This is a genomic window from Phytopseudomonas daroniae (assembly GCF_004327275.1).
Taxonomy (GTDB): Bacteria; Pseudomonadota; Gammaproteobacteria; order Pseudomonadales; family Pseudomonadaceae; genus Aquipseudomonas; species Aquipseudomonas daroniae.
This window is the reverse complement of sequence record NZ_QJUJ01000014.1, coordinates 1-100,409: the sequence shown is the minus strand read 5'-3', so window position 1 is coordinate 100,409 and position 100,409 is coordinate 1. Positions and strand designations below refer to the sequence as shown.

Below are 100,409 nucleotides of genomic sequence, written 5' to 3'. Positions count from 1 at the left end.
GCGTAGGAAATGTACGCGGCGACATCGGCCCCCGCCCCCGGCAGAATCCCCACCAGAACCCCGACTACCGAGCCCTGACCGACGCCCGCCTTGTATTTGAAGATATCGCGCAGCGCCTGCAGCAGCATCGGCTTCTGCGCCACCAGCGCTGCCTGCCGGGAGTTGCCGACGCGGCTGTTGCGGGTGCAGAAGCGCAGGATTTCCGCCACGGCGAACAGGCCAATGATCACCGGGATGAAACCCAGGCCACCGAGCAGATCGGCATTGCCGAAGGTGAAGCGTGCCTCGCCGGATACCGGATCCAGCCCCACGCTGGCCACCAGTAAACCGAGCAGCAGCGAGACGGCGCCCTTGACGGGCGAACTGTCGGACACCGCGATGGCCGCGGTCAGGCCCATGCAGGCCAGCCAGAAATATTCGAAGGAGCTGAAGTTGAGGGCGAACTCGGCCAGGAACGGCGCGAACAGGATCAGCGCCAACACGCCGATAGTGCCGCCAATGGCCGAGCTGATCGCACTCATGCTCAGGGCGTATTCGCCCAGGCCACGCTGCGCCAGGCCATAGCAGGGTTCGGTATAAGCCGCCGAGGCGGGCGTACCCGGCATGCGCATGTACACCGCTGGCAGGTCACCGGCGAAGATCGCCATGGCCGCCATGGTGACGATGGCGGCAATCGCCGGCACCGGATCCATGAAGAAGGTCACCGGTACCATCAGCGCCACCGCCATGGTCGCGGTAAGGCCGGGAATGGCACCGACGAACAATCCGTAGATAGCGGCGACCATCATCACCGCCAGGACTTCGAAGGTCATCACCATGCCGAAGGCATTGATTATCGCGTCCACGGTCAGCCCCCTAGATAATCGGTGAGAAAGCCCATGGGCAGTTGCACGCTCATCACCTGCTGGAAGAACAGGTAGAGGAACAGGGTCGCCAGCACGGCGGTGACCCAGGACAGCAGTGGTCGACCGCTGAAACGCTGGCAGAGCACACCGATCAGCAACACCGAGCAGAGAATGAAGCCCAGGGTTTCGATGACGGTAATGAAGGTGCCCACCAGCAGCGGCACCAGCAGGATGTTGATCAGCCGCTCGCGATCGCGCAGCCACGGGCCGGCCTGCGCCAGCCAGAAGCCGCCGCCATCCTGGCTGCGCGCCAGACGAACGCCCTTGGCCAGCAGGATCACGCCACAGAGCGCCAGCAGGCCACCGATGATGGACGGGAAGAAACCCGCACCATATTGAAAGAACGGCGAGACTTTCATCTGCTGGCTGCTGAGCAGAACACCCAGGCCGAGCAGGGTGAAAAATACCCCGAGGGCGATATCACTGAATTTCATGCTGTGCGCTCCTGTCGATCAGCCGCTGCACCCACCTGCCCTAGCGGCAGGCGAGTGCCATGGCGATTACGGGTTGAGCTTGCCGATCAGCGCCTGGACATCACGAGTGTGCTGTTCCAGGTACTCACCGAAGGCTTCGGCGCTGCGCCATTGCGGACGGAAACCTCGGGCTTCCATTTCCTTGCGCCATTCGGGGTCGTTGTAGATCTTCTCCAGGGTCGCTTCGAGCTTGACCTTGATGTCGTCCGGCAGGCCGGCAGGCGCTACCAGGGCACGGAACGAACCCAGCTCCAGATCCAGGCCGGTTTCTTCTTTCAGAGTCGGCACGTCCGGGTAGGCGGCCTGACGCTCGGAACCGAATACCGCGAGACTGCGCACCTTGTTGGAACGCAGCAGCGCATCGGCCTCGGGCAGCGAGCACGGCACGAAATCGACGCCACCGGCAGCCAGATCCTGCATTGCCGCAGCGGCGCCCTGACCAGGAATCATGCGAATCTTCTGCAGGTCGACCTGCCAGGCATCCAGCAGCCCGGCCACGGCCATCGGCCACGAACCGCCACAACCGCCAGCGCAGGCGATGGTGTACTTGGCGGGATCGGCTTTCAGCGCATCGAGCGCCTGACGCAGGCTGGTGAAAGGGGAGTCGGTGTTGACCTGAAAACCGGCCAGGTCGAAATTGTACTGGCCAATGGGGGTGAAATCGCTGGCCTTGAAGTCGGCCTGACCCATTTCCTTGTAGTGGGCATAGTTGAACAGAATGCCCAGGGTGTAGCCGTCGGCCTTGGAACTGATGATCCTCTGGATGCCGACCACGCCACCGCCCTGCCCCAGGTTGATGACGTTGAACTGCTGCCCCAGCTCCTGCTTGAGGTACTTGGACAGGATCCGCGCGGTACCGTCGGAACCACCGCCCGCGCCAGCCGGCACGATGATGCTCACCGGACGGCTCGGCCATTCGGCGGCCATCGCTGGCATGGCCAGGCCTAGCGCCAGGGTCAGTGCGGCCAGCTTGCAACCGGCGCGGCTCAGCAGCTTGCCGAGGGTGGAGGAATGCGACATGCGAGGTGCATGGTTAACGAGCATAACGAGCTCTCCTTTTATTATTGTCGAGTACGGCTGTCATGTTGATCGGGTGCAGCGGATCTCAGTGTTGCGTTGCTCTCCAGGCGGTCACGAAGGCTGCGGCGTTCGCGCCGACCTCGGTTGCACTCATGCCTGGCTTGTACAGCGCCGAGCCAAGGCCGAAACCACTGGCGCCCGCTTCGACATAGGCCGCCATACCGGCAGGCGTGATGCCACCGACCGGCAGCAGGGGTATGTCCCGCGAGAACACCGCGCGCCACGCCTTGACGATCGACGGGTTGAACTGCTCGGCGGGAAACAGCTTGAGCACCTGGGCGCCCGCCTCCATCGCGGCGAAGCCTTCACTCGGTGTGGCCACGCCAGGCGAGCTGAACAGCCCGGCATGGCGCGTGGCACGAATCACCTCGGGGTTGCAGTTGGGCGATACGATCAGCCGCCCACCGGCTTGCGCCACTTCCTCGACCTGCCGGGTGCTGAGCACGGTGCCGGCCCCGATCAGCGCGCGATCACCCAGCTCAGCCGCCAGCAAGCCGATGCTCTGCAAGGGTTGCGGCGAATTCAGCGGAATCTCGATCAGCCGGAAGCCGGCTTCGTACAACGCCAGGCCAACCGGTACGATCTCCTGGGGTGTGACGCCGCGCAGGATGGCGATCAGCGGCAGTTGCTGCAGATAGGTATCAGACATGCAGGGCACTCCTCGAAACGGGGGTAGGCGTTGCGATGACCAGGGCGGCGGCGCAGGCCAGGTACCAGAGGCCTGCGACACCAGCGTTTTCCAGGGTACGCACGGAGGCGACACCGAAGCGCGTCAGAGCCAGGCGATAACGCTCGCAAAGGTGCGCGTCACCAATAAGCACCAACGGTGGGCACTCATCCTCCTTGATGCTGGCGAGCACACTGCGCAGCTCCTCGCCGATCAGCAGCCCGGAGAGGTAATCCAGGCTTTCACCCGCCGTCAGGCGCTCGGTGAGCAGCAGGCTGCGGGTGCTGAACAGGCGCCCGGAAACACCTTCCGCAGCGCTTTGCCGGGCCGCGTCGAGGCCACGAAAGAAAGCCTCATCGCTGCGTTCACTGCCCTGCTCACGAGCCGGCCGGCCGAGAATCGAATGGTCACGCAAGACCGCGAACAGCTCGCCAGTCATATGAGTGGTGAAATGGTCGATCGCGCCGTCGCGCACCGTGACCCATTTGCTATGGGTGCCAGGCAGCACCAACAAGGCGTTGTCGCGCAGTTCGGGCGCCAGTTGCAGAGCGCCGAACACTTGGGTCTCTTCACCGCGAATCACATTGGGCAGCGCACTGGCATCGAGCACGCCAGGCACCATATGCAAGGTGCCACAGGCAGTGTCCAGGGCCAGCAGCCCCTCGACCAGATCGCTGACGTTGGCCGGACACAGTGCATAGGGCACTTCGTGCCAGCCCTGGCGGCTGCCGATCATGCCGCACGCCAGCGCCGGCAAGCCCGGCCACTGGCGGTACCAGTCACCGACCAGCTCTTCATAAGCACGGGCGAAGTCGCCATCGGGCGTGTGCTGGATGCCCCACGGCCGGCTCTGCGTGGCCAGCACCCGGCCAGCCTCACCCAGCAGATAGGCACGCAATGAAGAGGTGCCCCAGTCCAGGGCGATCAGCGTCGGCGTGAGGCGGTCGGTCATGAGGCACTCCAGCCCAGTTCACGGGAAATGGCGACCGCACAGGCGATCACGTCCGGGCGCAACTCATGCAGACGCGCCTCCGGCATGTAGGGAATGGCGCTGGCTACACTCAGCGCGGCGACGATCTGCCCACTGGCGTCGCGAACCGGCGCGGCGACGCAACGCACGCCCAGCTCGTTCTCTTCCAGATCGAAGCTGAAACCGCTTTCGGCATAGCCACTCATCAGGCCGCGGAACTCCTCCCACGGGGTGAACTCCTCACGCAGACCAGACTGCCCGGCGCGACGCTGCAGGCCCTGCTCGTAGAGCTCCAGCCACTGCGCCTCGGGCAGATCGAGCATCAGCGACTTGCCGATGCCGGTCAGTGCCAACGGCATGCGCAAGCCAATCCGCGAACGCATTTCCAGGCCACGACTGCTGGGCAGCTTCTCGATGTAGAGCACGTCGCCATCGTCACGTACGCCCAGGTGCACGGTGTCCTGGGTAAGCCGCGCCAGCGCCTCCAGATAGGGCCGCGCGACGTTCGCCAGGGGCATCTGCGCACGGGCCTTGTAGCCCAGTTCGATAAGCTTGGGGCCTAGCTGATAGCCACCGGCATTGCCGCCAATGGCACGCAGGTAGCCAGCCTGTACCAGGGCGGCAATCAGGCGATGCGTGGTGCTGCGCGTGCAGCCGATGGTCGTGCCGATGTCGACCAGGCTGCTGGCACCCTGGGCAACGGCGTCGATCACGGCCAGGCCTCTGAACAGCGCCTGGGCACCCGTAGGTGCTTGATTGTTGTTTTTATCGGGCATGGGACTCTCCTGGCGATGGACTCTAATCGGCTTTTCAGCAATTCTCAATATGCGAAACAAACTCCCATATTATAGGAATAAATTGAGCCGTACGGCATTTCGCGTGGCCAGCCAGTACGCGCGCTGTCAAACTGGCCGCTCTTTCCAGCCACATGGATCTGCGACATGAGCACTGCCGACGAGCACGACGACGCAACCTTCACCGAGCACACACTGGTTCAGGCCATCGAGAATCAGCTGGAATCCGGCGAGCCGGCCTTCGCCCAATCGGTGCTGAACAAGCTGACGCTGGTGGGCTACGAACGCGAGGAGATCGTGCAGATGATGGCCATGGTGCTCGCTCATGAAGTGGACACCATGTTGCGTGAGGATCGTCCCTTCGATGCCGAAGGTTATGAGCAGGCGCTGCGTGCGCTGCCGACACTGCCCGAGGAAAACTGAGCCGGCAGCGGCCACTGCCCGCCACCAGAAGATTTTTCGCTCAATGGCTGCATGCCCCAGCGAACCGACGCCGGCTTGACTACACTTGGCCTGCGGGGCGCCAGACACCCCCGGAGCCCACGGCCGATGCCGTGCACGACAATAACAGGCAGGAGTCACCATGGCCTTTACCGCCGAACTGGTCGCCGAACTGGAAATCCTTTTGCTGTTCAATCTGGACAACGGTCAGGAGGGATTGAAGATCCACCACGATGCAGCACCATCCGTAGTCGCCGCCGCCGAGCGCCTGCACGACAAGGGGCTGATCAGCCTCAGCGATGGCGGCTACCTGACCCGCCTGGGTCATGAAGCGGCCGAGCACGCACAAAGTCTGCGGGCCATTCTCAGCGTCCCACAACCCGCCTGAACCCGAACCAGCGCCTGCTGCCCTGATGGTGGCAGGCCTCTCTCCTGCGAACGATTGCGACAGGGCACTGCACGACTGTAGTCTTGCTCATCACCCGGCCGAGCCCGAGCATGACGCGCCATCCGCCCCTGCGCCCCAATATCGACGACGGCATCGACCGCAAGGTGCTCAGCCAGTTGCGTGCGCGCTTCATGGCCGTCAATCACGGTCGCCAGCAACGCGCCATGCAGGCCTTGTCGAGCCGCCAGCAACAGGTGCTCACGCTGCTGCCGCTGCTGTTTCACGTCAATCATCCTCTGCTGCCCGGTTACGTTTGCGCACAGACGCCCGCCGGCCTCAGCGGCTTCGAGCCAAGCGCCGAGCTGCTCGCCGAAGCACAGCGCCTGACCCGTTCCTTCGCCTACAAGCCGGCCCGTGGCCCGACGCCCACACCGATCCACGGTCTGTTTCTGATGGGCAGCCTGGGCACCGTGGCACAGGCCGAGCGAAGCGACATGGATCTGTGGGTCTGCCATGCCAGCGACCTCAGCGCTGATGCCCGTAGCGAGCTGCGCCGCAAGTGCGACCTGCTGCAAACCTGGGCCGCCGGCCAGGACACCGAGGCGCACTTCTTCCTGATCGACCCGGAGCGCTTTCGTGCTGGCGAGCGTGAAGTCCGGCTCACCTCGGATGACTGCGGCACCACCCAGCACTTTCTGCTGCTCGACGAGTTCTACCGAACGGCGATCTGGCTGGGCGGCCGCACACCGCTCTGGTGGCTGGTGCCCGCCGTCGACGAACACCGCTACCAGCGGTTTACCGCGACCCTGCTGAGCAAACGATTCATTCGCGCCGAGGATGTCATCGACTTCGGCCACCTGGCCCATGTGCCCTCCGGCGAGTTCATCGGCGCCGGCATGTGGCAGCTGTTCAAGGGCATCGAGTCGCCGTACAAATCCGTGCTCAAGCTGCTGCTCACCGAGGTCTACGCCAGCGAGCATCCACGACTGGAGTGCCTGTCGCTGCGCTTCAAGCAGTCGGTGTACGACGGCCAGCTGGATCTCGACGAACTCGATCCCTACGTCCTGATCTACCGCCGACTGGAGGAGTACCTCGAAGCACGCGGCGAGTCCGAGCGCCTGGAACTGGTGCGCCGCTGCCTGTATCTGAAGGTCAACAAAAAGATCAGCAAACCGCCGCGCAACCGTGCCAAGAGCTGGCAACGCCTGCTGCTGGAACGCCTGACCGCCCAGTGGGGCTGGGGTGAGCGCCAACTGGTGATGCTCGACAGCCGTAGCCAGTGGAAAGTCCGCCAGGTGAGCGCCGAACGCCAAGCGCTGGTCAACGAACTCAACTACAGCTACCGCTTCCTGTCCCTGTTCGCGCGCAACCAGGCCGGCGACGCGGAGCCTGATAGCCGTGAGCTGGCCGTACTCGGCCGCCGTCTGTATGCGGCGTTCGAACGTCGGGCCGGCAAGGTGGAATTCATCAACCCGGGCATCGCTCCGGATCTCGGCGAAGACACCTTGACACTGGTGCACTGCCCCACACCGAAGGGCGACCGCTGGGCGCTGTTCAATGGCAGCCTAGGCCCTCAGGAATGGCTGGACTTCGCGCCGCTGCGACAGGCCCGCAGCCTGATCGAACTGCTCGCCTGGTGTCACCGCAACGGTGTCATCGACAGCAGCACGCACCTGGCGCTGCATCCGGGCGCCAGCGACCTCAGTGAATTCGAACTCAGCCACCTGCTCAACTGCCTGGCGCAGGCACTGCCCATGCCGCTGGGCAGCGTGCCGGAAAGCGCCCTGCTGCGCGCCCGTCGACCGACGGCAGTGCTATTGCTGGTCAACGTCGGCGTCGACCCGCTCAAGCAACACAGCCAGATGAACCTGCACATGATCAGCGAACGCACGGATCCGCTGGGTTACTCCGGCGTGCGCGAGAACCTGGTACTGACGCTCGACCAGATTACCCTCAACAGCTGGAACGAGCTGCTGGTGGAGCGTTACGAGGGCCCCAATGCCCTGCTCGACTGCTTCGCCGATCTGCTCAACGCACTGCCCGCCAGCGGTGGGTGCCCCAAGCTGCAGGTACGCTGTTTCTGCCGCAATCGCTCTGCGACCATCGTCGAACGTGTCGAGGAACTGTTGCGCGAGCTGATCACCGGCCTCGACAGTGGTGATCGCCAGCGCTACCTGCTGCAGATCACCCGACGCTATCACCTGCTCGACCTGACGCCTGGCCAGGTTCGCCACACCACGCTGGATGACCTGCCGGCACTGCTCGAACACCTGGCCCAGGATCGAACCGAATACAACCCGCTACGCCTCGACCGCAATGCTCTGGAAGGTGAGGATCTGGCACTGATTCTCAGCGCGGGGCGCCCCGCCTGCATTCAGGTGTTCTATCGCCTGCACGAAGCGGATCCCCAAGCGCAGATCACCGTGCTCGACGAGCATGGTGCGGTGTGGCGCACCCAGGCGCCGTTCCATGACGAATCCAGCCTGCTGGCACCCCTGCAGCGTTTTCTGCAGTCGCTACTGTACCGGCGCAACGCCGCACTGGCTCTGGAAAGCCCGCAGATACCACTGGAAATCATCTACCAGCAGCTACTGCCCGACGCGCCACTGCGCGCTCAGCGCCTGGAACAACGGCCCGCGCCACTGACGCAAGTGAGCCAGCCGTTCTACGATGTGCAGGCGATCATCGAACCCGGCAGTGGCCAGCGCGCCTACATCAGCCTGTACTGCAACCACCGGGAATTCTCCGAACTCGAATATGGCGACAACCTGTTCAGCAGCGTGGCCCGGCATATCCTCGCCCAGCGCAGCGAGGCAAAGCGCTATCCCTGCTACATCACCGACCTGGATCTTTCCGCCCTGCTGGGCGACCGGCAACCATCGGTGGTGCATTACCTGCGCTACAAGGCCAGCCTGGAAGAGGCGCTGAACAGTGCGCTGCGGATCCTTTAACCCCTGACAATCAGTCTGCTCAAGGGCCTCGCCAAGAGGGGGCTAGCGGTCGTACTCGCCCGCCGCTTCCGGTTGATACTCCACCGCCAGCAGGGTCAGCTTGAGTTGTTTGCCTCCCGGCGCTGGCCAGTCGATATGCTGGCCGACGCTCAGGCCCAGCAAGGCAGTGCCTACTGGCGCAAGAACCGACACCTTGCCCTCACCGCCTGCGTCCTGGGGGTAAACCAGGGTCAGATGATAGTCCTTGCCGCTGCCTTCTTCGCGGCAATGCACGCGCGAATTCATGGTCACCACGCCTGCCGGCACCTGATCGTGGCCGACCACCTCCGCCCGATCCAGTTCGGCCTGCAAGGCTTCGGCAATCGGGCCGAAATCATCGAGGCTGTCGAGCAATTGCTCCAGGCGCTGCAGATCGAGGCGGGTAATGGTGATGGACGGTGTGCTGGCCATGGTGCGTGCGTGTCTCCTTTGCTGGACGCCAAAAAAAGCAAAACCCCATCGAGACGACGGGGTTTTGCACAGATTGAGCCGACCGTAACACAGCCACCCAAATAAACAAGAGCAGCCTCAGGGCCTGTCGGCTTCGCTCAGGCAGCAGTGCCGCTGACAGGGCGAAGCAACACGCTAACTGGCCAGGATCGGCTCAGCGTCGACGATTTCAGATTTCATCGAACTCAAGACTGGCACCGGACTGTTCAACGACGATGCGCTCGAGCATCTCGCTCAGCAACTCGTCGCTGGTATCGCAGATCCAGCGCTGGTTGCCCTCGTCGTAATCGAAGTGGAAACCACCGGATCGAGCCGCCAGCCATAGCTGACGCAGCGCCGGCTGACGGCTGAAAATCAGCTGCGAGCCATTTTCGAAGCGCACCGTCAGTACGCCAGCGGAGTTTTCCAGATCGAGATCCAGATCGCTGTCGTCGAAGATGTCTTCCACCGCCTGCTGCACGGCATCGACCAGGTCGTGGAAACGGGCTTCGGTCAAACTCATTGCACTTACCTCATGAAAGATTCAGCAACATCAAACGTAACAGAAGGGGCGACCGCGTTCTGTTCAGCGCACGTCAGTATGCCAGGGCAAAGCCCCGCCGGACGGGAACCCCGCCGCATAGGCAACATGCCGGGGGGTCGGTATACTCTGGTGCAATTATGCTTTATTACAAGGATTTGACCATGAAGCGGCTGTTCACTGCCCTCATCGCGCTCGTCGCCGTCACCACCCTGCTCAGCGGCTGTGGTCAGAAAGGCCCGCTGTACCTGCCGGATGATACCCAGTCCGCGCCTGCGCAAGACAGATAAGGACGGCTCATGAACACCTTCGAATACCGCGACGGCTCGCTGTTCGCGGAAGGTGTGGCGTTGTCCGCCGTTGCCCAGCGCTTCGGCACGCCCACCTATGTCTACTCGCGCGCTCACATCGAGGCGCAGTACCGCGCCTACGCCGATGCGCTGGCCGGCATGCCGCATCTGGTGTGTTTCGCCGTCAAGGCCAACTCCAATCTCGGCGTGCTGAACGTACTGGCGCGCCTGGGCGCGGGCTTCGACATCGTTTCGCGCGGTGAACTGGAGCGTGTCCTGGCCGCTGGTGGCGCCGCCGACAAGATCGTCTTCTCTGGTGTCGGCAAGACCCGTGACGACATGCGCCGCGCTCTGGAAGTCGGCGTGCACTGCTTCAACGTCGAATCGACCGATGAGCTGGAGCGCCTGCAACAGGTCGCTGCCGAACTCGGCAAGACCGCGGCGATCTCCCTGCGCGTCAACCCGGACGTGGACGCCGGTACTCACCCGTACATATCCACCGGCCTGAAAGAAAACAAGTTCGGTATCGCCATCGCCGATGCCGAAGCGGTCTACGCCCGCGCCGCCGCGCTGCCCAACCTGGCGGTGGTCGGTGTCGATTGCCATATCGGCTCGCAACTGACCAGCCTGCCGCCGTTCCTCGATGCGCTCGACCGCCTGCTGGTGCTGGTCGACCGCCTTGCCGAGCAAGGCATCCACCTTCGCCACATCGACCTGGGCGGCGGTCTCGGCGTGCAGTACCGCGATGAGCAGCCGCCACTGGCCGGCGACTATATCCAGGCGGTGCGCCAACGCATCGAAGGCCGCGATCTGGCACTGGTGTTCGAACCGGGCCGTTTCATCGTCGCCAACGCCGGCGTGCTGCTGACCCGCGTGGAATACCTCAAGCACACCGAGCACAAGGATTTCGCCATCGTCGACGCGGCGATGAACGACCTGATCCGCCCCGCCCTGTACCAGGCCTGGATGGACGTGGTACCGGTACAACCGCGCGAAGGCACCAGCCGTCAGTACGATATCGTCGGGCCGATCTGCGAAACCGGTGATTTCCTCGCCAAGGAGCGCGACCTGACCCTGGCCGAAGGCGACTTGCTGGCCGTGCGTTCGGCCGGCGCCTACGGTTTCGTCATGAGCTCCAACTACAACACCCGCGGCCGTGCCGCCGAGGTAATGGTGGACGGCGAGCAGACCTTCGAGGTGCGTCGGCGGGAAACTCTGGACGAACTCTTCGCGGGCGAAAGCCGCCTGCCGGAGTGATGCCGATGTTATTGCGCTTTACCAAAATGCATGGCCTCGGCAACGACTTCATGGTGCTCGACCTGGTCAGCCAGCATGCCCATATCCAGCCCAAGCACGCCAAGCAGTGGGGCGATCGCCACACCGGCGTGGGCTTCGACCAGTTGTTGCTGGTCGAACCGCCACAGAGCCCGGACGTCGACTTCCGCTACCGCATCTTCAACTCCGATGGCAGTGAAGTGGAACAGTGCGGCAACGGCGCGCGCTGCTTCGCCCGTTTCGTGCTGGACAAGCGCCTGACGGTGAAGAAAACCATCCGCGTGGAAACCAAGGGCGGCATCATCGAGCTCAGCGTTCGCGCCGACGGGCTGATCACCGTGGACATGGGCGCGCCGCGCCTGCTGCCCCAGGAGATCCCCTTCCAGGCCGACGCCGAAGCCCTGAGCTACACCGTCGAGGTCGAAGGCAAAGCCCACGAGTTGGCAGCAGTATCCATGGGCAACCCCCATGCGGTACTGCATGTCGATGATGTCGGCAACGCGCCAGTGCATGAATTGGGGTCGAAACTGGAACACCACCCGCGCTTCCCACAGCGGGCGAATGTCGGCTTCCTGCAGGTCATCGACCGCCAACGCGGACGCCTGCGCGTCTGGGAGCGCGGTGTTGGGGAAACCCAGGCCTGCGGTACCGGCGCCTGCGCCGCGGCCGTCGCCGCGATCCGCCAGGGCTGGATGGACTCGCCCATACAACTGGAACTGCCGGGCGGCAAGCTGACCATCGAGTGGGCAGGCCCCGGCCAGCCGGTTATGATGACCGGCCCCGCCGTGCGCGTGTACGAAGGACAGGTTCGCCTATGACTGACCAGCAGGATTCGCCCAAGCCCCTGGACTCGGAAACGGTCGCCGCCTATCTGCGCCTGCACCCCGAGTTCTTCATCGACCACGATGAGCTGATTCCCGAGCTGCGCATTCCGCACCAGCGCGGCGATACCGTGTCGCTGGTCGAGCGCCAGGTCAAACTGCTGCGCGAACGCAACATCGAGATGCGCCAGCGCCTGTCGCATCTGATGGACGTGGCCCGCGACAACGACCGGCTGTTCGACAAGACCCGTCGCCTGGTACTCGACCTGATGGACGCCAGCAGCCTCGAAGAGGTGGTCAGCTGCGTGGAGGACAGCCTGCGCCGTGAATTCCAGGTGCCCTTCGTGGGGCTGATCCTGTTCAGCGACACACCGCTGCCGGTCGGCCGCAGCGTCAGCAACGCGGAGGCTCATCAGGCCATCGGCGGCCTGCTGGCAGGCGGCAAGACCATCTGCGGCGTGCTGCGCGAACACGAACTGAACTTCCTGTTCGGCGAAGCGGGCGAGCAGGTCGGCTCGGCTGCGGTGGTCGGCCTTTCCTATCAGGGTCTGCATGGTGTGCTGGCGATCGGCAGTACCGATTCGCAGCATTACAAGAGCTCTCTGGGCACCCTGTTCCTCGGTTATATCGCCGAAGTTCTGTCTCGGGTGCTGCCACGTTTCTCCGCTCCACTGCGCTCGGTACGCTAGAGCAGCTTCAAGCCACAAGCTGCAAGTTGAAGCAAGTGCGCTGTCATCCACGCCTTACTTGGAGCTTGAAGCTTGAAGCTTGCCGCTGATCTTGAAGCCTATCTCGAACACCTGCGCAGCGAGCGCCAGGTGTCTGTTCACACGTTGGACGGCTACCGCCGCGACCTCAACAAGCTGCTCGCCTATTGCGAGAAGGAACAGCTCAGCGACTGGGCAGCCCTCGATACCTCGCGCCTGCGTCGCCAGGTGGCCCGCCTGCACATGAACGGCCAATCGGCCCGCAGCCTCGCCCGCCTGCTTTCGGCCACCCGCGGCCTGTATCGCTACCTGATTCGTGAAGGCCATTGCCGCCACGATCCGGCCAGTGGCCTGACGCCGCCCAAGGGCGAGCGCAGGCTTCCCAAGGTGCTGGATGTGGATCGCGCCAGCCAACTGCTCGACGGCGCCCAGGAAGACGATTTCATCGCCCGCCGCGATCACGCCATGCTCGAGCTGTTCTATTCTTCGGGGCTACGCCTGTCGGAGCTGGTCGCCCTGAATCTCGATGGACTCGACTTGCCTGCCGGCCTGGTGCGAGTGGTCGGCAAGGGCAACAAGGTGCGCGAGCTGCCGGTCGGCGGCAAGGCCCGTGAAGCCCTGGAACAATGGCTGCCGCTACGCGCCCTGGCCAACCCGCCGGATGGTGCGGCGTTCATCAGCCGCCAGGGTCGACGCATCGGTGCCCGCGCCGTGCAGCTGCGAGTGCGTCAGGCGGGCATCAGCGAACTGGGCCAGCACATTCATCCGCACATGCTGCGTCACTCTTTCGCCAGCCATATGCTCGAGTCGTCTCAGGATCTGCGCGCGGTGCAGGAATTGCTCGGCCATGCCGACATCGCCACCACGCAGATCTACACCCACCTGGACTTCCAGCACCTGAGCAAGGTCTACGACAGCGCCCACCCAAGGGCCAAACGCCGCAAGGAACAGGACTCATGAGCATCCGCCTGATCACCTTCGATCTCGATGACACCCTGTGGGACAACCGCCCGGTGATCATGGGTGCCGAGACAGCCATGCGCGACTGGATCAGCACCCATGCACCGCATCTGGCGAGCCAGCCGGTGGATTACCTGGGGCAAACCCGTGGCCGCCTGCTGGAAGGCGAACCGAGCCTGAGATACCGCCTTAGCGAGTTGCGCCGCCGCACCCTGCGCCACGCCCTGGAAGGCGTCGGCTATGCCGCGGACGAAGCCCAGCACCTGGCCGAAGGCGCTTTCCAGGCGATGCTCGAGGCGCGTCACGCCATCACCTTTTTTGCCGATACCGTCACCACACTGGAGCGACTGGCCAACCAGTACCAACTGGGTGTGATCACCAACGGCAATGCCGATGTGCGCCGACTCGGGCTGGCAGACTACTTCAGCTTCATCCTTTGTGCCGAAGAGTTGGGGGTCGGCAAACCTGACCCCAAACCGTTCCAGGAAGCACTCAGCCGCTCCGGCATGCAGGCCGCACAAGCCGTGCACATCGGTGACCACCCAGGTGACGATATCGCCGGCGCGCGCGCGGCGGGATGGCGCGCCGTATGGTTCAACCCCGAAGACAAGGCCTGGGCCGGCGACGACGAGGCCGATGCACAGATCCGCAGCCTGGGAGAATTACCGACGCTGCTGGAGCGCTGGGCGTAGGATGGGTGCAACCCATCGGCAGTTGATGGGTTTCACCCATCCTACGATCTAGCCCGGATATTTCACCAGAACGTAGCCTGGATTAGCCCCCGGCGTAATCCGGGGCCGAAGGCCTGATCCTTCGTTTAACACGGATCATCGACCGTCCGCTTGCGCCTTCGACCTGCCTCTCACTCCCCATACGCAAAAGCCCGCCTTCTCAGGCGGGCTTTTGCGTATACAACCAGCTTTCGCCTCAGATCGGGCGACTGCCGTATTTGCTGTCAGGCTTCTTGGGTGGATCGGAAACCACATTGGGCTCCACTTCCTGCACCTTGCCGCCACGGGTCAAGAACTCTTCCATGGCACGAGCCAGGGCATCACGCTCCTTTTGCTTGGCTTCGACACTCGGCAGCTCGTCAACCTCGACCGCTTTCTTGGCTTTGCCCTTCTTGGCAGGCGCCGCGCTGTCGGATTCGCTGTCGTCATCGCCGTCATCGCTATCCGCTGCCGCCAGCTCCTCGCCGTCGTCCTCGTCTACGCCTTCCAGCTCGTCTTGTTCCAGTTCTTCGTCGCTCATGTTCAGCCTCATGACTTGCGAAAAGCAGGTTAGTTATAGCCCAGTCGTCCAACGTTGCCGAACGCCTGGGAAAAATTCAATTTGCCGTACCTTGCAAGGTCGCCAGCACTCGACGCGCACCACCCTGCTCACGGTGCTCACCAAGGTAAATCCCTTGCCAGGTGCCCAGTGCCAGACGCCCATGACTCACCGGGATCTGCAACTGAACGCCCAACACGCTCGACTTGAAGTGCGCCGGCAAATCATCCGGGCCTTCGTCGCAGTGCTCGTACCCCGCTGTGTCCTCAGGGATGAGACGGCGAAAAAAGCGCTCGAAGTCGCGGCGTACTGCCGGGTCGGCGTTTTCGTTGACGGTCAGAGACGCCGACGTGTGCTGCAGCCACAGGTGTAACAGACCCATCCTGTAGCTCGCCAGTTCCGGTAACGCATCCTGCAATTCATCGGTAACGAGATGAAAGCCTCGTGGCCGTGGACGCAGGGTGATCAGCCGTTGCTGCCACATGTTCGTCGCCCTCTTTTCAACGCGCGCATTTTAGCGTGCCGTACAAAAAAGCAAAGGGCGCCTGAGCGCCCTTTGCAGTTGTTCGACCATCACTTTTCCGCGATGAGGCTCCGGTAGAGCCGCAAAGGTCGAAACCTTTGCGGCTCTACCCAGCAGATCACTTCTGGCTGGTGAACTCCGGATAGGCTTCCATCCCGCACTGGGAAAGATCCACACCTTCGTATTCCTCTTCCTCGCTCACGCGCAGGCCGAACAGCGCCTTGATCACGGCCCAGATGATCAGGCTGGTGATGAAGACCCAACCGAAGATGCCCAGGATACCGATGATCTGTGCGCCGAAGCTGGCTTCGGCATTGGTCAGCGGTACCGCCAGCACACCCCAGATACCCACGACACCGTGCACGGAGATGGCACCGACCGGATCGTCGATCTTGATCTTGTCGAAGGCCAGGACGCTGAACACCACCAGGGCGCCGCCCACGGCACCGATCAGGGTGGCCTGCAGGCCGCTCGGCGACAGCGGGTCGGCGGTGATGGCCACCAGGCCGGCCAGGGCGCCGTTGATCATCATGGTCAGGTCGGTCTTGCCGAACAGGATGCGCGAGACGATCATCGCCGCGATCAGGCCACCGGCGGCCGCCATGTTGGTATTGACGAACACTTGCGCAACGTTGTTGGCCGAGTCGATATCGGAGATCTTCAGCTCGGAACCGCCGTTGAAACCGAACCAGCCCATCCACAGGATGAACATACCCAGGGTCGCCAGCGGCAGGTTGGCCCCCGGAATCGGATTGATCTGGCCGTTCGGGCCATATTTGCCCTTGCGTGGGCCGAGCAGGATGACACCGGCCAGAGCCGCGCTGGCACCCGCCATGTGCACGATGCCGGAACCGGCGTAGTCGGAATAGCCCAGCGCGTCCAGCCAGCCCTCGCCCCAGCTCCAGGAGCCCTGGATCGGGTAGATGAAACCGGTCATGACCACCGCGAAGGCCAGGAAAGGCCACAAGCGCATACGCTCGGCCACCGCGCCGGAAATGATCGACATGCAGGCGCCGGCGAAGACGATCTGGAAGAAGAAGTCGGAACGCGCCGAGTAATAGGGCGCATCTTCTTCACCGGTCACCGCCTCGGCGAGGTTCTCGTCGCCGATCAGGAAGCCCAGGCTGGGGAACACCATGCCATCCGAGGAGTACATGATGTAGTAGCCGACCAGCAGGTACATCACCGAGGCAATGGCGAACAGGGAGATGTTCTTGGCCAGAATCTCGGTGGTGTTCTTGCTGCGCACGAGCCCTGATTCAAGCATGCAGAAACCTGCCGCCATCCACATGACCAGGGCGCCGCAAATCAGAAAATAGAAGGTATCGAAACCGTACTGCAATGCCGCCAATGCTGTGTTGTCCATTTTTCACCTCTAGCCGTCGCGCTTGTTATGCGCTATTCGGTCGAGGCGCCCGGGTTGGCTCCGGACGCACTCCGTGTGCTTTAGGCTCGCGACCGAAGCGGCGAGCCCGCGATACTTACAGGATGTAACCGCGCTCGTTGTGCTGAGCCAGGTCGAGCCCGACCGACTCTTCTTCCTCGCTGACACGCAGGCCCATGACCACGTCGATGACCTTGAGGATCACGTAAGTGACGATGGCGGTGTAGATCACGGTGAAGGCGACGCCTTTGAACTGGATCCACACTTGTGCCGCGATGTTCTCCACCTCGCCGAAGCCACCCAGTGCCGGAGCGGCGAACACGCCGGTCAGCAGAGCGCCGACGATACCGCCGACACCATGCACGCCGAATACGTCCAGGGAGTCGTCGTAGCCCAGCTTGCGCTTGAGGCTGGTGGCACAGAAGAAGCAGATGACGCCGGAGGCCAGGCCGATGATCATCGCGCCCATAGGGCCGACGGTTCCGGCGGCTGGGGTGATGGCGACCAGGCCGGCAACCACGCCGGAAGCGATACCCAGCGCGCTCGGTTTGCCGTGGGTGATCCACTCGGCGAACATCCAGCTCAGGGCAGCGGCGGCGGTGGCGATCTGGGTAACCAGCATGGCCATGCCGGCGGTGTCGTCAGCCGCGGCCGCGGAGCCGGCATTGAAACCGAACCAGCCGACCCAGAGCATGGCGGCACCGACCAGGGTGTAGCCCAGGTTGTGCGGCGCCATGGCCACGCTCGGGAAGCCCTTGCGCTTGCCCAGCACGATGCAGGCGATCAGGCCAGCGATACCGGCATTGATGTGCACCACGGTGCCACCGGCGAAGTCCAGCACGCCCCAGTCCCACATCAGCGCACCGTCGCCACTCCAGACCATGTGCGCGATCGGCGCATAGACCAGGGTGAACCAGACGGTCATGAACACCAGCATGGCCGAGAACTTCATGCGCTCGGCGAAAGCGCCGACGATCAGGGCCGGGGTGATGATGGCGAAGGTCATCTGGAAGGTGACGAATACGCTTTCCGGGAAGGCCTCCGTCAGCGAATCCTTGGTCAGGTTGCCGAGGAACATGTTGCCCAGGCCGCCCACGAAGGAACTGAAGTTGGTCACGCCGGCTTCCATCCCGGTGGTGTCGAACGCCAGGCTATAGCCGTAGGCGAACCACAGCAGGCTCATCAACGCGGTGATGGCGAAGCACTGCATCATCACCGACAGGACGTTCTTGGAACGCACCATGCCAGCGTAGAACAACGCCAGGCCGGGAATGGTCATGAACAGCACCAGAGCGGTGGCGGTCAGCATCCAGGCCGTGTCACCGGAATTCAGCGTCGCTTCCTGGGCCATGGCCAGGCCCGGGAAAAACAGGGACGAAAGGGCTCCAAGCCCTGCGATTCTTCGCAGAGTCATGATTTAACTCCTGGGACGTATGGGGGTGGGGGCGGAGCTTAGATCGCGTCGGTATCGGTTTCGCCGGTACGGATGCGGATCGCCTGTTCCAGGTTGACTACGAAAATCTTGCCGTCACCGATCTTGCCGGTGTTGGCAGCTTTGGTGATGGCTTCAATGACACGATCCAACTGATCGTCGGCGATGGCCACGTCGATCTTTACCTTGGGCAGGAAATCGACGACGTATTCGGCGCCGCGGTACAGCTCGGTGTGACCCTTCTGACGACCGAAGCCTTTCACTTCGGTAACGGTGATGCCTTGCACCCCGATTTCCGACAGCGACTCGCGAACGTCGTCCAGCTTGAACGGCTTGATGATGGCAGTGACTAGTTTCATGAAACTCTCTCCCGTGTAAGGTGGACTTGCCCCAGGAATTCTTACCCCGTCGCAAGTCTAAGCTCAGTGTCTGGCTTTTGTATGCATCGGTTGCCAACACAGGCTGATCCGATACCACCAACCGCTCCCGGCGAAACATTCCCCGCCCGCACGATACAACCGAACCGCATCAGTGCATGGGTCATGAGCGACTAAGCAGAAAGCTTGCCAATACCGACAAAGCGCCTCATTTCAGGACGTTACGGGAGCGTGGAGGCTTAACGGGAAATATCCCCAGCAGCCGACGCACCAGAACGGCGCCAAACCGCACCCCGCACCGCACGCTATTGGTGCAAACACCTCGACCCGTTCACAAAAACCGCCGTGCTACACTGCCGCCAATCGTTTCCGGAAGGTTCCCATGCTGCCACCCAAAGCTCTGCTCGACGCCCTCAGCAGCCAGGCCACACGCCTGCTCAGCGGTGATAATCCCTTGCCACGCAGCGAGATCGAGAGCCAGCTCAAGGCTCTGTTGCAAGGCACCTTCAGCAAGCTGGATCTGGTCAGCCGCGAAGAGTTCGATAGCCAGATGGTGGTTCTGGCCCGCACTCGTGCTCGCCTCGAGGCCCTGGAAGCCAAGGTCGCAGAAATCGAGTCGCGCACCACGCCAGCGCAGCAAACACCGGTCGAGTAACCTGCTCGGCACGATCAAGGAGTGATCGATGTCATTGGCCATAGTCCATAGCCGTGCCCAGGTCGGCGTAGACGCCCCAGCCGTTACCGTCGAGGCCCACCTGGCCAACGGCCTGCCATCCCTGGCGCTGGTCGGCTTGCCGGAAACGGCGGTCAAGGAAAGCAAGGATCGCGTGCGCAGTGCCATCCTCAACTGCGCGCTGGACTTCCCGCCTCGTCGTATTACCTTGAACCTGGCGCCAGCCGATTTACCGAAGGACGGCGGCCGTTTCGACCTTGCCATCGCCCTGGGGATTCTGGCTGCCAGCGGCCAATTGCCGGCGGATTCCCTCATCCCACTCGAATGCCTTGGCGAACTGGCACTGTCCGGCACGGTACGTCCGGTGCAAGGCGTGCTGCCCGCTGCCCTGGCGGCTCGAGAAGCTGGGCGCACCCTTGTGGTGCCCAGGGAAAATGCCGAGGAAGCCAGCCTGGCATCAGGGCTTACGGTACTGGCTGTCGATCATCTTCTGGAACTGGTCGCCCACTTGAACGGCCAGACACCGCTGGCCCCGTATCAGGCTCAGGGGCTGCTGCGCCAGGCTCAGCCCTACCCGGATCTGGCCGAAGTACAGGGACAAATCGCCGCCAAGCGTGCTCTGCTGGTCGCTGCCGCTGGCGGTCATAACCTGTTGCTCAGTGGCCCGCCCGGCACGGGCAAGACGCTGCTGGCCAGCCGTCTACCCGGCTTGCTGCCACCGCTGACCGAGGAAGAAGCGCTGCAGGTGGCAGCGATTCGTTCGGTAGCCAGCCATACGCCCTTGCAAAGCTGGCCGCAGCGTCCCTTTAGGCATCCCCATCACAGTGCATCGGGGCCAGCACTGGTGGGTGGAGGCAGTCGTCCTCAGCCAGGAGAAATAACGCTTGCCCATCACGGCGTATTATTTCTGGACGAGCTACCCGAGTTCGATCGGCGCGTCCTTGAGGTCTTGAGAGAGCCCCTCGAAAGCGGTCATATCGTGATCGCCCGGGCTCGCGACAAAGTCAGCTTCCCCGCCAGGTTCCAACTCGTTGCGGCAATGAATCCATGCCCCTGTGGTTTTCTCGGCGACCCCAGCGGCCGTTGCCGCTGTGGCCCGGAACAGATCCAGCGCTACCGCGGCAAGTTGTCCGGCCCGCTGCTCGACCGTATCGATCTGCATATCACCGTGGCGCGGGAAAGCACGGCCCTCAGCGCACCGCAGGACAGCGGCGAAAGCACTGCTACGGCTGCGGCGCGGGTTGCGGCAGCACGGGATATCCAGTTGCGGCGCCAGGGTATTGCCAATGCCTTTCTCGACCTGCCGGGGCTGCGTGAGCACTGCGCGCTAGGCGACACCGACCGCCAGTGGCTGGAGCACGCCTGCGAACGCCTCACCCTGTCACTGCGCTCCGCTCACCGCGTGCTCAAGGTCGCGCGCACGCTGGCGGATCTGCAGGCGCACACCGAGATAAGCCGCCAGCACCTGGCAGAAGCCCTGCAATACCGCACCAACTTGTGAGGTGTGCAGAAATAAGCTGAACGAAACGACAAGCAAACCTATCGATAGCTGTCACATTCAAGAACCTGACTATCGGGATGGTACACTGCCTGGCCTTCCGCCCTTGGCGGCCATCCGATAAACAGAGTCGCATCGCCATCCGCTCGTCTGCCTGATCTGGCCTAAGCTCGAACAGGTATGCGCGTACATCATGGACTGACTCAGACCAAGGAGAGCTAGCTCAATGGAGGCACCTCTGTCTTCTCGCTCCACCCTCAACCCGCCGGTATTCTTCGGCTCGACCTTTCTGATCGCCTGCCTGGTGATCTACAGCACCGTGTTCAAGGACAACGCCCAGAGCGTGTTCGGCGCTACCCAGGCCTGGATCATCGAGAACGCCAGCTGGGTTTATATCCTGGCTGTGGCCCTGATCCTGCTGTTCGTGGTGTTCCTCGCCGTGAGTCGCTACGGCGACATCAAGCTTGGCCCCGACCACAGCGAACCCGAATACAACAACACCACCTGGTTCTCCATGCTGTTCTGTGCGGGCATGGGTATCGGCCTGATGTTCTTTGGCGTGGCCGAACCGGTGATGCACTTCATCGACCCGCCAGTGGGCGACCCGCAGACCGTCCAAGCAGCCAAGGAGGCGATGAAACTGACCTTCTTCCACTGGGGTCTGCACGCCTGGGCAATCTATGCCATCGTCGCGCTGATCCTGGCTTACTTCGCCTACCGGCATAATTTGCCGCTGACCCTGCGCTCGGCGCTCTATCCGCTGATCGGCGACCGTATCTACGGCCCCATCGGCCATGCGGTGGACATCTTCGCGGTGATCGGCACCGTGCTCGGCGTAGCCACTTCGCTGGGTTACGGCGTGCTGCAGATCAACACCGGCCTCAACCATCTGTATGGTTTACCGACCACGACAACCGTGCAGATCGGCCTGCTGATCTGCACCATGGGCCTGGCGACCATTTCGGTGGTCAGCGGTCTGGACAAGGGGATTCGCCGTCTTTCCGAGTTGAACATGTTGCTGGCCGTGGGCCTGCTGCTGATCGTGCTGGTGCTCGGCCCCACCGTGTTCATCCTGCAGACCTTCGTGCAGAACACTGGTGGCTACCTGTCGGAGATCGTCAGCAAGACCTTCAACCTCTACGCGTATGAACCAACCGACTGGATCGGCGGCTGGACGCTGTTCTACTGGGGCTGGTGGCTGTCCTGGTCACCCTTCGTTGGCCTGTTCATCGCGCGTATTTCCCGTGGCCGCACCATTCGCCAGTTCATCAGCGGCGTGCTGGTCGTGCCAGCCGGTTTCACTCTACTGTGGATGACCGTGTTCGGTGATACCGCCATCCATATGATCATGGTCGATGGCATCACCGACCTGGCAGAAGCCGTAGACAAGGATAGCGCTCTAGCGCTGTTCGCGTTCCTTGAGCACTTCCCACTATCAATGATCCTGTCGCAGATCGCGGTCTTGATGATCGTGGTGTTCTTCGTCACGTCAGCTGACTCGGGCGCCATGGTGGTGGATATGCTGGCGTCCGGTGGGCAAGATCAGACACCCGTATGGCAGCGAATTTTCTGGGCCGTGCTGATGGGTGTAGTTGCCGCTTCGCTACTGTTGGCCGATGGCCTCAAGGCGCTGCAGACCGCGACCATCGCCAGTGCCCTGCCCTTCGTGGTCGCGCTGATGGCATCGATGTGGGGCCTGCTACGCGCCCTGCAGCTGGACGCGGCCAAGCGCAACCTGCGCGATCAGGTTTCGCTCAGCTCGCGTAGCAGTACCAGCCCGGGCGGCTGGCAGCGTCGTCTGCGCAGCATGGTCATGCTGCCACGTCGCTCCCATGTGAATCGCTTTATCAGCGAGACCGTCGTGCCGGCCTGCCAGCAGGTCGCCGAAGAGCTGCGCAAGCAGGGCCGTGAAGCCAGCGTAGAGAGCGGCGAAGACGGCCGCGTAACACTATCGGTCAGCCATGGCAGCGAAGCGGACTTCCATTACCATGTACGCCCACGCGCCCTGATCCAGCCAAGCTTCGTGATGCGCGACACCCGCGATGACACCAACGAAGAGCGCAAGTACTTCCGCGCCGAAGTCCACCTGGACGAAGGCGGTCAGGATTACGACGTGATGGGCTGGAATCGCGAAGAAGTGATCGGCGATATCCTCGACCAATACGAGCGTCATATGCACTTCCTGCATCTGACCCGCTAAGGCGTCACGCAAAACAAAACGCCCGGGCCGATGCCCGGGCGTTTTCGTTCTGGCTTGGTATTCCTATCGCCAGGCGCCTCCAGCTGGCGGCGATCTGCCCTACCCAGAGAGGTAGGCGCCCCCGGTTCCTACAGACAACGGCAGTGGAGTACTTGCCGACACTCTTCAGAAAAGACAATGCCCGCCCTGCTGACGCAGACGGCGGGCATTGCTTGTCGACCAAACGGGCTCAATGAGCGGGCTTGGCCTCCGGGCGAGCGACGATCGCTGCCTGGCTTTCTTCCATGACCTGCTGAATCGACTTGCGCCGACGCTCTTCCGCACGGTGGGCGAAGAACCACACCAGGAAGGTGGCGAAGGACACCGCCAGCAGGATCAGGCTGGCCACGGCGTTGATCGCCGGAGTAACGCCCAGGCGTACCTTGGAGAACACCTCCATCGGCAGCGTGGTGGCGCCAGGACCGGACACGAAGCTGGCCAGCACCAGATCATCCAGGGACAGGGCGAAGGACATCATGCCGCCGGCCATCAGCGAGGGCGCGATCATCGGGATGGTGATCAGAAAGAATACCTTCCACGGCCGCGCACCAAGATCCATGGCGGCTTCCTCGATGGACAGATCCAGCTCGCGCAGACGCGCCGACACCACCACTGCCACGTAGGCCGAGCAGAAGGTGGTGTGGGCGATCCAGATGGTCATCATGCCGCGCTCTGCAGGCCAGCCGATCAGTTGCGCCATCGCCACGAACAGCAGCAACAGCGACAGGCCGGTGATCACTTCCGGCATGACCAGCGGTGCGGTGACCAGCCCGCCGAACAGTGTGCGCCCCTTGAAACGGTGAACCCGGGTCAGCACGAAAGCCGCCAAAGTGCCCAGTGCCACCGCAGCGATCGCCGTGTAGCAGGCGATTTCCAGGGAGCGCCACACTGCGCCCATCAGTTGCCGGTCATCGAGCAGGCTGACGTACCACCTGGTCGACCAGCCGCCCCATACCGTTACCAGCCGCGAGGCGTTGAACGAATAGATCACCAGGATCAGCATCGGCAGGTAGATGAATGCGAAACCGGCCCAGAGCATGAAGGTGGAGAAACGGAAACTTTTCATGCCCGTCCCTCCATCTCTTTGGCTTGGTTCCTGTTGAACAGGATGATCGGAATCAACAGCAACGCCAGCATCACCACCGCCAGGGCGGATGCCACCGGCCAGTCGCGGTTGTTGAAGAATTCCTGCCACAACACCTTGCCGATCATCAGGGTTTCCGGGCCGCCAAGCAGCTCTGGGATGACGAACTCGCCCACCACCGGAATGAACACCAGCATGCAGCCGGCGATGATGCCGTTTTTCGACAGCGGCACGGTGATTTTCCAGAAGCTGTTGAAGTTGCTCGAACCGAGATCCGACGCGGCCTCCAGCAGGCTCTGATCGTGCTTCACCAGGTTGGCGAACAGCGGCAGGATCATGAACGGCAGGTACGAATAGACGATACCGATATACACCGCCGTGTTGGTGTTGAGGATCTGCAGCGGTGAGTCGATCAGGCCAATGCTCTGCAGGAAGCCATTGAGCAGACCGTTGTTGCTGAGAATGCCCATCCAGGCATAGACGCGGATCAGGATCGCGGTCCAGGTCGGCATCATCACCAGCAACAGCAGAACCATCTGGGTTTCTTTATTCGCCCGAGCGATGGCGTAGGCCATCGGATAGCCGATCAACAGGCAGGCAACGGTACTGAAGAAGGCGATCTTCAGCGAGCCCAGATAGGCCGCCAGGTACAACTCATCTTCGGTGAGGAAGATGTAGTTACCCAAATTCAGCACCACCTGCAGGGTGTTATCCACCCAGGTGTAGATCTCCGTGTAAGGTGGAATCGCCACGTCTGCTTCGGCGAAACTGATCTTCAGGACGATGACGAACGGCAACAGAAAGAACAAAAACAGCCAGATGAACGGGATGCCGATCACAAGGTGTCGGCCGTTAGGCATACGCTTGGTCAGGCTGCTCATCTTCATGACTGCAACACCACGCCGCTGTCGTCTTCCCAGAACACCACCACCGGGTCGTCCCAGGTCGGCCGCTTGCCACGTCGCTCGGCGTTGGCGATGAAGCACTGCACGATCTGCCCCGAAGTCAGCTTGACGTAATAGACCGAGTGGCCGCCCAGGTAGGCGATATCGTGAACGCTGCCATGGCTCCAGTTGTAGTCCGGATGCTCATGATCGCTGGGCAGTTGCGTGGCCATCAGCAATTTTTCCGGGCGCAGCGCATAGGTGACCTGGGTCTCCTGGGCGCGGGTGGTAATGCCATGGCCGATGTAGATCGGCTTGTCCAGCTGTGGACAGTTGATCACCGCGTGGTCGGTGTCATCGTGAACGATCTGCCCTTCGAACAGGTTGACGTTGCCGATGAACTCGCAGACCAGGCGACTGGCCGGCGTCTCGTAGATATCGATGGGGCTGCCGATCTGGGCGATCCAGCCCAGGTGCATGATGGCGATACGCTGGGCCATGGTCATGGCCTCTTCCTGGTCGTGGGTCACCATCACGCAGGTCACGCCCACGCGCTCGATGATCTCCACCAACTCCAGTTGCATCTGCGAGCGCAGCTTCTTGTCCAGCGCGCCCATGGGCTCATCGAGCAACAGCAGCTTGGGCTTCTTCGCCAGGGAGCGGGCCAGGGCCACCCGCTGACGCTGGCCACCGGACAGCTGATGGGGCTTGCGCTTGGCGTACTGGCTCATCTGCACCAGCTTGAGCATCTCGGCCACGCGAGCTTCGATCTCTTCCTTGGGCAGCTTGTCCTGCTTGAGACCGAAGGCGATGTTGTCGGCCACGCTCATGTGCGGGAACAGCGCGTAGGACTGGAACATCATGTTGATCGGCCGCTCGTAGGGCGGCATGTCGGTGATGTCCTGGCCGTCGAGGAAGATACGCCCCTCGGTCGGCCGCTCGAACCCGGCGAGCATGCGCAGCAGGGTCGACTTTCCCGAACCGGAGCCACCAAGCAGGGCGAAGATCTCGCCCTTGTTGATGGTCAGCGATACGTCTTCGACAGCGATGGTCTCGTCGAACTTCTTGGTCACACGCTCGATCTTGACCAGCACCTCTTTCGGTTGCTGACTCCCTTCGATGACCTTCTTATAGGTACTGGAAGCAACTGCCATTACCAAACTCCCGCAGCAAAAATGGCGCCCGGCAAGAGCCGGGCGCTAAACAGGCCGTTGAAAAACGTAGCCGAGGCAGCCGATGCGAGGCAAAAACGGGCGAAAAAGCGGAGTGTACGAGGAGTACATGAGCATTTTGAGCTTGTTTTTAACGAAGCAACGGCAACATAGGTAGTTTTTCAACGGCCTGGTCATGGGTTTATCTTCCGGACTTAATCTTCGTCCAGCTTCGCGTCATCAGGCGCTGCGCCGTGGGCGGCAGTTCGGCTGAGATGTACAACTTGTCCAGAACGGCCTGCGGTGGGTACATCGACTCGTCCTGACGAATGTCCTGATCCATCAGTTCCCCAGCCTTGGTGTTGGGATTGGCATAACCGACATAGTCACTGACCTCGGCGATCACTTGCGGATCGAGCAGGTAGTTGATGAAGGCATGGGCCTGCTCGACATTGCTGGCATCCTTGGGGATGGCGAGCATGTCGAACCACAGGTTGGCGCCCTCCTTGGGAATCGCATAGGCGATTTCGACGCCCTTGCCGGCCTCCTCGGCACGATCGGCCGCTTGCAAGACGTCACCCGAGTAACCGAGCGCCACGCAGATATTGCCGTTGGCCAGATCGCTGATGTATTTCGAGGAGTGGAAGTAACTCACGTAGGGCCGCACTTCCAGCAACTTGGCCTCGGCCTTGGCGTAGTCATCGCTACTCTGGCTGTTCGGATCGAGGCCCAGGTAGTTGAGTACCGAGGGGATCATCTCGTCCGCCGAGTCGAGGAAGGAGACGCCACAGGTGGCCAGCTTCTTCATGTTCTCCGGCTCGAACAACACGGCCCAGGAATCGATTTCGTCGACGCCCAGCACTTCCTTGACCTTGGCGACGTTGTAGCCAATGCCGTTGGTACCCCACAGATAAGGCACCGCATATTGATTGCCCGGATCGTTGCTTTCGAGCTGCTTGAGCAGCGCCGGGTCGAGGTTGTTCCAGTTCGGCAACTTGCTACGGTCGAGCTTCTGGAAAGCGCCCGCCTTGATCTGCTTGCCGAGGAAATGGTTGGACGGCACCACCACGTCGTAGCCGCTACGGCCCGCGAGCAGTTTGCCTTCCAGGGTTTCGTTGGAGTCGAAGACGTCGTAGACCGGTTTGATGCCCGTGGCTTTCTGGAACTCGGCCAGGGTGTCCTCACCGATGTAATCGCTCCAGTTGTAGATATGCACGGTACCGTCCGCATGTGCCAGGGTTGCCAAGCCAACCGAAAGCGCGGTCGTTGTCAGGATCTTGCCCAGGGAAAAATGCACAGGTCGTCCTCTTCTTGTGAATCATCACCAATCGGTGACGCATCGCGGTTTGAGTGAGCATCGCGACTGAGCCGCAACGTTCGACAGGCGGCGCTCCGCCCGTTATCCCTGCTGGAGCGCGAACCGCGGCGCAAAACGCCGCCGCGGTTGCTGCTTGATCAGCGACCGGACTTGATCTTCGTCCAGCTGCGGGTCATGGCGCGCTGGGCAGCCGGTGGCAGGTCAGGGAAAGCGTACAGCTTGGTCATGGTCTCCTCGCTCGGGTAGATGCCCGGGTCGTTACGGATATCCTCATCCACCAGCGGCGTAGCCTTGAGGTTACCGTTGGGGAACTGCACTTCGTTGGTGATTTCGGCCATGATTTCCGGCTTCATCAGGAAGTTCATGAAGGCGTAGGCCGACTCGACGTTTTCCGCATCGGCCGGGATGGCCACCATGTCGAAGAAGGTACCGGCACCTTCCTTCGGAATGTTGTAGGCCACCTGAACCTTGCCACCGGCTTCTTCAGCACGGGACTTGGCCTGGTACACATCACCCGAATAACCCACGGCTACGCAGAGGTTGCCGTTGGCCAGGTCGGAAATGTACTTGGAGGAGTGGAAGTAGGTGATCGACGGACGGATCTTCAGGAACAGCGCCTCGGCTTCCTTGAGCTCCTGCGGATCGGTGCTGGTCGGCTCATAGCCCAGGTACTGCAGGGCGATCGGCAGAACCTCGGTCGGTGAGTCGAGGAAGGAAACGCCACAGGATTTCAGCTTCTCGATGTTTTCCGGCTTGAACAGCAGATCCCAGGAATCGACCGGGGCGTTCTCGCCCAGCACGGCCTTGACCTTTTCCGGGTTGAAGCCGATACCGATCGAGCCCCACATGTACGGGAAGGCGTACTGGTTGCCCGGATCGCTGACCTCGACGGTTTTCAGCAGGGCGGTATCCAGGTTCTGCCAGTTCGGCAGCTTGGATTTGTCCAGCGGCTGATAGACCTTGGCCTTGATGTGCTTGGCCAGGAAGTTGTTCGACGGCACCACGATGTCGTAACCGGACTTGCCAGCGAACAGCTTGGCTTCCAGGGTCTCGTTGGAATCGAAGACGTCGTAGACGACCTTGATGCCGGTCTCCTTGGTGAACTTGGCCACGGTATCCGCAGCGATGTAGTCCGACCAGTTGTAGACGTTCAGTACCTTGCTATCAGCCTGTGCCATGCCGGCCATGGTGCCGGCCAGCGTCACGGCTAGCAGAGTCTTGCCGAAAGTCTTGATCATGCGGTTCAGCTCCATTTGTGGTGTTGATTATCCGGGTTGCCACGCATTGCCGCGTGATCCCTTTTGTTGGCCGGCGCAGTCTGGCGATAACCGCCCTGTTGCTCAAGCCAGTAAAGCACGGGCGGTGAGATCCAGGCATTTGCGGGCCTTTTCCACCAGCTCGTCGATTTCCGTCTTGCTGATCACCAATGGCGGCGAAATGATCATGGTGTCGCCAACGGCGCGCATGATCAGCCCGTTCTCGAAGCAGTGACCGCGGCAGATCATGCCGACAGCCTTGTCGCTTGGATAACGCTCGCGGGTCTGCTTGTCCTTCACCAGTTCGATGGCGCCGAGCATGCCGACTCCACGCACCTCCCCCACCAGCGGGTGATCCGCCAGCTCACGCAGTCGTTTCTGCAAATACGGTGCCGTTTCTTCTCTGACTCGCTCGACGATCTTTTCTTCGCGCAGAATTCGAATGTTTTCCAGCGCCACCGCCGCCGCTACCGGATGCCCGGAGTAGGTGAAACCGTGGTTGAAGTCGCCCCCTTCGTTGAGCACCTCGACGATTTCGTCACGCACCACCAGACCCCCCATTGGCACATAGCCGGAGGTCAGGCCCTTGGCGATGGTCATCATGTCCGGCGCGTTGCCGTAGTAATCGCTACCGAACCACTCACCGGTGCGGCCGAACCCACAGATCACCTCATCGGCGACGAAGAGGATTTCGTACTTGGCGAGGATCTCGCGCACCTTCGGCCAGTAGCTGTCCGGCGGAATGATCACGCCGCCAGCGCCCTGGATCGGCTCGGCGATGAACGCCGCGACGTTGTTCTCGCCGACGTCGAGAATCTTCTTCTCCAGCTCCTCGGCCGCCCAGATACCGAAGGCTTCCGGGGTCATGTCCCCCCCTTCACCGAACCAGTACGGCTGGGCGATATGCACGATGCCAGGAATCGGCAGGCCGCCCTGCTCGTGCATGCCCTTCATACCGCCCAGGCTGGCACCGGCGACCGTGGAGCCGTGGTAGCCGTTCTCGCGGGCGATCACCACCTTCTTCTCGGGCTTGCCCTTGAGCGCCCAGTAATGGCGCACCATACGCAGCATGGTGTCGTTGCCTTCGGAGCCGGATCCCGTGAAGAACACGTGGTTCATGCCCGCCGGGGTCACCTCGGAGAGCGCCTTGGCCAGTTCCAGCACTGGCGGGTGAGCGGTCTGGAAAAAGGTGTTGTAGAACGGCAGCTCGCGCATCTGCTTGCTGGCGGCCTCGACCAGTTCTTCACGGCCATAGCCGATGGCGATGCACCACAACCCGGCCATGCCATCGAGGATTTTGTTGCCCTCGCTATCCCACAGGTGCACACCCTCGCCGCGGGTGATGATGCGCGGGCCCTTCTCGGCCAGCTGCTTGAAATCGCTGAAAGGCGCCAGGTGATGGTCGCGGCTCATCGCCTGCCATTGCTGGGTCTTCGGGTTGTTTGCCGTCATATACACCTCATCTATATACGGGGCCGTGCGGATCGCGCGCCAGCCCCGGCTGAATCAGACCGAGAGCAGCAGGAACTCGCGTTCCCAGGAGCTGATCACGCGCTTGAAGTTCTCGTGCTCGGCACGCTTGACCGCCACGTAGCCGCGAACGAACTTGTGGCCCAGGTACTGCTCGACCACCTGGCAGGTTTCCATGCGCTCCAGCGCGGCTTCCAGGGTCAGCGGCAGGCGCAGGTTGCGGCGTTCGTAACCACGACCCACGACCGGTGCGCTCGGCTCGATGCCCTCGACCATGCCGATGTAACCGCACAGCAGGCTGGCCGCCAGGGCCAGATAGGGGTTGGCGTCGGCGCCAGCCAGGCGGTTCTCGACCCGGCGGTTCTGCGGCGTGGCGTCCGGCACGCGCAGGCCCACGGTGCGGTTCTCCTCGCCCCACTCGACGTTTACCGGCGCCGAGGTGTCCGGCAGGAAGCGGCGGAACGAGTTGACGTTGGGAGCGAACAGCGGCAACAGCTCAGGGATGTATTTCTGCAGGCCGCCGATGTGATGCATGAACAGCTCGCTCATCGAGCCGTCTTCATTGGAGAAGATGTTCTTGCCGGTGTTCTTGTCGATGATGCTCTGGTGCAGGTGCATGGCACTGCCGGGCTCGTCGGTGATCGGCTTGGCCATGAAGGTCGCCGCCACGTCGTGCTTGAGCGCCGCTTCACGCATGGTGCGCTTGAACACCAGAATCTGATCGGCCAGGTGCAAGGCTTCGCCGTGACGGAAGTTGATCTCCATCTGCGCCGGGCCTTCTTCGTGGATCAGGGTGTCCAGATCCAGGCCTTGCAGCTCGCACCAGTCGTACATGTCTTCGAACAGCGGATCGAATTCGTTGGCCGCATCGATGGAGAAGCTCTGCCGACCGGTTTCCGGACGCCCGGAACGGCCCATCGGCGCCACCAGCGGGAAATCCGGATCGCTGTTGCGCTTGGTCAGGTAGAACTCCATCTCCGGCGCCACGATTGGCTGCCAACCCTTGTCGGCATAGAGCCGCAGCACTTTCTTGAGGATGTTGCGCGGCGACAGCTCGATCGGGTTGCCTTGCTTGTCGTAGGTGTCGTGGATCACCTGCGCGGTCGGCTCGATGGCCCAGGGCACGATGAACACGGCGTTCTCGTCCGGACGGCAGATCATGTCGATATCAGCCGGGTCGAGCAGGTCGTAATAGACGTCATCTTCGACGTAATCGCCGGTCACGGTCTGCAGCAATACGCTTTCGGGCAGGCGCATGCCCTTTTCGTCGAGGAATTTGTTGGTCGGCGAGATCTTGCCACGGGCGATACCCGTCAGGTCGCTGACCAGACATTCGACTTCGGTGATCTTGCGTTCTTTCAGCCAGCTGGAAAGCTGGTCCAATTTGGTACTCATAGAGACCTCAGGGTTTATGAAACCGGCATCCTCGGCCGGCTCGACATGCCCCACGCTCTAACGAACCTCGATTGGAGGTTCGTTGGAACACAGGATAATTCGGGTTGCCACGCAGCCTCCGGCAAGCGCCCGGCACGCACAGGCGTGCGAGCGAGACCGCCACGCTCGGAAAGCGCTGTTTTGCCACACTGCCCACGACTGTAACCGACCTTTGTTGCACTCGACAGAGCCAGCTGCAAAGCGCGGGCCGCTACACGATGGCGCGAGCCGGTATGACAAAAAGCAAAAGCGCATTCTCGGTTTAACGAACGATATGAAGCACGACGCAATTCTGGGTGGCGAGGCAAGGTGACTGGGAAAGGATAGGGAATGCTGACAGGGTGTGCAGATTTTCGAGCGGGACGAGCAACCTGGGCTGACCCGCTCAGGCAGCAGGCTGGATGACGAGCAGTCGCACCCTGATGATGATCGTCGCCAGCGTCTGAGTCAGGGTACGCCCCGAACTGCGCGGCACAAGCAATGACGCTGGAGAGCGGCATGCAAATCATGAAACACCCGTATTGTTGGATTATCAGGGGTTCGACCGAGCTTATCCTTGTTCATTTTTTTATACAACACGGCAGCATCAGCTCACGGCCCACTCATATGCATGACAAGAATGCTGCCGGGGTTTACGTTTCGAAATGAGCTGAAACGCCCTGAAAATGGCCACTGCGCTCTTCTTTAGGGCAGCATCGCCTTATCTTGACAGTACCTGGCGTTTGGGATTGACTCCCGGTGTGTCAGTAATTGATTGATATTTTTAACAACATAGGTGTTGCATCATGTCGGTACCCCCGCGTGCCGTTCAGCTTAATGAAGCGAACGCGTTCCTCAAGGAACATCCTGAGGTTCAGTTCGTCGACCTTCTGATTGCAGATATGAATGGCGTGGTGCGTGGCAAGCGCATCGAACGCGCCAGCCTCCACAAGGTGTATGAAAAGGGCATCAACCTGCCCGCCTCGCTGTTCGCCCTGGACATCAACGGCGCCACCGTGGAAAGCACCGGCCTCGGCCTGGACATCGGCGATGCCGACCGTATCTGTTTCCCCATCCCCAATACCCTGTGCAAGGAACCCTGGCAGAAGCGCCCGACCGCGCAATTGCTGATGACCATGCACGAACTGGACGGCAGCCCCTTCTTCGCCGACCCCCGTGAGGTATTGCGCCAGGTGGTGCAGAAGTTCGACGAACTCGGCCTGATCATTTGCGCAGCCTTCGAACTCGAGTTCTACCTGATCGACCAGGAGAACGTTAATGGCCGACCACAACCACCGCGCTCGCCCATTTCCGGCAAGCGCCCGCATTCGACCCAGGTCTACCTGATCGATGACCTCGACGAATACGTCGACTGCCTGCAGGACATGCTCGAAGCCGCCAAGGAACAGGATCTGCCGGCCGACGCCATCGTCAAGGAAAGCGCCCCGGCGCAGTTCGAGGTCAACCTGCACCACACCAAGGACGCGCTCAAGGCCTGCGACCACGCGCTGCTGCTCAAGCGCCTGATCAAGAACATCGCCTACGACCACGAGATGGACTCGACCTTCATGGCCAAGCCCTACCCGGGCCAGGCGGGCAACGGCCTGCATGTACACATCTCGTTGCTCGACAAGAAGACCGGCGAGAACATCTTCGCCACCGACGATCCAGAGCAGCATGCACCGCTGCGCCATGCCATCGCCGGCATCCTGGAAACCATGCCCGCTTCGATGGCGTTCCTGTGCCCGAACGTCAACTCGTACCGGCGTTTCGGTGCCCAGTTCTACGTGCCGAACGCGCCGAGCTGGGGCCTGGATAACCGTACGGTGGCCGTGCGCGTGCCGACTGGCAGCAGCGATGCCATTCGTATCGAGCACCGCGTAGCCGGCGCCGATGCCAACCCGTACCTGATGATGGCCTCGATCCTCGCCGGTATTCACCACGGCCTGACCAACCAGTTGGAGCCAGGCGAACCGATCGAGGGCAACTCCTACGAACAGTTGGAGCAGAGCCTGCCGAACAACCTGCGCGATGCCCTGCGCGAGCTGGACGACAGCGAGGTGTTGAACAAGTACATCAGCCCGGATTACATCGACATCTTCGTTGCCTGCAAGGAAGCCGAGCTGCAGGAATTCGAGACCACCATCTCGGATCTGGAATACAACTGGTACCTGCACACGGTCTGATGCTCTGTGGCTTCACGCCTCATCGCTCGAAGCCACTGTTAGGGTCTGTTGACGTTTCAACGCGAGCCGTGCGTGAAACGTCAACAGACCCTACAACACCTGCTGAGATAGACTTCTGCCTATTTCAGCCGCGCCTTGCCTCGGAGTACTACATGTCGACCCTAACCACTTCACCCCGCGCCGATGGCTTTCGTATGCCAGCTGAATGGGAACCGCACAGCCAGACGTGGATGGTCTGGCCGGAGCGTCCGGACAACTGGCGACTGGGCGGCAAGCCCGCACAACACGCGTTCACCGCTGTGGCCAGGGCCATCGCCGAATTCGAACCAGTGACGGTCTGCGTATCCGCCGGACAATACGAGAATGCCAGTGCGCACCTGCAACACGAGCGTATCCGTGTCGTGGAAATGACCACCGACGACGCCTGGGTACGCGATACCGGGCCGACTTTCGTGACCAGCGCGCGCGGTGAACTGCGCGGCGTCGACTGGGGCTTCAATGCCTGGGGTGGTTTCGAGGGTGGTCTGTATTTCCCCTGGCTGCGCGACGACCAGGTCGCCAGCAAGATTCTTGGTCTGGAAGGCTGCGACGGTTACCGCACCGAAGGCTTCGTGCTCGAAGGCGGCTCGATTCACGTCGATGGCGAAGGCACCCTGATCACCACCGAGGAATGCCTGCTCAACCACAACCGCAATCCGCACCTGAACCGCGAGCAGATCGAAGCCGTGCTGGCCGAACACCTGGCCATCGACAAGGTCATCTGGCTGCCGGATGGCCTGTACAACGACGAGACCGATGGCCACGTCGACAACTTCTGCTGCTACGTACGCCCAGGTGAAGTGCTGCTGGCCTGGACGGACGATCGGGAAAACCCCAACTACCCGCGCTGCCAGGCCGCCCTGCACGTGCTGGAGAATACCCGTGACGCCAAGGGTCGTGCCCTGACCGTGCACAAGATGCCGATTCCCGGCCCGCTGTATGCAAGCGAGGAAGAATGCGCCGGAGTCGACCGCGTGCTCGGCAGCCAGGAACGTAGCCCGGAGGTACGCCTGGCCGGCTCCTACGTGAACTTCCTGATCGTCAATGGCGGCATCGTCGCGCCAAGCTTCGATGACCCCAGGGACGAGGAAGCCAAGGCCATGCTCGAACGCCTGTTTCCCGAGCATCGCGTGGTCATGGTGCCGGGCCGGGAGATCCTGCTGGGAGGCGGCAATATCCACTGCATCACCCAGCAGCAGCCACTGGCGCAGAAAGGCTGAACAGCCACCGCCGGGATCAGCGGCCGGTCACTCGGCCGCTTCCACTTCCTCCATGACCAGCGCCGGCTCGAAGGGCGCCGGCCGTGGCGTGTCATTGGTCGAAGGCGGCAGCATCGGCACAGCGAACGCCGGTTGCTCGCCGGTCAGGGTCTTCAGGAAAGCGGTGATGGAGCCGATCTCCCCCTCGCTCAACTGGCGCCCCAACTGCAGACGCGCCATCACGTCCACGGCCTTCTCCAGCTCCCAGTAGGCGCCATCGTGGAAGTAGGGGTAGGTCAGCTCGACATTGCGTAGCGTCGGTACCTTGAACAGGAAGCGGTCGGTATCCTTGCCGGTCAGACCGGCCACGCCCTCGGCGGGATTGTCGGTCTGGTAGGCCTCCACCAGGCCCATCTTCTGGAAGGAATTGCCGCCCATGGCCGGGCCGTTGTGGCAGGCCACGCAACCGATCGACTTGAACAGCTGATAGCCCTCCAGCTCGGCCGAGGACAAGGCCGCATCATCGCCCTTGAGCCACAGGTCGAAACGCGAGTTGGGCGTGACCAGGGTCTTCTCGAACTCGGCAATGGCATCGGTCACCGCATCCAGGGTGATCTCCTCGCTCTGGTAGACCCGCTTGAAGGACTCACGGTACTGCGGGATGGAGCGCAGCACGTCGATCGCCAGGATATGGGTGAAGGCCATTTCCTTGGGGTTGGCGATGGGGCCGGCGGCCTGTTCCTTGAGATCGGCGGCGCGACCGTCCCAGAACTGCGCCAGGTTCAGGCTGGAGTTGAGTACGGTCGGTGAATTGATCGGCCCCTGCTGCCAGTGGTGACCAATGGAGGTGGGCAAGTTGTCGCTGCCGCCCATGCTCAGGTTGTGGCACGAGTTGCAGGAGATGAACCCCGAACGCGACAGGCGCGGGTCGAAGAACAACTGCTTGCCCAGCTCGACCTTGGCGCTGTCGGTGGCCGTATAGGGCTGGATGGGTGAAACCGGCTCGTCGCTTCGTGGCACGGACCAGGCATCGAGACTCAGGCAAAGTCCCGCGATCAACAGAGAAATACTGCGCATGGAGAGCTCCTCGTTCTATCAGGCTTATTGGCCATCCCACGATGAGCGCAGTAGCAAGGCTGGCTTTTGACGGGGGTCAACCCTTGCCCTTAAACCATACAAAAACAAAGGATATACGCGCGCGTCATGTTGTCGCTCAAACAAAAGCCCGGAACCAGTCCGGGCTTTTGCATTGATACGAGCCGCAGCGTGGCGCGGCTCGGCACTCCAGCTTAGAGCAGCGGGATGCTGTAGCTGACGATCAGGCGGTTCTGATCGACGTCACCGGACGAGGTCTGGCTACGCAGAGCGGCGTTACGCCAGGCGAAGCCCACACCTTTCAGAGCGCCTTCCTGGAGCACGTAGCTGAGGGTCAGGTCACGCTCCCACTCTTTCTGGTCGCCGCCCACCGCCTTGATGTTGTCGCCCTTCATGTACAGTACGTTGGCGGTCAGGCCGGGAACACCGATCTTGCCGAAGTCATAGCCATACTGGGTGATCCAGGTACGCTCGCCGGCACGGCCGAAGTTGGTGATCTGGCGGTCGGTGATCAGGTAGGTAGTAGCACCACCCTGGCCTGGGATCGAACCCTGGTTCAGCTGGATGAAGTTGCTATCACCGGAAACCTGCTGGTAGCCGGCGCTCAGGGCATGGCCTTCCAGGCTGTAGGTGAAGAAGGCGCTCCAGGTGCGGTTGTCCACTTCACCGGTCGTGACACCATTCCCGTAGTAGCCGCTGCCCAGGTAACCGTCGGCCCGACCGGCCACACTGCCGTTCTTGCCGTCGGAGCCGGTGTCGAAATAGCGCAGATCGGATTTCAGCGAGCCAGCACCCAGCGCCAGCGTGTGGGTCAGACCCAGGAAGTGCTGCTTGTAGAAATCATCCAGATTGCCGTAGTAGTACTGAACCAGCAGATCCTTGTTGATCTTGTAGTCGGCACCGCCATAGTAGAACTTGTTGCTGTCCGCACCGGCACCGGCGCCAGCGATGGCCAGCGAATCAGTGTTGCTCGACGCACGCCCCTTGGAATGCTCCAGCTGACCCAGGATCAGGGTCAGGTTGTCAATTTCATTCGAGGTGATCTGCGCACCCTCGAAGGTCTGCGGGATCAGACGGCCATCGTTGAAAACCACGACCGGCAGCTTCGGCTGCAGGGTACCGATCTGGGCGATGGTCTTGGAAACGCGAATCTTGCCAGTCAGGCCCAGGCTGCTGAATTCGTCTACGGCGCTGTTGTCGCTGTCCGTCGGGAACAGGACACCGGGAGTACGGCTACGACCCGCCTTGTTGGTGCGGCTACCGGAGTCCAGCTTCACGCCCAGCAGGCCCAGCGCATCGACGCCGAAACCCACGGTACCCTCGGTGAAACCCGATTGCAGATTCAACTGGAATGCCTGACCCCATTCCTTGTTGCTCGGGCTATCGCTGTCACGGATATCGTTATTGAAATAGAAGTTACGCAGATCCAGCTTGGCCGTGCTGTCTTCGATAAAGGCAGCGTTAGCAGCGTTGCCCAGGGTCAGACCCAGAGTACCGACTGCTACGGCCAGCGCCAGGGAAGTTTTTTTCATCGTGATATCTCCAGTGTCTTTTCTTTTATTGGTTGCAGCACATCGGTCTGATGGGTGATGCCTCAACGGCACTAAATCAGCCGAATTCGGGGCACGACCGTCGGGCACCAGGCAGCCATAAAGACGCCACAGGTAACCTGGACGGCAGCACGAAAGCGCTCAGGAATGAAGGAATTGAAAGCGAAGGCGGCGGAAAAAGGGCATCGTTCGGTTCTCTGTATTGTTATTGTCGGCCGCTGTCTGGCCGTTACTGAATGGAATCTAGCACAGCAGGTTATGTGCCATGAACGACTGAAGTCGCATAACAACCAATATTTCAACATGTTACCGAAAATAGCGAGATAACCAGCGGCCGCTCAACTGGAGAAATGAGCAATTAGCCGCCGATAAAAAGGCAGCGCTGGGCGACTTTCCGCCACCATCAGCTCGTAACGATCTGGTTTTTTCCCTGGCGCTTGGCCTGGTACATGGCCGCGTCGGCACGGGCGTAGAGCACATCGAGCCCAGGATCACCGCTGCGCAGCGAGGTCAGTCCCTGGCTAACGGTGATGCCGAATGCGTTGCCCTCATGATTGAAAGCCAGGCGCTGGATTTCTCGCTGCAGGCGCTGGGCGATCTGCGACGCCAGCTCCGGTTCGCAGCCTGGAAACAATGCAGCGAACTCCTCGCCACCGATACGCCCGAACAGATCGCCGCGGCGCAAGACCGAGCTGGCGCAGCTGGCCAGTTGTTGCAGCACCTGGTCACCGACCTGATGGCCATAGCTGTCGTTTATGTGCTTGAAGTCGTCCAGATCCAGCAGCAGGAAGGCCAACGGCTGTCCCTGACTACGGGCCAGTTCGAACTCACCCTGAGCGCATTCGAAGAAGTGCCTGCGGTTGCTGCTCTGGGTCAGCACGTCAGTGGTAGCCAGGCGATGCAGCTCACCTTCGAGCTGCTTCTTCTCGGTGATGTCTTCGGCGATGCCGAAGATGATCGGCGACGCCAGGCTGTCGCTGTGACGGCCGATAAAGCACTTGTCGCTGAGCCAGCGAATCTCGCCATCTGCCCGAATGATACGGTACTCGCGGGCCTCGACTGCACCGGTATCCAGCACCTGGGCCATACTCTGCGCGGCGAATTCCAGATCGTCAGGGTAGATGCTGTTGAGCCATTCGCCGTAATCGGCCAGCAATAGCCCCGCCGAGCGCCCGAAGACCCGCTCATAGGCCGGGCTGACGTAAATGATCTGCTGGGTTTCCCAATCGAACGCCCAGAGCACAGCGTTGACGCTACCCAATAAGGTGCTGAACAGCTGCTCCCGCTCACGCAAACGGGTACCTTCCGCGCGGCTGTGCAACAGCGCCATGGTCAGCTCTTCCAGGTCGATAGTGCCGAGTTCATCCATATACCGATCCTGAGCAACGTCGAGTTGATTGCGGTGGGTTGCCAAGCGGGATCAAAAAAGCCCGCCGAGTGGCGGGCTTTTAGGTGGCAACCGGGTCAACTGCTATGACCGTCGGTGCTCCGGGCGGTTCACAGCCCCGTGTACGATTGCGTACCAGATCACACTGTGGCGGGGCGCAGGGAGTAGGTTTTGAGCTGCTCGGCAAAATCGCGCAGGGACTGAATGCCACTGGCTTCGGCGTCCTGCACCCAATGTTTCATCGCTTCGAGCATGTCGTGACCATTGGCACTGGTCTTGGCCCATATCAGCTGGAGCGCCAGGCGTTTCTCGTAGATGACCTTGAGCGCCTGGCTATGCGCCAGCATGGCGTCGATATGCACCTGCTGCTTGTCGTGCAGTAGGCTCGGCTCCCGCGACAGCAGCCGCTTGGCGCGACGGAACTGGTGACGCACGGACTCGTCGGCCTTGGCCAGCTCCTGCTTGACCAGCGGGCCGATTACCAATTTGCGGTACTGGGCCATGATCTGGAAGCGGTTGTTGAGGATCGCCATGGCGGTGTCCATGTCCAGAATCCCCTTGCCAGGAACCCGGTGAGCGATCGGCGCAACCCGCTGCACCTTGGCCAGGCGCAGGAAGCTGAACAGGCGTATCCAGGCCCAACCCATGTCGAATTCCCAGCGTTTGACTGACAGCTTGGCCGAGTTGGGATAGGTGTGATGGTTGTTGTGCAACTCTTCGCCGCCCACGATGATGCCCCAGGGCACCAGGTTGGTGGCCGCGTCGCGACACTCGAAGTTGCGGTAGCCCACGGCATGGCCGAGGCCGTTGATGACACCGGCGGCCCAGAACGGAATCCACATCATCTGGATCGCCCAGACGGTAAGGCCCAGCGCGCCGAACAGTGCCACATCGATGATCAGCATCAACGCGATACCGCCTATGGGAAACCGCGAGTAAATCTTGCGCTCGACCCAGTCATCAGGGCAATTCTTGCCGTAAATACGCAAAGTGTCCTGATTCTTCGCCTCTTCGGCATATAATTCGGCACCTTTACGCATTACCGTCCCCAGTCCCTTTACCACCGGGCTGTGGGGATCTTCAGCGGTTTCGCACTTGGCGTGGTGCTTGCGATGAATGGCCGTCCATTCACGGGTGTTCATGGCGGTGGTCAGCCACAGCCAGAAACGGAAGAAATGCTTGAGCGCAGGATGCAGTTCCAGAGAGCGGTGCGCCGAATAACGGTGCAGATAGACCGTTACGCTGACGATGGTGACGTGGGTCATCAGCAAGGTGACGATGATGAGCTGCCAGACCGACAGGTCGAGAAAACCGTTGTACCACATAGGTAGGGGCACCTCATTACAGAGAAAGACGCAGTGCGGCCGAAAGGCCAGCTCCCGCATTATCAACATCAGCAGTTGGAAAACCACTTGGTCTTTTGACTGAGGATGTTACAACGATGGCCCCAACAGTGACCTTCCCTCGAGATCAAGAATCGAATCACCCTTTATGAGCACTCGCCAAGGCGCATTACGCCTGACTTTGAACTACCTGGTGGCAGCCGGCCTGTGGATCATCTTCAGCGATATGCTGCTGGCATCGCTCGGCCTGACCGTCCGACAGACGGAGCAGATCCAGGTATGGAAGGGGTTGGTCTTCGTCCTGCTGACCAGCGCCATGCTGTATTTGACGATACGCCGTCACCTGGAACGGCAGGCACGCATCGGCACGGCCCTGCACGCCAGCGAAGAACGTCTCAGCCTGGCCCTGTCGGCAACCGAGGATGGTCTTTGGGACTGGAACCTGCGTCGCCAGACCGTTTACTACTCGACGGGTTATCACGCGCTGCTGGGCATGCAAGATGGCGAACTGAGCAATGATCGCGAACAGTGGGAACAGCTGCTGCACCCCGAGGATCGACCACATTACCAGCGCGTCCTCAGCGAATTCGTGCAGGCGACCAGCGACTCTTCTTACGAGAACACCTATCGCCTGCGCCATCGCGACGGCAGCTATCGCTGGGTGTTGTCACGTGGCCGTCTGCAAGTGGACGCGCAGGGCCGCCCGGAACGCTTCATCGGCACGGTAAGGGACATTACCCAGCGCCGCGCCGATGCCGACAGCCTGCGCCAGGCCGCTGCTGTGTTCGAAGCGACCCAGGAAGGCGTGCTGGTCACGGATGTGCGACAGAACATCGTGCATATCAACCCAGCGTTCAGCCGGATCACCGGCTACAGCGAAGCGGAAATCCTCGGCAAGCATCCAACGCTGCTGAAGTCCGGCCGTCACGACGCAGCCTTCTACCAGCACCTCTGGCATACCCTGCAAACCCTGGGCACCTGGAGCGGCGAGGTCTGGAACCGCCGCAAGGACGGTGAAATCTACCCGCAGTGGCAGTGCATCCGTGCCATCCACGACGACAACGGGCTGCTTAGCCACTATGTCGCGGTGTTCTCCGATATCAGCGTGCTCAAGCATTCCCAACATGAGCTGGATTACCTCGCCCACCACGACCCGCTAAGCAACCTGCCCAACCGCCTGCTGTTCACCGAGCGCGTCGAACACGCTCTGGAACGGGCGCAGAGCGAAGCACATCGCGGCGCGGTACTGGTGGTCGACCTGGATCACTTCAAGCACATCAATGAAAGCCTCGGCCATAACGTCGGCGACCTGCTGCTCAAGGCCACCGGCGAGCGTCTCGCCAAACAGCTCGACAAAGGTGCAACGCTGGCCCGCCTGGGCGGCGACGAGTTCGGCCTGCTCAGTGAAGATTGCCCCCAGGCTGAACAGGCCGCCTGCCTGGCTCAACAACTGGTCGATTGCCTCAACGAGCCCTTCATGCTCGACGGCCAGGAGTTGTTCATCTCCGCCAGCGTCGGCATCTGCCTGTACCCGGACGACGCACAGACCGTCGAAGAGGTGCTGCGCAATGTGGACTCGGCCCTGTTCAAGGCGAAGAGCAGCGGCCGTGAGGGTTTTGCCTTCTATGGCCAGGAGCAGACCGAATACGCGCGCCAGCGTGTAGAGCTGGTCGCCGGCATGCGTCATGCGCTCGAAAACGACGAACTGCGCGTGCACTACCAGCCACTGTGCTGCCTCGTCGATGGGCGGATGATCGGGGTCGAAGCGCTGGTGCGCTGGCAACATCCGCAGCGTGGCCTGGTACCGCCTGGCGAGTTCATTCCGATTGCCGAGGACAGCGGCATGATCAACGCCATCGACGCCTGGGTGCTGGAGCATGCTTGCCGGCAGATGGTTGCCTGGCGGGCGTCGGGTAGCAAACTGCAGTTCGTGGCGGTGAACATTTCCAGCCGCCTGTTCAACCGTGGCGAGCTCGACCAGCGGGTCGCTCAGGTGCTGGCCGATACCGGACTGCCGGCAGACTGTCTGGAACTGGAAGTGACCGAGAGCGCGGTGATGGATGACCCGGATCAGGCCCAGGCGCTGCTCGAACGCCTGCGCAGCCTGGGCGTACGCCTGGCCATCGATGACTTCGGTACCGGTTATAGCTCCCTGGCACGCCTCAAGCGCTTGCCGGTGCACAAGCTGAAACTCGATCAGAGCTTCGTCACCGGCCTGCCCCACGACAAGGACGACCTGGCGATCACCCGTGCTGTCATCGCCCTCGCCCACAGCATGGAAATGAAGGTACTCGCCGAAGGCGTGGAACGTGCCGAACAGCAGGACTATCTGCACCGACTCGGCTGCGATTACGCACAGGGTTACTTCATCGGCCGGCCCGTACCAGCCGATGCGCTGAACCTGGAGTAGCGGCGGATCACTCAGCGAGCCCTATCGACAGAGATAGCGCTCGCTCGGCGCGTGCAGCCCCCAGGATGTATGACGCAGAGCCGAAGAATCAGAACAACGCCTTGCGCGCCTCGCTGCCAAGCACGTCTTCGGGGCGCTGGGAAATGGCCTCGGCGACCTGATAAGCCCGCTGCACCGCAGGGCGGTTGCCCATACGCGCCAGCCAGGCGGCCATGCTGGGGAAGTCTTCGAGACGCTGACGCTGCAGCTCCCAGCCTTTTGCCCAGGGGTAGATGGCCATATCGGCAATCGAGTAATCGCCGGCCACGTACTCGCGACCTTCCAGCCGACGGTCCAGCACCCCGTACAGGCGCGCGGTTTCCTTCACGTAGCGGTCGATGGCGTACGGGATCTGCTCGGGAGCGAAACGCACGAAATGATGATTCTGCCCGGCCATTGGCCCGAGGCCGCCCATCTGCCAGTGCAGCCACTGCTGAACCTCGACACGCAGACGCGGCTGCAGTGGCAGGAAACGCCCGATCTTGTCGGCCAGGTACTCGAGGATCGCGCCGGACTCGAACACTGAGATCGGTTCGCCGCCATCGCTGGGATTGTGGTCGACGATGGCCGGAATCCGGTTGTTCGGCGCGATTTTCAGGAAGGCTGGTTCGAATTGCTGGCCGGTACCGATATTCACCGGATGCACGTTGTAGTCCAGCCCGCTCTCTTCGAGAAAGATGCTGATCTTGTGGCCGTTGGGGGTCGTCCAGTAATGGAGGTCGATCATGGGGCACTCCTGTCGATCGGGCGCAGCCGCCTTACGGCTGTCGGTAGGTATCTTGGAGCGGAGCCGTCAGCGCAGAGTTCAGGCCCGGTGACCCGCCCTGCGCGCGAGGCGTCCAGCATGCTGTCGCCACGCCGATGGCGCAACGGCACTTTTCAGCACATCAGGTATACCGCCTCTCGCTCTGTGGGCCGCAAGCGAGGCACAATCGAAACGCCGTATGCCGATGGCAGCGGTTCAGTCACTCCACACGCGAAGGTTGCCGATCCGGATGTCGTCCCCCTCACTGCGCCACTCACTGCGTCGTCTCTGGGCACTGGACAAGTTCAGCTACAGCCTGCGGGTGTTCATCGCCCTCGGCGGCAGCCTGGCGCTGTGCTGGTACCAGGGCTGGATGCACAGCCTGATCCCGCTGTTCCTCGGCGTGATCGCCAGCGCCCTGGCGGAAACCGACGACAGCTGGCAGGGCCGGCTCACCGCCCTGCTGGTGACCCTGGGCTGCTTCAGCGCCGCGGCCTACACGGTGGAATTCCTGTTCCCCTACCCGTGGCTGTTCGTCAGCGCCCTGGCCTTGTCGACCTTCGCCCTGACCATGCTCGGCGCCCTCGGGGAGCGCTTCGCCACCCTTGGCTCGGCGACGCTGATCCTGGCGGTGTACAGCATGATCGGCGTGGAGCAGCGTGGCGGTATCGCCGGCCTGTGGCTGGAGCCCTTGCTGCTTGTCGCGGGGGCTGCCTGGTACGGCGTGCTGTCGGTACTGTGGAACGCGCTGTTCGCCCATCAACCGGTGCAGCACAGCCTGGCGCGCCTGTTCCGCGAACTGGGCCTGTATCTCAAGCTCAAGGCGGCACTGTTCGAACCACTGCGCCAGTTGGATGTGGAAGCGCGTCGCCTGGCCCTGGCCAAGCAGAACGGTCGAGTGGTGGCGGCGCTCAACGCGACCAAGGAAATCATCCTGCACCGGGTCGGCAACGGTCGCCCAGGCCCGAAAGTCAGCCGCTACCTGAAGCTGTACTTTCTCGCTCAGGACATCCACGAGCGCGCCAGCTCCTCGCACTACCCCTACAACGCCCTGGCCGAGGCGTTCTTCCACAGCGACGTGATGTTCCGCTGCCAGCGTCTCCTGCGCCTGCATGGCAAGGCCTGCCATGCGCTGGCCCAGGCCATCGAGCTGCGCCAGCCGTTCGAGTATGGCGAGCAGCACGGCCAGGCCCTGGCCGATCTGCAGGCGTCGCTGGAGCATCTGCGTATCCAGAGCAATCCGGCGTGGCGCCACCTGCTGCGCTCGCTCGGCGCCCTGGCCGGCAACCTCGGCACCCTCGACCGCCTGCTGGGCAGCACCAGCAATCCGGATGCCCTGGCCGAGGAGCAGGACAGCTCCCTGCTCGACCGCGAGCCGCAATCGCTGCGTGACGTCTGGGAACGTATCCGCCTGCAGCTGACACCCACGTCCCTGCTGTTTCGTCACGCCCTGCGCCTGTCCATCGCCCTGGCCGCGGGCTACGGCGTGCTGCACTGGATTCACCCGACCCAGGGCTACTGGATTCTGCTGACGACTCTGTTCGTCTGTCAGCCGAATTATGGTGCCACGCGGATGAAGCTGGTGCAGCGCATCATCGGCACCGTACTCGGCCTGCTGCTCGGCTGGGCATTGATCGAGCTGTTCCCCAACGCCCTGGTGCAGGCGTTCTTCGCCGTCGCGGCCGGCGTGGTGTTCTTCGCCACACGCTCCAGTCGCTACACCGTGGCAACGGCAGCGATCACCCTGCTGGTGCTGTTCTGCTTCAACCAGGTGGGCGACGGCTATGGGCTGATCCTGCCGCGCCTGTTCGATACCCTGCTCGGCAGCCTGATCGCCGGCCTGGCGGTGTTTCTGATCCTGCCGGACTGGCAGGGCCGACGCCTGAATCGGGTGCTCGCCAATACCCTGAGCTGCAACAGCACCTACCTGCGCCAGATCATCCGCCAGTACGCCGAAGGCAAGCGCGACGACCTCGCCTATCGCCTGGCCCGGCGTAACGCGCACAACGCCGACGCGGCGCTGTCGACCACCCTGGGCAACATGCTCATGGAGCCGGGCCACTTCCGCAAGGAGGCGGACATCGGCTTCCGTTTCCTGGTGCTGTCCCACACCCTGCTCAGCTACCTGTCGGGCCTGGGTGCGCACCGGGGTGAGGTGCTGCTGGCCGACGAACAGAGCGACCTGCCAGCCAGTGCCCGGCGTCTGGCCGACAGCCTCGACGAAATCGCTCACAGTCTGGCCGAAAAGCGTCCGGTGGCCATTCAGAGCGACAGCGAGGAACAGCTCGCCAGTGCCCTGGAACAAATCCCGGAAGAGCTGGATGACGCACAACGCCTGGTACAGACGCAACTGGCGCTGATCTGCCGACAACTCGGCCCGTTGCGTACCCTGGCCGCCCACCTGCTCAAGCAGAAGCGCGGCGAGCAGGCCTGAAGGACTGCCGCTGCGCTGCACTAGGTGACGCTGAGCGGCAGCTGAACATCGCCGAAATCGCTGGAAAACTGGCGGTATATTTCCGACAACGCGTTCATTTCGTTAACCACTTCAAACTCGTGGTTTGTTAATGGCGGCTCGATCACAAAAGCCTGCCAAAGCCGCCCTCATACCGCTCTGATGGTTCAGCCCTTGCTTCGCTCCCCCCGAACAATAATCAGATTGATAGGGTGAGAGGCGATGAGCGACAGCACGAAACAGGTAACCTCGGGTGCCCACCTGAAATGGGCATTCAGCCTGGCCCTGGGACTCGGCTGTTGCAGCGCCGCCAGTTGGGCCGCACCATTGCCACCGCAGCATCTGATGCCTGCCGTCCAGAATGAATTCGCACGCCTGTATGACCTCCCCGACCACCTTCTGCGCCTGCAGCTGGAGCCGACTCTGGAGATCTTTCCAGAGTACCGTGAAGCGTTGATGCGCTACCTCGGGCAGGACGCCTCGGAGCAGCGCAGGCGTATGCTCGCCGACCTGTCCAGGGCGACGGATAGCGAAATCGCCGCCTGGTTCAAGAGCACCGAGGGGAAGATAGCGACCGGCATGGTGGTCACCGCCGCACTCGCTAACGCCATCAGCAATCGATCCGACGGTAGCTCCGCAAGGAAAAGCGCTGTCGATACCATACCGGCCCCCGAGCCAGACCCGGCACCAACGCCACAGCCGGAGCCAGAGCCAGAGCCACAACCCGAACCGCAACCAGAACCAGAGCCCGTACCAGAACCAGAACCGCAGCCACAACCGGGGAACTTCCGCACCGAGGAGTTCAACAAAGGCCGCCACCTGGGTGCGGTAGGCACTGAATATGCCTACGCCAAAGGCGCCACGGGCAAAGGTGTCGTCATCGCGATCAACGACACGGGCATGGATATCAACGATGTGGATCTGCGCGAGCAGATCGCGCCCGGCGGCGAACAGATCCGCGATGACGGCCCGCAGATGCGCGATACCGCCTCTCACGGAACGGCGGTGGGCAAGGCCGCCGCGGCCCAGAAGAACGGCATCGGTACCCATGGAGTGGCACATGGCGCGAAGCTTTTACCCATTATCGCGCTGGACAGCGGCACCGGCCTGGGCCTCGGCGAGGCGGATCGAGTCGAGCGCGAAATCGCCTATAACGCCAAGGTTTCCAACAACAGTTGGAGCAGCGGCTGGAGCAGCGAGTACGTGCAGAGCTACATTGGCCCGGCCTATCAGCGTGGTGTCGATGCCGGCATCATCTACGTATTCGCCGCCGGTAATGCCGGTGCCGCACAACCCAGCCAGCAGGCCCTGCTGCCTCTCGAAGTGCCAGGGCTCAAAGGGCAGTGGCTGGCAGTCGTCGGCGTCGACACGGGTAGCAGCACAGGCACGATCGCCGGCAGTTCCAACCGCTGTGGTGCGGCCAAGGAATGGTGCATCGCCGCGCCCTGGCAGATCCCTGTATCGAACGCCGACGGCAGCGTCGGCGAGGTGGCTGGCACATCCATTGCCGCACCTCAGGTCAGTGGCGGCCTGGCGATCCTGCTGGAGCTGTTCCCAACCCTGTCTCCTGCGCAAGTCGTGCAACGACTGCTGACATCGGCTAACAAACAGGGCGACTACGCCAATCAGGATATTTACGGCCAGGGCGTGATGGATCTTCGTGCTGCCAGCGAGCCCATCGGCATGCTGATGATCGAAAGGAACAGCGGCGAGATCATGGCGCTCAGCCAATCCGCGATTGCCGAAAGCTCAGCGATGGGTAATGCCATTCGCTCATCGCTGGCCAAGGTTGATCTGGTACTCAAGGACAGCCTCGACACCCCCTTCCTGCTCAAGGGCGATCTGCTGTCGAGCAAGCAGGCCGATGAATACACACGCATAGACTCTGGCAAATACCTGGCACGCCTGGAGCAGGAAAGCAGAATGCAGCGCTTCGCCACCGATGGAGGCCTGACCCTGAACTACAGCACCGGCGGCGAAGGCTCCGGGCTCGAAGCCATGGGCGAGGTCCAGGCCTGGCAGTCGCTCACCTCGCAAACGGCCTTCAGCGCCACATTCAACAGCGATCCCTCGTGGAACCAGGGGCTGGCCCGACTGCAACCGAACCTGGCCAGCGCCAGCATCACCGAGGCACTGGGCAATCCCTACCTGAGCCTGGGCGAACAGGCCAGCGGCGCCGGCCTGCACCAGCAGCTTGGGCAGAACTGGCAAACCGGAGTACAGCTTCAGACAGCTCGCGCAGCGGAGCACTTCACCGACAAGCCAGCCACAGAGAGGCAGCAAAGCATCCAGACCGAGCTGGCCTACGCAGCGGACAATGGCATCGTCGCCAGCTGGCAGGTGGGCGTACTCAACGAGGAACAGCGGCTGCTCGGCTCACAGAGCGAAACCCTGCTCGGCCGCGGCAGTGCCCGCACCCTGTTCAACGGCTTCAACCTGAGCGTGCCGCTGAGCGAACGGTGGCAAGTCTATGGCCGTTACAACGGCGGCCAGAGTCATCTCAAGGGCAGCGGTTGGGCCGATGGCAGCAAGCTGAGCAGCAACAGCTTCACCCTTGGTCTGAACGGCCAGCCAGCCGACGGCCTGCAAATAGGTGCGCTGGCCTACCAGCCACTGCGCGTCAAAGGCGGCACACTGTCGACTCAACTGCCGACCGGGCTCAACGCCGACAACAGCGTGGCCTGGAACGCCGTCGACCTGAGCCTCAAGCCGGACGGCCGCCACATGGAATACGAAACCTACTTCCGCTACGAGCTCCCGGCCTGGGCGCTCACCTTCAAAGGTAGCCTGCTGCGCGTCGAGGACTATGCCAACCAGGCAGGGAACGACGACACCTTGCTGCTGCTCAACGCCCGACTGCAGTACTAGAGGTCGCCGAGTACCGACAGCGGCACGCCAGGGATGGCGTTCTCAAGTGGCAAGTGCTGCACGATTCTCCGACCGGCCTGTACAATCGCTCCGGCCTAACCGCCTTCTGCCTGCACGCCCGCGTGAAATCGCCAGCGATGCCCATCAACGCATTCCGAGCCCTTGCATGGACAAACAGCCCATCGTGCAGCAGGTCATCGAGCGACTCGATGCCGACCTGCTGGCCGCCGAGCAGGCAGCGCGGGTCGCTCACGAAACGGCGACCCATGAAGAGAACATCGCCGAAAACAAGTACGACACCCTGGGCCTGGAAGCGGCTTACCTGGCTGCCGGACAGGCTCTCCGGGTGGAGGAAATCGGGCTGAGTCTGCGGGCATGGCGGCAGTTGCAACTGCGCCCCTACGACGAAGCGCTGGGCATCCGTCTTAGCGCTCTGGTGCTGCTGGCCGATGACAACGGCCAGCAGCAATGGCTGTTCCTCGGCCCGGATGGGGCGGCTATCAAGGTACGCGTGCAACAGCGGGAAATTCTCGTGCTCAGCCCCAACGCACCGCTTGGCCAGCGCTTGCTGGGTCGCCATCCGGGTGACGAAATCGAGCTACAGATCGGCGGCCGGCTGCAACATCACGAAATCATCGAGGCGTACTGAATAACGCCAAGGCGTCAGGCTGGCGTGCCAGACTGCAGATCGCGCCAGGTCAGGTACAGACGCAGATCGAACTCCAGCTGCCCATAGTCCGGCAGCATGTATTCGCAGAGTTTGTAGAACGCCTTGTTGTGGTCGCTCTCCTTCAGGTGTGCCAGCTCGTGCACCACGATCATCTGCAGGAACTGCGGCGCGGCCTCGCGGAACAGCGAGGCGACGCGAATTTCCTTCTTGGCCTTGAGCTTGCCGCCCTGCACCCGCGAGATCGTCGTGTGCAGGCCGAGCGCGCGATGCGTCAGGTCGAGGCGATTGTCGAACAGCACCTTGTCGATGGCCGGCGCGTTTTTCAGGTGCTCCTGCTTGAGCGCCATGACATAGGCGTACAGCGCCTTGTCGCTCTGGATGGCGTGACGCCCCTGGTATCGCTGCGCCAGATAGTCGCCCAGCCGCTCTCCGGCGATCATCTGGCGCACCTGATCCTGCAGCGAGGCGGGATAACCCTGGAGATACTTCAATGGCGTCATGACGGTTTACGGTAGTGGAGGCTGGCGGCGGATTATGCCGTAACCTACAGCGGCACCACACGCAGCAGCCGCCCTTCGGCGCTGTCGGTAAGCAGGTACAGCGCGCCGTCAGGCCCGTTGTACACACCGCGGATGCGCTCTTCGAGCTCCTGGAACAGGATGTCTTCGCCGGCCAGCCGGCCTTTCGCCAGGCGCACGCGGCGCACGCTCTTTTCGGCCAGAGTCGAGACGAAAAGATCGCCCTTCCACTGCGGGAAACGGTCACCGGTGTATAGCGCCAGCCCCGAAGGTGCCACCGATGGCGTCCAGTGCAGTTGCGGCGACAGATAACCAGGCAGCTCGGTGAATGGTGTGACCATCGCCCCGGTGTAATCGACGCCGAAGGAGGTCAGCGGCCAGCCGTAATTGCCGCCGGCCTGGATCAGATTCAGCTCATCGCCGCCCTTTGGGCCGTGCTCGTGGCTGTAGAGGCGCTTGCGCTTGCCGTCGTAGACGATGCCCTGAACGTTGCGATGGCCGAGGCTGTAAATCTCCTCGGCAGCACCCGCCTGGCCGCGAAGCGGATTGTCTTCTGGAATACTGCCGTCACGGTTCAGACGCACCGTCTTGCCCAGGTGGTTGGCTGGATTCTGCGCCTGCTCGCGCCAATCGAAGCCATCTCCAAGGGTCAGCACCAGGGTATCGTCGGGCAGAAAGGCGATCCGTCCACCGTAGTGTGACGCCCCCGCCTTGGCCGGCTGGGCGGTGAACAGCACCTCGAGGTCGCGCAACTCTCCATCGACCAATCGGGCCCGAGCCAGCCGCGTATTGTTGGCGTCGATGCTGCCATGGGCATAGCTCAGGTAGATCCAGGGATCGCTGGCGAACTCCGGATCCAGCGCCACTTCCATCAAGCCAGCCTGGGTGGCGACGAAGGGCGCGGGCAAACCGCCAACCGGATCTGCCTGCAGTTTGCCCTGGGCATCGATCAGCCGCAGTCGACCCACGCGCTCGGTGACCAACATGCGACCATCGGGCAGGAAGGCCAGCGACCAGGGGTGCTCCAGGCCGCTGGTAACGGTTTCGATACGGTAATCGGCATGGGCCAAGGCACCTACGCAAAGACCGAGCGCCAGCAAGACAGCTTTCAACGTCACACCTTTGGTTCGAAGAGAGATCATTAACGGCCGGCACCGCTGAAGCGTGCGAAGGCCAAACTGCCAAGGCTGCCGCAGACCATCAGCGCCAGCGTACCGGCCAAGGTGCGGTTGGCACCGATCAGCGTCGGCATGGGCGCTATGGCGTTGGCCACGCTTAGCGCCAACCAGACTGCCAAGGCGCCGGCGAGCAGAAAAACCAACCAGCGCAGGGTGCCCAAGACAGACGCGAGCCAAGCGGCCAATGGCAGCGCGACAATGAATGCAGCGATAACCAGCGCAGCGAACGTGGGACTGAAGCCGAAAAGATCATGCAGCGTTGCCTGTATCCGCACACCCGGGGAAATACTGGCGCCAAGCTGTTGCAGAGCCGCGAGATTGAACTGGGTTTGAACGATGCTGCCGAGCAGCGTGGCCACGAGGACGGCCAGGCAGAACGGCCGCCAGAGGCGGGAATTTGGGGGCATGAGCGCCGACATCCTGAAACACGTGGCGGCAGTATGGCGTAGAGCACGCACCAAGGCGGCGCAGGTGTTTTACATGGTTTTACGCCGCCCCGCCGCAGAACGGATAATGCTGGTTCGGCTGAGATTGTCAGGGGCGATTACAGGAGACAACGGCTGTTCGAATCACCAACCGCCTGCGCCCAAGCATGCGGGCTGAAGCCCACTCTACGAGTGCGCTTTTTGTAGCCTGCAAGGGTGGACGACGCTTCACCTACCCGGCCCGCCCCGTCCACCGCTCTGCAACCGCGATGGTGGATGAAAAGAGCGTCATCCACCCTACGTCCGCTTGAACCTTGTAGCGGCCTGGCGGTCATCCCCTGCTTTGGAACATGTCTCCCCCAAAGGGCTTATCCAATCACGACCTCGCCTTGACGCTTTCGGCAATCCCCCGGTCGTTTTTGCACCCGGTCGATAAGGCGCCGAGGCATATGCTCCCCACAAAGCGCCAGCAACGAATCTGGTGCCACCAATCAAGGGGAGCAGCCTGATGAGCCCAGCCGAATTGCACGCCGACAGCATCGTCATCGACGGTCTGATCATCGCCAAGTGGAACCGCGAACTGTTCGAGGACATGCGCAAGGGCGGCCTGACCATGGCCAACTGCACGGTGTCGGTCTGGGAGGATTTTCAGGAGACCATCGACGCCATCGCCTCGAGCCAGAAACTGATCCGCGAGAACAGCGACCTGGTAATGCAGGTACGCAGCACCGCCGATATCCGCCGCGCCAAGGAGCTGGGCAAGACCGGCATCCTCTTCGGTTTCCAGAATGCCCATGCGTTCGAGGATCAGATCGGCTACGTGGAGATCTTCAAGCAGCTCGGCGTGGGCATCGTGCAGATGTGCTACAACACCCAGAACCTCGTCGGTACCGGCTGCTACGAGCGTGACGGCGGCCTGTCCGGTTTCGGTCGCGAGATCGTCGCCGAGATGAACCGCGTCGGCGTGATGTGCGACCTGTCCCACGTCGGCAGCAAGACCAGCGAGGAAGTCATCCTCGAATCGAAGAAACCCGTCACCTATTCGCACTGCCTGCCTTCCGGGCTGAAGGAACACCCGCGCAACAAATCCGACGCCGAATTGAAGTTCATCGCCGACCATGGCGGCTTCGTCGGCGTGACCATGTTCGCGCCCTTCCTGGCCAAAGGCATCGACTCGACCATCGACGACTACGCCGAGGCCATCGAGTACGTGATGAATATCGTTGGTGAAGACGCCATCGGCATCGGCACCGACTTCACCCAGGGCCACGGCCAGGACTTCTTCGAATACCTGACCCACGACAAGGGCTACGCCCGGCGTCTGACCAACTTCGGCAAGATCGTCAACCCGCTGGGTATCCGCACCGTGGGCGAGTTCCCCAACCTCACCGAAACCCTCATCAAGCGCGGCATGAGCGAGCGCACCGTGCGCAAGGTCATGGGCGAAAACTGGGTGAGGGTGCTGGCCGACGTCTGGGGCGAATAGGCCGGACGCGACGCCCGATCCACCCTACAAACGACTTGATTATGGAGTTATCCACATGGCCACCCACGCCCCCGAAATGCCCATCCAGGTCGATGACGAAACTGGCGTCTGGACGACCGACGCTCTGCCGATGCTCTACGTGCCGCGGCATTTCTTCGTCAACAACCACATGGGTATCGAGGAAGTGCTCGGCGCCGACACGTACGCCGAAATTCTCTACAAGGCCGGCTACAAATCCGCCTGGCACTGGTGCGAGAAGGAAGCCGAGTGCCATGGCATCGAAGGCGCCGCGGTGTTCGAGCACTACATGAAACGCCTTTCGCAGCGCGGCTGGGGGCTGTTCGAAGTGGAGAAGCTCGACCTCGACGCCGGTACCGCCGAAGTGCGCCTCAAGCATTCGGCCTTCGTGTATGTGTACGGCAAGGTCGGCCGCAAGGTGGACTACATGTTCACCGGCTGGTTCTCCGGCGCCCTCGACCAGATCCTGGCAGCCAAGGGCAGCGCCATCCGTACGGTCACCGTGCAGGAATACGGCGGTTCCGAAGAAGGCCACGACGATGGCCTGTTCGTCACCCGCCCGCTCTGACCTATTCAAATCAGGAGCGCCACTCGATAAAGGCGCTCCAGACCCGCGTTAACCGTGAACGCAAAACATAGCGTGTACAGGCACCTCTAAAAACGTAGGCGAGGCAGTCAGCGCAAGGCAAAAACAGGCGAAAAAGCGCAGTTTACGAGTTGTAAATGAGCATTTTGATTGGACTCGCACACGAGCCTGTTTTTAACGCAGCGATGACAACGTAGGTAGTTTTTAGAGGTGCCATGCCGTCGCCGAATCGAGGAGAAGGTCATGGCCTTCGAAGCAATGTTCCAGCCGATCCAGATCGGCAAACTGACCATCCGTAACCGTGTGCTCTCCACTGCGCACGCGGAGGTGTATGCCACCGACGGCGGCATGACCACCGACCGCTACGTGAAGTACTACGAGGAAAAGGCCAAGGGCGGCATCGGCCTGGCGATCTGCGGCGGCTCCTCGGTGGTCGCCATCGACAGCCCGCAACACTGGTGGGCCTCGGTGAACCTGGCGACCGACCGCATCATCCCGCACTTCCAGAACCTGGCCGACGCCATGCACAAGCACGGCGCCAAGATCATGATCCAGATTACCCACATGGGCCGTCGCTCGCGCTGGGATGGCGGCCACTGGCCGACCCTGATGTCGCCGTCCGGCATCCGTGAACCGGTGCATCGCGCCACCTGCAAGACCATCGAGGAAGAAGAAATCTGGCGCGTCATTGGCAACTACGCGCAAGCAGCTCGTCGCGCAAAGGCGGGCGGCCTGGATGGCGTCGAGCTGTCCGCCGTGCACCAGCACATGATCGACCAGTTCTGGTCGCCACGGGTCAACAAGCGCACCGACGAATGGGGCGGCACCTTCGAAGGCCGCATGAAGTTCGGCATGGAAGTGCTCAAGGCAGTGCGCGCCGAAGTGGGCGACGATTTCTGCGTGGGCATGCGCATCTGCGGGGACGAGTTCCACCCGGACGGCCTGTCCCACGACGACATGAAACAGATCGCCAAGTACTACACCGACACCGGCATGCTCGACTTCCTCGGCGTGGTCGGTTCGGGATGCGATACCCACAACACCCTGGCCAACGTCATTCCCAACATGAGCTACCCGCCGGAGCCGTTCCTGCACCTGGCGGCCGGTATCAAGGAAGTGGTCAACGTGCCGGTGCTGCACGCGCAGAACATCAAGGATCCCAACCAGGCCACACGTATTCTCGAAGGCGGCTACGTGGACATGGTCGGCATGACCCGCGCGCATATCGCCGATCCGCACCTGATCGCCAAGATCAAGATGGGCCAGGTCGACCAGATCAAGCAGTGCGTCGGTGCCAACTACTGCATCGACCGCCAGTACCAGGGCCTGGACGTGCTGTGCATCCAGAATGCCGCGACCAGCCGCGAATACATGGGCCTGCCACACATCATCGAGAAATCCACCGGGCCCAGGCGCAAGGTAGTGGTGGTCGGTGGCGGCCCTGCCGGGATGGAGGCGGCGAGAGTCGCAGCGGAGCGTGGCCACGACGTGACGCTTTTTGAAAAACAGGACAGCCTTGGCGGACAGATCACCCTGGCCTCGAAAGCGCCGCAACGCGACCAGATCGCCGGCATCACCCGCTGGTATCAACTGGAACTGGCGCGCCTGGGCATCGATCTGCGCCTGGGCACCGCGGCGGACGTGGACACCATCAATGACCTGCGCGCCGACATCGTCGTCCTCGCCAACGGCGGTCACCCGTTCCTCGAACAGGTCGAGCACTGGGGCGCGGACGAAGGCCTGGTGGTCAGCAGCTGGGACATCCTCAGCGGCAAGGTGGCACCGGGCAAGAACGTACTGGTGTACGACACCATCTGCGAATTCACCGGCATGTCGGTGGCAGACTTTCTCGCCGACAAGGGCTGCCAGGTCGAGATCGTCACCGACGACATCAAGCCCGGCGTGGCCATCGGCGGCACCAGTTTCCCGACCTACTACCGCAGCATGTACCCCAAGGAAGTGATCATGACCGGCGACATGATGCTGGAGAAGGTCTATGCCGAGGGCGACAAGAAGATTGCCGTGCTGGAGAACGAATACACCGGCGCCAAGGAAGAGCGGGTGGTCGATCAGGTGGTCGTGGAGAACGGCGTGCGCCCGGATGAAGGGCTCTATTACGCGCTGAAGGAAGGCTCACGCAACAAGGGCCAGATGGATATCGACGCGCTGTTCGCCATTCAACCGCAGCCAAGTCTGAGCCAGGTCGGTGACGGCTACCTGCTGTTCCGTATCGGCGACTGCGTGGCCCAGCGCAACACCCATGCGGCGATCTATGACGCGCTGCGCCTGTGTAAAGACTTTTAAGCAGCCTCCCTGTAGGAGCCGGCTTGCCGGCGATGAACGATAACGCGGCCCAAGCGATAACCGCGGAGCCCGAATCGCTGGCAAGCCAGCTCCTACAAGACCCTTGCGGGAGCTTCACCATGCTTAGCACCATTCTCCCCATCCTGCTGTTCGCCGCCCTGGGCCTGGCCGTACTGGGCGCGGCGAAACGCTTCTTCATGTGGCGTCGCGGGCGGCCGTCGAAGGTCGACTGGCTCGGTGGCCTGCTGAAAATGCCGCGCCGTTATCTGGTCGATCTACATCATGTGGTCGAGCGCGACAGCTACATGTCCAGGACTCACGTGGCCACCGCTGGCGGCTTCGTGCTCGCCGCCGTGCTGGCGATCGTCGTGCATGGTTTCGGCCTGCACAACCGCATCCTCGGCTTCGCCCTGCTGGCCGCGACGGCGTGCATGTTCATTGGCGCGCTGTTCGTCGCCAAGCGTCGGCGCAACCCGCCAGCGCGCCTGTCGAAAGGCCCATGGATGCGCTTGCCGAAAAGCCTGCTGATGTTTTCGGTGAGTTTCTTTATCGCCACGCTGCCGGTTGCCGGCATCCTGCCGGATGACTTTTCTTGGCAGAGCAGCGGCGGCTGGATTCTCGCTACGCTGCTGTCTGTCGGTGTGGCCTGGGGGGTGTCCGAGCTGTTCTTCGGCATGACCTGGGGCGTGCCAATGAAGCACGCCTTCGCCGGCGCCCTGCACCTGGCCTGGCACCGCCGCAGCGAACGCTTTGGCGGTGGCCGCTCCACCGGGCTGAAAGCTCTCGATCTCGACGATCCGGAAGCGCCGCTGGGCGTGGAAAAACCCAGCGACTTCACCTGGAACCAGTTGCTCGGCTTCGATGCCTGCGTGCAGTGCGGCAAGTGCGAGGCCATGTGCCCGGCCTTCGCCGCCGGCCAGCCGCTGAACCCGAAGAAGCTGATCCAGGACATGGTCATCGGCCTGGCCGGCGGCAGCGACGCCAAATTCGCCGGCTCGCCCTACCCGGGCAAACCGCTGGGCGAGCACAGCGGCGGGCCGCACCAGCCGATCGTGTCGTTGCAGGGCAAGGCGCTGGTCGATGCGGACACCCTGTGGTCATGCACCACCTGCCGCGCCTGCGTAGAGGAATGCCCGATGATGATCGAGCATGTCGACGCCATCGTCGACATGCGCCGCCACCTGACCCTGGAGAAAGGCTCGACGCCGAACAAGGGCGCCGAAGTCCTGGAAAACCTCATCGCCACCGACAACCCGGGCGGCTTCGCACCGGGCGGGCGACTGAACTGGGCGGCGGATCTGAACCTGCCGCTGATGAGCGAAAGGAAACACGCCGACGTACTGTTCTGGGTTGGCGACGGTGCATTCGACATGCGCAACCAGCGCACCCTGCGCGCCTTCGTGAAGATCCTCAAAGCCTCCGGCGTGGACTTCGCCGTGCTCGGCCTGGAAGAGCGCGACAGTGGTGACGTGGCCCGTCGCCTCGGGGACGAAGCGACCTTCCAGCAACTGGCCAGGCGCAATATCGCCACCCTCGCCAAGTACCAGTTCAAGACCATCGTCTCCTGCGACCCGCACAGCTTTCACGTTCTGAAGAACGAGTACGGCGCCCTGGGCGGCCACTATCAGGTCATGCACCACAGCACCTTCATCGAGATGCTGATGCAGCGCGACCTGCTCGCCCTTGGTCAACACAAGGGCGGTAGCGTGACCTATCACGACCCCTGCTACCTGGGCCGCTACAACGGCGAGTACCAGGCGCCGCGCGCGGTGCTCAAGGCCATCGGCATCGAGGTCAGGGAAATGGCCCGCTCCGGCTTCCGCTCGCGCTGCTGTGGCGGCGGTGGCGGCGCGCCGATCACCGATATCCCCGGCAAGCAGCGGATTCCCGACATGCGCATGGAAGACATCAAGGAAACCGGCGCCGAGCTGGTGGCCGTCGGCTGCCCGCAATGCACCGTGATGCTCGAAGGCGTGGTCGAACCACGCCCGCAGATCAAGGACATCGCCGAACTGGTCGCCGATGTACTGATCGAGAGCGAAGCACAACTGAAGAAACCGGTGGCCAAACCAGCCACCGTGGAGGTGGCGTGATGGCTCATATGCGTAGGATGGGTGATAACCCATCAATGGCCGATGGGTTACCACCCATCCTACGGTGCCGCGCTGGCGGGGGAGGCAGCCATGAGTGACATCATCCGCCGTGACCCGCACGCTGAGTGGATCGCCCGCAATCGTCTGCATCCGCTGCACGCCGCCATGCAGACCCAGCAAATCCAGTGGCTGGGCCCCAACGGCGTCATCCGCAAGAACCCGCACGCGGCCGCCGCCGGTTTCATCGGCCCGGCCGGGCTCAAGCGTATCGACCGCAGTGGCGCCCAGCAGGGCGGTTCAGGCAAGCGTCAGAGCGTCAGCGTGGAGGTGCAACTGCCATTGCACGTCATCGAACAACCGGCATTCTTCATCGCCGTAGTACCGGACATGGTCGGCGGTCGCCTGAGCGGCCACGACAAGGATCTGCTCGGTCTCGCCCATCAGCTTGCAGGTGAAGATGGCGCGGTGCTTGCCGTGGTGTTTGGCGAGGTGAAGGAAAACGCGTTCGACACCGCGGGCGTCGACCGCCTGCTGATGCTCGACGGCGATGAGTACCAAGGCTATTCGCCGGAGCAACGCGTGCTCGCCCTGCGTGCGCTGGAAAGCCAGTTCGCGCCGCGTCACTGGTTGCTGCCGGACAGCCGCAACGGTGGTGGTGAACTGGGCCGGCGCCTGGCGGCGAGCCTGGGCGAACGCCCGGCGACCCGCGTCTGGCAGGTCAAGGACGGGCAGAGTACCGGCCGCGCCGGCGCTGGCCGCGAGGACATCGCCCAGGCCACGCCACGCCTGATTCTGGCGGCCGCGGAGTGCGCCGACCCGGTCAGCGAAACCCGCCACGAAGCGCGGGCGGTCGAGCTGTCGGCGCAGGTCGCGCGCAACCTGCCGCGTATCGAAGACCTCGGCTCGGTGGCCGTCGACCCGGCACAGATTCCCATGGCCGAAGCGGAGTTCATCCTCTCCGGCGGCAATGGCGTGAAGGACTGGGCGCTGTTCCATCGCGCCGCCGTCGCCCTCGGCGCCACCGAAGGCGCCTCCCGCGTTGCGGTAGATGACGGTCATATGCCGCGGGGCCGTCAGGTCGGTGCCACCGGCACCTGGGTCACCGCCCGCGTGTACCTGGCGGTGGGCATCTCCGGCGCCATCCAGCACCTGCAGGGCATCGGCGCCTGCGACAAGGTGGTGGCGATCAATCTCGACTCCGGCTGCGACATGATCAAGCGCGCCGACATGGCGGTGATCGGCGATTCCGCCGCGATCCTCCAGGCGCTGATCGACAAGGTCGAAGCCCACCGTCACGGAGCCAAGCGCGATGCCGCATAGGTCACGGATCAACTCCGCAGAGTGGATGACGCTTGCCTGCGCGGCCCGCCCCATCCACCGGTTTTGCCAGAGAATCCATGGTGGAAGAAAAGAGCGTCTTCCACCCTACGCCGCACCTGCGAGGGCTGCATCATGGCTGAACTGAACGTAGTCGCCCTCATATCGATCGGCTCGCACCCCGCGTCGGGGCGGCCACGCCGTGCCGAGCAGGATGCCCGTGCCGTGGAGTTGGGCCTCAAACTGGCCGGCGAGAAACTCGATGTGGTGCACGCCGGCGACCCACGGGAAGAAACCCTGCGCGCCTATCTCGGCATGGGCCTGCCCGGCCTCACGGTACTCGAAAAGCCCCGCGAGGCCGATGCCTTGCCCGCTCTCACCGAACACCTGAAACTGGCCAAGGCACAGCTGGTGCTGACCGGCAGCCAGGCGGAAACGGGCGAAGGTTCGGGCATGCTGCCCTACCTGCTGGCCGAGCGCCTGGGCTGGCCGCTGATCGTCGGCCTGGCGGAAGTGGAAAGCATCGAAGGTGGCAGCGCCCAGGTGCTGCAGGCCCTGCCCCGCGGGCAACGACGCCGGCTCAAGGTGCGTCTGCCGTTCGTCGCCAGTGTCGACGGTGCAGCACCGGCAGCTCGCCAGAGCGCATTCGGCCCGGCGCGTCGCGGCACTCTGGATAGTGAATCGGTGGAATTGGTCGACGACCCGCTCTACGCCGATGCCCAGTGGCAACCGGCCCGTCCGCGACCCAAGCGCCTGAAAGTGATCAAGGCCAAGACCGGCGCCGAGCGCATGAAGGCCGCCACGGCAAAAGCATCGGGCGGCGGTGGCCAGGTGCTCAACGGTGTCTCGCCACAGGAAGGTGCAGAGGCTATCTTCAAGTTACTGCTGGACGAAGGCGTGCTGCGTTGACCAGGCGCCGATCTTCAAACACGCCACGAGGACAGGACGATGATGCACGCCGAATTGATCGACCAGGAAGATCTCCGTGAACGCCTGGTAGCCCTGGGCATCAGCATTCCCAGCGGTGCGAGTGCCGAGCAGGCCTGCGAATACGCGGTCACCGGCCTGTGCCCCGAGCGCGCCGTTGCCTTGCGACACATGGTCGAGGACATACTCGCCGGTAGCGCCACCGTGCTGCCGACCGTACGCGAAGCCATCTCCCGAACCCTGCTGCCGGCTCTCGTGCCACGTTGCTAGGGTCTGTTCCCGTTTCACTCACGGCCGCGCCGGAGCCAGTTTTGGCGCGAGGCAAGGCACGAGATGCGAAGTTTGGCGGGCCAAATGAGCCATCGAGTAACGCCGCATCGCGCAAAAACTGGCCCGGCCCTGCGGGTTGCGCGGGAAATGACCTCCGCTGTCGTTGCAGGACTTGGCAAGGGAACGACCATTCCCGGCGTCCTGCGCCTAACCGGAGGCCATTTCTCGCGGCAACGCGGCTCGCGATGAAACGGGATCAGACCCTAGGGGCTCTCGAACATCAGGGTAGGCTGCAGCGCAGCCGCCCGCCTTTCCAACCGCCATGGTTTGCACACAAATACTGTGTATGCGGCTGTGGATAACCTGTTGAATAACTGCCAGCCGCCCGGTCTCACGGGCGCTGCAGCCGCTTGCCGTTTTTTTGCCCAGGCGTTGTCCTGCAGGATTGCCGAGAAGCCCTTTCCAGGGCCTTCCCAGTGAAAATCGCAAAAAGCAGACGAAGTTTTCATCAGCACTAATAGCTTGCGCACAAATACTGTGTGCGTGGCTGTGGATAAGTTGTTTGGAAAGCGTTGAAAGCCTGGCGCTGCGGGGCTCTCGAGCGACTGGTGTTTTTTTGTTGCCTGCCATCCCTGGCGGCAACCCTACGGGCCGTCGCGGAGCGACGTCAAAAATTGCTCCCGGCAATTTTTTGTGCCTGCCATCCCCTGGCGGCCACTCTTCGGGCTGTCGCAGGCGACGTCAAAAATCGCTCCCGGCGATTTTTGTTCAGGAGACATGGCGGTAACGGCCGTGGGCCGTTACCGCCACAAATCAGACGATGCGCACGCTGGCGAAGGTCGACTCACCCTGAGCACGGCTGAGCGCGGACATGGCGGAAGAAGACTCGGGCATCAGGTCGTCATGGATCGGCACCAGCGCCACCACGTTCGAGCTGCTACCGGCACGCTCATCGCGTGGCGGAATACCAAAATATTCGCGGTAACACTTGGAGAAGTGCGGCGTGGAGACGAAGCCGCAGACCGATGCCACTTCGATGATCGACATCGACGTCTGCTTGAGCAGTTGGCGGGCGCGAATCAGGCGCAACTTGAGGTAGTAGCGCGACGGCGAGCAGTGCAGGTATTTCTGGAACAGGCGCTCCAGCTGACGCCGCGATACATCGACATAGAGCGCCAACTGGTCGAGGTCGATAGGCTCCTCGAGATTGGCCTCCATCAGCGCGACGATTTCCTGCAGCTTCGGCTGGTTGGTGCCGAGCATGTGCTTGAGCGGTACGCGCTGGTGATCCTGCTCGTTGCGGATGCGTTCATAGATGAACATCTCGGAGATCGCCGCCGCCAGTTCGCGGCCATGCTCACGGCCGATCAGGTGCAGCATCATGTCCATCGGCGCGGTGCCGCCGGACGAGGTGTTGCGGTTGCGATCGATGGAGAACAGCCGCGTGGTGATGGCTGCGCGGGGGAATGCCTCCTGCATCGCAGCGAGAAACTCCCAGTGCACGCTGCAATCGTAGCCATCGAGAAGCCCGGCCTTGGCCAGCGCCCAACTGCCGGTACACACGGCGCCCATCTGCCGGCCCTGACGTGCCTGAGCCTGCAACCATTGCACGTGCTCGCGGGTGACGCTGCGCTGGATGTCCACGCCGCCACAGACGATCACCGCACTCAGCGCCGGCGAGTTGGCCGTGCTGGCATCCGGAGTGATCTGCAAACCATCGCTGGCGCAGACCGGCAGGCCATTGAGGGTCAGGGTGTGCCAGCGATACAACTCCTTGCCGGAGAGCTGGTTGGCCATGCGCAGGGGCTCCACGGCGGATGCCAGAGAGATCAGGGTGAAATTGTCCAGCAGGAGAAACCCGATGGACTGGGGAACACGGCTCGGGAGCGGCGCTCCTTGATTGAACTGTGACATCAGTGAACCCTCACGCTAAGCACGTTGTGAGCCTTCATCGCGAGGCTCTGATTTTCTTGTGATTACGGCATACGGTAGTCAAGCAGATGGCCTATACAACGCAAAGGTCATGCCGACATTGAACACCCGTTCAATAAAAAATATCGCCCAGGCTGGAACGCCCCGGCGGCGGGAACCTGGCGTGCGGGATCAGCAATCGTGAAACGGGCGCAAAGTGCCATGCCACAAGGGCCTGAGCATTTTGGTAGCACTCCCGGGAAAGGGTGTTCCCGCGCTTTTAGGGTGGTTACCTGGCGACAGTAACGGGGAGCGTGACCGCCCGGTCACTCAGGTGACGATTCGGCCATCGAATGGCCTGCACCAAAAGCTGGCGGGTGACCGGAAATCTGAGCGAAAAGCGCTCACGGGCGGACACAGAAACCGTTCCAAACGGCTGGGCATGACGATCATCCGGCAATCAGTACTCGATGGCACTGAGCGTCATCCCGCTCATGCCCATGAACGCCGTCAATTCGCGACGACGTGACGCCACACATAGGCGGCGTTCTGCACGAAAACCCTGCCACCCATGCATGTACGCAAGAACCAAAACGGTGCAAAAAAACCGCTCTCGACCCGCCGTTTTTCCTCTACCGACAGCTTTACATACGATTTTTTTCGAATTCGCTACAGCCCCCGGCTCACCTAGCCTAAGGCCTACCGAAAAGCTGGAAACCGCGCCGCGCGTGGCTTTCAGCCTTGGCCAAGGGTAGAAAAAATCTGTTATGGTTTTTTAGGCGAGGGCTTATGTGTCGTCGCCCAACACGTCAGGGTCGCAATTCGATAATTGCCACGACCGCAAGACTATATCGTTGAGTCAGCCGATTTCGTCGCTGTCCCTCTTGACCAGAGTGGCAGACTGGAGCCCTCCGCTCCGGACCGAAGAACAGATAAGTGCTGGCTACCGCAACAGGGCGCCAGCCCAACAAGAAATTTCGGACGTACGCGCATCTCGGATGAGATGTGAATTCCCCAAGGATTGGGCTTCGTAACACTGCCAGAGGGTTTGGAAAGCAGTTTGCAGCACGGCAACGCGATATTCATTCGACACATCAACCAGGAATGCTGGGGGCTGCAAGCCGCCATAGCAGGTCTTCGGGAGCGTGCGCGAGTGCCAGCAGAACGCCATGTACCAGACCGCTGTCCAAACCTCGGAACCGTGTATATACCCACAAGCAAGAACAGTCGACATCGCCTGACGAACGCCCTGTGGGCGCGCGGCAAGCTGCGTGTAACTGCTCTGGATGTCTACTGAAGGGGAACCATCCCATGCAGTCTGGAAAAATCGTTGTCGAGAACCTCTACAAGGTCTTCGGCGACAAGCCGCAAGAAGCCATCGACCTGCTCAAGCAGGGTTGGAGCAAGGACAGAATTCTCGCCGAGAAGGGCGCCGTGATTGGCGTCAGCGACGTATCGTTCAGCGTCGAGGAAGGTGAAATCTTCGTGCTGATGGGTCTTTCCGGCTCAGGTAAATCCACCCTCATCCGCCTGATCAACCGACTGGTCGAGCCCACCGCCGGCAATGTCTACATCGACGGGCAAAACGTCGCCAAACTGCCCAAGGATCAGCTCATCGATCTGCGTCGTCGCGACATGAGCATGGTCTTCCAGTCCTTCGCACTGATGCCGTCGCGCACCGTTCTGGATAACGCCGCCTTCGGTCTCGAAGTGGCGGGCAAGGGCCGCAAGGAGCGTGAAGAACGCGCCATGCAGGTACTCACCCAGGTTGGCCTGGATACCTTCGCCGGCAAATTTCCTCACGAACTCTCGGGCGGCATGCAGCAGCGGGTCGGCCTGGCCCGCGCCTTGGCCGTCGACCCGTCGATGATCATCATGGACGAGGCCTTCTCGGCCCTTGACCCGCTCAAGCGCCGCGAGATGCAGGACATCCTCCTCGAACTGCAGAAGACCGACCGCCGTACCATCATCTTCGTCTCTCACGATATCGAGGAAGCCATGCGCATCGGTACTCGCATCGGCATCATGGAAGGCGGCAAGCTGATCCAGGTCGGCACACCGCAGGAGCTTATCGACAATCCTGCCAACGAATATGTGCGCAACTTCTTCGATACGGTCGACACCAGCCGCTATCTCACCGCCGGCCAGCTCAAGGCCGACAGCGTGCCTATCTATGTGCACAACGGCCAAGCGCCGGACGCGCAGACCGTGTGCCGGGAGCTGCAGGAGCAGGACAAGCACTACGCCTTCATCGTCGACGAAGACAACAAGTTTCAGGGCTCCATCAGCCTGGAGAGGATCGCCCTGATGGTCGAGGGTGGCGAATCCTGTTCGCTGGAGCAGGCCGTTCTGAAGGAAATCAACCCGGTTCCCGAAGATATGCCACTGGATCAGGTGATCGGCCGCCTGGTGGACAACGAGGGTCCGATCCCGGTGGTCGACCAGGATGGCAATTACAGCGGCGCCATCAGCAAAGGCCGCCTCCTGACTCGTCTGCAGGGAGAATGACATGAGCGAGAAACTGGATCTGGGTAGCTGGGTCAACGACTCGGTGCAACACCTGCTGGATAACTACAGCGGCGCCTTCGACAGCATCGGCAGTGTGGTCAGTGGCTTTTCCGAAGGCATCGAAGCCGTGCTCATGCTGCCGCCGGCCTGGCTGCTGATCGCCATTTTCGTCGCCCTCGGCCTGTGGCGTATTGGTCTGCGCTTCGCCGTGTTCACCGCCATCGCATTCGTGCTGATCGTCATGACCGGCTTCTGGGAACAGACCGTAGTCACTCTTGGCCTGACCTTCTCGGCGACCTTGATCAGCCTGCTGATGGGCATTCCCCTGGGCATCTGGGCTGCCAAGAGCGAGCGCGTGTCGACCATCATCCGGCCGATTCTGGACTTCATGCAGACCATGCCGGCGTTCGTTTATCTGATTCCGGCGGCCATGCTGTTCGGCCTCGGTCGCGTGCCCGGCATCATCGCCACGGTGATCTTTGCCATGCCGCCGGCGGTACGCCTGACCAGTCTGGGCATTCGCCAGGTCAACAAGGAAATCGTCGAGGCCGGCCAGTCGTTTGGCTGCAACGGTCGCCAACTGCTGTTCAAGGTACAGCTGCCCAACGCGATGCCGTCGATCATGGCAGGCGTCAACCAGACCATCATGATGGCCCTGTCGATGGTGATCATTGCCTCGATGGTCGGCGCTGGCGGCCTGGGCAACGACGTACTGGCCAGTATCCAGCGTCTGGACATCGGCCTGGGCTTCGAAAGCGGCATGGCCGTGGTTCTGCTGGCGATCATCCTCGACCGTATTACCGAGAGCTTCGGCACCCCGCAAACCGCCGCGAACCGTGCCGGCTGGTTGAACTGGCTGAGCGCTCGCCTGCAACGCCAGTAAAGCCGACCATACTCAGCATTCTTTCAACTTTACAAGGATCCGCGAATGAACAACTTCTACAAGGCGGCGGGCGTGGGCGTGCTGTCCTGCGCATTGATGCAGGGCGCCTGGGCTCAGGAGCCGGCGAGCTGCAAGCAGGTGCGTTTCGCCGAAATCGGTTGGGCCGACATCGCTGCCACCACCGGTGTGGCCATGACGCTGACCGAAGGCCTCGGCTACCAGCCGCGCAAGACCATGGCCTCGGTGCCGATCGCCTTCACCGGCGTGAAGAACAAGCAGATCGACGTATTCCTCGGTTACTGGGCGCCCTCCATGGACTCGGTGATCGAACCGTTCACCAAGGACAACAGCGTCAAGGTGCTGCCCAAGGCCAACCTCGAAGGCGCCAAATACACCCTGGCCGTACCGACCTACGCTGCAGAAGCGGGCTTGAAGAGCTTCCAGGACATCGCCAAGTTCAAGGATCAGCTGGGTGGCAAGATCTACGGCATCGAGCCGGGTAACGACGGCAACCTGCTGATTGACGGCATGATCAAGGGCAACACCTTCGATCTCGGCGATTTCAAGATGATCGAGTCCAGCGAGGCCGGCATGCTGGTGCAGGTACAGCGCGCGATTCGCAAGAAGGAGCCGGTGGTCTTCCTCGGCTGGGCACCGCACCCGATGAATACCCAGCAGGACATCACCTACCTGTCCGGCGGTGACGACGTGTTCGGCCCGGATTACGGCGCCGCCAAGGTTTACACCGTGGTACCGCCAGACTACGAAGCGCGTTGCGCCAACGTTGGCAAACTGCTGAGCAACCTGCAGTTCAACGTCGATATCGAAAGCCAGCTGATGGAGAAAGTGCTCGAGAAGCAGGATCCGGCCGCCGTGGCCAAGGAATGGATCAAGGCTAATCCGCAGGTTCTCGACACCTGGCTGGAAGGTGTCACCACCTTCGACGGTCAGGACGGCGCTGCCGCTGTGAAGAAATTCGTCGGGTTGTAAGAACCCGCACTCACCGCGACTCGGTTGCCAGCGACCGGGTCAGGTACAGACAGGCGACGCAAGGTGCGAAGCCTGTCCGCCGGGAGGCGTGCCTCCCATGCGCCCGGTGCCAACAGGGCCATGCCCTGCTCTGCACAGCCGGTGCCGCAAGGCCCGCGATCAGAACGAGCCAGTAAACCACCCGAACTGCCACTCACTGACGGAGCAAGACCTATGCACAACTTCAAACGCCTCTGCCTACAGAGCCTCGGTGTCGCCGCCCTGGCCATGGGTATGTCCAGCGCCATGGCAGCGGACAAACCCGCTCTGAAAATCGGCTACGTGAATGGCTGGGACGACAGTGTCGCCGTCACCCACGTCGCTGGTGAAATCCTCAAGACCAAACTGGGTTACGACGTCACCCTGCAGCCGGTCGAACCCGCCATCATGTGGCAGGGCCTGGCCCGCGGCGACCTCGATGCCACCCTTTCCGCCTGGCTGCCAGCCACCCACGGTGAATATTTCGAGAAGCTCAAGGACAAGGTCACCGTCCTGGGCACCAACTACGACGGCGCCAAGATCGGCCTGATCGTGCCGGAATACGTGGAAGCCAAGACCATCGCCGACCTGGAGAAATATGCCAAGGACTTCGACGGCAAGATCACCGGTATCGATGCCGGCGCTGGCGTGATGCGCCGTGCCGAAGACGCGATCAAGGAATACGACCTCAAGAGCATCAAGCTGATGCCGAGCTCGGGCCCGGCCATGGCCACCGCCCTGACCCGCGCCGAGAAAGCGCAGAAGCCGATCGTGGTGACGGGCTGGATTCCGCACTGGATGTTCGCGCAATGGAAACTGCGCTTCCTGGAAGACCCGAAAAACGTCTTCGGCGAAGCCGAGCACGTCGATACCGTGGCCAATCCGGGCCTGGAAGCCAAGGCGCCAGAAGCCGCGGCCTTCCTCAAGAAGCTGTCCTGGAGCGCCGAAGAAGTGGGCGCGGTGATGCTGTCCATCCGCGACGGCGTGAAGCCGGAAGAAGCGGCCAAGCAATGGATCGACAAGAACCCGGATCGCGTCGCCGAGTGGCTGGAGTAACCCTGACAGCCCGCTAACGCGGCGTCTCGAAAATGCCAGTCAGGCGATCTGACTGGCATTTTTCGTTTTGGCCGCTGGAGAAGTCCTCGCTCCACGGCGAAATACTCCACCCAGCACAAGCGAACAGCGCACATAGATTGAACGAGCGGACGGTTTCACTTCCCTATCGCCATATATTTTTGTATATAGCGTTACCGTAAGTGGCCGCCGTTCGCGGCCCACACCCTCAGGAGCTGTCCATGCGCACCCGCCTCGTTCGTCCGCTTTTCGTTCTTTGCGCCAGCCTCGCCATGGCGGGCAACGCCCTCGCCGATCAAGTACAGGTAGCGGTCGCCGCCAACTTCACCGCACCGATGCAGGCCATTGCCAGCGAGTTCGAAAAGGACACCGGGCACAGCGTGCAGGCTTCCTACGGGGCCACCGGGCAGTTCTACGCGCAGATCACCAATGGCGCGCCCTTCGAGGTCTTTCTCTCCGCCGATGACAGCACACCAGCCAAGCTCGAACAGGAAGGCCAGAGCGTGGACGGCTCACGCTTCACTTACGCCATCGGCACTCTGGTATTGTGGTCGCCCAAGGAAGGCTTCGTCGACGACAAGGGCGCAGTGCTCGAGAAAGGCGACTTCAAGCACCTGTCCATCGCCAACCCGAAAGCTGCACCCTACGGCCTTGCAGCGACCCAGACACTGGACAAGCTGGGCCTGAGCGACACGCTGAAAGGCAAGATCGTCGAAGGCCAGAACATCACCCAGGCGCTGCAGTTCGTCTCTACCGGCAACGCCGAGCTGGGCTTCGTCGCCCTCTCCCAGGTGTACAAGGATGGCCAGATCACCAGCGGTTCGGCCTGGATAGTGCCCGAAGCGATGTACGAGCCGATCCGCCAGGACGCTCTCATCCTCAAGAAAGGCGCGGATAATCCGGCCGCCAAGGCGCTGGTCGATTACCTGAAAGGCCCGAAAGCCGCAGAAATCATCAAGTCCTACGGTTACCAGCTTTAAAGAGCCCGTTAACGATCTCTTGCGTGCTGATGCAGCAAGGGGTCAGGCGATATAGATGGCCGCTATAAGGCGGAAGCAGCCGGTCGGTGACTCGCGTTGAACCATGGATCACGGCCTTCGGCCCCGGATTACGCCTGCGGCTAATCCAGGCTACGTTCTACAGCCCGTAGGATGGGTGAAACCCATCAATTTCCGATGGGTTTCACCCATCCTACGACCGTCCGCTTACGGCTTTCTGCAGCCATCCGTTTGAAATACTGGAGCCTGCGTCTGAAGATCAGGAGCCCGCTCCGGCGCTTTTTTCGTCACCAACAGCTGAAAGGCCACTGCATGCCTCTGGGCCCCAACGACTTCGCCGCCATTCTCCTCACCCTGGAGCTGGCCACCCTGACCACTGTGCTGTTGCTGCTGGTCGGTACGCCAATCGCCTGGTGGCTGTCACGCACCGACTCCTGGCTGAAGCGACCGATCGGCGCCATCGTCGCCTTGCCGCTGGTGTTGCCGCCGACGGTGATCGGCTTCTACCTGCTGATCAGCATGGGCCCCAACGGATTCTTCGGCCAACTGACCCAGGCACTCGGCCTGGGCACCCTGACCTTCACCTTCGCCGGGCTGCTGATCGGTTCAGTCTTCTATTCCCTGCCGTTCGTGGTGCAGCCGTTGCAGAACGCCTTCGAAGCCATGGGCCGCGCGCCTCTGGAAGCGGCGGCGACGCTGCGCGCCGGGCCCTGGGATACCTTCTTCACTGTGGTGCTGCCGCTGGCCAGGCCGGGCTTTCTTACCGCGGCGATCCTCGGTTTCGCCCATACCGTCGGTGAGTTCGGCGTGGTGCTGATGATCGGCGGCAACATCCCCGGCAAGACCCAGGTGGCCTCGGTGCAGATCTACAACCACGTGGAAACCATGGAGTACGCCCAGGCCCACTGGCTGGCCGGCGGTATGGTGGTGTTCTCCTTCCTGGTGCTGCTGGCGCTCTACTCCAGCGGCCGTCGCGGCCAGAAGGCCTGGTCATGAGAGAGACGCAGATCCACGCCCGCTTCAACCTGGCGCATCCCGGCTTCACCCTGGATGTCGACCTGCAGTTGCCTGGCCGCGGCGTCAGCGCCCTGTTCGGCCATTCCGGCTCGGGCAAGACCACGCTGCTGCGCTGCGTCGCCGGGCTGGAGCGGCCGGGCAGCGGCTACCTGCAGATAAACGGCGAAACCTGGCAGGACAGCGCCAACGGCATCTGGCTGCCCGCCCACCGACGCCCGGTCGGCTACGTATTCCAGGATGCCAACCTGTTTGCCCACCTGTCGGTGTTGCGCAACCTGCAGTACGGCCTCAAACGCATCGCCAGGGCCGAACGTCGCGTGCCCCTTGAACAGGCGGTCGAGCTGCTCGGCATCGGGCACCTGCTGCAGCGCCTGCCGGATCGTCTCTCCGGCGGTGAGCGCCAGCGCGTCGGCATGGCCCGCGCCCTGCTCACCAGCCCGCGCCTGCTGTTGATGGACGAGCCCCTGGCCGCGCTGGATCTCAAGCGCAAGCAGGAAGTGCTGCCGTATCTGGAACGTCTGCATGACGAGTTGGATATCCCGATCCTCTATGTCAGCCATGCACCGGACGAAGTGGCGCGCCTCGCGGATCACCTGGTGGTGCTCGACGAAGGCCAGGTCAAGGCCAGCGGGCCGCTCAAGGAAACGCTGATTCGCAGCGATTTGCCGTTCATCTTCGAGGACGATGCCGAGGCGGTGATCGAGGGGCAGGTCGAGCGTCACGATGCGCGCTACGACCTGCTCGATATCAGCCTGGCCGGCAGCACGGCCTGCCTGAGGCTGGCCCACGCGCCACTGCCGGCCGGACGCCAGGTGCGGATCAAGATCAAGGCCCGCGACGTCAGCCTAAGCCTGGAACAGGCCCGGGACAGCAGCGTGCTCAACCTGCTGCCGGCGACGGTCGAGCGCTGGTTCGATCTGCCCAACCCGGCCCACCGGCTGGTCGAACTGCAGCTGGGCGAACAACGCATCATCGCGCGCATCACCCGCTACTCCTTCGACCAACTGGGTATCCGAGCCGGGCAACCGCTGTGGGCACAGGTCAAATCGGTGTCGCTGCTGGCGTCCTGACCCCTGGCTGGGTGGGTTAGCGGCGTTGGATCGTGGATTTTCAATCACTTCGATAGCGGCGCGCCGCGTAACCCACCAGGCGATCTTCCGTGTTGCATACATGGTGGGTTACGGCGCAACCGAACCTGTGCCGTGTTCGCCAGCGTAACAAGCGCCTCACCCACCCTACGGCAAGCCATCCTGCGTAGCACACCGCATTCCGTAGCCCGGATTGAGCGCAGCGAAACGCAACGGCTGCTTACGAGGCTGCCAACACCGGTGCCCGTGCCTCGGCGCGGCGTAGCAGCTCGCGCAGCGCAGAGAGCTGCGCTGCATCGCCATCATCGATCAGTTGCTCGAGCGCGTACTCGATGCGTTTCAGCGGCAGTGCCGCCGGTAGATTGAGGTGTTGCGCGTCGATCTCGTCGGCGCCGCAAACCAGCAGCGCGAAGTGCACCACGTTCTCCAGTTCACGGGTATTGCCAGGCCAGTCGTGCCGTTCGAGCACCGCCTGGGCGGCCAGACTGATGCCAGGCAGCGGCAGACGCAGACGCTGGGCATAGATACCGAGGAAGTACTCGGCCAGCGGCAGCACATCGCCGACCCGCTCGCGCAGCGGCGGCAATTCGAGGCGACCATCACTCAAGTAGTGGGCCAGGCGCTCGTCGAACTTGCCGGCCTTCACGGCCTGCCACAGATCGATGCTGGTAGCCGCCACCAGGCGCACATCCAGCGGCGTCGGCTGCGCCGCGCCAACCCGCCAGGCCTCACCGGTCTCCAGCACGCTGAGCAGTTGCTCCTGCAAGGGCAGCGGCAGGTCGGCGATCTCGTCCAGATAGAGAGTGCCGCCATTGGCGGAACCCAGCCAGCCGGCACGGCTGCTGGGCGCACCCTGATGGGCACCGGCCACGTAGCCGAACAGCTCGGCCTCGGCATGATTGATGCTCAACCCGCTGCAACTGAGGGCGACGAACAGGCCGGGGCGCTCGCTGGCCCGATGGATGTGCCGCGCCAGCAACTCCTTGCCGGTACCGGTTTCCCCCTGAATCAGGATCGGCACTGGCAAACCGGCCAGACGTTCGACTTCTTCGCGCAACTGGCGGGTTCGTGGATCGATGAACACCAGTGCCTTGGCACGAATACTCAGTGGGCTCTTGTCCGCGTCGGGAAAAATCAGCAGCGACTGATCGCCAGCCGATGACAGGTTCATAACACACTCTCTTTGAGGTCAGGCCGCAGACGACCAGTGGGAAAATGGACTTAGCGAAGTGCGCTCAAGCCGCTATGAAGGCCAGCGAGCCGGTACCGGCCAGCGCTTCTCAGGCGCGACGACGCATCTGCTGTTCTATCCGGCTCTGCAATCGGAACAGGTAGGCGAACCCCTGCTCCCAGCGCTGGTGCCCGGACTTCACATTGATATGCCCGGCACCGCTGAGGATGGCGGTCTCGCTGCCCCACTCGCGGGCCAGCTCGATGACGCGCGCAGCACTGGCAGCCGAGTCGTTGTCGGAACCGACCAGTTGGCTGGGGAACGGCAGCAGATGCTGGGGAATCGGTGCGAAATTGCGCAACGGCTCAGGGCAGTTGGGGCGTTGCACATCGGCCGGCGCGACCAGTAACGCACCGCGCACCCGACGCAGCGAAGCCACCGGCGCCTGTGCAGCCCAGTGGGCGACGGTGACGCAACCCAGGCTATGGGCGATGAGAATCGCTGGCCGCGGATCGGCGGCGATCTGCTTTTCCAGGGCCGCGACCCAATCCTCACGGCGTGGCGTCAGCCAGTCCAGCTGCTCGACCCGCACACTGTTAGGCAGGCTGCGCTGCCAGTGGCTTTGCCAATGGTCGTCGCCCGAGCCCTGCCAGCCCGGCACTATCAGGTATCGAATCGCTTCACTGCGCATAAGGGCGCCTCCTGTATCTGCATGGCTTGCAGTGTAGGAGGCCAAGAAAGAGACTAAAAAGAATAAGAACTTATTTACTTATTCCATATAAGCAAATAGCGATCCGTAGCAGCCGCAAATCGCCTATATATCAATAAGAAATATAAATGTTCTTAAACAGTATTTTTAAGAATATTTCAGATTCCCTAGTATCCGCTCCACGCCCCACAGCCGACAGTCGTCGCATCTAGAACGAGGGCAAGGAGCCTTTTAGCCATGACCGCAACCCTTCGCAATCTGGAAGGCCAGGATGACGCCACCATCCTGCGCGAGATCCAAAGCGCCCTGAACGGCCTGAAGTTCGGCTCGGTAGAAATCACCGTGCACAACGGCCAGGTGGTTCAGATCGAACGCAAAGAAAAATTCCGCCTGCAGCAATCCGGTAGCAAGAACGCCTGATAGCAGTTTCGCCAACCCGACGACGGGCCGCCCAGCATGAACCCCTACCGCTACTCCCGATGTAACCCACGAATGCCGGCCTAGAGCAGGTATCGAATAAAAGAGCACGCCAAACACGCCCAGCACCGTATTCAGTATCGAGGAGCTTCACCATGTCCATTCGCCGTTTCGCACTTGCCGCACTCGCCAGCGCCCTGGTAGCCGGCCCGGTTTCCGCCCAGACCCTGCTCAACGTTTCGTATGACCCGACTCGTGAGCTGTACGTCGAATTCAACAAGGCCTTCAACAAGCACTGGCAGGAACAAGGCAACGAAGCCCTGACCATCCAGCAATCCCACGGCGGCTCGGGCAAACAGGCCCGTGCGGTGATCGACGGCCTGCAGGCCGACGTGGTGACCCTGGCGCTGTCCGGCGACATCGACGCGATCAACCTGAACCAGGAGCTGATCGATCCGAAATGGCAGTCCCGCCTGGCCGACAACAGCACCCCCTACACTTCGACCATCGTTTTCCTGGTTCGCAAGGGCAACCCGAAAGGCATCAAGGACTGGGATGACCTAGTCAAGGATGGCGTCGAAATCATCACCCCGAACCCGAAAACCTCGGGCGGCGCTCGCTGGAACTTCCTGGCGGCCTGGGCCTATGCCAAGAAGCAGTACGGCAGCGACGAAAAAGCCCTGGAATACGTGACCGAGCTGTACCGTCACGCTCCGGTTCTCGACACCGGCGCCCGCGGTTCGACCATCAGCTTCGTGCAACGTGGCCTGGGCGACGTGCTGCTGGCCTGGGAAAACGAAGCCTACCTGTCGCTGGCCGAAGAAGGCGGCGACCAGTTGGAAATCGTCACCCCGTCGCTGTCCATCCTCGCCGAACCGCCGGTAGCCGTAGTCGACAAGAACGTCGACCGCAAAGGCACCCGCAAGGCCGCCGAGGCCTACCTGCAGTACCTGTACAGCGATGAAGGCCAGCGCATCGCGGCGAAGAACTTCTACCGCCCGCGTAACGCTGAAGTGGCTGCCGAGTTCAAGGATCAGTTCAAGGATCTGGAACTGGTCACCATCGACAAGGACTTCGGTGGCTGGGCTTCCGCACAGCCCAAGTACTTCGACGACGGCGGCGTGTTCGACGACATTTTCAAGAAGATCAATCAGTAAGTTCAGCCCGATCGACGAAGCCCGTCATTCCTGAAGGAATGGCGGGCTTCGCTCTGCGGACCTGATCAAAAGGACTCTCCATGTCTCGTCGAACCTCCTCGGTCATACCCGGCTTCGGGCTGACTCTGGGCTACACCCTGACCTATCTCGCCCTGGTGGTGCTGATCCCGCTGGGCTCCATGTTCCTCTTCTCGCTGCAGTTGTCGCTGGAGCAGTGGTGGAACCTGATCACCAATCGCCAGGTGCTGTTCTCTCTCAAGCTGTCCTTCGGCACCGCCCTGGCGGCAGCCCTGCTCAACGGCATTCTCGGCACCGTCATCGCCTGGGTGCTGGTGCGCTACACCTTCCCTGGCCGGCGCATCATCGATGCCATGGTCGACATGCCGTTCGCCTTGCCCACCGCGGTGGCCGGTATCGCCTTGACCGCTCTGTATGCCCCCAACGGCATGATCGGCTCGCTGTTCCCCTTCAAGATCGCCTACACCCCACTGGGCATCACCCTGGCGCTGGTGTTCGTCACCCTGCCGTTCGTGGTGCGCACCCTGCAGCCAGTACTCGCGGACTTCCCCAAGGAAGTCGAAGAAGCGGCTTCCTGCCTGGGCGCCAAGCCGCTGCAAGTGTTCTGGCACGTGCTGTTGCCGAGTCTGCTGCCCGCCTGGATCACCGGATTCGCCCTGGCCTTCGCCCGCGGTGTCGGTGAGTACGGTTCAGTGGTATTCATCGCCGGCAACATTCCGATGAAGACCGAGATTCTGCCGCTGCTGATCGTCTCCAAGCTGGATCAGTACGACTACCCGAGCGCCACCGCCATTGGCGTGCTGATGCTGGTGGTCTCGTTCATCCTGCTGCTGCTGATCAACCTGCTGCAGCGCCGCATCCAGCCGCAAATCTGAGGAGCCCGTCATGAGCCTTGCAACCCTTAGCAAGAACACGGCTGCGCGCCCGGTACGCCGCTCCCCCGGCGCCATCGCCCTGATCGTCATCGCCTGGGCGGTGTTCGCGGTGATCCTCGTGCTGCCGTTGTACATCGTCGTCACCCAGGGCCTGAGCCGTGGCCTGGCGTTTTTCTGGGAAGCGATCCGCGAGCCGGACGCCATTTCCGCGCTCAAGCTGACCCTGCTGGCCACGGCCATTTCCGTGCCGCTGAACCTGGTGTTCGGTGTCGCTGCGGCCTGGTCGGTGACCAAGTTCGAGTTCCGCGGCAAGAGCGTGCTGGTCACCCTGATCGACATGCCGTTCTCGGTTTCTCCGGTGGTCGCCGGCCTGATCTACGTGCTGCTGTTCGGCGCGCAGAGCAAGCTGGCGCCCTACCTGCAGGATCAGAACCTGCAGATCATCTACGCCGTACCGGGCATCGTCCTGGCGACCATCTTCGTCACCTTCCCCTTCGTCGCGCGCGAACTGATCCCGCTGATGGAGGAACAGGGCACTACCGAAGAGGAAGCCGCTCGCCTGCTCGGCGCCAATGGCTGGCAGATGTTCTGGCATGTCACGCTGCCTAACGTAAAATGGGCGCTGGTTTACGGCGTGGTGCTCTGCACGGCGCGGGCGATGGGCGAGTTCGGCGCGGTATCGGTGGTTTCCGGGCACATTCGCGGTTACACCAACACGCTGCCGCTGCACATCGAGATTCTCTACAACGAATACAACATCGTCGCCGCGTTCAGCGTGGCCATCCTGTTGCTGGTCATGGCCCTGGTCGTGTTGCTGCTTCGCCAATGGAGCGAAGCGCGCCTGAGCCGGCAGCTCAAGGCGAATCAGGACGATTGAATCATTCCGCCGGTTGCGCCTGAGCGCAGCCCAGGCAACACAGATCAGCAGGTGTAACCCATGAGTATTCAAGTTCAAGGCATCAACAAGCACTTTGGCCAGTTCAAGGCGCTCAACGACATCAACCTGAACATCAACAGCGGTGAGCTGGTGGCCCTGCTCGGCCCGTCCGGCTGCGGCAAGACCACCCTGTTGCGCATCATCGCCGGCCTGGAAGTTCCGGACAGCGGCAGCATCGTGTTCCACGGCGAAGACGTTTCCGAGCACGACGTGCGCGATCGCAAGGTCGGCTTCGTGTTCCAGCACTACGCCCTGTTCCGCCACATGACCGTATTCGACAACGTCGCCTTCGGCCTGCGCATGAAGCCCAAGGGCGAGCGCCCGAACGAAAACGTGATCAAGAAGAAGGTGCACGACCTGCTCAATCTGGTACAGCTCGACTGGCTGGCCGACCGCTACCCGGAGCAGCTCTCCGGTGGCCAGCGCCAGCGTATCGCCCTGGCCCGTGCGCTGGCTGTGGAACCCAAGGTGCTGCTGCTCGACGAACCCTTCGGCGCCCTTGACGCCAAGGTGCGTAAAGAGCTGCGTCGCTGGCTGGCGCGCCTGCACGAAGAAGTGCACCTGACCAGCGTGTTCGTGACCCACGACCAGGAAGAAGCCATGGAAGTGGCCGACCGCATCGTGGTGATGAACAAGGGCGTGGTCGAGCAGATCGGTTCGCCGGGCGAGGTCTACGAGAAGCCGTCCAGCGACTTCGTCTACCACTTCCTCGGTGACGCCAACCGCCTGTATGTCGGCGACGACCACCACGTGTTGTTCCGCCCGCACGAAGTGCATTTGTCCACCGAACCACAGGCCGACCACAAGGCGGGCGAAGTGCGCGATATCCGCCTGCTCGGTGCCATCACCCGCATCACCCTGAAGGTCGAAGGCCAGGACGAACTGATCGAGGCCGAAGTGGCCAAGGATCACCTCAGCCTGGACAACCTCAGCCGTGGCGCCACCCTGTACTTCAAGCCCAAGGGCGGCAAACCGGTCACCGCGGCCAGCTAAAAGCCTGCACCACACCGTGCCCCAATGGGCACGGTGATCACCCGGGCGCCGATGACCAGCGCCGATCCATTCTCGCAAACCACTTCCGTTGACCTAACATGGGGCTCTGCCACCCTATGGATGCGTTCGCATGCTCACCTTCGACGGCCTCGCCGCCTACCTGCCGCTGATCCTGTTCACTTTTCTGCTCGCAGGTATGATCAAGGGCGTGGTCGGCCTCGGTCTGCCCACCATAGCGGTCGGTTTGCTGGGCCTGGTGATGATGCCGATGCAGGCGGCGGCGCTGCTGATCATTCCGTCGATGGTCACCAATATCTGGCAACTCTGCGACGGCCGTAGCCCGCTACCGATGATGCGCCGTTTATGGCCACAGCTGCTGGGTATCATGGTCGGCACCCTGGCCACCGGCTTCTACCTGCAGGGCCAGAACCTGCCGAACGCCACACGCTGGCTGGGTCTGGCGCTGATCCTCTACGCAGTACTTGGCCTGGCATCGGTGCGTTTCGCCGTGAGACCGGCTCATGAAGGCTGGCTGGCCCCGCTGATCGGCGCCACGACTGGAGCGATCACGGCAGTGACCGGCGTGTTCGCGATTCCCGCGGTGCCCTATCTGCAGGCCATCGGCCTGGAAAAGGACGACCTGGTGCAGGCCCTCGGCCTGTCGTTCAGCGTCTCGACCCTGGCCCTCGCGCTGAGCCTCGGGCACAGCGGCGAACTGCTGCAGCCAGCAGTGCTAGGCATATCCGCCCTGGCGCTGTTGCCAGCCCTTCTGGGCATGGCCGGCGGCCAATGGCTACGCCGGCGCATCAGCCCGGAGCGCTTCAAGCGCTGGTTCTTTATCGGCCTGCTACTGCTCGGCGCGGATCTGGCGCTGCGCGGTGGATTCTGAGGCCACGGGTCAGCAGCGCCAGCTACACGCATCATGCCGGCAACGGCTGAGAACGCCTCAGACCGATCAGCTCCAGCTCGAAGAACAGCGCCACCAGCGCGGCCTGAGCGCCGAGGAACAGATAACCGATCAGGTTAGGCGCCACCCAGCCACTGAGCAGCAGGAGCACGCTGTCGATCACCCACAGGGCATTGATGGCGAGCACGGCCCATATCGCGTAGCGATTGAGCGTTGTGCGGCTGCCCAGCCACAGCAGAAACGCCGCCAGGGGCAGCAGGGTGAGGCCGGCAGCGAACAGCAGTTCGCTCGGCAGTTGCAGAAAGGCGCCCCACCAGTCGCGGGCCAGAACCAGCGAGACACCGGTGCAGGCTCCCGCCAGACCATCGACGAGCAGAGCGCGGCTGAGCAGCAGAGAAGGTTGCAGCGTATTCATGATCGTTCCTCCGGATGTGACGCCGGGATCTGGCGCCGGCATCCAGATTTGCCTGATCGACGCGGCCCGTCGATTACCTGCCAGGTAATGGCTGCGATGACGTTGCTGGGCTATCGTTCAGCCCATGAATGCCCCCATCCATTGCGTCGGCGCCCTGCTGCGCCAATGGCGCCAACGTCGTCGCCTCAGCCAGCTCGACCTCGCCTGCGAGGCCGATATTTCCACACGCCACCTGAGCTTCATGGAAACCGGCCGCGCCCGGCCGAGCCGCGAGATGCTGCTACGCCTGGCCGAACAGCTGGAGATCCCCCTGCGCGAACGTAACCGTCTGCTCACCGCCGCTGGTTATGCCCCGATGTTCAGCCAGCATGGTCTCGCTGACCCGGCACTGCAGGCCGCACGCAGCGCCATCGATCAGTTGCTCAAGGCCCACGAACCCTACCCGGCCCTGGCTCTTGATCGGCACTGGAACCTGCTGGCGGCCAACGCCTGCATCGCCCCGTTTCTCAGCGACATCAGCCCGCAACTGCTCGGGCCGCCACTCAATGTGCTGCGCGTCAGCCTGCATCCACAGGGCCTGGCACCGCGTATCGTCAACCTGGGGCAATGGCGTGCCTACCTGCTCAATCGCCTGCGCAGCGACATCGACAGCAGCGCGGATGCGCAGTTGCAGACACTGCTGGAGGAACTGGAAAGCTATCCGGCACCAGCCTGCGACCCGCAGCCATCAGCGGATAGGGTGCTGATGCCGCTGCAATTTCGCAGCGACCTGGGGGTGATCAACCTGATCAGCACCACCACGGTATTCGGCACACCCACCGATGTGACCCTGGCCGAGTTGGCTCTGGAGACCTTCTTCCCCGCCGACCCGGAGAGTGCCGAGCGGCTGCGTGGCCTGACCCAGACGCAGCCCTGAGCGGCTCAGACCGTGGCGTTCCTGCCGCGGATGCAGGTCGGCCCGGCGCGCTGTACCACCGCCTGCTCCACCTCATGGCGCAGGCCTAACAGAAAGGCGGCCTCGGCTACCACGAACAGTGGCCCGACCATCAGCCCCATGATGTCGTCGACGAAAGCCGGCTTGCGCCCCTCATAGAAATGGCCGATGAACTGGATGACCCAGCCGATCACGAACAAGCCGAGCCCGGCACTCAACCACAGCAGCGTACCGCTCGTCGCCAGCACGGCGCCGGCCCACAGGCTGAGCCCGAGCAACAACGCCATGACCAGCCCGAAACGAAGATCCAGGCGCACATAGAACCAGACGGCCGCCAAGGTCACCAGGGTCGCCGGCGACAGCCACACATCAGCCACGGGCAGGCCAGGCCGCGACAGCAGCACGGCTACCGCCAGCACGATCATGGGAACGCCGATGAAGTGGCTGACGATGTTGCGCCGATCGCGGTGATAGGTCGCGTATTGAGCCAGATGGTCGACCAGAGTTTTCATTATTGTTCTCCAAGGCAATGGTCAAGCGATAATGAACCCGCTACCCGGCCGCGTACTGTCAGGTAGCCGACAAACCGGGAGCCCTTATGACCGACTTGCACGCCCACCTGCTTCAGGGCCAGTGGTTCGCCGCTCTGCCCGCCGCTCTCCAGCAAGCCTTGCTGGAAATGGGCCAGGAGGTTCACCTGGAGACCGGCCAGCGCCTGTTCCGCCGCGGCGATGCGCCCAGCGGCTTGTACGCCGTGGTGAGCGGCGCCATACGCATCGGCGCGGTCAACCGCCAGGGCAAGGAAGCCCTGCTGACCCTGATCGAACCACCGTACTGGTTTGGCGAAATATCCTTGTTCGACGGCCAGCCACGTACCCACGACGCCTTCGCCGAAAGCACCAGCACCCTGCTGCGGGTGCCCCAGGCCGACCTGCTGGCATTGCTCGACGCGCACCCCGGCTACTGGCGCGACATCGCCCTGCTGATGGCCCACAAGGTACGTCTGGCCTTCATCACGCTGGAAGAGATGAGCCTGTTGCCCGCCGCCCAGCGTCTGGCCAGGCGCCTGCTGTTGATCGCCGAGCATTATGGCGAAACCCAGGGCCCGCGGCGCATCATCCACCTGGCCCAGGAACAGTTGGCACTGATGTTGGCGATTTCCCGGCAGACCACCAACCAGATTCTCAAGGAGCTGGAAGCCCAGAGTATCCTGCGCCTGACCTATGGCGAAATCGAGATTCTCGACTTGCAGCGTTTGCGTGATGCCGCGCAATAGAATCTGCCGGGCGGAAATGGCCGGGGATAATTGCACAGTGACGCTCTTTGCCGCTTCTAGCAGGCCGTTGAAAAAACGTAGGCGAGGCAGAAACAGGCGAAAAAGCGGAGTTTACGAGTTGTAAATGAGCATTTTGATGGGGGCGCCTAGCCTGGACTCGAACACGAGCCTGTTTCTAACGACGTAGCGGCAACGCAGGTAGTTTTTCAACAGCCTGCTAGCGCAGCTTCTCCAGCATCTGGTAGTACCACATGCCCAGCGCCAGCATGGGGTTACCGAACACGTCGCCCATTGGCACCTTGATATGCGAGCAACCTGCGAAGGTGTCGAAGCGCGCCAGTTCGCCGCTCATGGCCTCGGCCATGATCTCGCCCATCACATGGCTGGTGGCGATGCCGTGGCCGGAGTAGCCCTGGCAGTACCAGACGTTGGGCGACAGCTTGCCCAGTTGCGGGATACGGTTCATGACGATACCCATGGCGCAGCTCCACTGGAACTCGATGGGCACGCCTTTCAGGCTTGGGAAGGTGCGCTCGATGCCGGGCCGCAGCTCAGCCGCAATATCCCGCGAATCGCGCCCTGAGTAGTTGGCACCGCCACCGAACAGCAGGCGGCCGTCGGCGGTCAGGCGGTAGTAGTCGAGTACGAAACGGCAGTCGTAGACGGCCAGATCATGGGGGTTGATCTGCGCCGCCAGCTCGCCTAGCGGCGCGGTGGTGACGATGCCGCCCATGGCCGGGAAGATCATGCCCTTGAGCTTTTCCGGCTCCAGCTTGTGGTACACGTCGCCGGCCAGCAGCACCTGATTGGCGACCACCCGCCCCTCGGCCGTCACCAGCGTCGGCGTGGCGCCGTGCACGATCTCCAGCACCGGCGAGCGCTCGAACAGCAGCGCGCCCAGGCTGTGTGCCGCTCGCGCTTCGCCCAGGCACAGGTTCAGCGGATGCAGGTGCAGGTTGCGGGTGTTCTTCAGCGCGCCGAGGTACAGATCGCTGGCCAGATGGGCGCGCACGCCGCACGCATCCAGCAGGGTCACGTCCGCTTCCATGCCATGGCTCAGCGCCTCGTCGTAGGAGGCGCGCAGTTCGTTCAGGTGCGCCGGTTTCATCGCCGCGTGCAGGTGGCCGTGCTTGAGGTCGCAGGCGATGCCGTAGCGGCGCACACGCTGCTCGATGATGGCGTGGCCGCGCCAACGCAGGTTCCAGATGAAGTCATCGACCTCCCCGCCCAGCCGCTTGCGCATCTGCTTGGCCATGGCGGTGTCGCCGGACAGGCTGCCGGTGACCTGCCCGCCATTGCGCCCACTGGCGCCCCAGCCGATGCGATTGGCCTCCACCACGGCCACCTTGAAGCCGCGCTCGGCCAACTCGACCGCGGTGGCCACGCCGGTGAACCCACCACCGATGATCGCCACATCGACCCGCACCTCACCCTGCACGCTCGGGTAGTCGCTTTCCTGGTCGATGCTCGCGCTGTAGTAGGACGGGCTGCGCTCGGCTGCCGTCGCCTTGTCTCTCATGTCAGTTCCTTAGCGGCACGCCTGGGCGCGCCGTGATTATCATGTTTTGCAAGTTCACGCCTGATTGAGGTACCAGCGCCAGTCCTGCTCGCCGACTTCACTCATGAAGCGCCGGCGCTCCTCGCGCTTGACCGCCAGATACACCCGCAGAAACTCCGCCCCCAGGGCATCGGCCGCCCAGGTCGAGGCCTGCAACGCACACAGCGAGGTCAGCCAGTCGGTCGGCAGCAGGGTCGTGGCCTGGGCATAGCCATTGCCTTCGATTGGCTCGCCAGGATCCAGCTCCTCGCTGATCCCGCGATGAATGCCGGCAAGAATCGCCGCAGCAGCCAGGTAGGGGTTGGCGTCGGCGCCGCAGATACGGTGCTCGATATGCCGGGTCACCGCCGGGCCGCCCGGCACACGCAGGCTGACTGTGCGGTTATCCACACCCCAGCTCAAAGCCAGCGGCGCGTAGCTGTTGGCCTGAAAACGCCGATAGGAGTTGGCGTTGGGGCAGAACAGCAAGAGCGAATCGAGCAGGCTGGCGAGCATGCCGCCAACCGCATGACGCAGCAGCGGCGTACCCGCAGGCGCCTCGCTGGCGAACAGATTGCGGCCCACGGCGTCGTTCAGGCTGACATGCATGTGCATGCCGGTACCTGCCAGGTGATCGAACGGCTTGGCCATGAAGCAGGCCTGCATGCCATGCCGGTGAGCCACGCCCTTGACCAGGCGCTTGTAGCGCACCGCCTGATCCATGGCCTGCAGCGCATCGCCATGCTCCAGGGTGATTTCCACCTGCCCCGGCGCATACTCGGAAATCGCCGTGCGCGCGGGGATGCCCTGGGCCTTGCACGCGGCATACAGATCCGCGAGAAACGGCTCGATCTGCTCCAGTTCGCGCAAGCCGTAGACCTGAGTATTGCGCGGCCGCCCACCATCGGCATCCAGGGCCGGCTGCGGGTTGCCACAGGCGTCGCGTTTGGCATCGAGCAGGTAGAACTCCAGCTCGCAGGCCATCACAGGGTGGAAGCCCTCGGCCTGTAGCCGCTCGATCACCTGCACCAGCACGTGGCGCGGGTCGGCGACACTGGCCGGCATGCCTTCCTGCGGGTGCATGCTGACCTGCACCGCAGCCGTGGGGATCAGCCGCCGGGGCAGGCGCACCAGGCTGCCGGCCAGGGGGTAGGCACGGCAATCGATGTCGCCGACGTCCCAGACCAGGCCGGAATCCTCCACGTCATCACCGTTGATGCTCAGGCCGAGGATGGTACTCGGCAGCGGTCGCCCGCTGCGGTACACGGCGAGCAGCTCGTCACGGTGCAACAGCTTGCCGCGCGGCACACCGTTGGCGTCGATGATGAACAGTTCGAACAGCTCGATATCGGGGTTCTGCGCGAGGAAATCCTCGGCGTCCTGCAGAGGCGCGAATTGCATGATGGCTTCTCATATGGCCACGGGCGACCGTCACGGGTGACCCGGATCGACTTGTCGGCTGGGAGTGAACAGCCATGGGTGTCAGGAGGCGAGAAGAACATCCGGCGGGCGGGCGTGGCGGCAATGCCAGAGTGCCCAGAAGGCGAGGGTCTGCGGCAGCCCCGTGGGCTCGGGTGCCCGCCCCTGCGAGCACAAGGCTGGCAGAGCGATGAGAGGGGCAGAAGTGCAGACCGGGATAGGCATGCCCGCGAGGCTCGCACGTGCCGACAGTCAGGTTAAATCGTTATTACCGCACCTTCAGATAGCCAGCCGCTAAACAATGGACTGTCACGGCTCCGGTTTGTAGCCCAGCCGTAAGCCACCCCAGTGCTTGCCCTGCACATGGATCGGCACCGACAGATCGTGCATCAGTTCGCCGGTATCGCGCATGTAGGTCTGCAACAACAGACGCTGCTGGTGGCTGCCGCAGCGGATGCCGGTGCGGTCGTTGAACATGCGCTTGCTGCGGCTCTTCACGGTATCCACCGTGCGGTCGCCGGTGGGCGGATGGTTGAACGCCTCGTTGTGGGTCGGCACGTAACCTTCCGGTGTGGTGGCGATGGCGAAAACCAGGCCTTCGTGGCGTTTGAGCAGGGGTTCCTGGATGGCTGGCAGCACCTGATCGGCATGGCTGTCGAAGCGCGTGCGGAACTTGGCCGGGAAGCAATTGGGGATCGGCTGGTACTGACGGTCGAACAGATCCGCCAGGCTGATGCGCCCGGCCTGGATATCCGCCTCGAACTGCCGTCCAATCGCCGCGGCGCCTTCCAGAGCGAGGTCATAGATGCGCTGGTGATAACTGTCCAGCCCGACGCTGGCCAACTGCTCGCTGACGCTTTCCGCCTGGCCGACCAGTTGCTCGGCAGCCTTGCCCAGTTGCCGGGTCTGGTCTTCGCTGCTGCGCACGTCACCGCGCAGTTGCTCGACCGCCACCAGCAGCTCGGCCAGGTGTTCGTGGTTGCTGGCCGTACCGGCGCTGATCTGCGCCACCTGGGTATCGACGTCAGCCGCCAGGTCGGCGATGCCGCGCAGTTGCTCGCCGGTGAATTCGATCTGCCGGGCGGCCGCTTCCAGCTCCTCGGCCTGACGCTGGATATGGTTGACCACCGCCGTGCTCTGCTGGCGAATATCGGCGACCATCTGTCCCACCTCCCCGGTGGCGCTGGCGGTACGACCGGCCAGGCTGCGCACCTCGTCGGCGACCACCGCAAAACCACGGCCCTGCTCACCGGCGCGGGCGGCTTCGATGGCGGCATTGAGCGCCAGCAGGTTGGTCTGGCTGGCGATGGACTGGATCACCTGGGTGACCTGTTCGATCTGCTCGGTACGCGCGCCAAGGCCATCGATCAACTCGCGGCTGGCGGCCGCCTGCGCGCTGAGCTGCTGCATGCGGCTGATCGCCTGCTGCAACTCGGCCTGGCCAGTGGCACTGCTGGCGCGCACGGTCTGCGCGGCGCCCAGGGTCTGGCCGGCGCGCTCGGCATTGCTCTGTTCGGTACGGGTCACGGCGTGGGCACCTTCGCCGATCTGCTCCACCGCCGCCAGCTGCGACTGCAACTTGCCGGCCAGTTGCTGCACGGTGAAGGCCACCTGGGCCGCTGACAGGGCGTTATGACAGGTGTGTTTCGACAGGCTCTGGCTCAGCTCATCCAGCGAGGCCGCCGGCGCAGGGTCAGCGGCTGCTGGCACCGACCGTCGCCAAGCCCCCAACCAGGGCCATAGCGCCAGCAGTAGCAGCGCGATAGCACCGATATAGGCAGGCATCTGTACCTGCTGCCAGACCACCAGCAATGCCAGTAGGCCGAGCACGTGCAGAGCCAATGCCAGCCGGTCACGAGTAAATCCAGAACCCATGGCGAACCTCTTTGTTTTTATTGTGCCGGGATGTCGGTCGCGGCAAGCGTGCCGGCGAATAGCCGAATGCCCTGTTCAGTTCATCGGCAGCGCAGGACGGATCTGTAGAGGCACGGCAGCCGCTCGGACGAGTTGACCACCCCATCATGCGCCGAGATATGGCACTTTGGTAGCATAGGGCGATCGCGGCAAAGGAACGTGGGTCAGCGCTTGAGGCTATGGCGCTTGACGAACGCCCGGTCGAAGTAATCCTTGCAGCGCCCGTAGAATTGCCCGCCCGCACTCCATTGGCGCCAGCCGAACAACGCACCGCCATCACCACTGGCCAGCAGCAACGGGCGCTGGCCGCTCGCCTTGTAATCTCGCAGCGACCCGCCGCGCAGTGCGGCTGTCAGGTTGGCTGCAAGCACCGGTACCTGGCGCATCGAGTACAGCCCGCTCTTGCGAACGCCAGGCAGGTTGGCGCAATCGCCCACGGCGAAGACCTGCGGATGGGAATGGCTCTGCAGCGTCGGGGCGGTGTGCACGAAACCGTCGGCATCGCAGCTCAGGCCACTGCCGGCGATCCAGGGAAAGGCCTGGGCGCCGCTGGCCAGCAGCAGCCGGCCACCGCGCCACACCGCAGCTTCGCCGCTGATCAGGCAATCGCCGTCGATACGGCTGATCGGGCAATGCTCGCGCACCTGCACGCGGCGCATACGCAGATGGCCCCAGGCACGCATCCGCAAACCGGCACAGTGACCGGCCAGCAGCGGCTCACCACAGAACAGCGCCAACTGCGGCACCTGGTCGGCCAGGGCCAGGGCCATTTCCACCCCCGCCACGCCGCCGCCGAGAATGGCCAGGGGCTGCGGATCATTTTTCCAGACCCGCCAACCGGCAATGAAGCTGTCTACCGGTTTGACGGCCAGCACGTCCATCGCGTCGCCTTCACGGGGCGGGCAGGCGACCCGGTCGCCGGCGTTCAGCGACAGCCAGTTGCCGTGCAGCACACGGCCATCGGCCAGGCTCAGTTGGCGTGTGGCGGCGTCCAGCGACGTAATTGGCGCGACGATCAGTTCGACCTGTGCGGCCTGGCACAACGTGACCAGGCCGATCTGACAATCCTCGGCACCGTAGCGACCGGCTACCAGGCCCGGCAGCATGCCGGCGTACCAAGTGTGCTCGGCACTGGCCACAAGACCGATCCGACCCGCCGGCCGCTCGATCAGCGCCCAGCGCCGCAGAACCCCGAGATGGGCCGGGCCTGCGCCTACCAGCAACAGATCGTAGTCAGTCATCTACACCGATATCCTTGTGAGAGCCTGGGCAGAGCGGCGCGGGGCCACCCACGGGAACGCAGAACGAGCTTTGACCGAAATGCACACGGAATGATCCGCCGCACCCGGAGCATGGCGGCAGCGAGCCGCTTCGAGCAAGAGAAGAGACGCTTGGGACAGGCTTTCGACACATTTTTACGGCGTGATTTCTGTCGAGCTCAGGCTGCTGGAGTCCCAGCAGGTAATCGCTCGAACACGCCCGGGTCGAGACGCAGCAAGCGCACGCAACGGGCGTCATGTAGAGCACTGGGGCTCTGCGACGCATCGAGGGCGACGACCTGACCGACGAGGTTGAGCACCAGCGCCTCACGGGAGAACACGCCACGGTTGAGGCTGTAATAGGCCGCTACCAACTCGCGCAAACCGAAGGGCAGGAGCCAGCGGATGCGCAATGCAGAGCCGAAACTGGCGGCACGCAGGCGGATGCTCTGCTCGATGTCCTCATCACTCAGGCTGCCCCCGGCGTCCTGCCAATCCTGCATGCAGCGCAACAGCGCCAGCTCGCCGATGTTGTGCAACAACCCTGCGGTGTAGCAGAGCTCGGCATCCAGCGACAGCTCGCAGGCCAGCCAGTGGGCGACCTCGGCGCTGCGCTGGGCTGCGGCCCAGGTGCGCACGCCCTGCTCGGCCAGACGCGGGTCGCTGAGCCGTGCATTGCGCTGCACGGACAACCCCAGCACCAGGTTCAGGGTGCGTGCCACACCCAGGCGTGGCAGGGCCTGGGCCAGGGTCTGACAGGGTGAACCATTGTGGCGGGCGGCACTGTTCGCCGCTGCGATCAGGCAAGCGGTGATTTGCGGGTCGCGGGCGAACACCTGTTCCAGCTCACCCAGGCTCGGTTCACTGCTGTTCAGGCACTGGCTGACCGAGTCGCGTACCGAGGCCAGCAGCGGCGCGCCCTGCCCTTTTTCGCGCAAGGTATCCAGATAGTCCTCGAGCCTGTCCACCAGCAGCGGACGAATCGGGCACAGCAGCTCTTCGCCGTCACTGAGCAACAGCCCGGCCAGACGCTGGCGCAGTACTTCGGCATTGAAGGGTTTGGCCAGGTAGGCAGTGGGTAACAGCGGCTTGGCGGCGCGCACGCTGTTGGCGTCCAGCCGGCCACTGATGAGGATGAACGGCAGCGCCGGAGTACGCGGATGGCGACGCAACCGGCGCAGCAACTCCAGGCCATCGACACCCGGCAACTCGCTGTCGGCGATCACCAGCTCCGGCAGGCGTCGTTCGCAGAGCGCCATGGCAGCCTGGCCATCGCCGACACGGATCACCACGGCATCGCAGCGTACATCGAGCACCAGCTGCTCAAGCAGATTGGCCGTCCAGGGATCGGGATCAGCGATGAGAACTTCCGGGGCGCTAGCCGCTGCAGACATCAAGAAACCTCGTTACATCGGAGCGAAGACAACGGCCAACTGACAAGGCCGCTGATCGATCCCCGCATCCCTGGGCATATGAGCAGGCTGACACAACCGTCAGCCACGAAATAGAGCAGTCTAAAACGCGGCTCTGCGACCTGTCATATAAAAACCGCAGGCAAAAAAAGACCCGCCAGCGGCGGGTCTTGTTCAGGCTGAGCTCAGGCGAGTTCGTCGAAGCACTCGGCAACGATGGCGATGCCTTTCTCCAGTTGAGCGTCCGGGATGGTGACCGGCATCAGGAAGCGCACCACGTTGTAGTAGGTGCCGCACGACAGCAGGATCAGGCCCTTGTCGCGCGCCTTGGCGACGATCTTGCCGGTCAGCTCGGCAGCCGGCTTGCTGTGGTCGCCGTCTTCGAACAGTTCGATGGCGATCATCGAACCCAGACCGCGTACGTCACCGATCACCTTGTGTTTGGCGGCGATGTCGCGCAGGCCGGCCTTGAGCTTCTCGCCCACGGCATTGGAACGATCGAGCAGCTTCTCTTCGTCGAACACTTTCAGCACGGCCAGGGCCGCGGCGCAGGCGATCGGGCTACCGGCATAGGTGCCGCCCAGGCCTCCGGGCGCGATCTTGTCCATGATCTCGGCCTTGCCGCTGACGCCGGAGATCGGGAAACCGCCGCCGACGGACTTGGCGAAGGTGGTCAGATCCGGGATCACACCCAGTTGCTCGGTGGCGAAGAAGGTGCCGGTACGACCAGCGCCGGTCTGCACTTCGTCAGCGATCAGCAGGATGCCGTGCTGGTCGCACAGGGCACGCAGACGCTTCATGAAGGCTGGCGAGTTGACGTAGAAACCACCTTCGCCCTGAACCGGCTCGATGATGATCGCGGCGATGTCCTGAGGCTGGGCATCGTTCTTGAAGATGCGTTCGATGCTGGCGATGGACTCGTCTTCGCTCACGCCATGCAGCTCGCACGGCGCCTGGGCGCGGTACACACCGGCAGGCATCAGGCCCATGCCGGCGGAGTACGGCGCAACCTTGCCGGTCAGCGACAGGGTCATCATGGTACGGCCATGGTAGGCGCCGGTGAAGGCGATCACGCCAGCGCGGCCAGTGGCGGCACGGGCGATCTTCACGGCGTTCTCGACGGCTTCGGAGCCCGAGGTGACCAACAGGGTTTTCTTGGCGAAATCACCCGGTACGCGCTTGGCGATTTCTTCGCACAGCTCGATGTAAGGCTCGTACGCCAGCACCTGGAAGCAGGTATGGGTCAGCTTGGTCAGCTGTTCCTGAACGGCCGCGACCACTTTCGGGTGCAGGTGGCCGGTGTTCAGAACGGCGATGCCGCCGGCGAAGTCGATGTACTCACGGCCTTCGACGTCCCACACGGTGGCGTTCTCGGCACGCTCGGCGACGATCGGGTGGATCTGGCCGACGCCACGCGGGACGGCGGCCTGGCGGCGTTGCAGCAGGGATTCGTTGGTCTTGCTCATGGCTTCCTCATTCACCGCTCATCGTCGGTGTGGTTCAAGGATGACGCATCCCGATACAGCCACGGCAGCATGCGATGATCGACTGCCGGGCCTTGCGGGATACAGGGGAAAATACGTACTGGCGCCGCTGGAAAGCGGCGCCAGGTGGATCAGATACTCAGGCAGAGGTACTTGATTTCCAGGTAATCCTCGATGCCGTACTTGGAGCCTTCACGGCCCAGGCCGGACGCCTTGATGCCGCCGAACGGCGCCACTTCGTTGGAGATCAGACCGGTGTTGATGCCGACCATACCGTATTCCAGGGCCTCGGCCACGCGGAACACGCGGCTCAGGTCACGGGCGTAGAAATAGGAGGCCAGGCCGAACTCGGTGTCGTTGGCCATGGCGATCACTTCGGCTTCGTCCTTGAAACGGAACAGTGGCGCCAGCGGGCCGAAGGTTTCGTCCTTGGAGACCAGCGCATTCTTCGGCACGTCGGCCAGAATGGTCGGCTCGAAGAAGGTACCACCCAGGGCGTGGGTCTTGCCGCCGGAGAGGATCTTGGCGCCTTTGGAGACGGCGTCTTCGATGTGCTCCTTGACCTTGGCCACGGCCTTCTCGTCGATCAACGGGCCGGTGGTGGTGCCATCTTCCAGGCCGTTGCCGATCTTCAGCTTCTCGACCGCGATCTTGAGCTTCTCGGCGAAGGCGTCGTACACGCCGTCCTGCACGTAGATGCGGTTGGCGCACACGCAAGTCTGACCGTTGTTGCGGTACTTGGAGATGATCGCGCCTTCGATGGCCTTGTCCAGGTCAGCATCGTCGAACACGATGAAGGGCGCGTTACCACCCAGCTCCAGCGACACTTTCTTGATGTCCTGGGCACACTCGGCCATCAGTTGACGACCGATTTCGGTGGAGCCGGTGAACGACAGCTTGCGCACGATCGGGTTGCTGGTCAGCTCGCTGCCGATGTCGCCAGCGCTGCCGGTCACCACGCTGAACACACCAGCCGGAATGCCGGCACGGGTGGCCAGCTCGGCCAGGGCCAGAGCGGAATACGGGGTCTGCGAAGCCGGCTTGAGCACCATGGTGCAGCCAGCGGCCAGGGCCGGGCCGGCCTTGCGGGTGATCATCGCCGCCGGGAAGTTCCACGGGGTGATGGCCGCGGTAACGCCGATCGGCTGCTTGATCACGATCAGGCGCTTGTCGGCCTGGTGACCCGGGATGGTGTCGCCATAGATGCGCTTGGCTTCTTCGGCGAACCACTCGATAAAGGACGCCGCGTAGGCAATTTCGCCCTTGGCCTCGGCCAGCGGTTTGCCCTGCTCGATGGTCATCAGGCGAGCCAGATCGTCCTGGTTTTCCAGCATCAGTTCGTACCAGCGGCGCAGCTTGGCGGAACGCTCCTTGGCAGTCAGGGCACGCCATGCCGGCAACGCCTTGTCAGCCGCTTCGATGGCACGGCGAGTCTCGGCCGCGCCCATCTTCGGTACATTACCAACGATCTCGCCAGTGGCTGGATTGTTGACCTTGATGGTCTGTCCGCTGTCGGCATCAGCCCAGGCGCCGTCGATGAAAGCCTGCTGGCGGAACAGTTGGGCGTCTTTCAGTTGCATGGCGGTCTCCTCTATCCTGGCACCACGGTGCCAGGAGATGACGAAAGAAGCTGGGAGCGAACCCAGGTATGGTTGGGTTGGAGCGACAGGTTACCTACTGCCTGGCAGTTCGAACGGAGGGTGACGCCCAGAGTTCAGCTTGGCCAACACCATCGTTTGAAATATCAAACAGATCCTAAGATCAGAAGGGTTAAAGGGCAATAGTCCGTTCAAGAAAATTAACAGACCAGCCGATCACTGGCGCTCGAACAGGCTTTCTTTATAGCCGAAGCCAGCCTTCCCTACCCGCCGAACAAGCCCGCCAGCAGCATGGACGCACGCCAGCGACATGCGTATGATTGCGCCCCGCAACGCACCAGTAGCTCAGCTGGATAGAGTACTGCCCTCCGAAGGCAGGGGTCGTGGGTTCGAATCCCGCCTGGTGCGCCAGATCATTGTTTCTAGTTGTCTACAGATGTCTACGAAACGCCCTACAGAGCCCGCCCCGTGCGGGCTTTGTTGTTTCTGGTTGTCTACTCTTGTCTCCCCTTATAACCTCGCTCCCTGTATCCCAGGGTGTATCCCTGGGCGCTCTTAGAACTGGAGGGATACACGGACGTGAAACGCTCCGAAATCAAGCGCCGACCACTCAGCGACACGGTTTTGGCGAGCATCGAACCCGAGACCCGCGAGTATCGCGAACTCGACACCAATGGCCTGTACCTTCGTGTGAAGCCGGACGGCCAGAAGTCCTGGCAGCTGAGGTACAAGAACCAGCAGTCCAAGTGGAGCTGGATGGGGCTTGGCGGTTATCCGCAAGTCAGTGGTTCGCTGGCCAGAAAGAAGGCTACCGAGCTGCGCAAGGAGATCGCCGATGGCGGAGACCCCATCGCCAATCGCAAAGCGCGTGCAGCGGCAGAGCTCGAGGCAGCAACCAACACATTCGAGATATTGGCCCGAGAGTGGCTCGAACTGCGCACGCCGACCTGGGAGCCCAGCACGGCACGCCGGAATACTGGCTCTCTCGAGCTGCACGTTTTCCCTGTCTTCGGCAAACGCCCCTACACCGAGATCACGCCCAAGCAGTGGATGGACTTCCTGCAGACGCTCGAGCGCAAAGGCATCCTCGAGCAGATGAAGCGGGTGCGTCGTGCCTGCAAGGAAATCTATGACCTGGCCCGCGTCACCGGCCGGGCCATCCATAACCCTCTGGAAGGCCTCAGCCGCTTCCTGCAGAGCAAGCCAGCCGAGAACTATGCCCACGTCACCGCCCAGGAGCTGCCTGACCTGCTACGGGCCATCAGCGCCTATCCACACGCGGCGGATCTGCGGCTTGGCCTTCGCCTGCTGATGCTCACCGGCGTCAGGCCCAGTGAGCTGCGTGAGGCGCCCTGGTCTGAGTTCGATTTGGCCAAGGGCCTATGGAGCATCCCGGCCGAGCGGATGAAGAAGCGCCGCGATCACCTGGTGCCGCTGTCACGGCAAGCGCTCGAGGCGCTGAAAGAGCTGCAAACCATCAACGGCCGTTACCCGCTGCTTTTCCCTGGGCGAAACGACCGCAAGAAGCCGCGTAGCAACATGGCATTCAACATGGCACTACGTCGCATGGGCTATGACGGCCGACAGACCGGCCATGGCTTCCGCCACATCGCGTCCACCACGCTGCGCGAGAACAACTTTCCTCGCGAGCACGTCGAGGCGCAGCTGGCCCACGTCGAAGGAGGCGTTTCCGGAGTTTACAACAAGGCGATCTACCTCGAGCAGCGCAGGCAGATGATGCAGTGGTATGCGGATCACCTCGATAAGCTGGAAAAAGGCAACGTCATTCAAGTCTGCTTTGGAAAAGAAACCTCAAATGCAAATGAATGAGCTTTGGACCGTTAAATCGCTTGAGTCCGGCTTGCTTATCTGGAAAGCCAGCGAGGTCGACGCTTTCAGGAAGCAGCAAAAGTGGGAAATGGAGATATTTATTTGCCACTACAAACTCATCCTCAAGAACAACAGAGAACGGCGCTGGCTATTGAAAAACAGTCCAGCCTTTACTGTTTTCAAAATGCTAATGCAAGCCTGCAAAAAATACTTTTCATTAAGCCCTAGACATGACGAGATTGGAAACCACCTCGAAAACATAAACGCTCCTTCCTACAGAGCCCCGCGAGAAATAAAATTAGGCAGTGACATCATTCGCATCAACTACCACAAAAACTCTGAAATGGAGCCAGTAGCACAGGCCCTTGCAAGCGCAGCAGAATCGGCATACAGGCTATCATCGTGGAAGGAAAAACAGTGCACAGAAGACCTAGAGGCACTTTGTTACAACCTTCTGCTCATGAGCTGTTACGCTCAAGAAGATGAAACCACGAGAAAACGACAAGCAGCAGCAGACAGTAGGGCAGGGAAAGGTGGAGCACTAGCTGCCAAGTACTTCTCTCGTCAATATGTACTGAGCTATTACCAGAATTTTCGCGGACGTGGAGGCCGCTCAAAAATCGTCAAAGAAATACAGAAAGAGTTATTAAAGAATACTGATCCGAAAAGTTGGGCCGCTGAGGGAGAGAGAGCTAGGCGCACAATAAGAGAGTGGATAGAACCCCAACTTACAGAAATATATAGGAATGCCCCAGTTCTCGTTGTAGACGAAAAACCTATTCGCATGCCGATGATCGAACACAAGCTGCCTTGGTACGACTGACTCCTGCCCTTCCCCGCGTAACACTGTTACGCCCTGTTCCACCACCGCCATTCAAAGCATCGTCTCTCTACTCGCAAACAGCGCCACTGGAGACAGAGATGCTTTCAAAAAGCAGCACTAACGCACATAGCCCAGACTTATGGACACCAGCCCAAGCCGCTCAAGAGCTAGGCGTCTCAACTCGTACCCTCTCTGCTTGGAGAAGCAGCGGACGGCATGCCCTACCGTACGTAAAAATCGGCCGACTTGTCCGATACCGCGCATCTGACATCGCCGACTGGCTGCAGGCCAACGTGCATTGCGGCAAGGGGGTCGCTTGATGGCCCGTTCAACTGCCGGCCGGCAAACGGCCAACAGTACGAGAGGTTGTGAGCGCGCTGCTTACAACCCTAATCGGTTCCTGTCTTGGGCGGGATCAATGATGCTTGGGGCGTCCAGATTCGGAGCCCAGATCGCCATGAACGCCACCCCAAAAACCCGAACTCAAGCCCAGGCAAAACGCTGCTGCCCGGACTGCGGCGCAGCGCTGATCAAACGCAGCTCCACCAGCTACCATCCGCTGATGTCGTCCACCTACCTGGTGTGCAAAAATCCGGTCTGCGGCGCCACCTTCACCGGCACGGATGAGATCACGCACCGCCTGAGCCCGCCGAGCAATCCAAACCCGGCGATTGCCCTGCCCTATGCGCCGAGCAACGCACGCCGTAGCGTGCTGCAGGAGCTGGGGCTACCGATGGAGCGCGACCAGCAACCTGCTCAAGCATGCCTTGAACCAGCTACCGCTGCGAGAAGACAGAGTTCGACGTTGCATTGCCATACAGCATGCTCGACGCCTGGGCACAGTTCGCTGACTTCGCAGAGCGCATTGGCCAGGCCATTGGCGAGCGGCAAGCACTGGATCGTCTGATGATCGGATTTAACGGCACGCACGCTTCGGCCGAGACTGATCGCGAAGCCTACCCACTGCTGCAGGATGTGAATATTGGCTGGCTGGAGAAGATCCGCAGCAAAGCACCTACCCAGGTCAAAGCCTCAGGTGCGTCAGCAGGCAAGCTGAAGATCGGCGCAGGCGGTGACTACCCTAACCTTGACGCCGTGGTGTATGCAGCCATCCAATTGCTCGCTCCTTGGCATCGCAAACGTCCAGATCTGGTGGTACTGATTGATCGTGATTTGCTGCATAGCAAGTCATTGATCAACATCGAGGGCACGGCCGATAACGTCAACGAGCTGGCATTGAACCGTATCCTGAGCAGCGGACTGATTGCAGGCATTGCCCATCGCGACGCTCCGTTCTTCCCTGATGGGAAATTGGTCGTTACGACACTGAGTAATCTCTCGATTTACTACCAGAAAGAGACCATGCGCCGCTTCATCACGGATGACCCAAGCATCAACCAGGTGAGCGACTTTCAGTCCCTGAACGAAGCCTACGTGATCGAGGATTACGGGCTGGTGGCCATGGTCGAGAACCTCGAGTTCGTTTAGCCAGAGAAACGCCTACCAAGCGCTCAACCTGAATTGGTAGGCCAACACGAGACGCCCCCCAAAGCCGCCTTGCGCGGCTTTCTTTTTGCCAGCTTACAGCGCCGGTCTGAGTCACTCCCGATCCCGGCCTGGGTCACCCCAGCCGGCGGCGGCAACTCCGTTTGCCCCCGGCGCGCGCAATTGTCCCCCCACCACACCTGGCCGCTAAATGTGTCGCTTTTTCTGCAGGCCTGCAGAAGGATCAAGGCCAAGTAGGGCGGGGCTAGCCGGAACTGGTATTGAGGAAAATTTCCCTGCATTTCCCTGCATTTCCCTGCACACCCTACGTGAACGAACACGTCCTAGCCCGAGGTGAGATGTATCGTGGCACGTACCATCGCAAAGCAAGCTGTTCACACCGTATACAAGGCTTAAGCAATCTTGATAGCGTGACCACCTCGAACAATTCGCGGATCTATATCAGGCGATGACCTCAGGGGTCGCTACACAAGATCCAAACGTAGAACTCTCAGTTTCTAAGGTAAAAGGATGAACCGACAAAAATATTTTAATTACGTAGAGCGGAAGCTGAACGAACTAGCTGTTCGAATTGACACGAGAGCTAAAGCGAATATTTTAGACCTCAACATTCACTCAGAATCCTTCTATCTTCACTTAATAAATAAAATTATGACATGGAGCCTAGAAAGCCTGAACACCACTGTATCAAACACCGAAGCAATAGACCTCGCCGACCATCTGCGAAAAATAATACTGCAAATATCATCAACATCTACAAAGGCAAAAATAGAGTCATCGTTAAGCAAAATAAATGACACATATGACAACTACAACTTCAAGTTTCTTTCTATCTCAAAAGATGCAAGCAATCTACGAACGCTGAGCTATAAAAACCCAAGCAAAGCAAAATTTAGTCCGCAAGAAGACACTTTAGATATACGTTCGCTACTCAACTCATTTCTTAACCTAGACATAGCAACACAAAGAGAAGTTTATGAGCAGGTTCGAAGTGAGCTTGAAGTAGAAATTCCGTCCCGAAAGACTGAAACGAACCTTGCACAGATAATTAATGTACTAGCACAACTCGACTGGAACGAATCAGATATCCACGTTGAGGTAACCCCTTATAAGATAGAGGACAAAATCAAACACAATGATCTAGATACTGCACACTGGATCGTTGAAGATTACAAAGTACATAACAGTCGACTAGACAAGATATATACTGAGTTTGATCGTCAGGGAGCCAATAAGAGCAGGTCTGTTCTCCATTCAATTAGAACCATATATCATAAAAACAGGGGCACGCTTTCCGGAGACGAGCTTTTCTATAAGATAACAGAACAAGTAGAGCTAGCAATTCAGGAAAGTGCCAACTACACTAGCATTCCAAAGGATGAGCTCTGCCTTTGCGTAAACATTTTAGTTGTAGATGCCTTTATCCGCTGCAAGATATTTGAGAACCCTGAAGGATACGAAGCAAATGTTGCTGCCCGATAATATACACCCGAACCAGACTGTCTATTATAACGGTGCGCACGTGCTAAATATTATCCAGCAATCAAACCCAATCAGGCCTTTAGATCTCTACATAGAGACAAAAACAAGTCATGATATAAGCATGTCCCTTTTTATACTTTGCCTAGACTGGCTTTTTATCTTGAACGCAATAAAGGTTGGAGAACAGGGAAGAATTGAGCTATGTATCTGAAACAGCTGAAAATAGCATCTCCAACTCACACTATACGTGAAATAAATTTCCACAAGGGAATCAACTTAATTGTTGATGAAACTCCGCCCACCGATGGGAAAGAAACAGGTAACAACGTTGGAAAAACAACAGTCTTGATGCTCATAGACTTTTGCTTAGGCTCCAGCCCAAAAAATATATACACAGACCCTGAAAATAAAAAAGAAGAACACAAGGTTGTAAAAGCTTTTCTGATTGAGAATGAAATCGTTATAACGCTTACGTTAAAGCGCGACCTAGATGATGACTCATCCGAAGAAATTAAAATCGAAAGAAATTTTTTGGCAAGAAAACGTAAAGTTCAAAAAATCAATGGTTTAAAAAAGACTGATGACGAGTTTGAGGAGGCGCTCACCGAGATACTCTTCGAGGGGCATTACGGCCAAAAACCAACATTCCGGCAAATAATATCTCACAACATTCGCTATCGAGACTTAAGCCTTACGAACACTCTTTATAATCTCGACAAATTTACTAGAGACGAGGAGTACGAAACACTTTATCTATTCCTTCTTGGCTGCAACTTTACAGAAGGGGACAGCAAGCAGGATCTGCTAAACAAAATCAGGATAGAACAATCATTCAAAGCAAAGCTTGAAAAAAACCAAACAAAATCTGCGTATGAGGTCGCCCTCAACATCATAGATAGCGAAATCAACGAACTAAACCATAAAAAAAGAACACTAAATTTAAATGAAAATTTCGAAAACGATCTAAATCTTTTAAATGAAATAAAATATGAAATCAATAAAATAAGCTCTGAAATTGGAAGACTTAATATTAGGCATTCTCTGATCAAAGAGGCAGAGAGAGATATCCTTGAGACTAAGACAGAGATTAATACGGACGAATTGGCAGCACTATATGACCAAGCTGCGGCCCTGATACCAAACATTCAGAAAACTTTTACAGAGCTTTGCAACTTCCACAACCAGATGGTAGCGGAGCGTGCTCAATACCTTTCCAAAGACATTCCAAAACTTGAAAATGACATCCGTTCCAAGTCAGAGTTCTTGAAGCGCCTTCTTGAAAAAGAGGAAGAGATCGCTAAATCAATATCTCAAAGCGTGTCGTTTGAAGATCTTGAAATTATAATCTCAGACCTGAATGGAAAGTATCAAAAGAAAGGTGAGTATGAAAGTGTCATACAACAACTTGAAAGCGTAGATCAAGAACTCGCAAAATATCGTAAAGAGCTTGCAGAAATTGACGAGCTATTATTCTCTCAAGAGTTTGAGAAAATAATAAAAGACAGAATTGATATGTTCAACATACTATTCTCGGCAGTATCAGAAGAACTGTATGGAGAAAAGTACGCCCTTAAAGTTGACCAAGTCAATTTTAAGGGTAAGCATATTTACAAATTCAGCGCATTCAATACAAACTTTAGCTCTGGCAAAAAGCAAGGCGAAATATCTTGCTTTGACATCGCCTACACATTATTTGCAGATGCCAATAACATCCCTTGCTTTCATTTTCTTCTTAACGATAAAAAGGAACTGATGCATGACAATCAGCTACTTAAGATCGCAGAATTAGTAAATAAAAATGGTATCCAGTTCGTCGCATCAATACTTAGAGACAAATTACCGGCGGAGTTGAACAAGGAAGAGTTATTCGTCGTCAAGCTATCTCAATCGGATAAGCTTTTCAGGATCGAACAAAATAATGCATAAAATGCACACAGATGAAGAGGCCGTGTATCCCCAGGTGTATCCCGACGGCTCCACAAACAAATAAAATTCTTATAAATCAGACAGATAAAATATTGGTTAGAGGCACGCCTGCGCCAGACAGACAAAGATAGAAGGCTCAGGTGAAAACCTGGGCCTTTTTCGTTTAGATCCCCCCAGCTGTCACCCGCTTAGCCCCGAAAGCCTGGATTACCGACAGCTACGGCGTTGAAACCTTCACTTACCACCCGACTCGCGCTGTCCGTTTTCTGAGTTGTCTGTTGCGGCAGAGAAGACACCGTCGATGCCCTCTGCTGGCATCACTACTTTCTGAGCTGCCTGTAGGCAGTGCAGGTCGGCCCTCCTTTCGTGATCGACCTCAACCTTTTCTGAGCTGCCTATACGGCAGTGAAGCGTGGGTGCTTCCTACCATGCGCTCTCTCCCATTTCTGAGCTGCCTATACGGCAGTGAAGCGAGTGGTCGTAGCTGCCCTTCACGTACTGCATTTCTGAGCTGCCTATACGGCAGTGAAGTGACACTGCGCAGCCACGGGAACGGTAATAGCTTCCGCCTGTTTATTCGCCATGGCCCACTACTCGATGCCCCTACCCACGGCCCACTCAGCAGCTACGGCCTCAGCGCCCAGGTCAGCATCCCCTGGTTCTGACCCTTTTTTCCGCATACAAACGGAGTCCTTGCAAAATCAATGGTTTGCAAGCAGCCCCAGGAAAAGGGTTTGCCATGGATAGGCAGTAGATATGTTTAATAAACAGATAGTTAGCGAATAGTAGCTCTTCTTCACTGCCGTATAGGCAGCTCAGAATGCGCGCATTTGAAGGCATTAAGAATAAGCGGACTTCACTGCCGTATAGGCAGCTCAGAAAAATCCGGGGTGTGGATTGGCAAGGATGTTGCGCTTCACTGCCGTATAAGCAGTCCCCCAGCGCCTACGGCTTCCCTCCCGTAGCCTGCGGCCTTTTTCCCGCGCCATAAAGACGAAACCCCAGACCTCTGTCGAGATCTGGGGTTTCTTATAGAAGCTTGACGATGACCTACTCTCACATGGGGAGACCCCACACTACCATCGGCGATGCATTGTTTCACTACTGAGTTCGGGA

The 100,409-nt window shown here is 61.4% G+C and carries 89 protein-coding genes, 1 tRNA gene and 1 rRNA gene; 50 read left to right on the top strand and 41 right to left on the bottom strand.

Translation table 11 applies throughout. The annotated features are described in order from the left end of the window. From DNK10_RS24325 to DNK10_RS24300, 6 genes are all read right to left on the bottom strand, one after another. Positions 1–845: tripartite tricarboxylate transporter permease (locus DNK10_RS24325; RefSeq protein WP_208738866.1), on the bottom strand; the 845-nt coding region annotated here is incomplete at its 3' end. Between the two features lie 2 nt (positions 846–847). Continuing rightward, a complete protein-coding gene (locus DNK10_RS24320; protein ID WP_131193327.1) occupies positions 848–1,339 on the bottom strand; it encodes a tripartite tricarboxylate transporter TctB family protein in 492 nt (163 codons plus the stop codon). A gap of 66 nt (positions 1,340–1,405) precedes the next feature. Continuing rightward, on the bottom strand, positions 1,406–2,422 hold the full coding sequence (locus DNK10_RS24315) for a Bug family tripartite tricarboxylate transporter substrate binding protein (RefSeq protein ID WP_131178253.1): 1,017 nt from the start codon (positions 2,420–2,422) through the stop codon (positions 1,406–1,408). A gap of 61 nt (positions 2,423–2,483) precedes the next feature. Beyond that, positions 2,484–3,107: a 2-dehydro-3-deoxy-6-phosphogalactonate aldolase gene (locus DNK10_RS24310; protein ID WP_131193326.1), complete on the bottom strand. Its 624-nt coding sequence runs from the start codon at positions 3,105–3,107 to the stop codon at positions 2,484–2,486. Further along, entirely contained in the window at positions 3,100–4,077 is a 978-nt protein-coding gene (locus tag DNK10_RS24305; protein ID WP_131193325.1) for a 2-dehydro-3-deoxygalactonokinase, read from the bottom strand. The genes DNK10_RS24310 and DNK10_RS24305 overlap by 8 nt, the downstream gene beginning before the upstream one ends. Beyond that, a complete protein-coding gene (locus DNK10_RS24300) occupies positions 4,074–4,871 on the bottom strand; it encodes an IclR family transcriptional regulator (RefSeq protein ID WP_131178256.1) in 798 nt (265 codons plus the stop codon). Before DNK10_RS24300 ends, DNK10_RS24305 begins: the two co-directional genes overlap by 4 nt. A 165-nt stretch (positions 4,872–5,036) precedes the next feature. On the opposite strand from DNK10_RS24300, the gene DNK10_RS24295 reads away from it, so the two are divergent. The 3 genes from DNK10_RS24295 to DNK10_RS24285 all read left to right on the top strand — a co-directional run bounded on the left by DNK10_RS24295 (position 5,037) and on the right by DNK10_RS24285 (position 8,669). Continuing rightward, positions 5,037–5,312: a hypothetical protein gene (locus tag DNK10_RS24295; RefSeq protein WP_131178257.1), complete on the top strand. Its 276-nt coding sequence runs from the start codon at positions 5,037–5,039 to the stop codon at positions 5,310–5,312. 160 nt (positions 5,313–5,472) lie between these two features. Continuing rightward, on the top strand, positions 5,473–5,718 hold the full coding sequence (locus DNK10_RS24290; protein WP_131178258.1) for a TIGR02647 family protein: 246 nt from the start codon (positions 5,473–5,475) through the stop codon (positions 5,716–5,718). Positions 5,719–5,828: 110 nt separating this feature from the next. Continuing rightward, entirely contained in the window at positions 5,829–8,669 is a 2,841-nt protein-coding gene (locus DNK10_RS24285; protein ID WP_131193324.1) for a class I adenylate cyclase, read from the top strand. A gap of 42 nt (positions 8,670–8,711) precedes the next feature. Here DNK10_RS24285 and rnk read toward each other — a convergent pair whose 3' ends face one another. Then, on the bottom strand, positions 8,712–9,119 hold the full coding sequence (gene rnk, locus DNK10_RS24280; protein WP_131178264.1) for a nucleoside diphosphate kinase regulator: 408 nt from the start codon (positions 9,117–9,119) through the stop codon (positions 8,712–8,714). Between the two features lie 208 nt (positions 9,120–9,327). Next, entirely contained in the window at positions 9,328–9,660 is a 333-nt protein-coding gene (gene cyaY / locus DNK10_RS24275; RefSeq protein ID WP_131178265.1) for an iron donor protein CyaY, read from the bottom strand. A 182-nt stretch (positions 9,661–9,842) separates the two neighbouring features. Between cyaY and lptM the strand changes: the two genes are divergently transcribed. From lptM to DNK10_RS24245, 6 genes are all read left to right on the top strand, one after another. Beyond that, positions 9,843–9,968 carry an LPS translocon maturation chaperone LptM gene (gene lptM, locus DNK10_RS24270; RefSeq protein ID WP_082045717.1) on the top strand — a complete coding sequence of 42 codons (126 nt, stop codon included), beginning with the start codon at positions 9,843–9,845 and terminating at the stop codon, positions 9,966–9,968. Between the two features lie 9 nt (positions 9,969–9,977). Next, positions 9,978–11,225: a diaminopimelate decarboxylase gene (gene lysA / locus DNK10_RS24265; RefSeq protein ID WP_131193323.1), complete on the top strand. Its 1,248-nt coding sequence runs from the start codon at positions 9,978–9,980 to the stop codon at positions 11,223–11,225. A 5-nt stretch (positions 11,226–11,230) separates the two neighbouring features. Further along, complete coding sequence (gene dapF, locus DNK10_RS24260) at positions 11,231–12,061, top strand: diaminopimelate epimerase (RefSeq protein ID WP_131193322.1); 831 nt, start codon at positions 11,231–11,233, stop codon at positions 12,059–12,061. After that, positions 12,058–12,753 (top strand): DUF484 family protein, encoded by a 696-nt coding sequence (locus DNK10_RS24255; protein WP_131178268.1) that lies wholly within the window; start codon positions 12,058–12,060, stop codon positions 12,751–12,753. Before dapF ends, DNK10_RS24255 begins: the two co-directional genes overlap by 4 nt. A 72-nt stretch (positions 12,754–12,825) precedes the next feature. Then, on the top strand, positions 12,826–13,731 hold the full coding sequence (gene xerC, locus DNK10_RS24250; RefSeq protein ID WP_131193321.1) for a tyrosine recombinase XerC: 906 nt from the start codon (positions 12,826–12,828) through the stop codon (positions 13,729–13,731). After that, positions 13,728–14,423 (top strand): HAD family hydrolase, encoded by a 696-nt coding sequence (locus tag DNK10_RS24245; RefSeq protein ID WP_131193320.1) that lies wholly within the window; start codon positions 13,728–13,730, stop codon positions 14,421–14,423. The genes xerC and DNK10_RS24245 overlap by 4 nt, the downstream gene beginning before the upstream one ends. Positions 14,424–14,658: 235 nt before the next feature. Here DNK10_RS24245 and sutA read toward each other — a convergent pair whose 3' ends face one another. The 5 genes from sutA to glnK form a co-directional block, all read right to left on the bottom strand. Beyond that, complete coding sequence (gene sutA / locus DNK10_RS24240; RefSeq protein ID WP_131178271.1) at positions 14,659–14,982, bottom strand: transcriptional regulator SutA; 324 nt, start codon at positions 14,980–14,982, stop codon at positions 14,659–14,661. Positions 14,983–15,058: 76 nt separating this feature from the next. Next, the gene (locus DNK10_RS24235; RefSeq protein WP_131178272.1) at positions 15,059–15,484 is read right to left on the bottom strand and encodes a secondary thiamine-phosphate synthase enzyme YjbQ; all 426 of its coding nucleotides are present in this window, start codon (positions 15,482–15,484) and stop codon (positions 15,059–15,061) included. A 157-nt stretch (positions 15,485–15,641) separates the two neighbouring features. Then, positions 15,642–16,889, bottom strand: coding sequence for an ammonium transporter (locus tag DNK10_RS24230; RefSeq protein ID WP_131178273.1), 1,248 nt, complete (start codon positions 16,887–16,889; stop codon positions 15,642–15,644). A 115-nt stretch (positions 16,890–17,004) separates the two neighbouring features. Next, complete coding sequence (locus DNK10_RS24225) at positions 17,005–18,321, bottom strand: ammonium transporter (RefSeq protein ID WP_131178274.1); 1,317 nt, start codon at positions 18,319–18,321, stop codon at positions 17,005–17,007. Positions 18,322–18,359: 38 nt separating this feature from the next. Next, positions 18,360–18,698, bottom strand: a complete 339-nt coding sequence (gene glnK, locus DNK10_RS24220; protein ID WP_003096476.1) for a P-II family nitrogen regulator — start codon at positions 18,696–18,698, stop codon at positions 18,360–18,362. A gap of 400 nt (positions 18,699–19,098) precedes the next feature. Between glnK and DNK10_RS24215 the strand changes: the two genes are divergently transcribed. From DNK10_RS24215 to DNK10_RS24205, 3 genes are all read left to right on the top strand, one after another. After that, on the top strand, positions 19,099–19,371 hold the full coding sequence (locus DNK10_RS24215; protein WP_131193319.1) for an accessory factor UbiK family protein: 273 nt from the start codon (positions 19,099–19,101) through the stop codon (positions 19,369–19,371). A 28-nt stretch (positions 19,372–19,399) separates the two neighbouring features. Then, positions 19,400–20,890: a YifB family Mg chelatase-like AAA ATPase gene (locus DNK10_RS24210; protein ID WP_131193318.1), complete on the top strand. Its 1,491-nt coding sequence runs from the start codon at positions 19,400–19,402 to the stop codon at positions 20,888–20,890. A 223-nt stretch (positions 20,891–21,113) separates the two neighbouring features. Continuing rightward, positions 21,114–23,087, top strand: coding sequence for a BCCT family transporter (locus DNK10_RS24205; RefSeq protein WP_131193317.1), 1,974 nt, complete (start codon positions 21,114–21,116; stop codon positions 23,085–23,087). A 229-nt stretch (positions 23,088–23,316) separates the two neighbouring features. On the opposite strand, the gene DNK10_RS24200 is transcribed toward DNK10_RS24205, so the two are convergent. From DNK10_RS24200 to DNK10_RS24170, 7 genes are all read right to left on the bottom strand, one after another. After that, the gene (locus DNK10_RS24200; RefSeq protein ID WP_131193316.1) at positions 23,317–24,192 is read right to left on the bottom strand and encodes an ABC transporter permease subunit; all 876 of its coding nucleotides are present in this window, start codon (positions 24,190–24,192) and stop codon (positions 23,317–23,319) included. After that, positions 24,189–25,097 carry an ABC transporter permease subunit gene (locus DNK10_RS24195; RefSeq protein WP_131178279.1) on the bottom strand — a complete coding sequence of 303 codons (909 nt, stop codon included), beginning with the start codon at positions 25,095–25,097 and terminating at the stop codon, positions 24,189–24,191. The genes DNK10_RS24200 and DNK10_RS24195 overlap by 4 nt, the downstream gene beginning before the upstream one ends. Beyond that, positions 25,094–26,248, bottom strand: a complete 1,155-nt coding sequence (gene potA / locus DNK10_RS24190; RefSeq protein WP_131178280.1) for a polyamine ABC transporter ATP-binding protein — start codon at positions 26,246–26,248, stop codon at positions 25,094–25,096. The genes DNK10_RS24195 and potA overlap by 4 nt, the downstream gene beginning before the upstream one ends. Before the next feature lie 199 nt (positions 26,249–26,447). Beyond that, complete coding sequence (locus DNK10_RS24185; protein ID WP_131193329.1) at positions 26,448–27,530, bottom strand: polyamine ABC transporter substrate-binding protein; 1,083 nt, start codon at positions 27,528–27,530, stop codon at positions 26,448–26,450. 170 nt (positions 27,531–27,700) lie between these two features. Beyond that, the gene (locus DNK10_RS24180; RefSeq protein ID WP_131193315.1) at positions 27,701–28,801 is read right to left on the bottom strand and encodes a polyamine ABC transporter substrate-binding protein; all 1,101 of its coding nucleotides are present in this window, start codon (positions 28,799–28,801) and stop codon (positions 27,701–27,703) included. A gap of 102 nt (positions 28,802–28,903) precedes the next feature. After that, complete coding sequence (locus tag DNK10_RS24175; protein ID WP_131193314.1) at positions 28,904–30,271, bottom strand: aspartate aminotransferase family protein; 1,368 nt, start codon at positions 30,269–30,271, stop codon at positions 28,904–28,906. Positions 30,272–30,325: 54 nt separating this feature from the next. After that, positions 30,326–31,684: a glutamine synthetase family protein gene (locus tag DNK10_RS24170; RefSeq protein WP_131178283.1), complete on the bottom strand. Its 1,359-nt coding sequence runs from the start codon at positions 31,682–31,684 to the stop codon at positions 30,326–30,328. Between the two features lie 824 nt (positions 31,685–32,508). On the opposite strand from DNK10_RS24170, the gene DNK10_RS24165 reads away from it, so the two are divergent. Next, on the top strand, positions 32,509–33,888 hold the full coding sequence (locus DNK10_RS24165; RefSeq protein ID WP_131178284.1) for a glutamine synthetase family protein: 1,380 nt from the start codon (positions 32,509–32,511) through the stop codon (positions 33,886–33,888). A gap of 152 nt (positions 33,889–34,040) precedes the next feature. After that, a complete protein-coding gene (gene aguA, locus DNK10_RS24160) occupies positions 34,041–35,147 on the top strand; it encodes an agmatine deiminase (RefSeq protein WP_131193313.1) in 1,107 nt (368 codons plus the stop codon). A gap of 27 nt (positions 35,148–35,174) precedes the next feature. On the opposite strand, the gene DNK10_RS24155 is transcribed toward aguA, so the two are convergent. The 4 genes from DNK10_RS24155 to desA form a co-directional block, all read right to left on the bottom strand. Beyond that, positions 35,175–36,203: a cytochrome-c peroxidase gene (locus DNK10_RS24155; RefSeq protein ID WP_131193312.1), complete on the bottom strand. Its 1,029-nt coding sequence runs from the start codon at positions 36,201–36,203 to the stop codon at positions 35,175–35,177. 212 nt (positions 36,204–36,415) lie between these two features. Then, positions 36,416–37,753 (bottom strand): OprD family porin, encoded by a 1,338-nt coding sequence (locus DNK10_RS24150; RefSeq protein WP_131193311.1) that lies wholly within the window; start codon positions 37,751–37,753, stop codon positions 36,416–36,418. A 421-nt stretch (positions 37,754–38,174) separates the two neighbouring features. Beyond that, positions 38,175–39,140 carry a GGDEF domain-containing protein gene (locus DNK10_RS24145; protein ID WP_131193310.1) on the bottom strand — a complete coding sequence of 322 codons (966 nt, stop codon included), beginning with the start codon at positions 39,138–39,140 and terminating at the stop codon, positions 38,175–38,177. Positions 39,141–39,298: 158 nt separating this feature from the next. Further along, positions 39,299–40,483, bottom strand: a complete 1,185-nt coding sequence (gene desA, locus DNK10_RS24140) for a delta-9 fatty acid desaturase DesA (RefSeq protein WP_131193309.1) — start codon at positions 40,481–40,483, stop codon at positions 39,299–39,301. A gap of 166 nt (positions 40,484–40,649) precedes the next feature. Here desA and DNK10_RS24135 point away from each other — a divergent pair, with 166 nt between their 5' ends. Next, a complete protein-coding gene (locus DNK10_RS24135; protein WP_131193308.1) occupies positions 40,650–42,911 on the top strand; it encodes a putative bifunctional diguanylate cyclase/phosphodiesterase in 2,262 nt (753 codons plus the stop codon). 88 nt (positions 42,912–42,999) lie between these two features. On the opposite strand, the gene DNK10_RS24130 is transcribed toward DNK10_RS24135, so the two are convergent. After that, positions 43,000–43,677 (bottom strand): glutathione S-transferase N-terminal domain-containing protein, encoded by a 678-nt coding sequence (locus DNK10_RS24130; RefSeq protein ID WP_131193307.1) that lies wholly within the window; start codon positions 43,675–43,677, stop codon positions 43,000–43,002. Between the two features lie 268 nt (positions 43,678–43,945). Here DNK10_RS24130 and yccS point away from each other — a divergent pair, with 268 nt between their 5' ends. The 3 genes from yccS (at position 43,946) to DNK10_RS24110 (ending at position 49,664) form a co-directional block, all read left to right on the top strand. Next, the gene (gene yccS / locus DNK10_RS24125) at positions 43,946–46,129 is read left to right on the top strand and encodes a YccS family putative transporter (RefSeq protein WP_131193306.1); all 2,184 of its coding nucleotides are present in this window, start codon (positions 43,946–43,948) and stop codon (positions 46,127–46,129) included. Positions 46,130–46,369: 240 nt separating this feature from the next. Further along, positions 46,370–49,015, top strand: a complete 2,646-nt coding sequence (locus DNK10_RS24115) for a S8 family peptidase (RefSeq protein ID WP_165496030.1) — start codon at positions 46,370–46,372, stop codon at positions 49,013–49,015. Between the two features lie 166 nt (positions 49,016–49,181). Next, positions 49,182–49,664 carry a GreA/GreB family elongation factor gene (locus DNK10_RS24110; protein ID WP_131193304.1) on the top strand — a complete coding sequence of 161 codons (483 nt, stop codon included), beginning with the start codon at positions 49,182–49,184 and terminating at the stop codon, positions 49,662–49,664. A gap of 14 nt (positions 49,665–49,678) precedes the next feature. On the opposite strand, the gene DNK10_RS24105 is transcribed toward DNK10_RS24110, so the two are convergent. Genes DNK10_RS24105 through DNK10_RS24095 form a run of 3 tightly spaced genes read right to left on the bottom strand, consistent with a single transcriptional unit; the run spans position 49,679 to position 51,800 of the window. Next, positions 49,679–50,185, bottom strand: coding sequence for a M48 metallopeptidase family protein (locus DNK10_RS24105; RefSeq protein WP_131193303.1), 507 nt, complete (start codon positions 50,183–50,185; stop codon positions 49,679–49,681). Between the two features lie 44 nt (positions 50,186–50,229). Beyond that, positions 50,230–51,315, bottom strand: coding sequence for a PQQ-dependent sugar dehydrogenase (locus DNK10_RS24100; RefSeq protein ID WP_244216316.1), 1,086 nt, complete (start codon positions 51,313–51,315; stop codon positions 50,230–50,232). Positions 51,316–51,344: 29 nt separating this feature from the next. Further along, the gene (locus tag DNK10_RS24095) at positions 51,345–51,800 is read right to left on the bottom strand and encodes a hypothetical protein (RefSeq protein ID WP_244216315.1); all 456 of its coding nucleotides are present in this window, start codon (positions 51,798–51,800) and stop codon (positions 51,345–51,347) included. Positions 51,801–52,314: 514 nt separating this feature from the next. Between DNK10_RS24095 and DNK10_RS24090 the strand changes: the two genes are divergently transcribed. The 7 genes from DNK10_RS24090 (at position 52,315) to DNK10_RS24060 (ending at position 60,807) form a co-directional block, all read left to right on the top strand. After that, on the top strand, positions 52,315–53,292 hold the full coding sequence (locus DNK10_RS24090; RefSeq protein ID WP_131178296.1) for a dipeptidase: 978 nt from the start codon (positions 52,315–52,317) through the stop codon (positions 53,290–53,292). A 55-nt stretch (positions 53,293–53,347) separates the two neighbouring features. Then, the gene (locus DNK10_RS24085) at positions 53,348–53,878 is read left to right on the top strand and encodes a DUF5943 domain-containing protein (RefSeq protein ID WP_131193301.1); all 531 of its coding nucleotides are present in this window, start codon (positions 53,348–53,350) and stop codon (positions 53,876–53,878) included. A gap of 261 nt (positions 53,879–54,139) precedes the next feature. Continuing rightward, a complete protein-coding gene (gene dgcA, locus DNK10_RS24080; RefSeq protein WP_131193300.1) occupies positions 54,140–56,200 on the top strand; it encodes a dimethylglycine demethylation protein DgcA in 2,061 nt (686 codons plus the stop codon). A gap of 119 nt (positions 56,201–56,319) precedes the next feature. Next, positions 56,320–58,293, top strand: a complete 1,974-nt coding sequence (gene dgcB, locus DNK10_RS24075) for a dimethylglycine demethylation protein DgcB (RefSeq protein WP_131193299.1) — start codon at positions 56,320–56,322, stop codon at positions 58,291–58,293. A gap of 90 nt (positions 58,294–58,383) precedes the next feature. Further along, a complete protein-coding gene (etfA, locus tag DNK10_RS24070) occupies positions 58,384–59,613 on the top strand; it encodes an electron transfer flavoprotein subunit alpha (protein WP_131193298.1) in 1,230 nt (409 codons plus the stop codon). Between the two features lie 132 nt (positions 59,614–59,745). Continuing rightward, positions 59,746–60,519 (top strand): electron transfer flavoprotein subunit beta, encoded by a 774-nt coding sequence (gene etfB / locus DNK10_RS24065; RefSeq protein ID WP_131193297.1) that lies wholly within the window; start codon positions 59,746–59,748, stop codon positions 60,517–60,519. Positions 60,520–60,558: 39 nt separating this feature from the next. Beyond that, positions 60,559–60,807: a hypothetical protein gene (locus tag DNK10_RS24060; protein WP_131193296.1), complete on the top strand. Its 249-nt coding sequence runs from the start codon at positions 60,559–60,561 to the stop codon at positions 60,805–60,807. An 813-nt stretch (positions 60,808–61,620) separates the two neighbouring features. Here the strand turns inward: DNK10_RS24060 and gbdR are convergent. Continuing rightward, positions 61,621–62,721 (bottom strand): choline metabolism transcriptional regulator GbdR, encoded by a 1,101-nt coding sequence (gene gbdR / locus DNK10_RS24055; protein ID WP_131193295.1) that lies wholly within the window; start codon positions 62,719–62,721, stop codon positions 61,621–61,623. 1,308 nt (positions 62,722–64,029) lie between these two features. Between gbdR and DNK10_RS24050 the strand changes: the two genes are divergently transcribed. The 7 genes from DNK10_RS24050 to modC all read left to right on the top strand — a co-directional run bounded on the left by DNK10_RS24050 (position 64,030) and on the right by modC (position 71,276). Continuing rightward, positions 64,030–65,226, top strand: coding sequence for a quaternary amine ABC transporter ATP-binding protein (locus DNK10_RS24050; RefSeq protein WP_131178304.1), 1,197 nt, complete (start codon positions 64,030–64,032; stop codon positions 65,224–65,226). Between the two features lies 1 nt (position 65,227). Next, positions 65,228–66,109, top strand: coding sequence for an ABC transporter permease (locus DNK10_RS24045; RefSeq protein WP_131178305.1), 882 nt, complete (start codon positions 65,228–65,230; stop codon positions 66,107–66,109). Positions 66,110–66,154: 45 nt separating this feature from the next. Then, positions 66,155–67,099 (top strand): choline ABC transporter substrate-binding protein, encoded by a 945-nt coding sequence (locus DNK10_RS24040; protein ID WP_131193294.1) that lies wholly within the window; start codon positions 66,155–66,157, stop codon positions 67,097–67,099. A 213-nt stretch (positions 67,100–67,312) separates the two neighbouring features. Continuing rightward, positions 67,313–68,173, top strand: coding sequence for a glycine betaine ABC transporter substrate-binding protein (locus tag DNK10_RS24035; RefSeq protein WP_131178307.1), 861 nt, complete (start codon positions 67,313–67,315; stop codon positions 68,171–68,173). 290 nt (positions 68,174–68,463) lie between these two features. Continuing rightward, complete coding sequence (gene modA, locus DNK10_RS24030) at positions 68,464–69,171, top strand: molybdate ABC transporter substrate-binding protein (RefSeq protein WP_244216317.1); 708 nt, start codon at positions 68,464–68,466, stop codon at positions 69,169–69,171. A gap of 330 nt (positions 69,172–69,501) precedes the next feature. Beyond that, complete coding sequence (modB, locus tag DNK10_RS24025; RefSeq protein ID WP_131193292.1) at positions 69,502–70,185, top strand: molybdate ABC transporter permease subunit; 684 nt, start codon at positions 69,502–69,504, stop codon at positions 70,183–70,185. Continuing rightward, on the top strand, positions 70,182–71,276 hold the full coding sequence (modC, locus tag DNK10_RS24020) for a molybdenum ABC transporter ATP-binding protein (RefSeq protein WP_131193291.1): 1,095 nt from the start codon (positions 70,182–70,184) through the stop codon (positions 71,274–71,276). Before modB ends, modC begins: the two co-directional genes overlap by 4 nt. A 238-nt stretch (positions 71,277–71,514) precedes the next feature. Here modC and DNK10_RS24015 read toward each other — a convergent pair whose 3' ends face one another. Together DNK10_RS24015 and DNK10_RS24010 are read right to left on the bottom strand one after the other, a co-directional pair. Next, entirely contained in the window at positions 71,515–72,465 is a 951-nt protein-coding gene (locus DNK10_RS24015) for a sigma 54-interacting transcriptional regulator (protein WP_131178311.1), read from the bottom strand. Positions 72,466–72,574: 109 nt separating this feature from the next. Continuing rightward, positions 72,575–73,156, bottom strand: a complete 582-nt coding sequence (locus DNK10_RS24010; RefSeq protein WP_131193290.1) for an alpha/beta hydrolase — start codon at positions 73,154–73,156, stop codon at positions 72,575–72,577. 255 nt (positions 73,157–73,411) lie between these two features. Here DNK10_RS24010 and oscA point away from each other — a divergent pair, with 255 nt between their 5' ends. The 6 genes from oscA (at position 73,412) to DNK10_RS23980 (ending at position 78,460) form a co-directional block, all read left to right on the top strand. Then, on the top strand, positions 73,412–73,594 hold the full coding sequence (gene oscA, locus DNK10_RS24005; RefSeq protein WP_042554215.1) for a sulfur starvation response protein OscA: 183 nt from the start codon (positions 73,412–73,414) through the stop codon (positions 73,592–73,594). 152 nt (positions 73,595–73,746) lie between these two features. Continuing rightward, entirely contained in the window at positions 73,747–74,748 is a 1,002-nt protein-coding gene (locus DNK10_RS24000) for a sulfate ABC transporter substrate-binding protein (protein ID WP_131178313.1), read from the top strand. Between the two features lie 80 nt (positions 74,749–74,828). Further along, on the top strand, positions 74,829–75,641 hold the full coding sequence (gene cysT / locus DNK10_RS23995; protein WP_131178314.1) for a sulfate ABC transporter permease subunit CysT: 813 nt from the start codon (positions 74,829–74,831) through the stop codon (positions 75,639–75,641). A gap of 10 nt (positions 75,642–75,651) precedes the next feature. Next, a complete protein-coding gene (gene cysW / locus DNK10_RS23990; RefSeq protein WP_131178315.1) occupies positions 75,652–76,518 on the top strand; it encodes a sulfate ABC transporter permease subunit CysW in 867 nt (288 codons plus the stop codon). A 60-nt stretch (positions 76,519–76,578) separates the two neighbouring features. Beyond that, positions 76,579–77,571, top strand: coding sequence for a sulfate/molybdate ABC transporter ATP-binding protein (locus DNK10_RS23985; protein ID WP_131193289.1), 993 nt, complete (start codon positions 76,579–76,581; stop codon positions 77,569–77,571). A gap of 130 nt (positions 77,572–77,701) precedes the next feature. After that, a complete protein-coding gene (locus DNK10_RS23980) occupies positions 77,702–78,460 on the top strand; it encodes a sulfite exporter TauE/SafE family protein (protein ID WP_131193288.1) in 759 nt (252 codons plus the stop codon). 31 nt (positions 78,461–78,491) lie between these two features. Here the strand turns inward: DNK10_RS23980 and DNK10_RS23975 are convergent, their stop codons facing one another. After that, a complete protein-coding gene (locus DNK10_RS23975) occupies positions 78,492–78,893 on the bottom strand; it encodes a hypothetical protein (protein WP_131193287.1) in 402 nt (133 codons plus the stop codon). A 124-nt stretch (positions 78,894–79,017) separates the two neighbouring features. On the opposite strand from DNK10_RS23975, the gene DNK10_RS23970 reads away from it, so the two are divergent. Then, positions 79,018–79,809, top strand: coding sequence for an MmyB family transcriptional regulator (locus tag DNK10_RS23970; protein ID WP_131193286.1), 792 nt, complete (start codon positions 79,018–79,020; stop codon positions 79,807–79,809). Between the two features lie 5 nt (positions 79,810–79,814). On the opposite strand, the gene DNK10_RS23965 is transcribed toward DNK10_RS23970, so the two are convergent. Continuing rightward, a complete protein-coding gene (locus tag DNK10_RS23965; protein WP_131193285.1) occupies positions 79,815–80,339 on the bottom strand; it encodes an Mpo1 family 2-hydroxy fatty acid dioxygenase in 525 nt (174 codons plus the stop codon). An 86-nt stretch (positions 80,340–80,425) separates the two neighbouring features. On the opposite strand from DNK10_RS23965, the gene DNK10_RS23960 reads away from it, so the two are divergent. After that, positions 80,426–81,103, top strand: coding sequence for a Crp/Fnr family transcriptional regulator (locus DNK10_RS23960; protein WP_131193284.1), 678 nt, complete (start codon positions 80,426–80,428; stop codon positions 81,101–81,103). 217 nt (positions 81,104–81,320) lie between these two features. Here the strand turns inward: DNK10_RS23960 and DNK10_RS23955 are convergent, their stop codons facing one another. The 7 genes from DNK10_RS23955 to gabD form a co-directional block, all read right to left on the bottom strand. After that, the gene (locus tag DNK10_RS23955) at positions 81,321–82,622 is read right to left on the bottom strand and encodes an NAD(P)/FAD-dependent oxidoreductase (RefSeq protein ID WP_131193283.1); all 1,302 of its coding nucleotides are present in this window, start codon (positions 82,620–82,622) and stop codon (positions 81,321–81,323) included. Between the two features lie 54 nt (positions 82,623–82,676). Beyond that, the gene (locus DNK10_RS23950) at positions 82,677–84,041 is read right to left on the bottom strand and encodes a glutamine synthetase family protein (protein ID WP_131193282.1); all 1,365 of its coding nucleotides are present in this window, start codon (positions 84,039–84,041) and stop codon (positions 82,677–82,679) included. Between the two features lie 327 nt (positions 84,042–84,368). Beyond that, complete coding sequence (locus tag DNK10_RS23945; protein ID WP_131193281.1) at positions 84,369–85,934, bottom strand: methyl-accepting chemotaxis protein; 1,566 nt, start codon at positions 85,932–85,934, stop codon at positions 84,369–84,371. A 203-nt stretch (positions 85,935–86,137) separates the two neighbouring features. Then, a complete protein-coding gene (locus tag DNK10_RS23940; RefSeq protein ID WP_131193280.1) occupies positions 86,138–87,214 on the bottom strand; it encodes an FAD-dependent oxidoreductase in 1,077 nt (358 codons plus the stop codon). A gap of 197 nt (positions 87,215–87,411) precedes the next feature. Further along, the gene (locus DNK10_RS23935) at positions 87,412–88,626 is read right to left on the bottom strand and encodes an HDOD domain-containing protein (protein ID WP_131193279.1); all 1,215 of its coding nucleotides are present in this window, start codon (positions 88,624–88,626) and stop codon (positions 87,412–87,414) included. 203 nt (positions 88,627–88,829) lie between these two features. Beyond that, the gene (gabT, locus tag DNK10_RS23930; protein ID WP_131193278.1) at positions 88,830–90,110 is read right to left on the bottom strand and encodes a 4-aminobutyrate--2-oxoglutarate transaminase; all 1,281 of its coding nucleotides are present in this window, start codon (positions 90,108–90,110) and stop codon (positions 88,830–88,832) included. A 149-nt stretch (positions 90,111–90,259) separates the two neighbouring features. After that, entirely contained in the window at positions 90,260–91,708 is a 1,449-nt protein-coding gene (gabD, locus tag DNK10_RS23925) for an NADP-dependent succinate-semialdehyde dehydrogenase (protein ID WP_131182478.1), read from the bottom strand. Between the two features lie 352 nt (positions 91,709–92,060). Between gabD and DNK10_RS23920 the strand changes: the two genes are divergently transcribed. The 10 genes from DNK10_RS23920 (at position 92,061) to DNK10_RS23875 (ending at position 99,958) form a co-directional block, all read left to right on the top strand. Next, a tRNA-Arg gene (locus DNK10_RS23920) sits at positions 92,061–92,137 on the top strand. Positions 92,138–92,305: 168 nt separating this feature from the next. Beyond that, positions 92,306–93,556, top strand: a complete 1,251-nt coding sequence (locus DNK10_RS23915) for a tyrosine-type recombinase/integrase (protein WP_131193277.1) — start codon at positions 92,306–92,308, stop codon at positions 93,554–93,556. Next, positions 93,543–94,379, top strand: coding sequence for a hypothetical protein (locus DNK10_RS23910; RefSeq protein WP_131193276.1), 837 nt, complete (start codon positions 93,543–93,545; stop codon positions 94,377–94,379). The genes DNK10_RS23915 and DNK10_RS23910 overlap by 14 nt, the downstream gene beginning before the upstream one ends. Positions 94,380–94,477: 98 nt before the next feature. Continuing rightward, positions 94,478–94,699, top strand: a complete 222-nt coding sequence (locus DNK10_RS23905) for a helix-turn-helix domain-containing protein (protein WP_131193275.1) — start codon at positions 94,478–94,480, stop codon at positions 94,697–94,699. Positions 94,700–94,836: 137 nt separating this feature from the next. Next, entirely contained in the window at positions 94,837–95,286 is a 450-nt protein-coding gene (locus DNK10_RS26240; protein WP_244216314.1) for an ogr/Delta-like zinc finger family protein, read from the top strand. Next, positions 95,202–95,867, top strand: a complete 666-nt coding sequence (locus DNK10_RS23895) for a phage major capsid protein, P2 family (RefSeq protein ID WP_244216313.1) — start codon at positions 95,202–95,204, stop codon at positions 95,865–95,867. Before DNK10_RS26240 ends, DNK10_RS23895 begins: the two co-directional genes overlap by 85 nt. A gap of 528 nt (positions 95,868–96,395) precedes the next feature. After that, positions 96,396–97,367, top strand: coding sequence for an ABC-three component system protein (locus tag DNK10_RS23890; protein ID WP_131193273.1), 972 nt, complete (start codon positions 96,396–96,398; stop codon positions 97,365–97,367). After that, a complete protein-coding gene (locus DNK10_RS26435) occupies positions 97,300–97,578 on the top strand; it encodes an ABC-three component system middle component 6 (RefSeq protein WP_425273877.1) in 279 nt (92 codons plus the stop codon). The genes DNK10_RS23890 and DNK10_RS26435 overlap by 68 nt, the downstream gene beginning before the upstream one ends. Continuing rightward, positions 97,569–99,293 carry a DUF2326 domain-containing protein gene (locus DNK10_RS23880; RefSeq protein ID WP_131193271.1) on the top strand — a complete coding sequence of 575 codons (1,725 nt, stop codon included), beginning with the start codon at positions 97,569–97,571 and terminating at the stop codon, positions 99,291–99,293. Before DNK10_RS26435 ends, DNK10_RS23880 begins: the two co-directional genes overlap by 10 nt. Before the next feature lie 428 nt (positions 99,294–99,721). Continuing rightward, complete coding sequence (locus tag DNK10_RS23875) at positions 99,722–99,958, top strand: type I-F CRISPR-associated endoribonuclease Cas6/Csy4 (RefSeq protein WP_131193270.1); 237 nt, start codon at positions 99,722–99,724, stop codon at positions 99,956–99,958. A 372-nt stretch (positions 99,959–100,330) separates the two neighbouring features. Here the strand turns inward: DNK10_RS23875 and rrf are convergent. Beyond that, positions 100,331–100,409: ribosomal RNA gene (rrf, locus tag DNK10_RS26430) — 5S ribosomal RNA — on the bottom strand; the annotation flags it as partial.

Excerpts from the sequence above, each read along its gene's own strand:
- cysW (WP_131178315.1), top strand. The coding sequence starts at position 75,652 with ATGAGCCTTGCAACCCTTAGCAAGAACACGGCTGCGCGCCCGGTACGC.
- gabD (WP_131182478.1), bottom strand. The coding sequence starts at position 91,708 with ATGCAACTGAAAGACGCCCAACTGTTCCGCCAGCAGGCTTTCATCGAC.
- DNK10_RS24315 (WP_131178253.1), bottom strand. The coding sequence starts at position 2,422 with ATGCTCGTTAACCATGCACCTCGCATGTCGCATTCCTCCACCCTCGGC.
- DNK10_RS24090 (WP_131178296.1), top strand. The coding sequence starts at position 52,315 with ATGAGCCCAGCCGAATTGCACGCCGACAGCATCGTCATCGACGGTCTG.
- DNK10_RS24310 (WP_131193326.1), bottom strand. The coding sequence starts at position 3,107 with ATGTCTGATACCTATCTGCAGCAACTGCCGCTGATCGCCATCCTGCGC.
- DNK10_RS24175 (WP_131193314.1), bottom strand. The coding sequence starts at position 30,271 with ATGACGGCAAACAACCCGAAGACCCAGCAATGGCAGGCGATGAGCCGC.
- gbdR (WP_131193295.1), bottom strand. The coding sequence starts at position 62,721 with ATGTCACAGTTCAATCAAGGAGCGCCGCTCCCGAGCCGTGTTCCCCAG.
- DNK10_RS23895 (WP_244216313.1), top strand. The coding sequence starts at position 95,202 with ATGCTCGACGCCTGGGCACAGTTCGCTGACTTCGCAGAGCGCATTGGC.
- yccS (WP_131193306.1), top strand. The coding sequence starts at position 43,946 with ATGTCGTCCCCCTCACTGCGCCACTCACTGCGTCGTCTCTGGGCACTG.
- DNK10_RS24295 (WP_131178257.1), top strand. The coding sequence starts at position 5,037 with ATGAGCACTGCCGACGAGCACGACGACGCAACCTTCACCGAGCACACA.
- lysA (WP_131193323.1), top strand. The coding sequence starts at position 9,978 with ATGAACACCTTCGAATACCGCGACGGCTCGCTGTTCGCGGAAGGTGTG.
- DNK10_RS24010 (WP_131193290.1), bottom strand. The coding sequence starts at position 73,156 with ATGCGCAGTGAAGCGATTCGATACCTGATAGTGCCGGGCTGGCAGGGC.
- etfB (WP_131193297.1), top strand. The coding sequence starts at position 59,746 with ATGGCTGAACTGAACGTAGTCGCCCTCATATCGATCGGCTCGCACCCC.
- sutA (WP_131178271.1), bottom strand. The coding sequence starts at position 14,982 with ATGAGCGACGAAGAACTGGAACAAGACGAGCTGGAAGGCGTAGACGAG.
- DNK10_RS24095 (WP_244216315.1), bottom strand. The coding sequence starts at position 51,800 with ATGTCGGCGCTCATGCCCCCAAATTCCCGCCTCTGGCGGCCGTTCTGC.
- DNK10_RS24180 (WP_131193315.1), bottom strand. The coding sequence starts at position 28,801 with ATGATCAAGACTTTCGGCAAGACTCTGCTAGCCGTGACGCTGGCCGGC.
- DNK10_RS24050 (WP_131178304.1), top strand. The coding sequence starts at position 64,030 with ATGCAGTCTGGAAAAATCGTTGTCGAGAACCTCTACAAGGTCTTCGGC.
- DNK10_RS24230 (WP_131178273.1), bottom strand. The coding sequence starts at position 16,889 with ATGGACAACACAGCATTGGCGGCATTGCAGTACGGTTTCGATACCTTC.
- DNK10_RS24110 (WP_131193304.1), top strand. The coding sequence starts at position 49,182 with ATGGACAAACAGCCCATCGTGCAGCAGGTCATCGAGCGACTCGATGCC.
- DNK10_RS24285 (WP_131193324.1), top strand. The coding sequence starts at position 5,829 with ATGACGCGCCATCCGCCCCTGCGCCCCAATATCGACGACGGCATCGAC.
- dapF (WP_131193322.1), top strand. The coding sequence starts at position 11,231 with ATGTTATTGCGCTTTACCAAAATGCATGGCCTCGGCAACGACTTCATG.
- DNK10_RS24045 (WP_131178305.1), top strand. The coding sequence starts at position 65,228 with ATGAGCGAGAAACTGGATCTGGGTAGCTGGGTCAACGACTCGGTGCAA.
- DNK10_RS23950 (WP_131193282.1), bottom strand. The coding sequence starts at position 84,041 with ATGCAATTCGCGCCTCTGCAGGACGCCGAGGATTTCCTCGCGCAGAAC.
- DNK10_RS23955 (WP_131193283.1), bottom strand. The coding sequence starts at position 82,622 with ATGAGAGACAAGGCGACGGCAGCCGAGCGCAGCCCGTCCTACTACAGC.
- DNK10_RS24195 (WP_131178279.1), bottom strand. The coding sequence starts at position 25,097 with ATGAAGATGAGCAGCCTGACCAAGCGTATGCCTAACGGCCGACACCTT.
- DNK10_RS24215 (WP_131193319.1), top strand. The coding sequence starts at position 19,099 with ATGCTGCCACCCAAAGCTCTGCTCGACGCCCTCAGCAGCCAGGCCACA.
- modA (WP_244216317.1), top strand. The coding sequence starts at position 68,464 with ATGGCGGGCAACGCCCTCGCCGATCAAGTACAGGTAGCGGTCGCCGCC.
- DNK10_RS24210 (WP_131193318.1), top strand. The coding sequence starts at position 19,400 with ATGTCATTGGCCATAGTCCATAGCCGTGCCCAGGTCGGCGTAGACGCC.
- lptM (WP_082045717.1), top strand. The coding sequence starts at position 9,843 with ATGAAGCGGCTGTTCACTGCCCTCATCGCGCTCGTCGCCGTCACCACC.
- DNK10_RS24000 (WP_131178313.1), top strand. The coding sequence starts at position 73,747 with ATGTCCATTCGCCGTTTCGCACTTGCCGCACTCGCCAGCGCCCTGGTA.
- DNK10_RS24305 (WP_131193325.1), bottom strand. The coding sequence starts at position 4,077 with ATGACCGACCGCCTCACGCCGACGCTGATCGCCCTGGACTGGGGCACC.
- DNK10_RS26435 (WP_425273877.1), top strand. The coding sequence starts at position 97,300 with ATGCCTTTATCCGCTGCAAGATATTTGAGAACCCTGAAGGATACGAAG.
- DNK10_RS26240 (WP_244216314.1), top strand. The coding sequence starts at position 94,837 with ATGAACGCCACCCCAAAAACCCGAACTCAAGCCCAGGCAAAACGCTGC.
- DNK10_RS23945 (WP_131193281.1), bottom strand. The coding sequence starts at position 85,934 with ATGGGTTCTGGATTTACTCGTGACCGGCTGGCATTGGCTCTGCACGTG.
- DNK10_RS24135 (WP_131193308.1), top strand. The coding sequence starts at position 40,650 with ATGAGCACTCGCCAAGGCGCATTACGCCTGACTTTGAACTACCTGGTG.
- DNK10_RS23965 (WP_131193285.1), bottom strand. The coding sequence starts at position 80,339 with ATGAAAACTCTGGTCGACCATCTGGCTCAATACGCGACCTATCACCGC.
- DNK10_RS23880 (WP_131193271.1), top strand. The coding sequence starts at position 97,569 with ATGTATCTGAAACAGCTGAAAATAGCATCTCCAACTCACACTATACGT.
- DNK10_RS24200 (WP_131193316.1), bottom strand. The coding sequence starts at position 24,192 with ATGAAAAGTTTCCGTTTCTCCACCTTCATGCTCTGGGCCGGTTTCGCA.
- DNK10_RS23960 (WP_131193284.1), top strand. The coding sequence starts at position 80,426 with ATGACCGACTTGCACGCCCACCTGCTTCAGGGCCAGTGGTTCGCCGCT.
- cysT (WP_131178314.1), top strand. The coding sequence starts at position 74,829 with ATGTCTCGTCGAACCTCCTCGGTCATACCCGGCTTCGGGCTGACTCTG.
- DNK10_RS24105 (WP_131193303.1), bottom strand. The coding sequence starts at position 50,185 with ATGACGCCATTGAAGTATCTCCAGGGTTATCCCGCCTCGCTGCAGGAT.
- DNK10_RS24170 (WP_131178283.1), bottom strand. The coding sequence starts at position 31,684 with ATGAGTACCAAATTGGACCAGCTTTCCAGCTGGCTGAAAGAACGCAAG.
- potA (WP_131178280.1), bottom strand. The coding sequence starts at position 26,248 with ATGGCAGTTGCTTCCAGTACCTATAAGAAGGTCATCGAAGGGAGTCAG.
- DNK10_RS23905 (WP_131193275.1), top strand. The coding sequence starts at position 94,478 with ATGCTTTCAAAAAGCAGCACTAACGCACATAGCCCAGACTTATGGACA.
- etfA (WP_131193298.1), top strand. The coding sequence starts at position 58,384 with ATGAGTGACATCATCCGCCGTGACCCGCACGCTGAGTGGATCGCCCGC.
- DNK10_RS23875 (WP_131193270.1), top strand. The coding sequence starts at position 99,722 with ATGCGCTCTCTCCCATTTCTGAGCTGCCTATACGGCAGTGAAGCGAGT.
- DNK10_RS23980 (WP_131193288.1), top strand. The coding sequence starts at position 77,702 with ATGCTCACCTTCGACGGCCTCGCCGCCTACCTGCCGCTGATCCTGTTC.
- dgcB (WP_131193299.1), top strand. The coding sequence starts at position 56,320 with ATGCTTAGCACCATTCTCCCCATCCTGCTGTTCGCCGCCCTGGGCCTG.
- cyaY (WP_131178265.1), bottom strand. The coding sequence starts at position 9,660 with ATGAGTTTGACCGAAGCCCGTTTCCACGACCTGGTCGATGCCGTGCAG.
- DNK10_RS23970 (WP_131193286.1), top strand. The coding sequence starts at position 79,018 with ATGAATGCCCCCATCCATTGCGTCGGCGCCCTGCTGCGCCAATGGCGC.
- DNK10_RS24130 (WP_131193307.1), bottom strand. The coding sequence starts at position 43,677 with ATGATCGACCTCCATTACTGGACGACCCCCAACGGCCACAAGATCAGC.
- DNK10_RS24085 (WP_131193301.1), top strand. The coding sequence starts at position 53,348 with ATGGCCACCCACGCCCCCGAAATGCCCATCCAGGTCGATGACGAAACT.
- DNK10_RS23890 (WP_131193273.1), top strand. The coding sequence starts at position 96,396 with ATGAACCGACAAAAATATTTTAATTACGTAGAGCGGAAGCTGAACGAA.
- DNK10_RS24205 (WP_131193317.1), top strand. The coding sequence starts at position 21,114 with ATGGAGGCACCTCTGTCTTCTCGCTCCACCCTCAACCCGCCGGTATTC.
- DNK10_RS24015 (WP_131178311.1), bottom strand. The coding sequence starts at position 72,465 with ATGAACCTGTCATCGGCTGGCGATCAGTCGCTGCTGATTTTTCCCGAC.
- DNK10_RS24320 (WP_131193327.1), bottom strand. The coding sequence starts at position 1,339 with ATGAAATTCAGTGATATCGCCCTCGGGGTATTTTTCACCCTGCTCGGC.
- DNK10_RS24040 (WP_131193294.1), top strand. The coding sequence starts at position 66,155 with ATGAACAACTTCTACAAGGCGGCGGGCGTGGGCGTGCTGTCCTGCGCA.
- DNK10_RS24145 (WP_131193310.1), bottom strand. The coding sequence starts at position 39,140 with ATGGATGAACTCGGCACTATCGACCTGGAAGAGCTGACCATGGCGCTG.
- DNK10_RS24225 (WP_131178274.1), bottom strand. The coding sequence starts at position 18,321 with ATGACTCTGCGAAGAATCGCAGGGCTTGGAGCCCTTTCGTCCCTGTTT.
- DNK10_RS24165 (WP_131178284.1), top strand. The coding sequence starts at position 32,509 with ATGTCGGTACCCCCGCGTGCCGTTCAGCTTAATGAAGCGAACGCGTTC.
- DNK10_RS24060 (WP_131193296.1), top strand. The coding sequence starts at position 60,559 with ATGATGCACGCCGAATTGATCGACCAGGAAGATCTCCGTGAACGCCTG.
- gabT (WP_131193278.1), bottom strand. The coding sequence starts at position 90,110 with ATGAGCAAGACCAACGAATCCCTGCTGCAACGCCGCCAGGCCGCCGTC.
- DNK10_RS24290 (WP_131178258.1), top strand. The coding sequence starts at position 5,473 with ATGGCCTTTACCGCCGAACTGGTCGCCGAACTGGAAATCCTTTTGCTG.
- desA (WP_131193309.1), bottom strand. The coding sequence starts at position 40,483 with ATGTGGTACAACGGTTTTCTCGACCTGTCGGTCTGGCAGCTCATCATC.
- rnk (WP_131178264.1), bottom strand. The coding sequence starts at position 9,119 with ATGGCCAGCACACCGTCCATCACCATTACCCGCCTCGATCTGCAGCGC.
- DNK10_RS24300 (WP_131178256.1), bottom strand. The coding sequence starts at position 4,871 with ATGCCCGATAAAAACAACAATCAAGCACCTACGGGTGCCCAGGCGCTG.
- DNK10_RS23975 (WP_131193287.1), bottom strand. The coding sequence starts at position 78,893 with ATGAATACGCTGCAACCTTCTCTGCTGCTCAGCCGCGCTCTGCTCGTC.
- DNK10_RS24115 (WP_165496030.1), top strand. The coding sequence starts at position 46,370 with ATGAGCGACAGCACGAAACAGGTAACCTCGGGTGCCCACCTGAAATGG.
- DNK10_RS23940 (WP_131193280.1), bottom strand. The coding sequence starts at position 87,214 with ATGACTGACTACGATCTGTTGCTGGTAGGCGCAGGCCCGGCCCATCTC.
- DNK10_RS24155 (WP_131193312.1), bottom strand. The coding sequence starts at position 36,203 with ATGCGCAGTATTTCTCTGTTGATCGCGGGACTTTGCCTGAGTCTCGAT.
- glnK (WP_003096476.1), bottom strand. The coding sequence starts at position 18,698 with ATGAAACTAGTCACTGCCATCATCAAGCCGTTCAAGCTGGACGACGTT.
- DNK10_RS24255 (WP_131178268.1), top strand. The coding sequence starts at position 12,058 with ATGACTGACCAGCAGGATTCGCCCAAGCCCCTGGACTCGGAAACGGTC.
- modB (WP_131193292.1), top strand. The coding sequence starts at position 69,502 with ATGCCTCTGGGCCCCAACGACTTCGCCGCCATTCTCCTCACCCTGGAG.
- modC (WP_131193291.1), top strand. The coding sequence starts at position 70,182 with ATGAGAGAGACGCAGATCCACGCCCGCTTCAACCTGGCGCATCCCGGC.
- dgcA (WP_131193300.1), top strand. The coding sequence starts at position 54,140 with ATGGCCTTCGAAGCAATGTTCCAGCCGATCCAGATCGGCAAACTGACC.
- DNK10_RS23910 (WP_131193276.1), top strand. The coding sequence starts at position 93,543 with ATGCAAATGAATGAGCTTTGGACCGTTAAATCGCTTGAGTCCGGCTTG.
- DNK10_RS24235 (WP_131178272.1), bottom strand. The coding sequence starts at position 15,484 with ATGTGGCAGCAACGGCTGATCACCCTGCGTCCACGGCCACGAGGCTTT.
- aguA (WP_131193313.1), top strand. The coding sequence starts at position 34,041 with ATGTCGACCCTAACCACTTCACCCCGCGCCGATGGCTTTCGTATGCCA.
- DNK10_RS24035 (WP_131178307.1), top strand. The coding sequence starts at position 67,313 with ATGCACAACTTCAAACGCCTCTGCCTACAGAGCCTCGGTGTCGCCGCC.
- DNK10_RS23985 (WP_131193289.1), top strand. The coding sequence starts at position 76,579 with ATGAGTATTCAAGTTCAAGGCATCAACAAGCACTTTGGCCAGTTCAAG.
- DNK10_RS24150 (WP_131193311.1), bottom strand. The coding sequence starts at position 37,753 with ATGAAAAAAACTTCCCTGGCGCTGGCCGTAGCAGTCGGTACTCTGGGT.
- oscA (WP_042554215.1), top strand. The coding sequence starts at position 73,412 with ATGACCGCAACCCTTCGCAATCTGGAAGGCCAGGATGACGCCACCATC.
- DNK10_RS23935 (WP_131193279.1), bottom strand. The coding sequence starts at position 88,626 with ATGTCTGCAGCGGCTAGCGCCCCGGAAGTTCTCATCGCTGATCCCGAT.
- DNK10_RS24245 (WP_131193320.1), top strand. The coding sequence starts at position 13,728 with ATGAGCATCCGCCTGATCACCTTCGATCTCGATGACACCCTGTGGGAC.